The sequence below is a fragment of the Burkholderia sp. S-53 genome (genome assembly GCF_025560745.1).
Classification (GTDB): domain Bacteria; phylum Pseudomonadota; class Gammaproteobacteria; order Burkholderiales; family Burkholderiaceae; genus Burkholderia; species Burkholderia pyrrocinia.
This window is the reverse complement of the sequence record NZ_CP090484.1, coordinates 453,351-568,161: the sequence shown is the minus strand read 5'-3', so window position 1 is coordinate 568,161 and position 114,811 is coordinate 453,351. Positions and strand designations below refer to the sequence as shown.

At 67.4% G+C, this 114,811-nt stretch carries 98 protein-coding genes and 1 pseudogene (2 of these 99 only partly in view); 41 read left to right on the top strand and 58 right to left on the bottom strand.

Translation table 11 applies throughout. The features are described from left to right. Positions 1-209: the end of a YdeI/OmpD-associated family protein gene (locus LXM88_RS24700; RefSeq protein WP_262546916.1), read on the top strand. Its footprint begins 361 nt before the window's first position; only the last 209 of its 570 coding nucleotides appear in the window; the start codon falls outside the window, past its left edge; its stop codon occupies positions 207-209. Between the two features lie 299 nt (positions 210-508). On the opposite strand, the gene LXM88_RS24695 is transcribed toward LXM88_RS24700, so the two are convergent. The 5 genes from LXM88_RS24695 to LXM88_RS24675 all read right to left on the bottom strand — a co-directional run bounded on the left by LXM88_RS24695 (position 509) and on the right by LXM88_RS24675 (position 4,820). Then, the gene (locus LXM88_RS24695; RefSeq protein WP_262545094.1) at positions 509-721 is read right to left on the bottom strand and encodes a DUF1059 domain-containing protein; all 213 of its coding nucleotides are present in this window, start codon (positions 719-721) and stop codon (positions 509-511) included. A gap of 461 nt (positions 722-1,182) precedes the next feature. Further along, the gene (locus LXM88_RS24690) at positions 1,183-2,163 is read right to left on the bottom strand and encodes a sulfonate ABC transporter substrate-binding protein (protein WP_262545092.1); all 981 of its coding nucleotides are present in this window, start codon (positions 2,161-2,163) and stop codon (positions 1,183-1,185) included. Positions 2,164-2,287: 124 nt separating this feature from the next. Then, the gene (locus tag LXM88_RS24685) at positions 2,288-3,130 is read right to left on the bottom strand and encodes a MerR family transcriptional regulator (protein ID WP_262545091.1); all 843 of its coding nucleotides are present in this window, start codon (positions 3,128-3,130) and stop codon (positions 2,288-2,290) included. Positions 3,131-3,139: 9 nt separating this feature from the next. Further along, positions 3,140-3,703, bottom strand: coding sequence for a GNAT family N-acetyltransferase (locus LXM88_RS24680; RefSeq protein WP_262545090.1), 564 nt, complete (start codon positions 3,701-3,703; stop codon positions 3,140-3,142). Positions 3,704-3,800: 97 nt separating this feature from the next. Continuing rightward, positions 3,801-4,820, bottom strand: coding sequence for an AraC family transcriptional regulator (locus LXM88_RS24675; protein WP_262545089.1), 1,020 nt, complete (start codon positions 4,818-4,820; stop codon positions 3,801-3,803). 425 nt (positions 4,821-5,245) lie between these two features. Between LXM88_RS24675 and LXM88_RS24670 the strand changes: the two genes are divergently transcribed. Next, entirely contained in the window at positions 5,246-6,610 is a 1,365-nt protein-coding gene (locus tag LXM88_RS24670) for an MFS transporter (protein ID WP_262545088.1), read from the top strand. 75 nt (positions 6,611-6,685) lie between these two features. Here LXM88_RS24670 and LXM88_RS24665 read toward each other — a convergent pair whose 3' ends face one another. Next, positions 6,686-7,579 carry a LysR family transcriptional regulator gene (locus tag LXM88_RS24665; RefSeq protein WP_262545087.1) on the bottom strand — a complete coding sequence of 298 codons (894 nt, stop codon included), beginning with the start codon at positions 7,577-7,579 and terminating at the stop codon, positions 6,686-6,688. A 131-nt stretch (positions 7,580-7,710) separates the two neighbouring features. Here LXM88_RS24665 and LXM88_RS24660 point away from each other — a divergent pair, with 131 nt between their 5' ends. Beyond that, positions 7,711-8,709 (top strand): quinone oxidoreductase family protein, encoded by a 999-nt coding sequence (locus LXM88_RS24660; RefSeq protein ID WP_262545086.1) that lies wholly within the window; start codon positions 7,711-7,713, stop codon positions 8,707-8,709. Between the two features lie 19 nt (positions 8,710-8,728). Beyond that, a complete protein-coding gene (locus tag LXM88_RS24655; protein ID WP_262545085.1) occupies positions 8,729-9,028 on the top strand; it encodes a hypothetical protein in 300 nt (99 codons plus the stop codon). Between the two features lie 196 nt (positions 9,029-9,224). Here LXM88_RS24655 and LXM88_RS24650 read toward each other — a convergent pair whose 3' ends face one another. Further along, positions 9,225-9,671, bottom strand: a complete 447-nt coding sequence (locus LXM88_RS24650) for a hypothetical protein (protein WP_262545084.1) — start codon at positions 9,669-9,671, stop codon at positions 9,225-9,227. Between the two features lie 576 nt (positions 9,672-10,247). Next, the gene (locus tag LXM88_RS24645; protein WP_262545082.1) at positions 10,248-11,762 is read right to left on the bottom strand and encodes an MDR family MFS transporter; all 1,515 of its coding nucleotides are present in this window, start codon (positions 11,760-11,762) and stop codon (positions 10,248-10,250) included. Between the two features lie 230 nt (positions 11,763-11,992). On the opposite strand from LXM88_RS24645, the gene LXM88_RS24640 reads away from it, so the two are divergent. Continuing rightward, positions 11,993-13,552 (top strand): methyl-accepting chemotaxis protein, encoded by a 1,560-nt coding sequence (locus LXM88_RS24640; protein ID WP_262545080.1) that lies wholly within the window; start codon positions 11,993-11,995, stop codon positions 13,550-13,552. A gap of 60 nt (positions 13,553-13,612) precedes the next feature. Here the strand turns inward: LXM88_RS24640 and LXM88_RS24635 are convergent, their stop codons facing one another. Both LXM88_RS24635 and LXM88_RS24630 read right to left on the bottom strand, forming a co-directional pair. Beyond that, positions 13,613-15,280 carry an ATP-dependent helicase gene (locus LXM88_RS24635; RefSeq protein WP_262545079.1) on the bottom strand — a complete coding sequence of 556 codons (1,668 nt, stop codon included), beginning with the start codon at positions 15,278-15,280 and terminating at the stop codon, positions 13,613-13,615. Between the two features lie 106 nt (positions 15,281-15,386). Then, complete coding sequence (locus tag LXM88_RS24630) at positions 15,387-16,241, bottom strand: helix-turn-helix domain-containing protein (RefSeq protein ID WP_175840076.1); 855 nt, start codon at positions 16,239-16,241, stop codon at positions 15,387-15,389. A gap of 225 nt (positions 16,242-16,466) precedes the next feature. Here LXM88_RS24630 and LXM88_RS24625 point away from each other — a divergent pair, with 225 nt between their 5' ends. Beyond that, a complete protein-coding gene (locus LXM88_RS24625; RefSeq protein ID WP_262545076.1) occupies positions 16,467-17,801 on the top strand; it encodes an NAD(P)/FAD-dependent oxidoreductase in 1,335 nt (444 codons plus the stop codon). Between the two features lie 84 nt (positions 17,802-17,885). After that, positions 17,886-18,980, top strand: a complete 1,095-nt coding sequence (locus LXM88_RS24620; RefSeq protein WP_262545074.1) for a potassium channel family protein — start codon at positions 17,886-17,888, stop codon at positions 18,978-18,980. Positions 18,981-19,080: 100 nt separating this feature from the next. Here LXM88_RS24620 and LXM88_RS24615 read toward each other — a convergent pair whose 3' ends face one another. Beyond that, positions 19,081-19,707 (bottom strand): TetR/AcrR family transcriptional regulator, encoded by a 627-nt coding sequence (locus LXM88_RS24615; protein ID WP_262545073.1) that lies wholly within the window; start codon positions 19,705-19,707, stop codon positions 19,081-19,083. A 360-nt stretch (positions 19,708-20,067) separates the two neighbouring features. Here LXM88_RS24615 and LXM88_RS24610 point away from each other — a divergent pair, with 360 nt between their 5' ends. Continuing rightward, positions 20,068-20,403, top strand: coding sequence for an H-NS histone family protein (locus LXM88_RS24610; RefSeq protein ID WP_262545070.1), 336 nt, complete (start codon positions 20,068-20,070; stop codon positions 20,401-20,403). 76 nt (positions 20,404-20,479) lie between these two features. Here LXM88_RS24610 and LXM88_RS24605 read toward each other — a convergent pair whose 3' ends face one another. Together LXM88_RS24605 and LXM88_RS24600 are read right to left on the bottom strand one after the other, a co-directional pair. Beyond that, on the bottom strand, positions 20,480-21,238 hold the full coding sequence (locus LXM88_RS24605; protein ID WP_262545069.1) for an SDR family oxidoreductase: 759 nt from the start codon (positions 21,236-21,238) through the stop codon (positions 20,480-20,482). 135 nt (positions 21,239-21,373) lie between these two features. Beyond that, a complete protein-coding gene (locus tag LXM88_RS24600; protein ID WP_262545068.1) occupies positions 21,374-22,318 on the bottom strand; it encodes a LysR family transcriptional regulator in 945 nt (314 codons plus the stop codon). A 166-nt stretch (positions 22,319-22,484) separates the two neighbouring features. Here LXM88_RS24600 and LXM88_RS24595 point away from each other — a divergent pair, with 166 nt between their 5' ends. After that, a complete protein-coding gene (locus LXM88_RS24595; protein WP_262545067.1) occupies positions 22,485-23,699 on the top strand; it encodes an FAD-dependent monooxygenase in 1,215 nt (404 codons plus the stop codon). Between the two features lie 105 nt (positions 23,700-23,804). Here the strand turns inward: LXM88_RS24595 and LXM88_RS24590 are convergent, their stop codons facing one another. Further along, complete coding sequence (locus tag LXM88_RS24590; RefSeq protein WP_262545066.1) at positions 23,805-24,740, bottom strand: alpha/beta hydrolase; 936 nt, start codon at positions 24,738-24,740, stop codon at positions 23,805-23,807. A 61-nt stretch (positions 24,741-24,801) separates the two neighbouring features. Then, on the bottom strand, positions 24,802-25,899 hold the full coding sequence (locus tag LXM88_RS24585; RefSeq protein WP_262545065.1) for an OpgC domain-containing protein: 1,098 nt from the start codon (positions 25,897-25,899) through the stop codon (positions 24,802-24,804). 381 nt (positions 25,900-26,280) lie between these two features. Here LXM88_RS24585 and LXM88_RS24580 point away from each other — a divergent pair, with 381 nt between their 5' ends. Beyond that, positions 26,281-27,435: a porin gene (locus LXM88_RS24580; protein WP_262545064.1), complete on the top strand. Its 1,155-nt coding sequence runs from the start codon at positions 26,281-26,283 to the stop codon at positions 27,433-27,435. Positions 27,436-27,477: 42 nt separating this feature from the next. On the opposite strand, the gene LXM88_RS24575 is transcribed toward LXM88_RS24580, so the two are convergent. After that, the gene (locus LXM88_RS24575) at positions 27,478-28,389 is read right to left on the bottom strand and encodes a LysR family transcriptional regulator (protein WP_262545063.1); all 912 of its coding nucleotides are present in this window, start codon (positions 28,387-28,389) and stop codon (positions 27,478-27,480) included. A gap of 140 nt (positions 28,390-28,529) precedes the next feature. Here LXM88_RS24575 and LXM88_RS24570 point away from each other — a divergent pair, with 140 nt between their 5' ends. After that, positions 28,530-29,546 (top strand): aldo/keto reductase, encoded by a 1,017-nt coding sequence (locus LXM88_RS24570; protein WP_262546914.1) that lies wholly within the window; start codon positions 28,530-28,532, stop codon positions 29,544-29,546. A 211-nt stretch (positions 29,547-29,757) separates the two neighbouring features. After that, positions 29,758-30,498, top strand: coding sequence for a sulfite exporter TauE/SafE family protein (locus LXM88_RS24565; protein WP_258283957.1), 741 nt, complete (start codon positions 29,758-29,760; stop codon positions 30,496-30,498). Positions 30,499-30,600: 102 nt separating this feature from the next. Here the strand turns inward: LXM88_RS24565 and LXM88_RS24560 are convergent, their stop codons facing one another. The 3 genes and pseudogenes from LXM88_RS24560 to LXM88_RS24550 form a co-directional block, all read right to left on the bottom strand. After that, positions 30,601-32,769: a hypothetical protein gene (locus LXM88_RS24560; protein ID WP_262545060.1), complete on the bottom strand. Its 2,169-nt coding sequence runs from the start codon at positions 32,767-32,769 to the stop codon at positions 30,601-30,603. A gap of 510 nt (positions 32,770-33,279) precedes the next feature. Further along, positions 33,280-33,348 (bottom strand): annotated as a pseudogene (locus LXM88_RS24555) (ester cyclase); the annotation flags it as partial. A gap of 44 nt (positions 33,349-33,392) precedes the next feature. Then, positions 33,393-34,289 (bottom strand): LysR substrate-binding domain-containing protein, encoded by an 897-nt coding sequence (locus LXM88_RS24550; protein WP_262545059.1) that lies wholly within the window; start codon positions 34,287-34,289, stop codon positions 33,393-33,395. Between the two features lie 501 nt (positions 34,290-34,790). On the opposite strand from LXM88_RS24550, the gene LXM88_RS24545 reads away from it, so the two are divergent. From LXM88_RS24545 to LXM88_RS24535, 3 genes are all read left to right on the top strand, one after another. Beyond that, complete coding sequence (locus LXM88_RS24545) at positions 34,791-35,651, top strand: peptidoglycan DD-metalloendopeptidase family protein (RefSeq protein ID WP_262545058.1); 861 nt, start codon at positions 34,791-34,793, stop codon at positions 35,649-35,651. A 210-nt stretch (positions 35,652-35,861) separates the two neighbouring features. After that, positions 35,862-36,761 carry a class A beta-lactamase gene (gene bla / locus LXM88_RS24540; RefSeq protein WP_262545057.1) on the top strand — a complete coding sequence of 300 codons (900 nt, stop codon included), beginning with the start codon at positions 35,862-35,864 and terminating at the stop codon, positions 36,759-36,761. A gap of 97 nt (positions 36,762-36,858) precedes the next feature. Next, positions 36,859-37,731 (top strand): LysR substrate-binding domain-containing protein, encoded by an 873-nt coding sequence (locus LXM88_RS24535; RefSeq protein ID WP_262545055.1) that lies wholly within the window; start codon positions 36,859-36,861, stop codon positions 37,729-37,731. 46 nt (positions 37,732-37,777) lie between these two features. Here the strand turns inward: LXM88_RS24535 and LXM88_RS24530 are convergent, their stop codons facing one another. From LXM88_RS24530 to sapR, 9 genes are all read right to left on the bottom strand, one after another. Then, positions 37,778-38,113, bottom strand: a complete 336-nt coding sequence (locus LXM88_RS24530) for a type 1 fimbrial protein (protein WP_262545054.1) — start codon at positions 38,111-38,113, stop codon at positions 37,778-37,780. Positions 38,114-38,476: 363 nt separating this feature from the next. Further along, entirely contained in the window at positions 38,477-38,731 is a 255-nt protein-coding gene (locus LXM88_RS24525; RefSeq protein WP_047903017.1) for a GlsB/YeaQ/YmgE family stress response membrane protein, read from the bottom strand. 129 nt (positions 38,732-38,860) lie between these two features. Further along, positions 38,861-39,652, bottom strand: a complete 792-nt coding sequence (locus LXM88_RS24520; protein ID WP_262545053.1) for an ABC transporter ATP-binding protein — start codon at positions 39,650-39,652, stop codon at positions 38,861-38,863. Further along, a complete protein-coding gene (locus LXM88_RS24515) occupies positions 39,649-40,563 on the bottom strand; it encodes an ABC transporter ATP-binding protein (RefSeq protein WP_262545052.1) in 915 nt (304 codons plus the stop codon). Before LXM88_RS24515 ends, LXM88_RS24520 begins: the two co-directional genes overlap by 4 nt. 1 nt (position 40,564) lies before the next feature. Beyond that, entirely contained in the window at positions 40,565-41,479 is a 915-nt protein-coding gene (gene nikC / locus LXM88_RS24510) for a nickel transporter permease (protein ID WP_096474060.1), read from the bottom strand. Positions 41,480-41,545: 66 nt separating this feature from the next. Beyond that, positions 41,546-42,616, bottom strand: coding sequence for an ABC transporter permease (locus tag LXM88_RS24505; protein WP_175680794.1), 1,071 nt, complete (start codon positions 42,614-42,616; stop codon positions 41,546-41,548). A 10-nt stretch (positions 42,617-42,626) separates the two neighbouring features. Next, on the bottom strand, positions 42,627-44,228 hold the full coding sequence (locus LXM88_RS24500; protein WP_262545051.1) for an ABC transporter substrate-binding protein: 1,602 nt from the start codon (positions 44,226-44,228) through the stop codon (positions 42,627-42,629). Between the two features lie 61 nt (positions 44,229-44,289). Next, the gene (gene ddpX / locus LXM88_RS24495; RefSeq protein WP_262545050.1) at positions 44,290-44,853 is read right to left on the bottom strand and encodes a D-alanyl-D-alanine dipeptidase; all 564 of its coding nucleotides are present in this window, start codon (positions 44,851-44,853) and stop codon (positions 44,290-44,292) included. Between the two features lie 27 nt (positions 44,854-44,880). Further along, entirely contained in the window at positions 44,881-45,756 is an 876-nt protein-coding gene (gene sapR, locus LXM88_RS24490; RefSeq protein WP_262545049.1) for a sap1 transcriptional regulator SapR, read from the bottom strand. Positions 45,757-46,014: 258 nt separating this feature from the next. Here sapR and LXM88_RS24485 point away from each other — a divergent pair, with 258 nt between their 5' ends. Further along, entirely contained in the window at positions 46,015-46,263 is a 249-nt protein-coding gene (locus LXM88_RS24485; RefSeq protein ID WP_262545048.1) for a helix-turn-helix domain-containing protein, read from the top strand. 3 nt (positions 46,264-46,266) lie between these two features. Further along, on the top strand, positions 46,267-47,601 hold the full coding sequence (locus tag LXM88_RS24480; RefSeq protein ID WP_262545046.1) for a type II toxin-antitoxin system HipA family toxin: 1,335 nt from the start codon (positions 46,267-46,269) through the stop codon (positions 47,599-47,601). Between the two features lie 110 nt (positions 47,602-47,711). On the opposite strand, the gene LXM88_RS24475 is transcribed toward LXM88_RS24480, so the two are convergent. The 6 genes from LXM88_RS24475 to LXM88_RS24450 all read right to left on the bottom strand — a co-directional run bounded on the left by LXM88_RS24475 (position 47,712) and on the right by LXM88_RS24450 (position 55,199). After that, entirely contained in the window at positions 47,712-48,965 is a 1,254-nt protein-coding gene (locus tag LXM88_RS24475; protein WP_262545045.1) for a hypothetical protein, read from the bottom strand. A 205-nt stretch (positions 48,966-49,170) separates the two neighbouring features. Further along, on the bottom strand, positions 49,171-50,760 hold the full coding sequence (locus tag LXM88_RS24470) for an ABC transporter substrate-binding protein (RefSeq protein WP_262545043.1): 1,590 nt from the start codon (positions 50,758-50,760) through the stop codon (positions 49,171-49,173). Positions 50,761-50,893: 133 nt separating this feature from the next. After that, a complete protein-coding gene (locus tag LXM88_RS24465) occupies positions 50,894-51,229 on the bottom strand; it encodes a sugar ABC transporter ATPase (RefSeq protein ID WP_262545042.1) in 336 nt (111 codons plus the stop codon). A 252-nt stretch (positions 51,230-51,481) separates the two neighbouring features. After that, positions 51,482-51,811, bottom strand: coding sequence for a hypothetical protein (locus tag LXM88_RS24460; protein WP_262545041.1), 330 nt, complete (start codon positions 51,809-51,811; stop codon positions 51,482-51,484). 130 nt (positions 51,812-51,941) lie between these two features. Next, on the bottom strand, positions 51,942-52,862 hold the full coding sequence (locus LXM88_RS24455; protein ID WP_262545040.1) for a bestrophin family protein: 921 nt from the start codon (positions 52,860-52,862) through the stop codon (positions 51,942-51,944). Positions 52,863-52,874: 12 nt separating this feature from the next. Next, positions 52,875-55,199: an FdhF/YdeP family oxidoreductase gene (locus LXM88_RS24450; protein WP_262545038.1), complete on the bottom strand. Its 2,325-nt coding sequence runs from the start codon at positions 55,197-55,199 to the stop codon at positions 52,875-52,877. 155 nt (positions 55,200-55,354) lie between these two features. On the opposite strand from LXM88_RS24450, the gene LXM88_RS24445 reads away from it, so the two are divergent. Next, positions 55,355-56,776, top strand: a complete 1,422-nt coding sequence (locus tag LXM88_RS24445; protein ID WP_262545037.1) for an aminotransferase-like domain-containing protein — start codon at positions 55,355-55,357, stop codon at positions 56,774-56,776. A 55-nt stretch (positions 56,777-56,831) separates the two neighbouring features. On the opposite strand, the gene LXM88_RS24440 is transcribed toward LXM88_RS24445, so the two are convergent. Further along, positions 56,832-58,073: a mechanosensitive ion channel family protein gene (locus tag LXM88_RS24440; RefSeq protein ID WP_262545036.1), complete on the bottom strand. Its 1,242-nt coding sequence runs from the start codon at positions 58,071-58,073 to the stop codon at positions 56,832-56,834. Positions 58,074-58,566: 493 nt separating this feature from the next. On the opposite strand from LXM88_RS24440, the gene LXM88_RS24435 reads away from it, so the two are divergent. After that, on the top strand, positions 58,567-60,285 hold the full coding sequence (locus LXM88_RS24435) for a SulP family inorganic anion transporter (RefSeq protein ID WP_262545035.1): 1,719 nt from the start codon (positions 58,567-58,569) through the stop codon (positions 60,283-60,285). 12 nt (positions 60,286-60,297) lie between these two features. Here LXM88_RS24435 and LXM88_RS24430 read toward each other — a convergent pair whose 3' ends face one another. Next, a complete protein-coding gene (locus tag LXM88_RS24430; protein WP_262545034.1) occupies positions 60,298-61,173 on the bottom strand; it encodes a LysR substrate-binding domain-containing protein in 876 nt (291 codons plus the stop codon). Positions 61,174-61,268: 95 nt separating this feature from the next. On the opposite strand from LXM88_RS24430, the gene LXM88_RS24425 reads away from it, so the two are divergent. Continuing rightward, on the top strand, positions 61,269-61,868 hold the full coding sequence (locus LXM88_RS24425; RefSeq protein ID WP_262545033.1) for a LysE family translocator: 600 nt from the start codon (positions 61,269-61,271) through the stop codon (positions 61,866-61,868). Positions 61,869-61,905: 37 nt separating this feature from the next. Here LXM88_RS24425 and LXM88_RS24420 read toward each other — a convergent pair whose 3' ends face one another. The 6 genes from LXM88_RS24420 to LXM88_RS24395 form a co-directional block, all read right to left on the bottom strand. Next, positions 61,906-63,360 carry a DHA2 family efflux MFS transporter permease subunit gene (locus LXM88_RS24420; RefSeq protein WP_262545031.1) on the bottom strand — a complete coding sequence of 485 codons (1,455 nt, stop codon included), beginning with the start codon at positions 63,358-63,360 and terminating at the stop codon, positions 61,906-61,908. Continuing rightward, on the bottom strand, positions 63,357-63,920 hold the full coding sequence (locus tag LXM88_RS24415) for an isochorismatase family protein (RefSeq protein ID WP_262545030.1): 564 nt from the start codon (positions 63,918-63,920) through the stop codon (positions 63,357-63,359). The genes LXM88_RS24420 and LXM88_RS24415 overlap by 4 nt, the downstream gene beginning before the upstream one ends. A 76-nt stretch (positions 63,921-63,996) precedes the next feature. After that, on the bottom strand, positions 63,997-64,440 hold the full coding sequence (locus LXM88_RS24410) for a MarR family winged helix-turn-helix transcriptional regulator (RefSeq protein ID WP_262545029.1): 444 nt from the start codon (positions 64,438-64,440) through the stop codon (positions 63,997-63,999). A gap of 197 nt (positions 64,441-64,637) precedes the next feature. Beyond that, a complete protein-coding gene (locus LXM88_RS24405) occupies positions 64,638-64,874 on the bottom strand; it encodes a DUF7661 family protein (RefSeq protein WP_262545028.1) in 237 nt (78 codons plus the stop codon). A 44-nt stretch (positions 64,875-64,918) separates the two neighbouring features. Continuing rightward, the gene (locus tag LXM88_RS24400; protein WP_262545027.1) at positions 64,919-66,004 is read right to left on the bottom strand and encodes a serine hydrolase; all 1,086 of its coding nucleotides are present in this window, start codon (positions 66,002-66,004) and stop codon (positions 64,919-64,921) included. A gap of 230 nt (positions 66,005-66,234) precedes the next feature. Then, entirely contained in the window at positions 66,235-66,519 is a 285-nt protein-coding gene (locus LXM88_RS24395) for a hypothetical protein (protein ID WP_262545026.1), read from the bottom strand. 51 nt (positions 66,520-66,570) lie between these two features. Between LXM88_RS24395 and LXM88_RS24390 the strand changes: the two genes are divergently transcribed. Next, the gene (locus tag LXM88_RS24390; RefSeq protein WP_262545025.1) at positions 66,571-67,446 is read left to right on the top strand and encodes a LysR family transcriptional regulator; all 876 of its coding nucleotides are present in this window, start codon (positions 66,571-66,573) and stop codon (positions 67,444-67,446) included. Between the two features lie 75 nt (positions 67,447-67,521). Further along, complete coding sequence (locus LXM88_RS24385) at positions 67,522-67,806, top strand: transcriptional regulator (protein ID WP_262545023.1); 285 nt, start codon at positions 67,522-67,524, stop codon at positions 67,804-67,806. Between the two features lie 69 nt (positions 67,807-67,875). Here LXM88_RS24385 and LXM88_RS24380 read toward each other — a convergent pair whose 3' ends face one another. From LXM88_RS24380 to LXM88_RS24365, 4 genes are all read right to left on the bottom strand, one after another. After that, positions 67,876-68,619: a transporter gene (locus LXM88_RS24380; protein ID WP_262545022.1), complete on the bottom strand. Its 744-nt coding sequence runs from the start codon at positions 68,617-68,619 to the stop codon at positions 67,876-67,878. A gap of 76 nt (positions 68,620-68,695) precedes the next feature. Beyond that, positions 68,696-71,458 carry a magnesium-translocating P-type ATPase gene (gene mgtA, locus LXM88_RS24375; protein WP_262545021.1) on the bottom strand — a complete coding sequence of 921 codons (2,763 nt, stop codon included), beginning with the start codon at positions 71,456-71,458 and terminating at the stop codon, positions 68,696-68,698. Positions 71,459-71,505: 47 nt separating this feature from the next. Further along, positions 71,506-71,664 carry a hypothetical protein gene (locus LXM88_RS24370; RefSeq protein WP_172902973.1) on the bottom strand — a complete coding sequence of 53 codons (159 nt, stop codon included), beginning with the start codon at positions 71,662-71,664 and terminating at the stop codon, positions 71,506-71,508. A 502-nt stretch (positions 71,665-72,166) separates the two neighbouring features. Next, positions 72,167-73,807, bottom strand: a complete 1,641-nt coding sequence (locus tag LXM88_RS24365) for a S8 family peptidase (protein ID WP_262545020.1) — start codon at positions 73,805-73,807, stop codon at positions 72,167-72,169. 420 nt (positions 73,808-74,227) lie between these two features. Between LXM88_RS24365 and LXM88_RS24360 the strand changes: the two genes are divergently transcribed. The 3 genes from LXM88_RS24360 (at position 74,228) to LXM88_RS24350 (ending at position 77,337) form a co-directional block, all read left to right on the top strand. Further along, the gene (locus LXM88_RS24360; RefSeq protein WP_262545019.1) at positions 74,228-75,124 is read left to right on the top strand and encodes a glutamate/aspartate ABC transporter substrate-binding protein; all 897 of its coding nucleotides are present in this window, start codon (positions 74,228-74,230) and stop codon (positions 75,122-75,124) included. A 351-nt stretch (positions 75,125-75,475) separates the two neighbouring features. Then, positions 75,476-76,723 (top strand): multidrug effflux MFS transporter, encoded by a 1,248-nt coding sequence (locus LXM88_RS24355; RefSeq protein ID WP_262545018.1) that lies wholly within the window; start codon positions 75,476-75,478, stop codon positions 76,721-76,723. Positions 76,724-76,815: 92 nt separating this feature from the next. Then, on the top strand, positions 76,816-77,337 hold the full coding sequence (locus LXM88_RS24350) for a GNAT family N-acetyltransferase (protein ID WP_262545017.1): 522 nt from the start codon (positions 76,816-76,818) through the stop codon (positions 77,335-77,337). A 28-nt stretch (positions 77,338-77,365) separates the two neighbouring features. Here the strand turns inward: LXM88_RS24350 and LXM88_RS24345 are convergent, their stop codons facing one another. The 3 genes from LXM88_RS24345 to LXM88_RS24335 all read right to left on the bottom strand — a co-directional run bounded on the left by LXM88_RS24345 (position 77,366) and on the right by LXM88_RS24335 (position 86,586). After that, positions 77,366-78,055: a hypothetical protein gene (locus tag LXM88_RS24345; RefSeq protein WP_262545016.1), complete on the bottom strand. Its 690-nt coding sequence runs from the start codon at positions 78,053-78,055 to the stop codon at positions 77,366-77,368. Between the two features lie 241 nt (positions 78,056-78,296). Further along, the gene (gene pbpC / locus LXM88_RS24340) at positions 78,297-80,543 is read right to left on the bottom strand and encodes a penicillin-binding protein 1C (RefSeq protein ID WP_262545015.1); all 2,247 of its coding nucleotides are present in this window, start codon (positions 80,541-80,543) and stop codon (positions 78,297-78,299) included. A gap of 7 nt (positions 80,544-80,550) precedes the next feature. After that, complete coding sequence (locus tag LXM88_RS24335; protein ID WP_262545014.1) at positions 80,551-86,586, bottom strand: MG2 domain-containing protein; 6,036 nt, start codon at positions 86,584-86,586, stop codon at positions 80,551-80,553. A 309-nt stretch (positions 86,587-86,895) separates the two neighbouring features. Here LXM88_RS24335 and LXM88_RS24330 point away from each other — a divergent pair, with 309 nt between their 5' ends. From LXM88_RS24330 to LXM88_RS24310, 5 genes are all read left to right on the top strand, one after another. Next, complete coding sequence (locus tag LXM88_RS24330; protein WP_262545013.1) at positions 86,896-87,402, top strand: sorbitol dehydrogenase family protein; 507 nt, start codon at positions 86,896-86,898, stop codon at positions 87,400-87,402. Beyond that, positions 87,402-89,021, top strand: a complete 1,620-nt coding sequence (locus tag LXM88_RS24325) for a GMC family oxidoreductase (RefSeq protein ID WP_262545012.1) — start codon at positions 87,402-87,404, stop codon at positions 89,019-89,021. Before LXM88_RS24330 ends, LXM88_RS24325 begins: the two co-directional genes overlap by 1 nt. A 2-nt stretch (positions 89,022-89,023) precedes the next feature. After that, positions 89,024-90,301, top strand: a complete 1,278-nt coding sequence (locus tag LXM88_RS24320) for a cytochrome c (RefSeq protein WP_262545011.1) — start codon at positions 89,024-89,026, stop codon at positions 90,299-90,301. 190 nt (positions 90,302-90,491) lie between these two features. Then, positions 90,492-90,911: a DoxX family protein gene (locus tag LXM88_RS24315; protein WP_262545009.1), complete on the top strand. Its 420-nt coding sequence runs from the start codon at positions 90,492-90,494 to the stop codon at positions 90,909-90,911. A gap of 63 nt (positions 90,912-90,974) precedes the next feature. Continuing rightward, complete coding sequence (locus tag LXM88_RS24310) at positions 90,975-92,078, top strand: porin (protein ID WP_262545007.1); 1,104 nt, start codon at positions 90,975-90,977, stop codon at positions 92,076-92,078. Positions 92,079-92,166: 88 nt separating this feature from the next. Here the strand turns inward: LXM88_RS24310 and LXM88_RS24305 are convergent, their stop codons facing one another. Further along, entirely contained in the window at positions 92,167-93,489 is a 1,323-nt protein-coding gene (locus LXM88_RS24305) for an MFS transporter (protein WP_262545005.1), read from the bottom strand. 42 nt (positions 93,490-93,531) lie between these two features. Continuing rightward, positions 93,532-94,716: a M20 aminoacylase family protein gene (locus LXM88_RS24300; protein WP_262545003.1), complete on the bottom strand. Its 1,185-nt coding sequence runs from the start codon at positions 94,714-94,716 to the stop codon at positions 93,532-93,534. A gap of 182 nt (positions 94,717-94,898) precedes the next feature. Between LXM88_RS24300 and LXM88_RS24295 the strand changes: the two genes are divergently transcribed. Together LXM88_RS24295 and ppnP are read left to right on the top strand one after the other, a co-directional pair. Continuing rightward, positions 94,899-95,801 (top strand): LysR substrate-binding domain-containing protein, encoded by a 903-nt coding sequence (locus LXM88_RS24295; RefSeq protein ID WP_262545002.1) that lies wholly within the window; start codon positions 94,899-94,901, stop codon positions 95,799-95,801. 211 nt (positions 95,802-96,012) lie between these two features. Further along, entirely contained in the window at positions 96,013-96,333 is a 321-nt protein-coding gene (gene ppnP, locus LXM88_RS24290) for a pyrimidine/purine nucleoside phosphorylase (protein WP_047903077.1), read from the top strand. A gap of 87 nt (positions 96,334-96,420) precedes the next feature. Here ppnP and LXM88_RS24285 read toward each other — a convergent pair whose 3' ends face one another. From LXM88_RS24285 to LXM88_RS24270, 4 genes are all read right to left on the bottom strand, one after another. Further along, positions 96,421-96,756 (bottom strand): hypothetical protein, encoded by a 336-nt coding sequence (locus LXM88_RS24285; RefSeq protein WP_262545000.1) that lies wholly within the window; start codon positions 96,754-96,756, stop codon positions 96,421-96,423. 514 nt (positions 96,757-97,270) lie between these two features. After that, positions 97,271-99,058: a chloride channel protein gene (locus LXM88_RS24280; RefSeq protein WP_262544999.1), complete on the bottom strand. Its 1,788-nt coding sequence runs from the start codon at positions 99,056-99,058 to the stop codon at positions 97,271-97,273. 20 nt (positions 99,059-99,078) lie between these two features. After that, positions 99,079-99,492: a MarR family winged helix-turn-helix transcriptional regulator gene (locus tag LXM88_RS24275; protein ID WP_262544998.1), complete on the bottom strand. Its 414-nt coding sequence runs from the start codon at positions 99,490-99,492 to the stop codon at positions 99,079-99,081. Between the two features lie 115 nt (positions 99,493-99,607). Then, positions 99,608-100,783, bottom strand: coding sequence for an HPP family protein (locus LXM88_RS24270; RefSeq protein WP_262544997.1), 1,176 nt, complete (start codon positions 100,781-100,783; stop codon positions 99,608-99,610). A gap of 362 nt (positions 100,784-101,145) precedes the next feature. Here LXM88_RS24270 and LXM88_RS24265 point away from each other — a divergent pair, with 362 nt between their 5' ends. From LXM88_RS24265 to LXM88_RS24250, 4 genes are all read left to right on the top strand, one after another. Next, the gene (locus LXM88_RS24265; RefSeq protein ID WP_262544996.1) at positions 101,146-102,114 is read left to right on the top strand and encodes a LysR family transcriptional regulator; all 969 of its coding nucleotides are present in this window, start codon (positions 101,146-101,148) and stop codon (positions 102,112-102,114) included. Between the two features lie 177 nt (positions 102,115-102,291). Beyond that, positions 102,292-103,200: a LysR substrate-binding domain-containing protein gene (locus tag LXM88_RS24260; protein ID WP_262544995.1), complete on the top strand. Its 909-nt coding sequence runs from the start codon at positions 102,292-102,294 to the stop codon at positions 103,198-103,200. A gap of 657 nt (positions 103,201-103,857) precedes the next feature. Beyond that, entirely contained in the window at positions 103,858-104,634 is a 777-nt protein-coding gene (locus LXM88_RS24255) for a hypothetical protein (RefSeq protein WP_262544993.1), read from the top strand. 20 nt (positions 104,635-104,654) lie between these two features. Beyond that, positions 104,655-105,788 carry a transporter substrate-binding and LysM peptidoglycan-binding domain-containing protein gene (locus tag LXM88_RS24250; protein WP_262544992.1) on the top strand — a complete coding sequence of 378 codons (1,134 nt, stop codon included), beginning with the start codon at positions 104,655-104,657 and terminating at the stop codon, positions 105,786-105,788. Between the two features lie 90 nt (positions 105,789-105,878). Here LXM88_RS24250 and LXM88_RS24245 read toward each other — a convergent pair whose 3' ends face one another. Beyond that, complete coding sequence (locus LXM88_RS24245; RefSeq protein ID WP_262544991.1) at positions 105,879-106,967, bottom strand: calcium:proton antiporter; 1,089 nt, start codon at positions 106,965-106,967, stop codon at positions 105,879-105,881. A gap of 550 nt (positions 106,968-107,517) precedes the next feature. On the opposite strand from LXM88_RS24245, the gene LXM88_RS24240 reads away from it, so the two are divergent. From LXM88_RS24240 to LXM88_RS24220, 5 genes are all read left to right on the top strand, one after another. Continuing rightward, positions 107,518-109,074 carry a 3-hydroxyacyl-CoA dehydrogenase gene (locus tag LXM88_RS24240; protein WP_262544989.1) on the top strand — a complete coding sequence of 519 codons (1,557 nt, stop codon included), beginning with the start codon at positions 107,518-107,520 and terminating at the stop codon, positions 109,072-109,074. 59 nt (positions 109,075-109,133) lie between these two features. After that, positions 109,134-110,456, top strand: coding sequence for a phenylacetate--CoA ligase PaaK (paaK, locus tag LXM88_RS24235; RefSeq protein WP_262544988.1), 1,323 nt, complete (start codon positions 109,134-109,136; stop codon positions 110,454-110,456). A 38-nt stretch (positions 110,457-110,494) separates the two neighbouring features. Next, entirely contained in the window at positions 110,495-111,295 is an 801-nt protein-coding gene (locus tag LXM88_RS24230; protein WP_262544987.1) for an enoyl-CoA hydratase-related protein, read from the top strand. Between the two features lie 125 nt (positions 111,296-111,420). Then, positions 111,421-112,092, top strand: a complete 672-nt coding sequence (locus LXM88_RS24225; RefSeq protein WP_262544985.1) for a MarC family protein — start codon at positions 111,421-111,423, stop codon at positions 112,090-112,092. A 196-nt stretch (positions 112,093-112,288) separates the two neighbouring features. Then, positions 112,289-113,269 carry an aldo/keto reductase gene (locus LXM88_RS24220; RefSeq protein WP_262544984.1) on the top strand — a complete coding sequence of 327 codons (981 nt, stop codon included), beginning with the start codon at positions 112,289-112,291 and terminating at the stop codon, positions 113,267-113,269. A 36-nt stretch (positions 113,270-113,305) separates the two neighbouring features. Here the strand turns inward: LXM88_RS24220 and LXM88_RS24215 are convergent, their stop codons facing one another. Continuing rightward, positions 113,306-114,172 (bottom strand): CPBP family intramembrane glutamic endopeptidase, encoded by an 867-nt coding sequence (locus LXM88_RS24215; RefSeq protein WP_262544983.1) that lies wholly within the window; start codon positions 114,170-114,172, stop codon positions 113,306-113,308. 89 nt (positions 114,173-114,261) lie between these two features. Beyond that, positions 114,262-114,811 carry the 3' portion of a VC0807 family protein gene (locus LXM88_RS24210; protein ID WP_262544981.1) on the bottom strand. It continues 107 nt past the right edge of the window, so the window shows 550 of its 657 coding nt (coding positions 108-657); its start codon lies beyond the right edge, outside the window; its stop codon occupies positions 114,262-114,264.

Sequence of the window (114,811 nt, the reverse complement as noted above, 5' to 3'; positions counted from 1 at the left end):
CGTCGGCCAGCAACTCGACAGTGCCGGACGACCTGCAAGTGGCTCTGGACGCAAATCCGGAAGCCAAGAAGTTTTTTGCAACACTGAACAGCCGTAACCGCTATGCCATTCTGTTTCGGGTACAGAATGCCAAAAAGCCAGAAACCAGGGCGCGTAAAATCGAGGAATTCGTCAACATGCTGAACCGTGGCGAAACCTTTCATCCGTAGAGCTTGCGCTGCTGACGGAGATTTTGCCAAATGAGAGCATATAACCCGTAATAGCCGCTTCGGCTCGGCGGCCTTCATGCGTGAGACACGCCCGACGGGCTGTTGCTGGCCGAACGCGGAAGCAAGAGTTCGGCCCGGCAGCGAGGTGTTCGCACAATGCCCGAACTTCCGTAGCCGGCCCACTGGACCACGCGCAGAAGAAGAATTCGGCAAGGTGTGCAGCTACGGTCAATGCCAATACGTTGTCAGCAGATGGCCGTCGTAAGGCGGTCGCCGCTCTTCAATCTGTCGCGCCGGCGTTACGCGTGACGCGGTGCTTCAACGGGTGGTGTGCCGTCATGAAACAGCGTTTTCAGCTGTGAACGCAGCTCCGGCGAATCGGTATGCTTGTGAACCGCGACCGCATGCTGTACGGCCGCCTCGAGCAACTCGTTTTCGGAGTCCGCTGATAGCGCAACGGAACAATTCATTTCGCTCGGGAATTCCCGGCAATCGATGTATTTGCGCGACATGATGCCTTCCTCATACGACAGTAGTCATGGGTCTTGCGTGAATGACCGCGCGGGATGCCGCGCGAAGTACATACGGCACGATTGCGCCTCCTTGTCGCGGACGAAATGATTTTGAAAGTATAGGTCGCGTGCAATGAATTCGCGGTAATGCATCGAAATTCACGGCGTTCCGCGTGCGTCGCCCGCACGATATGCCGCAGATGCCGCCTGCGGTCAAGAATGAAACAGGGATGTAATTAACGGCCGGCTACATGCCTGCCGAGATCCGCACGCGAAGGTCCATTGTCCGGGTGGAAGCGACGTTTGAATGGCAGTTCGAACGTGCGGGTCGATGTCCGTAGATGGCCCAACGCCGACAGTGCGCCCCCACGTTTCCCGAACATTCGGGAAGAACCGAAAAAGGCCGGCGGGCAGGGTGCCCATCGGCCTTGTTTCGAACGCGTGCGCGCTGCGTTTGCGCGTTACTTCGCCGCGAGCGCGGTCGCCACGCGTTTATCCGTCCACGCGTTGTCAGCAACGCTCAACTTCTGCGGAATCAGCTTCGCGCGATAAAACGCATCGGCGACACCTTGCTGAACCGCGACGATCTTCTCGTCGACCGGCACCGCACCGAACGGCACGCGCTTGATCCAGGTTTCGACGAGCGGCAACGGCAGGCCGACCTTCGGCGCGATCAGCGCGGCGGTCTCGGCCGGATGCCCGTTGACCCACAGGCCCGTCTCGCGCGCCTGCTTCAGGATCGAGCCGACCACGTCGGCATGCTGCTCTGCGAAATCGCGCGTCGCCTCGTAGAAGTTGTTCGCCGGCGTGAGGCCCGTGTAGTCGGACAGCGTGCGGATCTTCAGCGAATTCTGCGCGGCGGCGTAATAAGGATCCCAGACGGCCCACGCGTCGACGTTGCCGCTTTCGAACGCGGCGCGCGCGTCGGCGGGCGGCAGGTACACGGGGCGGATCTCGTCGTAGCGCACGCCGGCCTTCTTCAGCGCTTCCAGCAGCAGGTAGTTCGCGCTCGAGCCTTTCTGCAGCGCGACCTTCTTGCCGCGCAGCTCGGCGAGCGAGCGGATCGGCGAATCGGCTTTCACGAATACGGCTTCGTTGTGCGGCGACGGCGGTTCCGCGCCGACGTACACGAAGCGTACTCCTGCAGCCTGCGCGAACACGGGCGGCGGCGCGCCCGTGTAGCCGAAGTCGATGCTGTTCGCGTTCAGCGCTTCGAGCAGTTGCGGGCCGGCCGGGAATTCGAACCACTGGACGTCGTAGCCGAGCGGCTTGAGCCGCGCTTCGAGCGAGCCTTGCGCCTTGATGATCGACAGCAGGCCGGCCTTCTGATAGCCGATGCGCACGACCTTGTCGGCGCCGCCTTGCGCGAAGGCCGACGCGGCGGACAGCGCGACGAGCGTGACGGCGGCGGTGCGGGTGACCCAGCGGGTGAAACGAATCATCGAACGGACTCCATGCGAAACGTCTTCGGGAGAGCGGCCGGTGCCGCTCGGTTGGAAGAATCGTCGCATGGGCGATCGCGCCGGCAAACGAAGCATTGCCGATATCAATATGACGACGGGGGCCCTATGCTTTGTCGCCGTCGCCTTGCGTATCGGGTGTGCCGGACTGACGCGCGGCCTCGTCGTCGCTGAGCTTCTTGTCGAGGATCGTCGCGACGCGGCCGCCGAGATACGCGCTCGCCGCGGTTTCGAGCGCGCGGTTCGTCTCGCCTTCGACGAACACGGCCGCGAGCGGGCGCAGGCGCCAGATCGCATCGACCAGTTCGGGCACGTCGGTGGCCGGCGGCAGCGTGCCGGCGTCGTAGCGGTCGAGCCGCTTCACGACGAGATCGACGAGCAGCCGCGCGATCGCGTCGAAGTGCGGCCGCGCGAGGCTGATCACGTCGAGCAGCTCGCGCGGCGGGATGCCTTCCTTCGTCATCGCGGCCGCCGCCTCGAGCAGCGCGGGGCTCTTCGCGACGAACGACAGGCCGCGCCGTTCGAGCAGCCCGAGCTCGGTCACGCGCGAAAGCTGCGTGGTCGCCTGCGGGCCGAACATCTGCGCGAGCGCGGCGAGCGAATAGGTTTTCGGCAGTTCATGCGACCAGCGGCCGCCGATCGCGTTTTCGAGGCCGAGGATCGAGCGCAGGTCGTGGCCTTCGTCGATCGCCTTGATCAGGTCCTGGATGTTCGACAGCGTATAGCCGCGCGCGAGCAGGTGGTTGATCAGCTTCAGCCGCGCGACGTGCGTGTCGTCGTAGATGCCGACGCGCCCGCGCTTCTCGGGCGGCGCGAGCAAACCGCGATCCTGGTAAGCGCGGACGTTGCGCACGGTCGTGTCGGACACGCGCGCCAGTTCGTCGACCGTGTACTCGTTGCGGGAATCCGCTGCGGCCTCGTCGGGTGTGGAATGAGTCTGTTTTGACATGCGGTCATTCTAGCGCGACGCGGCAGGCTCGGGCGAGGCGGGGAGCGTGCGTGCGCCGTCGCCGAGCGGGCGCTGCAGCAGCGCCGTGTCGATCCAGCGGCCGTGCTTGAAGCCGATCGCCTTCAGCGTGCCGGCCGGCTCGAAGCCGAATGCGCGATGCAGCGACGTCGAACCGCCCGTGCCGCCGTCGGCGATCACCGCGATCATCTGCCGCCACGGGCCGGCCTCGCAGCGCGCGATCAGCGCCGCGAGCAGTGCGCGGCCGATCCCGCGCCCGCGCTGCGCATCGTCGATGTAGATCGAATCCTCGATCGTGAAGCGGTATGCGCTGCGCGTGCGGTAAGGCGTCGCGTATGCGTAGCCGGCCACGCGGCCGTCGTGTTCCGCGACGAGATACGGCAGCCCGTGGCCCAGTACCGCGTCGCGCCGCGCGCGCAGCTCGGCCGCGTCGGGCGGCGTTTCCTCGAACGACGCGACGCCGTGGCGGACGTGGTGCGCATAGATCGCGTGGATGGCGGCGAGATCGGCGTCGGTCGAATCGCGGACGATGCAGGCGGCTGGCGTGGCGGACATGGTGACGGGGCGGCAGGGCGCGGTGCGGGCAAACCGTTACTATGCGGACGATTGCGTGACGCGTAAAGCCGCGGCCGTGCGTCCGGCGAGGCGGCGTTCAGTTCGGCTGCCGCTTCTTTTGCGTGTCGCGCGGCAACTCGTCGAAGCGGGCGAAGTAGTAGGCGGAAAAGCGGCCGAGGTGCCCGAAGCCGAACGTCAGCGCCGTATCGGTGATGCTGGCCACCGGGTCGGTCAGCAACTGCACGCGCGCAGCGTCCAGCCGGATGTTGCGCAGCAGCTCCATCGGGGTCGCGCCGTGGTAGCGCCGGCACAGCACGTTCAGCGTCCGCAGGCTGACGCCGGCCGCCCTGGCGAGATCCTCGAGCGAGATCGGCGCGCAGAGCCGCGCGTGGATGAATTCGTGCAGCGCATCCATCTGCCGGATGCCGCCACGCGATCCGGCTTGCGCCGGCGCACCGCGCGCTTGCGGCGCCGCGCCGGCATGCGCAGCGGCGGGCGACGGCGGGCAATGCACGAGCAGGAACAGCGCGAGGCTTCGTTCGAAGTGGTCGCGCCATTCGGCCCGGATGCCGCCGTCGTCGGCAACGGCGAGCACGTTCAGCAGCGACTGCGCGATCAGATCCCACTGCGACGCAAGCGCCGTCGGCAACAGGAATCCCGGCGCGAGGCCGGGCGCCGCGTCGTCGGGCCGGCGGCCGCTGACCGCGCGCATCAGCGCATCGGGCACCTTGACGATCAGTTGCCGGGTGCCGGACCGCCAGCGGAGGCGGACGCGAGACGTCGGCGCCAGCACGGCGGTGCGCCCTTCGGACACGCCCATCACGTGCCCGTCGCACTCGATTTCGGCGCCGCCCGCGAGCGACGTGTGGACGAGCGAAAAGCCGTCGAACGGGCGCGGGGCGACCTCGACTTCGGCGCCGTACTGCAGCGCGTAGACGCTCAGGTGATTCAGTTGCCCCTTGAAAAGCGCGGCGTCGGGCACGCCCTGCTTCCAGCGCAGCGCATGCTCGGCCAGTTCCAGCGAGACCTGCTCGTGCGCATCCGTGCGCAAGCCGGATCGGAACACGCAATTCCGATACAGCGCGGACAGCACTTCCGCATTCGGGGTGAGGGGCATGGGGCGTCTCCTGTGTGGCGCTTTTCGTGCAGCGCATCCGGCTGGCCGCGGATGCGCGTCGTGCCACATCGGTTTCTCTTGTGAGCGAGATATCCTGAAAGGATGATATTGATCTTTGTCAGGCTTGTCGAAAGTTTCGCAAGAATCGGATAGTCCCGCCCCCGCCGGGGAAAAATCCGGATAGCGCGCGGCGCGCGGCACGAGAAAAACGGATCGAATTCGCGAGCCGCCTGCAAATTCCGGATAGTGGAAATCATTGTGGCTTCCTACACTGCGCCGGCATCCGGACGAACAGTGGCGCATTTCACGACAATGATTCGTACAACTACTAAATAGATAGCCTGAGCGATCGTACTGGTTCGGACGAGCGTCATGCGACGACTACCGCCGGGCCTGAATCCCCTCTGGAAAAAGGAAGGAAGTCCATGCGTCAAATCAACCTGCAGGCGCTCTCCGACGATGCGCGGCTGGGCAAGCTGCACGGCGTCGTGCTGTTCTGGTGCGCGCTGATCATCGTGTTCGACGGGTATGACCTGGCGGTGGCCGGCATCGCGCTGCCGGCGATCATGAAGGAGATGGGCGTCAACCCGGCGCAGGCCGGCTTCATGGTCAGCTCGGCGCTGTTCGGCATGATGTTCGGCAACATCGTGTTCGGGACCGTCGCCGAGCGGATCGGGCGCCGCTGGGCCATCGCGGCCTGCCTGACGCTGTTCAGCGTCTTTACCGCGGCGGCCGGGCTGGCGCCCACGCCCGCACTGTTCGGCGCGGCTCGCTTCCTGGCGGGCATCGGCATCGGCGGCGTGATGCCGAACGTTATCGCTCATATGACCGAGTACGCGCCGCGCCGCGTGCGCAGCACGCTGGTGACGCTGATGTTCAGCGGCTATTCGGTCGGCGGCATGCTGGCGGCCGTGATGGGCAAGGGGATGATCGAGGTGTACGGATGGCAGTCCGTGTTCGTCGCCGCCGGTGCGCCGGTGCTGCTCGTTCCGCTGCTCGTGAAATGGATGCCGGAATCGCTGCCGTTCCTGATCCGGCACGGCAGGACCGACGAGCTCGCACGTATCGCGCGCCGGCTCGATCCCGCATACCGGCGTCAACCGGGCGACTCTTATGTCGTTCCGCGCGACGACAACGCGGGCGGCGCGCCGGTTCGCCAGCTGTTCGACGACGGTCGTGGATTCAGCACGGTCATGTTCTGGATCGCGTGCTTCATGTGCCTGTTCATGGTGTATGCGCTCAGTTCGTGGCTGACCCGGCTGATGGCGAGCGCCGGCTACAGCCTCGGCTCCGCGTTGACCTTCGTGCTGGTGCTGAACGCCGGCGCGATGGTCGGCGCGATCGGCGGTGGCTGGCTGGCCGATCGCTTTCCGATCAAGACGGTGCTCGTGTCGATGTATCTGCTTGCCGCGGTGTCGATCACGCTGCTCGGTTACAAGGTGCCGACCGCGCTGCTGTTCGTGCTGGTCGCCCTCGCGGGTGCTTCGACGATCGGCACGCAGATCGTCAACTGCGCGTATGCGGGGCAGTTCTATCCGATGGCGATCCGCTCGACCGGCATCGGCTGGACGTTGGGCGTGGGTCGTAGCGGCGCGATCCTGGCGCCGATCGTCATCGGTTTGCTGGTGGGCATCGATCTGCCGCTGGAACAGAACTTCATGGCGATCGGATTGCCCGCGCTGGCGGCCGCCGTCGCGGTCGGCCTGATCGATCATCGGCGCTCGGCGTCGCATCGCGGCCTTCCGGCTTCGGCCGGCGAACGACAGGCGTTGCCCGCTCGGCAGTCCTGAACGGCGGGTCGGCGGTGCGCAACCGGCCGGAGATCATGGCCGGCCCGGAGCAGGGGCTCCGACAGGGGCGCTCGGTCAGAGCCGCCCGTCCGCCGCGCGCACCGCGTCGGCGATTGCGTCGGCGACGCGCTGCACGCGCGGCGACCGGCGCACGTCCGGATGGACGACGAGCCAGATCTCGCGCTCGATGTCGCAGCGGGGCGCGGACGTCAGTTCGACGAGCGGTGTGGGTGCGGACGATGGTGCCGCACCGGCTTCGACGAGCGAATCGTCGACGAGAAACCGCGGCAACAGCGCGACCCCCGCGCCGGCGACGCATGCGCGATGCAGCGCCGCGAGGTCGTTCGCGACGAACGCGAAACGGCGCCCGGCCGCGAAGCGTTCGAGCCATTGCTGCTGCGGCGTCTGCGCGAGCGCATCGTCGTAGCCGACGAACGGCCAGGTGTCGGGCGGCGCGTCCGCCCATTCCGGCGACGCGCACAGCGCGAACCGCATCGTGCCGAGCCGGCGCGCGGCGAGCCCCGGCTCGCTCGGCCGCGACAGCCGCACCGCGAGATCGGCTTCGCGCGCGTACAGGTTCGCCGCATGCATCTCGCCCATCAGGTCGATACGCAGCGCCGGCCATGCGCGCTGCGCGCGGGCAAGGTGCGGTGCGAGGAAATGGCTGGCGAATACCGGCGACGCCGATATGCGTACGACGCCGTCGAGCGCTGCCGCGCCCTGCGCGGCGCGCGCGAACGCATGGGCATCGGTTTCGAGGCGCGCGGCGTGCTCGGCGAGGTGCAGCCCTTCGTCGGTCGGCGGCCAGCCGCGCGGCAACCGGTCGAACAGCCGGATGCCGAGCGCGGACTCCAGCGCGTCGATGCGCCGCGCGACCGTCGAATGCTGGACCTGCAGTGCGCGCGCGGCGGCCGACAGGCTGCCGCCGCGCATCACCGCGAGGAAGTAGCGGATGTCGTCCCAGCTCATCGGCAGTGCGGACGCGGGAGCGGGATCCAGATCGGTCGAATTTTGCACAATAAATGGGCGATAAACGGGAATTCCGATCGATTATGCACGATGGGATGATCGTGTCACTTCATTCGATTGCGAGGAACGTCATGACCCAAACTGCCACCGCCATCCGGATCGGGATCGACCGCTACGGCGACGCCGGCGTGCTGCGCCGCGTCGATGCGCCCGTCGCGCCGCCCGGCGCCGGCGAGGTGCGGATTCGTCAGACTGCCGTCGGCGTGAATTTCGTCGACATCTATTTCAGGACCGGCGCGCACCCATTGCCCGCGCTGCCGGACGCGCTCGGCGTCGAGGCGGCCGGCGTGATCGACGCGGTCGGGCCCGGCGTGACGGATCTCGTGCCGGGCCAGCGCGTCGCGTATGCGGGCATGCCGACCGGCAGCTATGCGAGCCTGCGCACGATGCCGGCCGGGCGCGTGTTGCCGATCCCCGACGGCCTGAGCGACGACGCGGTTGCCGCCGGACTGCTGAAAGGGATCACGGTCTACATGCTGCTGCATCGCGTCCGGCAGGTCGGCGCCGGCGACACGGTGCTCGTGCATGCGGCGGCCGGCGGGGTCGGGCTGCTGGCGACGCAGTGGGCGAGCGCGCTCGGCGCGCGGGTGATCGGCACGGTCGGGTCGGCCGCGAAAGCCGCGCTCGTGCGCACGCATGGCGCCGATGCGGTCGTCGATTATCGCGAGGCAGATTTCGTCGCGGCCGCGCGCGCGTTCGGCGGCGGCGCGGGGGTCGATTACGCGATCGACGGGATCGGCGGCGACGTGCTGACGCGCACGCTCGGCGCAATCCGGCCGTTCGGGATGGTCGCGAGCATCGGGCAGGTGGCCGCGATCGGCGCGCGGCAGACGTTCGATCTCGACGAACTGGGGCCGGCCCGTTCGATTGCGCTTGCGCGGCCGAGCGTGCTCGGTTTCATTGCCCGCGACGTCGAGGGGTATCGCGAAGCCGCGCGCGCGACGCTCGAACGGCTGGCGGGCGGGATGCACGTCGAGATCGGCGCGCGGCTGCCGCTCGAACAGGCGGCCGATGCGCACCGGTTGCTGGAGTCGCGCGCGACGACGGGCGCGGTGGTGCTGGTGCCGTGAGCGGGGCGGCGAAGCCGGCTTGGACATCCCGCTCGATACCCGTGCATCGCCGAGCCGGCCGGGCACGACGATCACGTTGCATGCCGGTGCGAAATGGCCCCTTTCCGCGAGGCAAGGAAGCACCTTCTTGATACTGTGCGCATCGGCGCATTGTCTTTCTGGAAAATCCGGATTCAGTGCACGAATCCGGCGTTTTTCGTTCTACGAGAATCGATTGCGCCAGAGTTTCCGCGCTGACGAATACGGTGCCCGCCTCTCGAGCATTGGGCGTGCGATCCATCGCGCCGACCAACACGCCCAGCCGCTGCTTTTTCAATAGCAAGCCGCCCGCGGAGACGGCAGGGAGCGCATACGGCACTGCCTGCGCTCCCCGCTCCCGAAGATACCCGCTGCTCGTATCGACTGGCCGCGCTGAACTGCGCGACAATCGCCACGACTCCGCGTCAAGGCCATCGCTCTACATCACTCCGAAGCTGGCCGGACACACTTGACGCTCGATGGATGAAACCGGACAACTATTCGACGTCTTCACCCGTAGGCAGCGAATTAATCACGGCCTCCGGAATAACCTTGACTTTACCGGGATCGAAATCGAACTTCCTGAAAATAATATCGTCCCGGATGGCGCGCTTTTGGCCGTTCGTCAGCAAATAACGCAATGAAGACGAATCTCCCCTGATAAGCCAGGCACCGACGCTCAGCGGAAGGCTTTGAGGGATATGGCTGGTGAGATAATCGTCAACGAAGATGCCTTCCCATGAAGGGAACAAATTAAAATATGTATCCGGATCCGGAATGAAATGGAGAGTGCCGTTGATAACAAGGTACACGTTGGGGCTTTGGCTGGACTTGACACGAATGCCGTCGTACGGTCTCCAGTCGGAGCCCGCCAGGGCGTCCTTTGCCTCCTGCTCGGTGGCGCGGACCAGGTCTTTTTGAGAAGGGGCAGCTTGTGTGCTCATGTTGATCTCCAGTGCGATTCGATGGCGGGCAATGCATGCGGCACAGGTATCGGTGGCGCACGTCTATAATCGGCCCGATTAAATCAATGTTATTTAGGTTTGCGGCGCGACATATGAAAGCCCGCGCACCAAAAACATATTCTCCGTCAGGCGGCAGAGTCCATTACACTCGATTACACCAAGACAATGGCGTGCCTGCGTCATTTGTGCGCTTGGGGAACACTGCACAGTTCGAATCCGTCTTCGGTTATGTGCAATGCGTCCTTGAGAGTAAAAGAAACTTTGCGCAGAGGACCGCATGCAGCATTGCGCAAGATTCCCGTTCCCGGAGATATCTGCTGTTCCTGACCTGATCGATGCCCCAACACGCCCACCTGGCAGACTCAAAGCCAACCGGAACGACGAATGGTTGTCTGCCTGCTTGCTGACCTGGTACACGTACGCACCGCAACCTGACCGGCCGGCGTATCGACTTGCGCAAACCGTTTTTTCAGCGTCGATATCTCGCGCGCCGAGTCGATGAATGCGAGCGTGCCAGGTTTCCTGGCCCGGCATCGCCGCCGCCCGCCGGTACGGTCAGCCGCCCTTGCGCAGCGGCGCATCCTCGACGAACCATGCGAGCACGAACGCGATCGCGACCACGATCGCCGCCGCGAGATACACGACATGCAGCGAGCCCGCGAACGCATGCAGGTACGCGTTGCGCACGGCATCCGGCAACTGGTGCACGGCGCCCGGGCCGAGCGCGGGCGGCAGCTCCGTGCCGGCCGGCAGCGCCTGCAGCATCCGCGCCTGCAGCCCGTGCGAGAACAGCGCGCCGAACGCCGCGACGCCGATCGAGCTGCCGATCGAGCGGAACAGCGTTGCGCCCGATGTCGCGACGCCCATGTGCCGGAATTCGACCGTGTTCTGCACCGCGAGCGTGAGCACGGGCATCACCATCCCGAGGCCGACCCCGAGCAGCGCCATGTACGCGTACATCGTATGCAGCGGCGTATCGAGCGACAGCGTCGACAGCAGCGCCAGCGCGATCCCGCCGATCAGCGTGCCGGCGATCGGAAACAGGCGGTATGAGCCGAGCCGCGAGATCAGCCGGCCGCTGATCACCGACGTCGCGAGCATCCCGCCCATCATCGGCAGCAACTGCATCCCGGCCTGCGATGGCGTCGAGCCCTTCACGACCTGCAGATAGAGCGGAATGAACGTGACCGAGCCGAACAGCGCGGTGCCGACCACGAAGCCGATCAGGCTGACCAGCACGAACGTGCGATGGCGGAACAGTTCGAGCGGGATGATCGGCTCGGCCGCGAGCCGTTCTTCATAAATGAAGCCGCCGATCGCGACGAGGCCGAGCACGAGCGTCATCCACAGTTGCGGCGACGTCCACGGCAGCAGCGAGCCGCCTTCGCTCGTGAACAGGATCACGCAGGTGAGGGCGGTCGCGAGGAACGCGGCGCCCATGTAGTCGATCCGGTGCTTCACGTGCGCGGTGTGCGGCCGGAATGCGATGCCGATCACCGCGAGCGCGAGAAAGCCGAGCGGCAGGTTGATCGTGAAGATCCAGCGCCACGACAGGTGCTCGACCAGGAAGCCGCCGAGCAGCGGGCCGACGATCGTCGCGAGCCCGTAGACGCCGCCGAACATCCCCTGGTAGCGCGCCCGGCGATCGGGCGGCACCAGGTCGCCGATCGCGGCCATCGTGACGACCATCAGGCCGCCGCCGCCGAGCCCCTGCAGCGCGCGCAGCACGATCAGCTGCGTCATGTCCTGTGCGACGCCGCACAGCGCGGAGCCGGCGAGGAACAGCACGATCGCGGCCTGCAGCACGATCTTGCGGCCGTACAGGTCGCCGAGCTTGCCGTACAGCGGCAGCACGACGGTGGACGACAGCAGGTACGCGGTGACGACCCACGACAACTGGTCGAGCCCGCCGAGCTCGCCGACGATCGTCGGCAGCGCGGTCGACACGATCGTCTGGTCGAGCGCGGACAGCAGCATGACGAGCAGCAGCGCGGCGACGATCAGCGCGGTCGGCGCGTCGCGGCGGGTCGTTTCGGCGGCCGGCGGAGTAAGGAGGGTGTCGGTGGTCATCGAGATGTCTGCCATGGCAGGGAATTGGTTCGAAATATAACGACCAATGTTTGCCTAGTCAATTTCTGCCCAGCCTCGATATGTTGCAACCGTAACAGGAGATTGCCGCCGCGAAAAATTGACCGGGATCAGGGAGAAAGGGGGCCGGACTCAAGTTTTCTGCAGGCAAACCGTAATCCAGAGTGCTGCGGTCCGATTGCCGCGGCACTTTTTATCGCTCCCGTGCCGTCATGAACCTGAACGCCCTGTTTTCCCGTTTCTCGATCCGTACGCGGATCTTCTCCACGCTCGGCCTCGTTGCCGTGCTGCTCGTCGTGTCGGGGCTGATCGGCCTCGCCGGCATGCAGAGCTCGAACCGCGCGCTCGACGAGGCCTATACGCAGCAACTGGCTGCGAAGACCGCGCTGTCCGCCGCGAGCCTGAACCTGACGATCGTGCGCACGACGCTCGACCGCGCGCTGCTGCATCCGGAAGCGCCGGAAGTGCCCGATCTCGTCAAGAAGGCCGAGAACTATCTCGCGAAGGCCGACGCCGCGTGGCGCAGCTACACGGCGATGCCGCACGACGGCGACGAAGGCCCGCTGGCGAGCCGTCTCGACGCTGCGCGCCAGGCGCTGATCGGGCAGGCGCTGAAGCCGCTGACCGATGCGATCCGCGACGGCCGCCGCGACGAGGCCGACCGCTTGCTGATGTCGGTCGCGCCGCCGCTGTCGGTCGCGCTCACGCAGGCGACCGATGCGCTCGATACGTACCAGGCGGCGCGCGGCAAGGATGTCTACGACACCGCGCAGACCTACTACGGCTGGATGCGCGCCGGCGCGATCGCGGGCATCGCGTTCGGCCTGGCCGCATGCCTCGGCTGCGCGATCGGCCTGCATTACGCGATCACGCAGCCGGTGAACCGGCTGCTGTCGCATTTCCGCCGCCTGTCGGACGGCGACCTGACGTCGGAAGTGCGCTGGTCGTCGCGCGACGAGATGGCCGAACTGGTCAAGGGCGTGACGGGCATGCAGCGCAGCCTCGCGGACACGGTGCGCCAGGTCAGCCAGGGATCCGAAGCGATCTCGACGGCGACGCACCAGATCGCGGCCGGCAACACCGATCTGTCGCAGCGCACCGAGGAACAGGCGTCCGCGCTGCAGGAGACGGCCGCGAGCATGGAGCAGTTGACCGCGACCGTGAAGCAGAACGCCGACCATGCACTCGAGGCGCAGGCCTGCGCGGACAGCGCGAGCGAGATCGCGACGCGCGGCGCGACGGTGGTCGGCGAGGTGATCGGCACGATGACCGAGATCGACCAGAGCTCGCAGAAGGTTGCCGACATCATCGGCACGATCGAAGGGATCGCGTTCCAGACCAACATCCTCGCGCTGAACGCGGCGGTCGAAGCCGCGCGCGCGGGCGAGCAGGGCCGCGGCTTTGCGGTGGTCGCGGGCGAGGTGCGCACGCTCGCGCAGCGCTCGGCGTCCGCGGCGAAGGAGATCCGCACGCTGATCGGCGAATCGGTCGAGCGCGTCGCGAACGGCTCGCGGCTCGTCGGCGTGGCCGGCACGACGATGCAGGACATCCAGCACGCGATCGGGCGCGTGACGGGCATCATGACCGAGATCGCGGCTGCGTCGAACGAGCAGCGCGACGGGATCGAGCAGGTGAACCGCGCGGTGTCGCAGATGGATCAGGTGTCGCAGCAGAATGCGGCGCTCGTCGAGCAGGCCGCGGCGGCTGCGGCGTCGCTGGAGGAGCAGGCGGACGGGTTGCGTCGCGCGGTGGGGGCGTTCCGGGTGGCGTGATCGATGGCGGGCGGTGACGGGGCGGGCGCTAGCCTGCCCGGCTGCCGCTTGCCCGCTGCGTCACACAGCCACGAGCTGCACAGCCGCGCGCGACGACGCGACGATCAGCAGCTTCATCGTCGCGCGCGTCGCGCCGACGAACAGCTTGCGTGCAGCACGCGCGTCGAGCGTATCGAAGTCGACTTCGGTGAGGATCACGCACGGCGCCGACTGGCCCTTGAAGCGGTAGATGGAATCGAGCAGCACGTCGCCTTCGCGATATTCGGGGTTGCCGAACAGGTCGTACTTGCCGGTGAAGCTCTTGATCCGGTGCGGGCCGAGCTGGTCGAGCGGCGCGAGCACCGAGCCTTCGCGGCCGCGATACGACAGCACCGCGATGTCCTGCTTGCGAAAGCCGAGCGACAGCGCGTGCGTGATCGCGCGCTTGGTCGCGTCGATGCACGCTTCCGCCAAGGCATCGCCCGACATGCCTTCTTCCCCGTATGCCGACACCGACGGATCGGACCCGTCGAACGGGCTGCCCGAGCGCAGTTCGGCCGCGAGCGGCTCGACGCGCCCGACGACGTCGCGCACGAATTCGAGCAAATCGCGCGGGCTGCGGTAGTTCGTCAGCGCCTTCAGCGTGACCCAGCCGGGCAGTGCGACGGGCTCGCGCATGTACAGGTTCTGCAGCGGATCCTCGAGCCACCACCACGCGCCGTCCGGCGCCAGCAAACGCTCCAGTGCGGCCGCCCACGGCGCATGGAAATCCTGCCCCTCGTCGACGACCAGCACGTCGAAGCGCCAGCGCTCGGGAATCGGCGCTTGTGCGAAACGCGCTTCGAGCCGTTCGAATTCACCGGGTACCTGGAAGTCGGGTGTATAGCCGCTGTCGCGCGCGACCCAGTCGCACAGCTGGTGGTAGTTCGCGATCTTCGCGCCGGGCGGCGCGATGCGCGCGATGTAGTCGGCGAGCGGCCGGTTGAAGCACACGTAGAGCACGCGCTTGCCGGCCGCGACGGCATCGCGCATCGCCTGCACCGCGAGCTGCGTCTTGCCCGAGCCGGCCGTGCCGGTGACGCGCAGCCGGAACGGCGCGAATTCGAGCTGGCGCGCCCACGCGGCGAGGCCGCCCGACAGCCGCGTGACGAGCGTGCCGGCCTGCCCGACGAGTGCACTCGTGTCGGGCGTGAGCGCGAGCTCGTCCGCGAGGAAATGGTGGAGCTTCGGTGCGTTCGGGAGGCGCTCGTCGTCCTCGGGCAGGATCTGCAGGATCACCTGCGCGAGCTGCGCCTTGCGCGACGCGTCGACGATGCGGTCGGCCGCGACGCCGGCGATCGATGCCTGGCGGATCGAGTAGTCGGGGCAGTACAGCAGCGCCTCGACGCCGTAGACGCCCGCGCCGAGCGCGGCCGTCAGGCGCCGGTGCAGCGTTTCCTGCGTGCGCGCGAGCTGGATCGCGACGTTGCGCTCGGTCTGCAGGTAGACCTTCACGAGCCCCTTCGGGGTTTCGCGCAGGAACCCGGCCTTCTGCTCGATCAGCAGCACGCGGCCGGCCGGGCTCACGACGACGAACGCGGCTTCGCCGAACACCGAGAATCCTTGCTCGGCGCGCGTCCAGTGCACGCCGTGATACACGGTGTAGGTGTCGGGCAGTGCGTGTTCGAGCGCGGCGAGCGTTTCGCGCTCGCGTTCGGCCGCGCCGGTCGCGGCGAGGCTTTTCCAGTCGTCGGGAATGAGGCGGGCCATGGAGTCGGGCTGCGTGGGCGTGAACAGGTGCGGCTATTGTACTGAGGAACCTGTTCACGGCCGCACGAACGCTGGCCGTCCGGCAGAGGGCGGATGCGGGGGAGGGTCACCCGCGCGCGAGCCGTTTCGCGAGATCGGCGCTGAGGATCGCCATCCGCGCGGGTTTTTCATAGCAGACGACGTCGAACGCGCGGATCACTTCGCTGATGTCGGCTTCGCTCGCGCGGCCGGTGAGCAGGTCGCCCGTCAGCACGAAGATCGGTGCGCCCGGGTTGTCGGACGTGCGTACGGCCTTGATCGCGGTCGCGGCCGTGCTGTCGTCGAACAGCCATTCGGTGAGCACTGCGTCGAAGGCCTGGCCCTGCAGCGCGTCGACGAACGGCGCGAGGCCGTCGAACGCGGCCGTCGCGAAACCCTGCCGTTCGAGATAGCGGCACAGCTCGGTCGCGCTGACGCGATCGGGATCGATCACGGCGACGACGAGCTTGTCGCTCTCCGCGCGGCGTGGATAGATTTCGATCTTGTGCACGTCGTACGCGTTCTGGTACAGCACGCCCGTGTGGCGCAGCACGCGCCAGCGGCCGTTCTGCTCGTACGCGACGAACTCGGGGCGCGCGCCGGCTTCGAGCGGCGCGCCGATCCATGCGGTGCACGGAATCTCGGCGACGCCCGCGTAAAGTACGGCCTCCTGCGAATAGGCGCCGACCATGCCGGGGTCGAGCGTCTGCGCGCCGAACAGCTGGGCGGCGGGTTCGCCGTACGCTTCGGCGACCTTCTTGATTTGCGCGAGCGTCCAGGGGCTGCTGCCGCGCAGCTTACGATGGCCTTGAGAGAAACTCAGGTCGAGGATGCGGCACAGCTCGGTAGTCTGCTGGCGCTTGCCGATGCCGTTGCGGGTCATCAGCTCGCGAACGCGCTCGGCAACCGCGAGGGAATCCGTGGTGATTGCTTCAATGGTCATGCTACGGGAACGGATCGTGACGTTCAGAACGACGCCTTGCGGCAGTCTCGACGGACAGTCTTCATGACGTCCAGTGGCGAGCCGACCGGCCACGCGCGGAAAAGATAACTTTACCGCAAAATGGTCGTCATTCAGTGTCTCGAAAGGTGCGTTTGTGTGAAACCTGTGTCACGACGTTACCGCGCACGTCCGTATCTCAAAAATATTAACGCCTGACAGGAAACAATGACGACAACCTACCCGCTGCACGATGCGCTGACCCGCGCCGACACGGCGTTTCCGGCCGACGCCGACGTCGTGATCGCCGGCGCCGGCATCATGGGCTGCGCGGCCGCGTACTACCTGGGCCTGCGCGGCCTGAAGGCCGTCGTGCTCGACAAGTCGCGCATCGCCGGACAGCAGTCGACGCGCGCATGGGGCTTCGTGCGGCAGCAGGGGCGCGAAGCCGCCGAGGTGCCTTTGATGATGGCCGGCATGCGGATCTGGGAAGGGTTAGAGGAAATCCTCGGTTTCGATCTCGAATGGCGGCAGGGCGGCTGTCTCTATATTGCGGACAACGAAACGGACTGGGCGTCGTTCAACGCATGGCTCGCCGTCGCGCGCGAGCACGGGCTCGATACGCGCACGCTGACGCGCGCGCAGATCGACGAGCGCGTCAGCGGCCTTTCGCCGCAGGCGCGCACGCTCGGCGGGCTCTATACCGCGACCGACGGGCAGGCCGAGCCGCGCCGTGTGGCCGCGGCATTCGCCGCACGCGCCATCGAGTCAGGCGCGCGCTTCTTCGAAGGCTGCGGCGTGACGGCGATCGAGACGGCCGGCGGCGCGGTCGTCGGCGTCGCGACCGAGCGCGGCACGATCCGCACGCGGCGCGTGATCTGCGCGGCCGGCGCGGCGAGTTTCCGGCTGCTCGACGGCGTCGGCATCCGGCTGCCGCAGCAGGCCGTGCGCGGCACCTGCATGCGCACCAACGTGGTGCCTCCGGTGTCCGCGTCGACGCTCTGGGGGCACGGCCTCGGCATCCGGCAACGCAAGAACGGCGCGATCAATCTCGCCGACGACATGCAGGTCGACGTCGACCTGACGCTTGGCCACCTGCGCGGGTTGAGTCTGTTCTGGCCGGAGTTCTGGTCGCAGCGCGACAAATTCCGGCTGCACCTGAATTCGGCTGCATGGCGCGACGCGCTGGTGCGGATCAACGGCACGACCGGGCCGATCGAGCCGCGCGATCCGCAGCCGCAGCCGAATCGTGCGCATGCGCCGCGCGCGCTCGCGAAGCTCAAGGCGATCTTCCCCGCGCTGAAGGACGCGCAGATCGTCGAGGCATGGGCCGGCCTGATCGACGTGCTGCCCGACGGCATTCCGGTGATCGATGCGCCGGGCACGCCGTCGGGGCTCGCGATCGCGACGGGGTTCTGCGGTCACGGTTTCGCGATGGGGCCGATCGTCGGCCGGCTGCTCGCCGAATGGATCGACACGGGTGCGCCGTCGCTCGACCTGTCGGCGTTTCGTGCGCAGCGTTTCGTCGATGGGACAATGGTGCGGCCGCGCAGCATGCTGTAGCGGACGAATCGATGCAATGACGTCGGGCCGGATCGCTGCGTTCCCGTCGTAGAATCGAGCCCGCATCCTTCAGGAGATTCCCCGTTGGCAACGCCTTCCGCCAAGCGCCGTTCGTTACGCTCGCGCCTGCGTCGTGCTCGCAACCCGTGGCAGGCGCCGCGTGCGCGCATGCTGTTCACGCGTCCCGCGACATCGCCGCGGCGCACGCTGCTGTTCCGTGTCGGCGCGGTCGCGCTGTTGTGCATGCTCGCGTTCCTCGTGCTGTATCTCGATCGCGACGGTTTGCGCGATTCGACCAAGAGCACGCCGATGACCGTCGCCGATCTCGTGTACTTCACGATGGTCACCGTCGCGACGGTCGGCTACGGCGACATCGTGCCCGTCACCGCGCGCGCCCGTCTGATCGATGCGTTCTTCATCGTGCCGATTCGCATCGTCATCTGGTTCATTTTCCTGGGTACGGCGTATCAGTTCGTGATCCAGCGCGTCATCGAGGAATTCCGCATGAAACGTCTGCAAAAGCAATTGTCCGATCACATCGTCGTGTGCGGGTACGGCCTGTCGGGGTCGATCGCCGTGCGCGAACTCCTCGAGAGCGGCGTCGATGCCGCGACGATCATCGTGATCGATTCGCAGCAGCAGGCGCTGGAGGCCGCAACGTCGCTCGGCGTGACGGGGCTGCTCGGTGACCCCGCACACGAGGATCTGCTGCAGCAGGCGCAGGTGCGCGCGGCGAAGGCCGTGATCATCTCGGTGACCGACGATCCGACCGCGATCCTGCTGACGCTGTCGGTGCGCAGCATCGCGCCCGATACGAAGATCGTCGTGCGGATCCAGGAGAACCTGTACCAGCGGCAACTGCGGCAAGCCGGCGCGGACGTGATCGTGTCGTCGACGAAGATCGGCGCGCTGCTGCTCGCGGATGCGGTGCATAGCCGCTATATCGTGCCGTTCGTGAACGACATGCTGTCGACGCGCGGGCGCGCGACGCTGCTGGAGCGCGAAGCATTGCCGCACGAGATCGGCTGCATGACCAATGTCGTGCCGGGCGCGATCGTGGTCGGGCTCGATCGCTGCGGGAAGATCCAGTCGTTTTATGAAGACCCGCCGTGCCGGATCGAGAAGGGCGATACGCTGGTGGTGATTCAGTCGGCGCGGATTCCGGATGCGGATGTTTGACGGCTGTCTTATAAGCGGAACGCGATAAATTCATGCCAACGCGCACGAACCGGCTCCATCGCGGAGCCGGCTTTCTTCCTTGTCGTCCGCGCATCCCGAATCAGCGCACGGGCGCCGCTGTCGCCAGCAAACTGCGCAGGAACACCATGATCATGTGCCCGATGGGCACGTCGGACAGGATCGACTGCTGCAGCGACAGGCCCTGCGAGAGCCCCATGAACGACACGGCCAGGACGGCCGGCGATTCGGGCGGCACCTTCTTCATCCTCGCGAAAATCTGTTCGATGCAATAGGCGAGGCCATCGCGGTGGCCGTCGAGTAACGCCTGCGACGCCGCTGCAAAAGCGGGGTTGCGACGCCCCTGAAGCTTGAACTCGACGCCCAGCACCGACCACTCGGGCTCGGCATCGACGGTCCGCGACCAGACGTCCAGCGCGTTCAAGATGTCGTCCCCGGTCGCGGACGGGTCGCTCAACGCCCGGGCGATGTCGGCCACTTGCGTCTTCGATCGCTCCCGCATCAACTCCACGAACAGCTCTTCCTTGCTCGCGAAATTCGAATAGAACGCGCCTTGCGTGTAGCCGGCCTCGGCCGCGATATCCCTGAGCGACGTGGCGCCGAAGCCGTGGTCGACAAACAGCCGCTTCGCCGCGGCGAGCAAATGTGCGCGGGTTTGCAGTCGACTTTCTTCGCGGCTCAGCCGCGGGGGAAGGGGCGCCGTATTCATGGCCGGAAGGATATCAGTTGATATTTGAGATAGATACCATTACGATCGCGTTTCACATATCACTTGATATGTGAAGCGCGGAGTGCGATTGTTCGTCCGGATGTCCGCAGCGGGGTTTGTTCCGCGCGCACGATCGTTTCGGCTGGGCGTGCCTGTCTGTAGGCGGCATCGGGGTGTTTGCCGCGGCGTCGGCGTTGTCGTTCCGCGGATTGTCCGTCTCTTCGCGTCGCGTTATCCGGCGCGCAGCGGTGCGTCGCATGCCGGTCAAGCGAATGCCGTCGTCTTGGAGCGTTGTAAAACAGTCTGTTAGTCATGCGAATCATGTCGATTCGCATGCGGATGCGGGACAGGAAGCAGAAGATGAGCGTGAGCAAGACCTATGCGCAGCTCGTTGCCGAGCTGGACGAACTGGACGAGGAAATCGAGCGCGCACGCGCACGTGAACGTATCGATGCGATCGCGAAGGTTCACGCGCTGATGGACACCTATGCGATCAAGCATCGCGACCTGGTCGGTCGAAACGGTCGCCGAGGTGCGTACATCGTGAAAGTGCTGCCGGCGCGGTATCGCGACCCGGCGAGCGGGAAGGAGTGGAGCGGGCGCGGCAACGCGCCGCTCTGGATCCGGGGCAAGGACCGCCGTCAGTTCGTGATACTCAAGCCGCCGTCGGCGGGCAAGAAAGCCAGGTCGGGTTGACGCCGCATGTCCGGAGCGCGGCCGGCGTCGACGGATACGACGGTAGCGCCGGGCCCGTCTGTCGCGCCGCCTGCGTTTATCCGCGGCCCACGAAAGGCATCGCGGTCGCCATGATCGTCATGTTCAGGATGTTCGTGTCCAGCGGAAGGCTGGCCATCTGGACGACCGCGTTCGCGACATGCGTGACATCCATGCGCGCCTCGGGCGCGAGGCTGCCATCGGCCTGCGGGACGCCTTGCGTCATTCGCTCCGTAAGCGATGTCGCTGCATTGCCGATGTCGATCTGGCCGCAGGCGATGTTGTACGCACGGCCGTCCAGCGCCAGCGACTTGGTGATGCCCGTCACCGCGTGCTTGGTGGCCGTGTATGCGATCGTATCGGGGCGCGGCGCGTGCGCCGAGATCGAGCCGTTGTTGATGATCCGGCCGCCCTGCGGCGTTTGCGCTTTCATCAGGCGCCACGCGGCCCGCGCGCACAGAAAGACGCCGGTCAGGTTCGTCGCGACGACGCCGTTCCACACGTCGAATTCGTATTCGCCGAGTGAAACGGGCGGGGCGTTGCGGCCGGCATTGTTGAACAGGACGTCGAGCCGGCCGAACTGCTGCGCGATTTGCGAAAACGCGCGGTCGACCGACGCTTCGTCGGTGACGTCGGCGGGAAACACGTGCGCGTCGCCGTCGGCGGCGCGGATCGCGTCCTGCGTTTTGCGCAGCGATGCTTCGTTGCGTCCGAGCAGCGCGACGGTGAATCCCGCTTGGGCGAGCGCGATGGCCGCCGCACGACCGATGCCGGATCCGGCGCCCGTGACGGCTGCGAATTTCTTCGTGACAGACATGGCTTGATGTCCTGCTGGTTGAATTGGGAAGGAGGGGCGATCGATCTCCTCGTCGCCCGGTCGATGCATTCGAAATGTGCCACGCGAAAGTTCGAGTGACATCGTACCGCTCGCTCGATTACGCGATAACCGCGACTATTTCTTCCGCCGGGGCACAGCCTTGCGCGCACGCGCGCCCGTCTCCGCGAACAGGTCGGCCACCACGCCGCGCAGCCACCGGTTCCCTTCGTCCTGATTGACCCGCGTGTGCCAGAGCATATGAATCGGCGCACCGGGCAGCGTGACGGGCAACGCGCGCCAGTCGAGCGAAAACGGCGCGGCGAGTTGCAGCGCGAGATGCTCCGGCACGGTCGCGATCAGGTCGGTGCGCTGCAGGATGTAGCCCACGCTCATGAAATGCGGCACCGTCAGCCGCACCTGGCGCTTCACGCGGCGCCGCTTCAGCCAGTCATCCACCTGCCCGTGGCCCGTGTCGGCCGACACCACGACCAGGTGCTCGGCGTCGCGCCATGCATCGACCGTCAGCGGCGCATCTTCGAGCGGATGCCCGTGCCGGAACAGGCACACATAACGCTGATCGAACAGCCGGCGCTGATAGAACCCGCCCTTGAGCTGCGGCAGCAGGCCGATCGCGAGATCGACGCGACCGTCGGCCATCTCGTCGCTCAGGTTGACGCTCGTGTTGCGCACGGTATTGAGCGCGATGCCCGGCGCCGCTTGCGACAGGTGTTCGATCAGCGCGGGCAGGAACACGACTTCGCCGATATCGGTCATGCCGATCGTCAGCGTACGCGTCGCGCGCAGCGGATCGAAACCCGTCTCGGGATTCAGCGCGGCATGCAGCGTCGCGAGCGCGTGCGACACGGGTTCCGCCAGCCGCAGCGCGAACGGCGTCGGCACCACGCCGCCCGGCCCGCGCACGAACAGCGGATCGCCGAGCCGGCGGCGCAGCTTCGCGAGCGCGTTGCTGACGCCCGGCTGGCTCATGTTCATCTGTTCGGCGACGCTCGACACGCGCCGCTCCTGCATCAGCCGCTGGAACAGCAGCAGCAGGTTCAGGTCGATCTCGCTCAGTTCCATGGGTTTCGCATTGCCCGGCTCATTGCATCCAGTGATGAAGCAGATTCATTTCATTTTATTGCGGGATGAATGTCCACTCCTGAAACTACCGATACGGCGCATGCATTCGACATGACCGCTGCGCAGCCCGCAGACCCCACATCTGAATATCGGAGACACCTTCATCATGCAGACGAACCTGAAGATTGCGATCGTCGGCGCCGGCATCGGCGGCCTGACGCTCGCGCTTGCCCTGCGCGAGCACGGCATCGACGCGCGGCTCTACGAGCAGACCGACGAATTGCGCGAAGTCGGCGCGGCCGTCGCGCTGTCGGCCAACGCGACGCGCTTCTACGAGCGCATGGGCTTGCGCGCGGCCTTCGACGCGGTATGCGCGGACATCCCGGGCCTCGTCTATCGCGACGGGCGCAGCGGCGCGGTGATCGGCCATCATCGCGGCGACCCCGACTATCGCCGGCAATTCGGCGGCGCGTACTGGGGCGTGCATCGGGCCGATCTGCAGGCCGTGCTGTCGAAGGCAGTCGGCGCCGATTGCATTCATCTCGGCCATCGGCTGGTCGATCTCGTGCAGCACGACGATCGCGTCACGCTTGCGTTCGACAACGGGGAGCGCGTCGAAGCGGATCTCGTGATCGGCGCGGACGGCGCTCGCTCGATCACGCGGCGCTGGATGCTCGGTTACGACGATGTGCTGTATTCGGGCTGCTCGGGCTTTCGCGGCGTGGTGCCGGCCGAACGCATGGACCTGCTGCCCGATCCCGACACGATCCAGTTCTGGGTCGGGCCGCATGGACATCTGCTGCACTATCCGATCGGCGACAACGGCGACCAGAATTTCCTGCTGGTCGAGCGTCATCCGTCGCCGTGGCCGTCGCGCGACTGGGTCATGCCGGCGGAAGAGGGCGAGCAATTGCGCGTGTTCAGGGACTGGCATCCGGCGGTGGTGCAGATGATCACCGCCGTGCCGATCAGCCAGCGCTGGGGGCTGTTCCATCGGCCGCCGCTCGGGCGCTGGAGCCGAGGGCGCGTGACGCTGATCGGCGATGCCGCGCATGCGCTCGTGCCGCATCACGGGCAGGGCGCGAATCAATCGATCGAGGACGCGGTGGTATTGGCGGCGCAACTGGAGAAGGCCGGGCCGGGCAACTGGCGCGAGGCGCAGGAAGCGTACGAGCGCCTGCGTCGCGGCCGTACGCGCAAGGTGCAGTACGCGTCGATTTCCGCGGCCGACGTGCTGCACCTGCCCGACGGGCCGGCCGCGCAGGCGCGCAACGCGCGTCTGGCCGAACGCGACAGCGTGCTGCATCACCTGGACTGGATTCACGATTTCGACGCGCTCGCCGAGGAACCGAGTGAGCGGCAGGGTGGTACGTGGCTTTGAGCCCGAAGCGCGTGGGTCGCGCCCAGCGCATCGCGCCTGTCGACGGACGACGGGCCGGGCATCGGCCGCCTTGACGAAAACGGGCGGGGCAACGCCCGCCCGCCGTCACTTCACGCACTCGAGCGCGTACTTCAACCCCTGCCCAAGCAACCCGCGCCACACGTCCCACGTATGCCCGCCATCGACGATGCGCAGCTCGGCCGGGTTCTGCGCACGGCGCAGCTGCGTGTACAGCACGCTCGATTCGGCCTGGATCGTCAGGTCGTCGTCGCCGGCCGCGATGAACATCGGCACGCGCCAGCTACGCGCGAAATAGCCGCGCATCAGTGCCGGATAGTTGAGCTCGTGCCACACGCGCGAGTCGAACTGCCGGTCGCCGAACACGCCGACATAACGCGCGGCGGAATTGAGCGGCGGCTCGTTCGCATAGATCGCGGGGCTCAGCAGCATTGCGCCGCAGAACAGGCCGGGTTCGAGCAGCGAGAAACGCAGCGCGCCGAAACCGCCCATCGACACGCCGCCGATCGCGCGGCCCGCGCGCTGGTTCGACACCGCGAAGTGCGCTTCGACTTCGGGCAGCAGGTCGTTGAGGAACGCGCTCTGCATCTTCTCCTTGCGGTCGACGTACCAGTCGGTGCCGCCCTGCGGCATCACGATCACGACGGGCGGAATCTCGCGGCGCTCGATCAGCGTGTCGGCGGTGGCCTGCAGCCGGCCCTGCGTGATCCAGTCGTTCGCGTTGCCGGCATTGCCGTGCAGCAGGTACATCACCGGGTAGCGCGCGCCTTCCGGGTTGTAGCCGGGCGGCAGGTAGACCGTGTACGACCAGTCGCGCTTCAGCGATGCCGACCGGAACGTGCGCAGTGCGACGCTGCTGCCCGGGTTGACCGGCGGCTCCTGGGCGGTCGACGGCGTCGTCGCGGTCTGGACGGCCGGTGGCGGCGGCGCGGGCGATACCGTCGGTGCGGCCGGCGTGGCGCGGGCGGTGGCGATGGAGCCGGCGATCAGGGCGACGGCGAACGGAAGGGCGAGTCGGCGCATGGCGAAGCGTTTCAGGAGAGGCGCCGGCTATCGTAACAGCGGCGCATGACGGCGCGGCGCGTCATCGCCGCGAACGGAACGGCAGCCGCGCGACGAGCGGCCCGTAGAGTTTGGCGACGAGATACAGCAGGCCGATCGCGACGACGTCGGCGGTCAGGCCGAGCGGCACGTCGAGATAACCTTCGGTCGCCTGGTAAAGCAGCGAATCGACCGCGAGCGAGATGCCGGTGCCCGCGACGAAGCACAGCAGCCCCTGCCGGCCGATCGTGCCGATCCACGGCATCGCGTGCGCGACCTTCTTCATCCAGCCGAGGTGCACGAGCTTGGCCGCGAGCCACGCGATCGCAAGGAAGTTCGCGAGCCGCAGTGCGCCGAGGTTCTGCTTGATCGACGGATCGGTTGGGAACGGCTCGATGCGCAGCCGGTAGTACGCACCGGCGGCGACGATCGCGAGCGACACGGCCGTCAGCAGCCAGCCCTGCGGCTTGGGCGCGAGCGTCTGGTAGACGGGCTGGCAGCGCGCGATCACGCCGAGCACGAACAGGAACTGCCACGCGAACGGATTGAAGTCCCACGGTGCGCCTTCGACGGTCGGCAAAAAGCGCGCGACGTGCGGCGCCGCGTACCACAGCGATCCGCTGAACGCGAGCATCAGCCACGGCTGCGTGCGCGCGAGCGGCAGCGCGAGCGGGACGAGCAGCGCGAAGAACGCATACATCGGCAACACCGACGCGAGGTACGGCTGGCGGCGGAACAGCAGGATGTCGCGCAGCGCGGCGAGCGGCTTGTGGAGCAGGCCGTCGAGGTCGTTGGTCGGCATGTTCGGGCCGTCGATCGCGAACGCGTTCAGCGCGGCCGTGATCAGCAGCATCAGGCCGGCCGTCACGAGGAACGCGCGGTAGATCTCGAACGCGCGCCGGATGAAGCGCTGGCGCGCGGCGGCCTCGTCGTGCCGCTCGGCGAGCGAGTTGTACGCGATCGCGGTCGCGAACCCGCCGAGGAACACGAATACTTCGGCCGCGTCGCACAGCGCGTACGCGTGCAGCGTCACGCGCGACAGGATGCTGCCGCCGATGTGGTCGACGACGATGACGAGCAGCACGAGGCCGCGGAAGAAATCGAGCTCGGCGTAGCGGCCGGCCCGGGCAGGCGCGGTCATCGGACCGCCTCCCGGCGCGGGCCGCGTGCGCGGCGGGCACACGACGCGCATGAATCGGGGTGAAGCATGACTTCGTGAAGAAATGACGAACGGATGCGCATTGTGCCACCGATGAGACACCTGTCGGGTTTACGCGGATGGCGGCCCGATCCGCCGCTGCCGATAAGCCCGGTCACGCTGTCTGCGCAACGGGGCAGTTGGGAGAGCGCAACGCTTTGCGCGCGGTTTCCTTACCCCGATGGACGGACGGTTTCCGACGTGACACCATTTTGTCTGCACGCGGCCGCACACCGCGTCGTCCGCCCTGCGGGCCACACATACAACAGACGAAACAATTCGCCGGGCGCTTGCCTGCCCGGCCCCCGGCTCCGGAGATCCGTCATGAAGAAGCACGTCATATTTGCCGCCGCGCTCGCTGCCTTCGCCGCGCCGGCCTTTGCCCAGAACAGCGTGACGCTGTACGGCCTGATCGACGAAGGCTTCAATTACACGAACAACGTGAACGTCAATGGGGTCGGAAAGACGAATTACCAGCTCGCGAGCGGCTTTGCGCAGGGCAGCCGCTGGGGCCTGAAGGGCACCGAGGATCTCGGCGGCGGGCTCAAGGCGATCTTCACGCTGGAAAACGGTTTTGACGTGAACAACGGCCGGCTCGGCCAGGGCGGCCGCATGTTCGGCCGCCAGGCCTTCGTCGGGCTGAGCGAGTCGCGCTTCGGCACGCTGACCTTCGGCCGCCAGTACGATTCCGTCGTCGACTATCTCGCACCGCTGACCGCGAACGGCAACTGGGGCGGCACGCTGTTCTCGCACCCGTTCGACAACGACAACACGGACAACTCGTTCCGCGTCAACAACACGGTCAAGTACGCGAGCGCCGACTGGAACGGCCTGACGTTCGGCGGCACGTACAGCTTCAGCAACAGCACCGGCTTCTCGAACAACCGCCAGTACAGCATCGGCGCGCAGTATTCGCTGGCCGGGCTGCAGGTCGCGGCCGCATACCTGCAGGCAAACAACCCGGGCATCGGCAACGCGGGCGCGATCGCGGCCGACGACGCGAACTTCGTCGCCGACCGCCTGCGGATCTTCGGCGGCGGCGTGAACTACACGTTCGGCCCGGCAACGGTCGGCTTCGTCTACACGAAGACGGACGTGAAGAACCCGGTGTCGACCGTCTACCTGCCGGCCTCGACGTTCGCCGGCCTCGGGCTGACCGCGACGAAGTTCCAGAACTTCGAAATCAACGGCAAGTACCAGCTCACGCCCGATTTCTATCTCGGCGCGCAGTACGTATACACGGACGGCAAGTTCGATGCCGCGGCCGGCTCGTTCAAGCCGAAGTACCACACGGTCGGGCTGATGGCCGACTACAGCCTGTCGAAGCGCACCGACGTCTATCTGCAGGGTGCGTGGCAAAAGGTCGCCGGCGACAAGACCGGCACGGCGGCCGACGGCGGCTACGTCGTCGGGACGGACGGCCCGTCCTCGTCGGCGAACCAGTTCGCGGTGCGCGCCGCGATCCGCCACAAGTTCTGACCGAGCGGCAGCCGGGGCCGAGCGCCCCGGCACCGTCCGTCGTCAGTCCGTCCGGCGCGAGCCGCCGAGCGTTTCCGCGAGCCAGTCGACGAAGATCCGCACGCGCGGCGCGAGATGGCGCCCGTGCGGGAACACCACCGACACGGGCAGCGGCTCGGCATGCCATTCCGGCAGCACCTCGACCAGCGAGCCGTCGGCGAGCAGCGGCGCGAGCCCGTCGCGCGGCGCCTGGATCAGCCCGAGGCCCGCGAGACAGCACGCGAGATACGCCTGCGAGCTGTTGACCGACACGGTGCTGTGCATCTTCACCGTGTGCAGCTCGCCCGAATCCATGTCCGCATATTCCCAGTCCAGCTCGCGGCCCGTGCGGCTCGAGAAATAGCCGACCGCGGTGTGGTCGGGCAGCTCGTCCGGCGAGCGCGGCGTGCCGTGGCGCGCAAGATACGCGGGTGACGCGCAGTTGATCTGCGCCATCTCGCCGATCCGCCGCGCGACGAGCGACGTGTCGGACAGCACGCCGACCCGCACCGCGCAGTCGATGCCGTCGGCGACGAGATCGACGAAGCGGTCGGTCGTGCTGATCATGACGCGCAGGCCGGGGTAGCGCGCGTGGAAATCCGCCAGCGCCGGGATCACCTGGTTCAGCGCGAAGCGCTCGGGCAGGTCGACGCGGATCACGCCGCGCGGTGAGTCGCGGGCGTCCTCGAACAGCGATTCCGCATCGTCGAGATCGGCCAGCAACTGCACGCAGCGCTCGTAATAGGTCGCGCCCTCGGCGGTCAGCGCAACGCGCCGCGTCGTGCGCTGCAGCAGGCGGATATTCAGGTGCTTTTCCAGATACTGGACGGCGTTGCTGACCGTCGGGCGCGGCAGTTGCAACTGCTCGGCCGCTTTCGTGAAGCTGCCGAGATGGGCGACGCGCGCGAAGATGCGCATTGCTTGCAGATGGTCCATGCGGGGCGGGAGCGTTGGCGGATGGGAACAGGCTCCATTGTTAATCAGCGTCGAATGGTTTGGTGGAGCGTTTCGCGTTTATCGCATTCCGCGATGCGCCCACAATCCGGTCCATCCACTTATCACTCGAAGGAAACGACATGGACACGCGTCGACTGGGCCGCACGGGCCCGCAGGTTTCGGCGATCGCGCTGGGCTGCATGGGGATGTCGGATTTCTACGGGCCGGCCGACCGCGACGAAAGCATCGCGACGCTGCACGCGGCGCTCGACCACGGAATCACGATGCTCGACACCGGCGATTTTTACGGAATGGGCGACAACGAGATGCTGATCCGCGACGCTCTGCGCGGCCGCGTGCGCGACCAGGTGCTGATCAGCGTGAAGTTCGGCGCGCTGCGCGATCCGGCCGGCGGGTTCGCCGGCTACGACGCGCGGCCCGCTGCGATCCGGAACTTCGTCGCGTATTCGCTGAAGCGGCTCGGCACCGACTACATCGACATCTACCGGCCGGCGCGCGTCGATCCGGCGGTGCCGATCGAGGAGACGGTCGGCGCAATTGCCGATCTCGTGAAGGCCGGGTACGTGCGCCATATCGGGCTGTCGGAAGCCGGCGCCGATACGATCCGCCGTGCGGCGGCCGTCGCGCCGATCGCCGATTTGCAGATCGAGTATTCGCTGCTGTCGCGCGGCATCGAGGCGGAGATCCTGCCTGCGTGCCGCGAACTCGGCATCGGCGTGACGGCCTACGGCGTGTTGTCGCGCGGGCTGCTCGGCGGGCGCTGGAGCACCGCGCGGCAGGGCGAGCGCGATTTCCGCGCGGCGAGCCCGCGCTTCCAGGGCGAGAACCTCGCGCACAACCTCGCGCTCGTCGACGCGCTGCGCGCGATCGCCGACGAGAAGGGCAGCAATCCGGCCCAGGTCGCGATTGCGTGGGTGCTGTCGCGCGGCGCCGACATCGTGCCGCTGATCGGCGCGCGCAAGCGCACGCAACTGCAGGACGCATTGCGTGCGCCTGAATTGCAACTAACGGTCAATGATCTGGACCGCATCGAAGCGGCGGTGCCCGCCGGGGCGGCTGCCGGCGACCGTTATCCGGCCGCACAGATGGCGCACCTTGACAGCGAGCAGGCGCGGGGGCCGGTTCATGGGGACTGAGTGGTTCGGTGGCCGGTGGCGCGTGTGATGCGACGCGAAAGCGAGCGTGCCGTTCGTGCTACGGCGACGCGTTTCCCGGGAGCGGCGTGCGCGCGTGAAGGGGCGCAAGCCCGCCCGACAGGCCCTAGCCAGCCTCAGGCAAAGCCAGATGGCGGGCGGCGTGGCAGGGGTTCACCATCGGCGCCGTACTCAACCGGACGGAACGCCCTCCATGCAAATTCATACGCTGACGATCATCGTGCTGGTTTTCCTGCTGGCCGGCGCGGTGAAGGGAATGATCGGGCTCGGCCTGCCGACGATCGCGATGGGGCTGCTGACGCTCGCGATGCCGCCGTCGGCCGCGGCGAGCCTGCTGCTTGTGCCGTCGTTCATCACCAATGTGTGGCAGTTGTGGCTCGGCCCGTCGTTCGGGCCGCTGCTGCGTCGCCTGTGGCCGCTGCTTGCCGGTCTCACGATCGGCACGCTGACGGGCGGGTTGCCCGCGCTCGCGGCCGGCAGCACGTGGACGCACGCGGCGCTCGGCGTGGTGCTGATCGCCTACGGTCTATGGGGGCTGGCCGCCGCGCGGCTGCCCGCGCCGGGGCGTCACGAAACATGGCTGTCGGCGGTGGTCGGCTACCTGACGGGCGTCGTGACGGCCGCGACCGGCGTGTTCGTCGTGCCGGCGGTGCCGTACCTGCAGGCGCTGCGGTTGTCGAAGGACGACCTGATCCAGGCGCTCGGGCTGTCGTTTACCGCATCGACGATCGCGCTCGGCTTGCAGTTGCGCGTGACGGGCGCGCTGCAGACCGTCGATCTCGGCGTGTCGGCGCTCGCACTCGTGCCGGCGCTGGCCGGCATGGCTGGCGGGCAATACGCGCGGCGCGTGATGAGCGAGAAGGCGTTCAGGCGCTGCTTTTTCGTCGGGCTGATTGCGCTCGGTGCGTACATGGCCGCTTCGGGGTGGCTGTAAGCGGGCATCGCCGGGGAGGGTGATGCCCGCCGTCCCGAAACATCCCGAAGCCGGTTTCTGCTGCCGGCTTCGGGAATCGTCACAGGGCGGCGGTCATGCCGCTCAGGCCGGATCGGCGTACTTCAGCGTCCACCCGAACGAGCGGGTCGTGCCCGTGCCGAGCGCAAACGGCTTCGTCGTGCATGCGAAGTTCGAATGCAACTGGCCGATCGGCGTCGTCGACAGCGGATTCGTCGTGCCGTTCACCGTGTCGAAGGCCGACAGCGCGCAGTTGTCGAACCCGGACGCCGCATAGCCGGTCGCGGCGCTGTTCGCGTACGTGACCGACACACCGTCGCCGTTGGCCTGCGTCGACGCGAAATCCGCGAATGACGTGAAGTCCGTCTCGACCGACAGGTTGCCGGTGAGCGTGCCCGAGCTCAGCGTATCGCTGCGCGCGACCGTGCCGTGCGCGAACGTCAGCACCGTATGCACCTGCAGGTCGAGATCGGTTGTGTACGCCGCGTTCTTCGACGCGAGACGGAACTTCGTCGTATCGAACGACACGATCACCTGGCCGTTGGCCTGCTGCACGTTCAGGTTCTTGTAGTACGTGACGGGAATGTAGGTCTTCCCGTTGTACGACACCTGCGGTACCAGCAGCGCATAGCCGAGATCGGTCGTGCCGTAGATCAGCTTGTCGGAGAACGGCACCGGATAATACGGCGTGAACGAGTTGTAGTCGGGTGCCTGGCTGAGGTTCAGGTTGATCACGCGGCGCCCGTCGCGCACGGTGAGCAGCGCCGCGCTGTACGGATGCGCGGTGTCGCCGGGCTGGTTGTACCAGGTGAGCGTGTAGCGCGGCAGCGCGTCGAGCCATGCGTTGTAGTCCGCATCCGCCATCGGCGCGTTGCCGCCGAAGCCGAGCTTGTTCCACCACGCGTTCACGTACAGGTACTGGTGCAGCAGGCTGAAGTTCTCGCCCATCACGCGCGGCTTGCCGCGATACGTGTCGGTGCCGCGGCCCTTGACCCACATGTTCACCGACGGCGTCGGCAGCGACGGGTCGTACCAGTAGGTGTCGAAGCGATGCGCGGCCTTGTAGATGAACGCGTACGCGACCTGCTTCTCCCGGTCGGACAGCACGCCGGCGTTGGCCGCGGCCGTCAGCACTTCCATGAACGCGGAATCGCCGTACGGGCCGATCGAGCGGCCGTAGTTGAAGCCCTGGCCGTCGCCGTTCAGTTGCGGGAGGATCAGGTCGACCGACTTGCGCAGATAGCCCTTCAGTTCCGGCGTGAGGTTCGCCTCGTTGCCCATCTCGAACGTGCGCTCGGTCACTTCGCCGATCAGCAGCGTGCTGTAGCGATCGAAGCGCGCCTGGTCGTAATAGGTCGTGTGCGTGTTCGACGCTTCGTCCGAGAAACCGCCCGACGAATCCTTGCGGATGTGGTTCGTGAGCGTGTACAGCAGCGCGTCGCGCGCGCCCATGGTCGCGACGGACGGATCGGTCGCCGACGCGAACGACGGGCTGCTCCAGCCGAGCTTCTGCCGCAGCCCGGCGATTCCGTAGGACACCGCATAGTAGTTCTGCGCGGTGTTGAGCGACGCGATGTCGATCGGTGTGCCGGCGGCCGGGCACGTACTCGTCTTGCCGCTCGCGTCGGGGCCGAACATGTCGCAGAAGGTGAGCCGCTGCTGCAGTGTCGCGAGCATCGCGTCGCTGAAGACTTCGTTGAGCATCCCGTGCGCCTTCAGGTTGTTCAGCGCGACGAGGTAGTAGTACTCGCCCCACGACGTATTCGCATACGCGTAGTTGCTGCCCGACTGCGCCATCATCGCGGTCGTGATCGTCTGGTACGTCGCGAGGTAGCTTGCGTATTGCGGGTCGCCCTTCGACTTCATGTCGATCAGGATGTACGACAGGCCGAGCGCGAGCTTGCCGGGCAGGAATTTGTCGCCGGTGTTCGTGTCGAGCACGTGGACCGGCGTGCCGTCGCCGAGATCCATCACGACCTGCGTGAAGTCGGGCGATTTCCGGATCAGGTCGAACAGCGCGCGCATCTGGCCCATCATCGTGACGGGAATGTTCGTGCCGGCCGGCACGCTGGTGTCGGGCGCGCCGTAGACGAGCGCCTGCAGCGAGTTCGCCGCGAGCGCGGGCGTGGGCGTCGAGGTCGACGGCGATGAAGACGGCGTGTCGGTCACGTCGCTGCCGCCGCAGGCGCTGACGAACAGGACGGAAAGGGCGCTGAGCGCGGCGCCGAGCGCGAATCTGCTGCGCGGATGCATTGTGTCTCCAGTTTTGAATAGTGATGACGGACGGGCTGGTGTGGCCGTTGCCGCGCTCGATGCCCGTACCTGACCTCCGCCTTGCAACCCTGATCCCTGACGACGGATGGCCTGAATCACAACTCGAGCGGGCAAGCGTTCTCCCCGCGCGGGCCGTGGCCGGCGTCGCGCTGATGCATTGGAAAACGTTTTCCAAATTTAGGCATCGATCGACGTGATGTCAATCAACTTTCACATTCGATGCGCCGGTAGAAACCCGAGTGGTGGGAATGAGCGGGGAGCGCGTGGGTCAAAATTGCGCGGAAATTGCGAGGGATTTTTTCGGCGATTGATGGAGTGTGGTGCGGGATGCCGGCGTGGAAGTGGTTGCCGGGAAGATTGCCGGGAGATGCGTTTTCGGTCTCATTTGAGAGAAAACGTTATCCATAAGGATCGAAATGAATCGAGCGCGATGCCGGGCTGCTCCGGCGTGCGTTACAGCTGGGCTTCGATCGCCGCTTTGTCGATCACCGGCCAGACTTGCCGGTTCAGGCAGTCGATATACGCGCGGTAGCGAGTGGCGAGATCGGTGTCGGTCATGGCCATGTCTTCGGGTGTCGATGGGTGGAGGCGTGTCGCACTCGTCACCGCGGCCCTGTTTCACCGGACAGAAACCCCACGAACTCCCGCGTGTACTTCGGCAGCGCGTCAAACGACCGCGCGCAGAGCGTCAGCTTCCGGTGGCTCCATGGATCGGATAGCTCGACGAGCCGCACGTCCAGCGTCTGCATCGCGCGCTCGGCAGCATGACGCGACACGATGCCGATGCCCACGCCGCTCGCGATCACGCGGCAGATCGCATCGAAGCTCTTCAGTTGCACGCGATAGCGGATCCGCTTGCCGAGCGCGCGCGCCTGATCGGCGAGATGCACCTGCAGCGCGCTGCCGTCGGTGAGGCCGATGAAGTCCGCGTCGGCGATCGTGTCGAATGCGACCTTGTCGTGCGACGCGAGCGGATGCGCGGCCGGCACGACGACGATCAGCCAGTCCTCGCGGAACGGCTTCTGTTCGAGCCCGCCGAGCCCGACCGAATCGGCAACGATGCCGACCTCGGCCGTCTTGTTGCGGATCGCGTGCACGATCTCCTGGCTCGAACGCTCCTCGACGCTGATCGACAGCTTCGGATGATGCGGCAGGTAATCGGCCAGCGCGTCGGGCAGGTATTCGCTCAGCGACGCCGTGTTGCACAGCAGCCGGATATGGCCGCGCAGCCCCTGGCCGTATTGCTGCAGTTCGCCGCGCATGTGGTCGATCTGCTGCAGCACGGTGCGCGCGTGGTGTTCGAGCGCGCGGCCGGCGTCGGTCGCCTGCGCGCCCGACTTGGTCCGGTGCAGCAGCGGCACGCCGAGTTCGTCCTCCATGCCGCGGATGCGTTCGCTCGCGGCCTGCAGCGTGATGTGCGTGCGCTCGGCGCCGCTCGTGATCGTGCCGGCCTCGCAGATGTTCAGGAAGAGCCGCAGGTCGGTCAGGTCGAAGCGCATGATGGGCGGGGAGCGATAGCGTTGGAATGGCCGATAAGTTAGCAGGAACCGCAGCACCGGTCTCAGGCGCAGCCTGAGGCGCGATTCGCCGATTCCGCATTTTCGGGGCACGATCGATGCCCGATCATGGCCGCATCTCGACCAGGGAGCCTGTCATGCAGATCGATTCGTCGTGGGGCGTGTCGTTCAAGATCGCGTTGCACGTGTTGTTCCTGTGTATCGGCATCGCGTGGGCCTGTTCCGAACTCGTCGCATGGTTGCGTTGAGCAGGGCGGCGGGCGCCTATTGAAACCAGGCTGCCATAGTTTTATCGAACGAAAATTATTCCGCTTCCGCGCGAAAAGACCATCAAGTTTTTCCGGATCGGGCCGTATTACCGGTAGCGAATGCCGGCCGGCGTCCGGTTCGTGATCGTTTGTCATCATTGTTTGCATCCGGTTACACGTCGGCCGTTCCGTTTTTGAGATGCTTGAAAGATTGTCAAACCGGAGTCGATCGTCCATGAAAACGCGCGAGATTCACCGCAAGGCGGCCTGGCTGTCGGGCCTGGCCGCCGTGCTCGTCATGGCCGGTTGTGCAAGCACGCAGTCCGTCCCGCCGAGCGACACGCTGGCGGGGCAGTCGTCGCCGTCGGGCCAGCCCGCCGCTGCGCCGTCGGCCGCCACACCGCCGCCGGCGCCGATTCTCGTCGCGCGAAAGTACGTCGTGAAGCGCGGCGACACGCTGACGGGCATCGCGTCCGCGAACGACTGCAGCGTTGCCGACCTGCGCACCTGGAACAAGCTGGGCGCGAACGGCAGGCTGCGCATGGGGCAGGTGCTGCGCATCGTCAGGCAGCAGCCGCTGCCGCCGTCGGGCGCGGCCGGCACGCAGGCTGCCGCGCCGGCCGGCGCGAGCGATGCGGTGGCGGGTAATCAGGCAACGGCACAGGCCTCGGCATCGACGGCGAGCGACCGTCAGGTCGTCAAGGAAACGAAGCGGCATGCGGGCGGCGTCGCGCTCAAGTGGCCCGCAAACGGCAAGATCGTCGAGGGGTTCCGGCCGGGCCAGAACCGCGGCATCCAGATCGCCGGCCGGCCGGGCGACCCGGTTCGCGCGGCGGCCGACGGCCGCGTGATGTACGCGGGCACCGGCCTGAACGATTACGGCAGCCTGATCATCGTCCAGCACAACGCGGATTTCCTGACCGCCTATGCGCACAATCGCAAGCTGCTCGTGAAGACGGGCGACATCGTGCGCCAGGGCGACGCGATCGCCGAGATGGGCGACCTCGACAACTCGCGCGTCGCGCTGCTGTTCGAGGTGCGGCGCGACGGCAAGCCGGTGAATCCGATGCCGTACCTGCCTTCGTCGCAAGGGTGAAGCGGGGCCGTTTCGCTGGAACGCGACGGCGGTCGCTGCTAGGCTAGGGGCTGTTTGCGAGTCCCGCGCGTCGCGCGGGGCCGACGGGCGTCTTTCGGGGATGCGCGGCGAATGCCGTCGCGGGCCGGCCGTCGGCGTGAACGGGCGCGCATCGCCGATGCGCGCCCGTATTGCTTCGTGCCATCGTTTCCGACAGAACACAGCTCATCCATGGAACACTCTCCGACACGTCGCTCGCTGTTGCTTGCCGCCGTTGCAGCACCGTTCGTCGCCGCGTGCACGTCCGCGCCGGTCGCCGACCAGGGGCGCGCCCACGTTGCGCAGGCCGAACTCGCCGCGCTCGAGAAAGCGTCGAACGGCCGGCTCGGCATCGCCGCGCTCGATACGTCGAACGGCGTGCGCATCGCCCACCACGCGCGCGAGCGCTTCCCGCTGTGCGGCACGTATGCGGTCGTCGCGGCCGCCGCGATACTCGCGCGCGGCTCGCTCGATGCGTCGCTGCTGCCGCGCCGCATCCTGTACCGCCGCTATGAAGTCGTGTCGGGCTCGCCGATCACGGAAAGCCACGTCGACACGGGCATGACGATCGCGCAGCTTTGCGAGGCGATGCTGCAGTCGGGCGACAAGGGCGCGGGCAACCTGCTGATGGGCGTGCTCGGCGGCCCGCAGGCCGTCACGTCGTTCGCGCACGGGAGCGGCGACACGACGTTCCGCCTCGATCGCTGGGAACCCGAACTGAACCAGGCCGCGCCGGGCGACGAACGCGACACGTCGACGCCGGTCGCGATGGTCGACGCGCTGCAGCGCCTGCTGCTCGGCGACACGCTGCAGGAACCGCAGCGCACGCAACTGACGGAGTGGATGGTCGGCGGCGCGCGCGGCGCGACCGGCATCGCGGCGGGCGTGCCGCCCGGCTGGCGCGTCGCGGACAAGGCCGGCACGGGCGGTTACGGCACGACGACCGACGTCGCGGTGCTGTGGCCGCCGTCGCGTGCGCCGATCGTGATGGCCGTGTCGTTCACGCAACCGCAGGCCGACGCGGCGGCACGCGCGGACGTCGTTGCATCGGCGGCGCGCATCGCGGCGGGCGCGCTCACCGCGACGGCCTGAGCGTCGCGCGTCTCGCGCAAAGCCGGCGTTTGGCTTATCGTGTCGGTCAGCGCGCGCCGGTGTCGGCGCGCGGGTCTTCCGTTTCTTCTGCCCTTTCATGCGCCGACTTCCGCCCCTACACGCGCTGCAGATCTTCTCGACGGTGGCTCGCCACCGCAGCTTCACGCGCGCGGCCGAGCAGCTATGCATCACGCAGGGCGCGGTGAGCCGGCAGATCCAGACGCTCGAGGCGCATTACGGCTTTCCGCTGTTCAAGCGCCATGCGAAGGGCCTTACGCTGACGGCGGAGGGCGAGCAACTGCTGCCGGTGGTCAACGAGAGCTTCGCGCGGATCGAGGACATCTCGATGAAGCTCACGCGGCAGCGCACCGATCTCGCGCTGAAGGTGCCGACCTGCGTGATGCGCTGGATGCTCCCGCGCATCATGCGCTTCCAGGGCGAGCATCCCGATCTCCATGTGCAGATCACGACCGCGTGGCAGCACGTCGTCGATTTCTCGACCGAGCCGTTCGACGCGGCGGTCGTCTACGGCACGTCGCCGGGCGCGGGCGTATTCGCGCTGCCGCTGTTCGACGAACGGCTGACGCCCGTGTGCGCGCCCGAGTTGCGGCAGGCGTCGCCGCTCGACGCGGTCGGCGATCTGGCGCGCCATACGCTGCTGCATCCGACACGCGACCATCGCGACTGGCGTGCCTGGCTCGATCATGCGGGCGAGCGCAGCGTCGATCCCGCGCGCGGGCCGACGTTCGACACGCTCGATCTCGCGACGAACGCGGCGATGCAGGGCTTCGGCGTCGCGATCGGCGACGTGACGCTCGTCGACGACGACGTCAGCGCGCGCCGGCTCGAACGGCCGTTCGACATCGTGCTCGAGACGGGCGCACGCTACTTCTTCGTCTATCCCGAGAACATCGGCAACCAGCAGAAGATCCGCGCGTTCAGCGACTGGATCGCGCGTCATCGGGACTGACGCGCGGCCGCGTCGGATCCGCCGCGCGCCGCGCCGGCAGCCGGTGTTACTGGTATGTCACGACGGCGATCATCGGCGCGAGATTGTTGCCCGGACGGTTCGGTAAAACGATTGCGCGCGAGGCCTGAGTAAAGGTCGTGGTCTTGACGGCCTGCTGGCTCGCCGCGTCGACGAACGCGATCTGTCCGGTCGCGGGGCGCGGGCAGTCGGCGCGCACGTTCGCATGCGCGGCGTCGGTCGTATCGAGCGCGAACGAGCAGGGCGGCTCGACGATCATGCCGGTGAAGTGGATGATGCCGGACGCACCGGCGGCAAAGGACGAGGACGTGGCCAGAAGCGAGGCAGCCAGGGCAAACGAGGCGGCGAACAAGCGATGCTTCATGACAGGCTCCAGAGAGGAAGCGCGTCGCAGCGGGGCCGCTCGGGTGGCAGTCCGTCAACGCTGCGGTGCTGAGTGCGTAAACGGCAAATCCATCGGATCTCTTGAATGAAAATTCGGAAATGACGGGAATAAGCAAACGGCGCCGTATCCCTTCAATCAATTTATCTCAAATTTGAGCGGCCGCAAGTTCGGGTATTGCCGGTGCGGTAAACCAGATGGGCGGTCGCTGGCGGACGCCGGTTGTTGCGGGTGAATCGTTGTGGAGTCAACGAGTTGGCAATGCCGCGAAGCGTCGTTCACGAAAAGAAAACGGCCGCTCGTGATGACGAGCGGCCGTGTGCGTGGCGCGGTGTGGCGGTGCGATCAGGCCATGCGCTTGCGCACCGCGCCGACGACGATCAGCAGCACGATCGCGCCGATGATCGATGCGATCCAGCCCGCGCCCTGGCCCGGAGCATACCAGCCGGCGGCGCGGCCGACGTAGCCGGCGACCAGCGAGCCGACGATGCCGAGCACGGCCGTCATCAGGATGCCCATCTTGTCGTCGCCGGGCTTGAGCGCACGGGCGAGGAGGCCGACGATGAGCCCGACGACCAGGGTTTCGATGAATTGCAGCATGAACGCCTCCCTATTGCTGTTGATCTGTTGACGAATGCACATTGACCCGTGCGGCGCACAAGGGTTCCATGCGGCGGCAAGCCGGCGCGTGGCGTGCCGAGTATCGCATGCGGGCGCGTCGCGCAGATGTCAGGTGGCCGGCGCGCCCGTGACCGGGTCGAGACGGCGGTAGCCTTCGGTCGCTTGCAGCAGCGTGCGCGTGTAGTCGCGCGCGACCTGCCCGGCGCGCACGTCCTCGACCCGTAGCTGCTCGACGATCTCGCCATGCTGCATCACGGCGACGCGCTGGCACAGGAAGCCGATCACCGCGAGGTTGTGGCTGACGAGGATCATCGTCAGGTTGCGTTCGCGATGCAGGCGGCGCAGCAGGTTCAGGATCTCGGCCTGCACCGAGACGTCGAGCGCGGACGTCGGCTCGTCGAGCAGCAGCACGCGCGGCTCGACGATCAGCGCGCGCGCGATCGCGACACGCTGCCGCTGGCCGCCCGACAACTGGTGCGGATAGCGGAAGCGAAACGTCGGGCCGAGCCCGACTTCGGACAGCGCGCGGGCGATTCGTGCGTCGGCGTCGTCGATCCCGGGGCGGCCCATGCCGTGGATCGACAGCGGCTCGCGCAGCGTCTGGTCGACCGTGAAGCGCGGGTGCAGCGACGCGTACGGATCCTGGAACACCATCTGCACGTGGCGGCGGAAGGCGCGATCGAGCGTGCCGCCGACCGGCCGGCCGTCGATCGACAGGCTGCCGGCCGCGAGCGGCACGAGGCCCGTCAGCGCGCGCAGCAACGTCGACTTGCCGGAACCCGATTCGCCGACGAGCCCGAATACCTCGCCGTCGCGCACCGCGAAGCTCGCGTCGCGTACTGCGTCGACGTGACCCGTGCGGGTCGGGAAACGGATCGATGCATGATCGACGTCGATCATCGTGCGGCCTCCTGGCGATCGGCGGATGTGGACGCATGCGGCGCGGGATCGAGCCAGGCCGGATCGCGCCGCAGCACGGGCAGTTCGTCCGGCGGGTTCGCGAGCGGCGGGTTCGCCGCGAGCAGCCCGCGCGTGTACGGATGCGTCGCGTCGCGCAGGTCGCGCGCGGCGCAGGTTTCGACCACGCGGCCCGCATACATCACCGCGACCCGATCGCAGAACGACATCACGAGCGGCAGGTCGTGGCTGATGAACATCAGGCCCGTGCCGTGCCGCGCGATCATCGCGTCGAGCACCGCGAGCACCTGCATCGAGACTGCAACGTCGAGCGCGGACGTCGGCTCGTCGGCGATCAGCAGGCGCGGCCCGGTCGACACCATCATCGCGATCATCACGCGCTGGCCCATGCCGCCCGACAGCTCGTGCGGATACGCATCGGCGACGCGCGCCGGGTCGCGGATCTGCACGGCCGCGAGCGCGTCGACGATCCGTTCGCGCAGCGCGCGGCCGCGCAGCCCGGGCTCGTGCAGCCGGAACGCTTCGCCCATCTGCTTCGCGACCGTCATCACCGGGTTCAGCGAATATTTCGGGTCCTGCAGGATCATGCCCATCTGGCTGCCGCACAGCCGCCGGCGTTCGCGCGGCGACATCGCGAGCAGGTCGTGGCCCGCGAAGCGCATCGTGCGCGCCGACCAGCGCGCGGCGTCGGGCAGCAGGCCGAGCAATGCGCGACCCGTCAGCGATTTGCCGGAGCCCGATTCGCCGACGATGCCGAGCCGTTCGCCGGGCGCGAGCGTCAGCGACAGGTCGCGCACGGCATCGGAGACGACACCGTCGTGCCCGCGAAAGCCGATCTTCAGGCCGTCGATCTCGCAGAGCGGTGCGGGCGAGGTGGCGGAATTCATCGACATGTCAGGCTCCATGGCGGGGATCGAACACGTCGCGCAGCCCGTCGCCGAGCAGGTTGAACGCGAGGCTCACGAGCAGGATCGCGATGCCGGGCAGCGTCGCGACCCACCATGCGTCGAGCAGCACGTTGCGGCCCGACGCGACCATGAAGCCCCACTCGGGGCTTGGCGGTTGCGCACCGAGGCCGAGGAAGCCGAGGCCCGCGACGGTCAGGATGATGCCGGCCATGTCGAGCGTCGCGCGCACGATCACCGACGACATGCACAGCGGCACGATGTAGCGCAGCAGGATGCGCGGCCCCGACGCGCCTTGTAATCGCGCGGCGTGAATATAGTCGGCCTGCGCGATGCGGATCGTCTCCGCGCGCGCGAGCCGCGCATACGCGGGCCATGCGGTGATCGAGATCGCGACGACCGCGTTGATCACGCCGGGCCCGAGCGCGGCCGCGAACGCGAGCGCGAGCACGATCTTCGGGAACGCGAGCGCGACGTCGGTGATGCGCATCAGCACGCTGTCGACGAAGCCGCCGCAATAGCCGGCCGTGGTGCCGATCAGCAGGCCGATCGGCACGACGATCACGACGACGAGCAGCGCGATGCCGAGCGTGAGGCGCGAGCCGGCGATCAGCCGCGAGAGGATGTCGCGGCCGAGCTGGTCGGTGCCGAACCAGTGCGACGGCGAGCCGGGCGGCAACAGGCGGTCGGACAGCACCTGGCGCAGCGGATCGTGCGGCATGATCAGCGGGCCGACGATCGCGACGACGATCAGCGCGACGAGGATCGCGAGCCCGAACAGGTTGAGCGGGTTCGTGGCGAAACGGCGCCAGCGTCGGTACGCGAGGCCGAGCGCGGCCTGCGAGCGCGATGCGGGCGCATCGGAAAGCAGCCACGCGCGCAGCGTGAGGCGCTCGGCGTTCATGATTGGACGACCTTCGGCATCGGCGATGAAAGAAGCAGGGGGGAAGCGGTCATGTCGAAACGGCCCTCAGCGCGCACGCGGATCGAACACGCGGTACAGCGCGTCGGTCAGCAGGTTGACGGTGATGAACATCGCGCCGATCACGAGCGTCGCGCCGAGCACCGCGCTCATGTCGGCGTTCAGCAGCGCACCCGTCAGGTACGAGCCGAGCCCCGGCCAGGCGAACACGATCTCGGTCAGCACCGAGCCTTCGAGCAGATTGCTGTACGTGAGCGCGATCACGGTGAGCAGCGGCACCGCGATGTTGCCGAACGCGTGCCGCCAGATCACGCGGCGCTCCGACAGGCCCTTCGCGCGCGCGGTGACGATGTATTCCTGGCTCAACTGGTCGAGCATGAACGAGCGCGTCATGCGGCTGAGATACGCGACCGAGTAGTAACCGAGGATCGCGGCCGGCAGCGCGATGTGCGACACCGCGTTGCGGAACACGTCCCACTCGCCCGCGAGCGCCGCGTCGATCAACAGGCTGCCCGTGCGCGGGTCGACCATCCCGTCGTACACGGGATCGAGCCGGCCCGGCCCGCCGACCCAGTGCAGCCGCGCGTAGAACAGCAGCAGCCCCATCAGCCCGAGCCAGAACACCGGCACGGAATTGCCGATCAGCCCGACGAAGCGCGCGATGTGATCGATCGGCCGGTTGTGCTTCACGGCGGCCGCGACGCCGAGCGGCACGCCGATCGCGATGCCGATCAGCGTCGCGATCGTCGCCAGTTCGAGCGTGGCCGGGAACACGCGCTTGATGTCGTCGAGCACGGGGTTCGCGGTCAGCAGCGACATGCCGAGATTGCCGTGCAGCACGTCGCGCGCGTAGATCAGGAATTGCGTGACGAGCGGCTTGTCGAGCCCGAGCGCGATGCGTTCGGCCGCATACGCCTCGGCCGACGCGCGATCGCCGAGGATCGCGAGCACGGGATCGATCGGCACCTTGCGGCCGATCACGAACGTCAGCGCGAGCAGCCCCGCGAACGTGACGGCGAGCGTGAGCGCCCAGCGCAGCACGCGCAGCGCCCAGCGCACGGCCGGGCGCCGCGCGGGCAGCGTGCGCAGTGCTTCGAGGGAGGAGGCGGGAGTCGACATGCGGCGAATCTTATTGCTTCTTCAGGTTGCGGTACGACACGAGATCGTTGATCGGCCCGACTTCGAGCCCGCTCACGCCGGGCCGCGTCGCGACCTGCGCGACTTTCTCGAACATGATCACGAACGGCGAGCGCGCGAGCACTTCCTTCTGCATCGCCTGATACGACTGCGCGCGTTTCGCGGCGGTCGGTTCGGCGAGCGCGGCGTCGGTTTCCTTCGTGAGCTGCGGGATGTCCCAGCTGTTGCGCCAGGCCAGCATTTTATAGCTCGACTTGTCGGAATTGTCCGGATTCCACGCAAAGCCCTGCGCGTTGCTGTGCGGATCGATGTAGTCGGCCGACCATTCGCCGATGTAGATGTCGTGCTGGCGCGCGCGGTATTTCGCGAGCGTCTGCTTGTTGTCGCCGGGGATCAACTGCACCTTGATGCCCGCCTGCGCGAAGTTCGCCTGCACGGCCTGCGCGATCTCCGTGTACGGATAGTCGTTGCGTACGTCCATCGTCACCGAAAAGCCGGTGGGCACGCCGGCCTTCGCGAGCAGCGCCTTCGCCTTCGCGACGTCGAGCTTGTACGGATTCGCGTTCAGCGTGCCGAGGAAGCCTTCGGGCAGGAAGGTCTGGTGCACCTTGTAGGTCGTCTTCACGACATTGCCCTGGATGCCGGCATAGTCGACGAGCCACTTCAGCGCTTCCTGCACGTCGGGTTTCGCGAGCGTCGGGTTCTTCGTGTTCAGGCCGAGATACAGCAGCGTCGCCTGCGGCGATGCCGACACCTTCGCCTTGCCGGATTTCACGACCGACGCCAGATCGTCGGGGCTCAGGTCGCGTGCCGCATCGACGTCGCCGTTTTCCAGCAGCAGGCGCTGGCTCGCGGCTTCGGGCACATGGCGCAGCACGATGCGCTTCATCGCGAGCGGCAGCCGGTAGCCGTCGAAGCGCTGCAGCACGATGCTGTCGCCGGCCGTCCACTTGACCAGCTTGTACGCGCCGGAGCCGGCCTCGTTGGTCTTCAGCCACGCATTGCCGAAGTCGTTGCCCTGCTGGTGCGACAGCAGCAGCTTCTTGTCCAGCACCGACGCGGGCCACGAGCCGAGCACGTTCAGCACGAAGGTCGGCGCGTATTTGCGGTCGGTCGTGACCGAAATTGTCTGGTCGTCGAGCTTCTTCACGTTCGCCGCGACGTTCGCCTTCGTGAGGCCGATGCCGGTCAGCACGGCGGCCGGGCCCTTGTCGAGCAGCACCGCGCGCTGGATCGACCACGCGACGTCGTCGGCCGTCAGCGGGTTGCCCGAATGGAACTTGAGGCCGGGGCGCAGCTTGAACGTATAGGTCAGCCCGTCGGTGCTCACCGTCCACGACTGCGCGACATCGCCGTTGAATTTCGACGGATCGCGCAGGTCGACGCGCACGAGCCGGTCGTACGTGTTCGCGACGTATTCCTCCGGCACCAGCTCGTAGATCTCGCCCGGGTCGAGCGTCGTGAATTCGTCGAGCAGCGTGGCCATCACGAACAGGTCCTTCGGCGTTTCCGCGCGCGCGGCGGAAAGCGGAACGGCGGCGAGAACGGACGCGGCGGCCAGCGCCGCGACGAGCCGGGAGGTCAGGGGTTTCATGTGCGCTCCATCGTGAGGTGAACGTGCAATGGGTGAACGTAAAACGGCAACGGGACGTGCATCACATCAGGCGCCACGGGCCGCTCGCCGCGTTGTCGATCTGCGGCAACGCGCGCGAGTCAGGCAGTTCGTAGTGCCACCATTCGCTGTCGATGTGCGCGAAGCCGGCCGCGTGCATCACGCCGAGCAGCAGCAGGCGGTTGCGTTGCACGGCTTCGGGCAGCCCCGCGTGGAGGTGGCCGGATGCGGCGACCATCTCGTCGAAGCCCGTGCCCATGTCGAGCGGCTCGCCGTTCGCGCCGACCAGCGTCAGGTCGAGCGCGGTGCCGCGGCTGTGATTCGAGCCGCGGCCGAGATCGGCGATGAAGTCCGGATCGGGCAGGAAATCCCACAGCACCTGCTGCGCTTGCGGCGGCCGGTACGCGTCGTAGATGCGCAGCGTGAAACCGGCCTGCGCGGCGATGTCGACCGCGCGGCGCAATGCGGCTGCGGCCGGCTCCAGCAGCAGGCAGTGTGCGCGACGGTAGATCGGCTTGCCGGTCAGGTTGCGGTCGGTCGCGTAGACGAGATCGAGGTCGACGCGATGCGTGGCGGGTGTGATTTCGACGAGGCGGTGGTCGTTCATCGGCGGTTCGGGTTCATTCAGGCTCGCTCAGGATTCGAATTGGTCGAACGTGTGCTGCAGTTCGCGGTTGCGCGCGACGCGCCGGTCGATCGCGGGGCCGAGGCGATCGACAACGGCCGTGATCAGCAGGTTGAACAGGCAGGTGAGCGGCGCGAGCGAATCCCAGAACTGGCCGACGTCGGTCTTCACCTGCAGCAGGTCGGCCGGCCATTCGCGCGCCCACGGGCACGAGAGATCGGTGACCAGCGCGAACGGCTGCCCGCGCTCGGCGGCCGCCTGGCAATAGCGGCGCGCGCTGCGCGAATACGCACGTGTGTCGGTGACGATGCAGTACGGCCGCTCGAATTCGGAGTTCAGCGAATCGACATACGAACCCGACTGGCCGTCGGAATAGAACACGCGCGGGCGCAGGTATTCGAGGTAGCTGCTGAACGCGTTGCTGATCCCGCGCGTCGACTGGATGCCGAGGATGAACACGGCGTCGGCCTGCGCGATGCGGTCGGCGACCTGCGCGAACACGGGGCCTTCGGCGAGCCGGTACACGTGACGGATCGCATCGAGCTCGCGTTCGAGCGACGATGCGAGCGTGCCGTCGCTGCCGCTGCCTTCGACCGGTTGCGTGCCGGCGACGCGGCGGTATTCGTCGAGCCGGTCGGTGATCATCCACGGGCGATCGCCGCCGCCGCGCAACTCGCGCTTCAGGTCGTCGAGATTGCGGTAGCCGACGCTGCGCAGGAAGCGCCCGACCGAGATGCCGCTCGTGCCGGCCTGCTGCGCGATCTGGTCGGCCGTCTCGAGCCCGAGCCGGTCGAGATTCGCGAGCATGTAGCTCGCGATCCGCTTCGCGGTCGGCGTCAGCTCGGCATAGCGGGATTCGACGGTACGGGCGAACGCGCAGGTCATCGGATGTTAGATCGTTGTCGTCGGATGATCGAATGTCATCCATCTAACAAAGCCAAAATCATTCGCGCCAGCGGATAAAAACTATGGTGTGAGGATAGGTGATAGGGTCGAAAACGCGTTCGAAGGCGGGAGGCGGGGGGCATGCAATGGCCCTTTTTATGTCTGTCAGGCATATTTTGTGTTTATGCCTGTGGGGAATAATTTGCGTTTATGCCTGTCAGGAATATACTGCGTTTATTGCCTACGGGAATCCGCGCCGTGAATTTCATCGTCAATACGCCCGCGCAACTGGGCGAAATCCTGTCTTCCGCGCGTCAGGCCAAGGGCCTGACGCAAGCCGAAGCGGCCGGGCGAATCGGCGTGGGCCAATCGCGTCTGTCGCTGCTCGAATCCACGCGGACCGAAAGCCTGTCGCTCAGCCAGTTGCTGGAGCTGACGGCGCTGTACGGCCTCGAACTCAGCATCCGCACGAAGGACGGGCGCGACTCAGCCAACGTCGAGTGGTAAGCGATGGGACGCAAATCGCACACTCGCGCGTTGTCGATCTGGACGAATGGCCAGCGGGTCGGCACATGGCGGATTCCCGCGCGCGGCGACATGGAGCTGCTGTACGACGCCGGCTGGAAACAGTCGGCTGTCGGCCGCCCGTTGTCGCTGTCGCTGCCGTTCGGTGTCGGCGACGCGCCGCTGCGCGGCGAACGCGTCAATCATTACTTCGACAACCTGCTGCCGGACAGCGACGCCATTCGGCGCCGATTGGCCGCCCGGTTCGGCACGGCGACGACCGAGCCGTTCGATCTGCTCGCCGCGCTCGGTCGTGATTGCGTCGGGGCAGTGCAATTGCTCGGCGAAGACGATGCGCCAGCCGGCCTGGATCGTATCGACGGTACGCCGCTGTCGGACGACGACGTTGCACGCGTGCTCGATCAGGCGAGCGGTGTGGCGACGGGAGCCGGGGACGATGACGATTTCCGGCTGTCGCTGGCCGGTGCGCAGGAAAAGACCGCACTGCTGTTTCACGACGGACGCTGGATGCGCCCGCATGGCGCCACGCCGACGACGCATATTGTCAAGTTGCCGCTCGGGCTGGTCGGCAACAAGCGGGCCGATCTCACGGCCTCTGTCGAGAACGAGTGGCTGTGTCTTGCGATCCTGCGAGCGTTCGGCCTGCCGGCCGCGAATGCGGAAATCGTGCGTTTCGGCGCGCACAAGGTGCTATCGGTCGAGCGGTTCGATCGTACGTTGCATCGTGACGGCGGGTGGCTGTTGCGCTTGCCGCAGGAGGACTTCTGCCAGGCGCTCGGCGTGCCGCCTCACCTGAAGTACGAGTCGCAGGGCGGCCCCGGCGTGCCCGACCTGGCGAGCCTCCTGCGCCGTTCGGAAACGGCGCGGGAAGATCTCGACACACTGTTCGCGGCCCTGATCGTGTTCTGGATGCTTGCCGCACCGGACGGGCATGCGAAGAACTTCAGCCTGCGCCTGCTGCCGGGCGGCCGATTCCGCCTCACGCCGCTCTACGACGTGATGTCGATCTGGCCGGTCGAAGGCGATGGCGCGAACCAGTGGTCGTGGCACAAGGCAAAGCTCGCGATGGCCGTGCACGGCAAGCGCAAGCATTATGCAATGCGTGACATTACGCGACGGCACTTCACCGCGATGGCCGAAACCTGTTTGCTCGGCGATATCGCGACGCCGATCGTCGAACGTCTCATCAACAAGACGCCGCACGTGATCGAGTCGGTCGGCGCTGCATTGCCTCCCGGGTTTCCGGCGAGGGTCGCGGAGCGCATTCTGGGCGGATTGCGATTCGCCGCGCGGCGGCTCGACGAAATGCCGCGGGAGTAAACCGCGCGTCGTCCCGGCCCGGTTGGCTGCCGTTCGACGTATCGGCATTCGTCTGTTTTCGTTTACGCGATCAGTTATCCGAATCGACGGCATCGCATCGCGATGGCCGCCTACTGCTGCATGTCCGGCGCTTCGCGCAGCCGCCAGATCGCGTTGCACTGCTGGCCGCCGAGGCTCGTCGAACGCAGCGTGATGACGCTGCCGGCCGCGACCTGGTACCAGAAATGCGCCATCAGTTCGGTGCCTTTGCGCTGCGGCTGCCCATCGATCAGCACTTCGCACCGCAGCGGCGACGGCGAGCCGGACGGGTGCGTGATGTAGATGTTCAGGCGCGCAATGTCGCGCGTCGCGGTGAACACGACTTCGTGGTTCCCGCTGCCGACCAGCATCGTGCCGCCCGGTTCATCGATGGCCTGCAGGTAGGCGCCCGCGCTGCCCTCGATCGCGGCTGCCGACACGGTCAGCCCGGCCGTGCGCACGTACTCCGTTGCAGCGATGCGTGCGGCAACGGCATCGGACTGCGCCGGCGTGCCGTCCGACAGCGCGAACGGTGCGCCGTCGCACAGTGCGGCGTCGACGTGGTTCGCGTAGTAGCGCCACCGGTCGAAGAAGCGGATATCGCCGGTCATGTGCAGCGCGCGGATCGGCTCGCCGTGGTACCGGAGCGTCGTGCTGCCGTCGCTCGCGTCGAACGATTCGTGAATGCCGTACTTGCTGACGAAGTTCTGGACCGGATCGAGCAGCGCCGTCTCGCCCTGTGCGCTCCACAGGTGAAGGAACGTCGTATCGATGCCGAAGCATTCCTGGAAATCGGTGCCGATGCGGGCGATGCAGTCGCGCAGGTGGTTCGCGTAGCGCGCCCATGCGTCGGCCGTTCCGGCAACGAGCCCGGCCTGCAGCGCGTTGCCGTGGCGTGCATTGACTTCGTCGACGACGAGGCGCCAGTGATGGTCGCGTCGCTCGCCGATCAGCGGCGTGACGACGAACGTGCAGAACAGCGGGTCGGGGCACACGTGGATCCGGTCGTCGCCGATCTGCGAGAACAGGTCGAACTCGGGGGCACAGAACCAGATGTCGGCGTCGTACAGCGCGAGCTTGCGGATCTGCGGGTTGCGAGCGCAGTACTCGGCGGCCTCGATGAAGCGGCCGACCGGCAGCGCATACGCGCTCGACGCGTCGATCACGTCGACCGACTGGCTCGCGAGGATCTGCCGCTTGCGTTCGGACAGCCCGTAGCCGATCACTGCGATCCGCCCGTCGTAGCCGGTGTGCCGCAGCGACAGCAGGAACGGTACGAGCATTTCGTACCATGCGCGGTTGTTGTCGTTGATCGCCACGCAGACCGCGTGCTCGCTCGGATGCATGTTCTGTTCCCGTTGCGCGCACCCGGGCGCGCATCCTGTTTTCGTCGGTGACGCGAATTCGGAGGCTTTCATCGCCGCCGGGCGCGGCCGGCCTCCCGTGGCGTCGGTCATTGTAGATCGCCGCCGCCGCACGGCATAGCGCCGGCGCGGCAGGCCGCGGCGATTACCCGCGCGCCGGCATGGCCGGCCGCGCGGGCAGCCGCGATTACTTCGCCAGCGTACGGTATGACACGAGGTCGTTGATCGGCCCGATTTCCGGCCCGGTCGTGCCGGGGCGCGTCGCGACCTGCACGACCTTCTCGAACATGATGATGAACGGCGAGTTCGCGAGCACGGCCTTCTGCAGCGCTTCGTAGCGCTGCGCGCGCTTCGCGGGCGACGGCTCGACGAGGGCGGCCTCGGTGTCCTTCGTCAGTTGCGGAATGTCCCAGCTGTTGCGCCACGCGAGCATCTTCGTCGGCGACTGGTCCGAGTTGTCAGGATTCCACGCGAAGCCGCGCGCGTTGCTGTTCGGGTCCATGTAGTCGGGCGACCATTCGCCGATGAAGATGTCGTGCTGGCGCGCGCGGTACTTGCCGATCGCCTGCTTCGCATCGCCGGGGATCAGCTTCACGCGGATGCCGCCCTGTGCGAAGTTGGCCTGCAGCGCCTGCGCGATCTCGAGGTACGGATAGTCGTTCGGCATGTCCATCGTCACGTCGAAACCGTTCGGCAAGCCGGCCTTCGCGAGCAGCGCCTTCGCCTTCGCGACGTCCTGCTTGTACGGCCGCGCGTTCAGCGTGCCGAGGAAGCCTTCGGGCAGGAAGGTTTCGTGCACCTTGTAGGTCGTGCTGACGATGTTGCGCTGGATGCCGTCGTAGTCGACGAGCCATTTCATCGCCTGCTGCACGTCGGGCTTCGCGAGGTTCGGGTTCTTCGTATTCAGGCTCAGGTACAGCAGCGCGGATACCGGCCACGACGCGACCTTGATCTTGCCGGCCTTCGTCAGCGCGGCAAGGCTGTCGGGGCTCAGGTTGCGCGCGGCGTCGGCGTCGCCGTTCTCCAGCAGCAGCCGCTGCGCGGACGCTTCGGGCACGTGGCGCAGCACGACGCGCTTCATCGGGTACGGCGTGCGGTATTTGTCGAAACGCTGCAGCACGATGCTTTCGTTCGGCGTCCACTTGACGAGCTGGTACGGGCCCGAGCCCGCGTCGTTGGTCCTGAGCCAGCCGCTGCCGAAATCGTTGCCTTCCTGGTGCGACAGCAGCAGCTTCTTGTCGAACACCGATGCCGGGCACGCGCTCAGCACGTTGAGCACGAAGCTCGGCGCGTATTTGCGGTCGGTTTCGAGCACGACGGTTTGCGGGTCGATCGCGCGCACCTTCTGCATCACGTTCGCCTTCGTGAGGCCGAGATCGGCGAGCACGCCTGCCGGCCCCTTGTCGAGCAGGATGGTGCGCTGCAGCGACCACGCGACGTCGTCGGCGGTCACCGGGTTGCTGGAATGGAACGTGAGGCCGGCGCGCAGCTTGAACGTGTAGGTCACGCCGTCGGCGCCGACCGTCCACGATTGCGCGATCTGCCCGTTGAATTTGGTCGGGTCCTTCAGGTCGACGCGCACCAGGCGTTCGTAGGTGTTCGCGACGTACTCGGACGGCACCAGTTCGTAGATCCCGCTCGGGTCGAGGGTCGTGAATTCGCCGAGCTGTGTGGCGACGACGAAGATGCCGGGCGGCGTGGCAGCCTGCGCCGGCAGCGCCGGGACAAGCGCGACGAGTGCGGCGCTGACGAACAGCCGGGACAGCAGGTGCTTCATGCGGGCTCCGTTGAAAGGGAATCGTGGGTGCGATTCTCTCATCGACGGCCACCCGGATGAAAATATTCGATGCGCGCGCGATGCGGCGCGCAGGTGACGGCCGGGCGGGCGCCCGGCGCCGGCAGGTGTGGGATCAGATCACGCAGCGCGCGATCGCGAAGCGCATCGCTTCCTCGGGTGGCTCGCTGCCCGAGCCGCGTACGACCTTGACGACCGAACCGTTGCCCGACGGCGTGAGCGTGACGAAGTACGAGTTCGAGCCGACGGAAAGGTCGGTCACGCCGTTGTGCTGCGACTGCTCGGTGCCCGACAGGCGGCTGTCGAGGCAGTTGGCGATCGCGTGGGCCGGACGTTGCGACGACACGTAGATCATCGGCGTTGCGCCGGATGACGAGGCCGAGTCGGACGAGGGCGCGGAACCGCAGGCGGCGAGCAGGGCGGCGGGAAGGAGCAGCAGGAATCGTTTCATGGTCGGATCGTCGAGTGTCTCGTATCGAGGCTGGGGCGCGGGGGAGGCGAAACGCGAAGCTTCGCGACGAAACCGCCCGGAATCGGACCGTTCTTGACGGTCGATTACGGCAAGCGGCTGACGACGGAGTATACCCGCGGCATTTGACGCGGATCGTGCGTTGAAACGATTCGATACAACAACAAGCACCCGCTGCCGCGCGGCGGCAGCGGGCGTTTCAGGTGAAGGCGATTGGGCGCTTGTTGTGGTCGCTTACTGGCCGATCTTGTTGCTGACCGCATTTTCCTGCTGGTTCAGCACGCGCTGTTCGCTCTTGGTGATGTGGCCGTGATCCTGCGCGGCCATGGCCCGCTCTTCCCGGCGGATATTGCGGTCGTCGCGGTGCAGGCGTGCGGCCTGTGCGTGCGACATCTCGCCCTCCTTCACTTCGTGATGGATGCGGCGATTCTGGTTTGCGAGACGCTGGTTGACCTCTTCGCGGCGCGGATGCGCCTGCTGCCACGGCGTGTCGGCGAACGCGGTGCCGGTCAGCACCGACATCAGGGTGGCGGCGATCGCGAGATGGCGGGTAAGGGCTCGCATGGTGTTTTCTCCTGTCGTTGTGCGTCCGAATCGTGGGCGCTTGACGAAAAAACGCGCGGCCGGCGCCGCCTGTTGACGTTCCAACCTGTATCGATTGCAAGCGTTCGTTACGTCTGCCGTTTGCGGCGTGTCAGCTGAGGCGATAGGCCTTGCAGGGCGTCACTTCCGCCGGCAACGGCTCGCGGTTCAGTTCGAGCAGCGTGCGCTCGATCTGCCGCGTGATCGCATCGAGTGCGAGATGGTTCGGCCCGTCGCCGAAAGGCTCGGCGATCGCATGTGCAATAGCGTCGAGCGCGATCAGCGTATACGCGACGAACACGGAGACGAACGGCGTCGCCGCGCCGATCGAGTCGACGAGGCCGAACGGCAGCAGCACGCAGTACGCATAGATGGTCCGGTGCAGCAGCACGTCGTATGAGAACGGGATCGGCGTCGAAGCAATGCGCTCGCAGCCGCTCACCATCGCGACGAGCTCGTCGAGGCGCGCGTCGAGCATCCACAGGCGCGTATCGGCGAGGCGGCCGGTGTTGGCGCGCGCGGAGAATGCTTCGCGCAGCCCGTGCACGATCGCGACCGGTCGGAATCGGGAGGCGGCGACGCGCGCGTAGGTGTCGCTGTCGAGCAGCGCGCGCAGGTCCGCGGCCGGATCGGTGCCGCGCAGTTGATGCTTGAGCGCATAGACGAACGCGACGACGGTCCGCACGAACGCGCGCCGCGCGTCGTCGTCGTGATCGACCGCGCCGTAGCAGAGCGCCTGCGACACCAGCGTGCGCGTGGCGGTCAGCACGCCGCCCCACAGTTGCCGCGCCTCGCGGTAGCGGTCGTAGCTCGCGTTGTTGCGAAACCCCGCGAAGATGGCCAGCGTCAGGCCGATCAGCGTAAACGGCGTCGGGTTCAGCGGCACCTTCTCGCCGAGCACGCGGCCGCCGCCCCACACGGCGACGAGGCTGATCGCGAGCGTCAGCACGAGCTGCGGCAGGATGGTCGGCAGCACCGAGCCGTTCCACACGAGCAGCATCCGCAGCCAGTGCTCGCGCGGCCGAACGATCATCGTCGGGCTCCGTCAGGCGGCGATCGATGCCGGCGCGGCCGCGCGATGCAGCAGCACGGGCACCGACTTCGACGTCGGCGTGTTGCACACGTCGCCGACGCTGTCGAGCGGCACGAGCGGATTGGTTTCCGGGTAGTACGCGCCGATGCAGCCGTGCGGGATGTCGTACTCGACGAGCAGGAAGCCGTCCGCGCGCCGCTCGATGCCGTCGTGCCACACGGTTTCCATGTCGACCCAGTCGCCGGCCTTCAGCCCGAGCATCGCGAGATCGTCGCGGTTCGCGAACACCACGCGGCGCTGGCCGAACACGCCGCGATAGCGGTCGTCGAGCCCGTAGACGGTCGTGTTGTACTGGTCGTGCGAGCGCGTCGTCATCAGCGTCATCAGGCGTTCGCCGTGCAGTGCGCGGGCGCGCTGGATCGGCGTGTCGGTCGGCAGTGCGTGCGCGATGAAGTTCGCCTTGCCCGTCGGCGTGAGCCATTCGCGGTCGCGCGATGCGACGCGCAGGTGGAAGCCGCCCGGCCGCGCGATGCGCGTGTTGTAGTCGTAGAAGCCGTCGAGCGTCGCCTCGATCGCGTCGCGGATCTTCGCGTAGTCGTCCTTGTATGCGAGCCAGTCGATCTTGCCGCTGCCGAACAGCGCGTGGCCCATGTGCGCGACGATCGCGGGTTCCGACATCAGGTTCGGCGACGCCGGCTTGTTCATCCCGTACGACACGTGAACCATGCTCATCGAATCCTCGACCGTCACGCCTTGCGCGACGTTGTCCTGCAGGTCGATCTCGGTGCGGCCGAGCGTCGGCAGGATCAGCGCGTCGCGGCCGTGGATCAGGTGGCTGCGGTTCAGCTTCGTCGTGATATGCACCGACAGGTCGCAGCGGCGCATGCCTTCCCACGTGCGCGGCGTGTCGGGCGTCGCCATCGCGAAGTTGCCGCCGAGGCCGATCAGTACCTTCACGTGGCCTTCGAGCATCCCTTCGATCGTCTCGACGACGTCGTAGCCGTGGTGGCGCGGCGGTTCGAAATCGAACACGTGGCCCAGCCGGTCGAGGAACGCCTGCGACGGCTTTTCCTCGATGCCGACCGTGCGGTTGCCCTGCACGTTCGAGTGGCCGCGCACCGGGCACAGGCCCGCACCGGGGCGGCCGATGTTGCCGCGCATCAGCATCAGGTTCGTCAGCATCTGCACGGTGGCGACCGAATGCTTGTGCTGCGTGATGCCCATGCCCCACGTCGCGATCACGCGCTCGCTGCGCGCATAGAGCTGCGCAAGGCCGTCGATCTGCTCGTACGGCACGCCGCTTTCGGCCGTCAGCGCGGACCAGCTTTCGTTGCGCAGGTCGTCGGCGAATGCGTCGAAGCCGGCCGTGTGCTCGCCGATGAACGCGGTGTCGAGCACGCGCGGCGCACCGGCGGCGCGCGCCGCGTCGTCGAGTTCGAGCACGCGTTTCGCCATCCCCTTGATCAGCGCGAAATCGCCGCCGATCGTCGGCTGGATGAACGTCGATGCGATCTTTGTACCCGACATCGTCAGCATCTCGAGCGGGCTTTGCGGATCGGCGAAGCGTTCGAGGCCGCGCTCCTTCAGCGGGTTGATCGACACGATCGTCGCGCCGCGCTTCGCGCATTCGCGCAGTTCGCCCATCATCCGCGGGTGGTTGGTCGCGGGGTTCTGGCCGAAGATCAGCAGCGTGTCCGCGTGCTCGAAATCGTCGAGCGTGACGGTGCCCTTGCCGACGCCGACCGAGGCCGGCAGCCCGCGGCTCGTCGCCTCGTGGCACATGTTCGAGCAATCGGGGAAGTTGTTCGTGCCGTACAGGCGCACGAGTAGCTGGTACAGGAACGCCGCTTCGTTGCTTGCGCGGCCGGATGTGTAGAACGCGGCCTGGTTCGGGTCGGGCAGCGCGCGCAGGTGACGCGCGATCAGTTCGAACGCGTCGTCCCACGCGATCGGCACGTAGCGGTCGGACTGCGCGTCGTACACCATCGGGTCGGTGAGCCGGCCGTGCTGTTCGAGTTCGAAGTCCGACTGTTCGAGCAGCTCGGCGACCGTGTGCGCGGCGAAGAATTCGGGCGTCACGCGCTTGCTCGTCGCCTCGGCGGCCACCGCCTTCACGCCGTTCTCGCAGAATTCGAACGTCGATGCGTGCTGGCGGTCGGGCCACGCGCAGCCGGGGCAGTCGAAGCCGTCCGGCTGGTTCTGGCGCAGCAGCGTACGGTAGTTGCCGCCGGCGACCTTTTCCTTTATCAGGTTGATCGTGACGGCTTTCAGCGCGCCCCAGCCGGCGGCCGGGTGGGTATACGGTTCGATGCGCGCGGTGGCGGATTTCTTTTTCATGATGCAGCGGGTGTCGGGGTCGATGCGTGCAGAGTACGCGCGGCACCCGTCCGGCTGTGTGTACACCTGTTCACTTCAAAAAAGAGTACAGTTGCGACCATTCAACCAGTGCGGATCGCAACTGTGTTGTTGAATGGAAATTGAAAGGAAGTCGCGTGAAGCGTTACGAACAACTCGCCGACGATCTCCACGCACAGATCGAGCGCGGCGTGTACCGGCCCGGCGAGCGGATTCCGTCGGTGCGGCAGGCGAGCCGGCAGCAGCAGCTCAGCGTCACGACGGTACTGCGCGCGTACCTCGTGCTGGAAAGCCGCGGCCTGATCGAAAGCCGGCCGCAGTCGGGCTATTTCGTGCGGGCGCGCGCGGCGGCGCCGGCCGAGGCCGAGCTGCACATGTCGGCGCCGGCCGCCGAGCCGTCGGCGGTGGACGTGAGCCGGCTCGTGCTGTCGACGCTGCGCTCGATCGCGCGCGACGACGCGGTGCCGCTCGGCTCGCCGTATCCCGATGCATCGCAGTTCCCGGTGCAGCGCCTCGCGCGCTATGCGCAGGCGATCGGACGCCGCCGCACGCGCTGGGGCGTGATCGACGACTTGCCGCCCGGCAACCAGGAACTGATCCGCCAGATCGCGCGGCGTTATGCGGAGCGCGGGATCGCGGTCGAGCCGGGCGAGATCGTGATGACGATCGGCGCGACCGAGGCGATCAACCTGTGCCTGCAGGCTGTCGCGAAGCCGGGCGACACGATCGCCGTCGAGTCGCCGACGTTCTACGCGATGCTGCACGCGATCGAGCGGATGGGCATGCGCGCGCTCGAAGTCGCGACGCACCCGGGCGACGGCATCGATCTCGACGCGCTCGAACGGATCCTCGAGCGCGAGCGGATCGCTGCGTGCATGGTGATGCCGAATTTCCAGAATCCGCTCGGCTTCCAGATGCCGGACGCGCGCAAGCGTGCGCTCGTCGAGCTGCTGGCGAAGCACGGCGTGCCGGCGATCGAGAGCGACGTCTATCACGAGCTGCATTTCGGCGACACGACACCGGGCGCGCTGAAATCGTTCGACCGCGACGGGCTCGTGCTGCATTGCGCGTCGTTCACGAAGAGCCTGTCACCGCGCTACCGGATCGGCTGGGCGATGCCCGGCCGCTACCGCGACCAGGTCGAGAAGCTGAAATTCCTGAACACGCTCGCGACGCCCGCGATCGAGCAACTGGCGATCGCCGAGTACCTGAAATACGACGGCTACGATTTCCACCTGCGGCGCATGCGCAAGCTGTACGCGCAGCAGGCGAGCCTGATGAGCGCGATGGTGCGGCGTTTCTTTCCGGAAGGTACGCGGCTGTCGCAGCCGCAGGGCGGCTATGTGCTGTGGGTCGAGCTGCCGCCGCAGGTCGATGCGATGAAGCTTTACACGCTCGCGCTCGCGCAGCGGATCACGGTCGGGCCCGGGCACATGTTTTCGGCGGGCACCGATTACCGGCATTTCATCCGGCTCAACTACAGCTATCCGTGGTCGCGGCAGATCGAGGAAGCGCTGAAGGTGCTGGGGCGGCTCGCGTCGGAGTGCGCGGCGCGGTGAGCGGTGCCGTGCCCGGTGGCAGGCGGCGGCCGAAGACCGGCCACCGTGTCGTGTATCAACCCGCGCGCGGTGTCGGCAGCCCGGCTTGCGCGGCGCCGGCCATCTGCCGCATGTCGAAGCCCGACGGGTGCTGGTACACGCGCAGCCCGAACTCCGGCAGCACCGCGATCAGGTGATCGAACAGATCGGCCTGGATGGTTTCGTAGTCGACCCACGACGTCGTATCGGTGAAGCAGTACAGTTCGAGCGGAATGCCTTCGGCCGTGAGCGGCAACTGCCGCGCCATGCACGTCATGTCGCGGCGGATCCGCGGATGGCCCTTCAGGTAGTTCGCGACATACGCGCGGAACGTGCCGAGATTCGTCAACTGGCGGCGGTTCGCCGGGCAGTCGCCGGCCGCGCCGAGCGTACCGTTCCACTGCTCGATCGCGTCGACTTTGTCCTCGAGATAATCCTTCAGCAGCGTCAGGCGTTCGAGCCGTTCGATCTCTTCATTGGAGAGAAAGCGCACGCTCGTCGCGTCGACGAACAGCGCGCGCTTGATGCGGCGGCCGCCCGCTTCGGTCATCCCGCGCCAGTTCTGGTAGCTCTCGGTGATCAGTTTCCAGGTCGGCACGGTGATGATCGTGTGATCGAAGTTCGCGACCTTCACGGTGTTCAGCGTGATGTCGATGACCGTGCCGTCCGCGCCGGCCGACGGCATCGTGATCCAGTCGCCGATCCGCAGCATGTCGTTCGACGACAGTTGCACGCCCGCGACGAGGCCGAGCAGCGTGTCCTTGAAGATCAGCATCAGCACCGCGGACATCGCGCCGATGCCGGACAGCAGCAGGCCGATCTGCTTGCCGGTCGCATCGCCGATCACGACGAGCGCGGCCGTGATGAACATCACGAGCTTGACGAGCTGCATCGCGCCTTTCAGCGACAGGCGCGGCTGGTCGCGATGGTGCGTGCGATGCGTGTGTTCGAGCGCGGACAGCGTCGCGCTGATCGTCATCGTCACGAGGAACACGATCAGCGCGAACAGCACCTTGTCGGCGGCTTGCGCGGCTGTGCCCGGAATATCGGGCACCGCGCCGAGACCGAGCTTGATCACGACGAACGGGACGATGCGGTTCAGCCATTTGAACGCGCCGAACTCGAACAGCGCGTCGTCGACGCGCGTGGCCGACAGCCGCGCGAGCCGCGCGACCACGCGAAACAGCAGGAAATGGACGGCCGCGGTGATCGCACCGGCGGCGGCGAGCAGGACGAGGAGGCCGACGAGCGGCGCAAACCAGGATTCGTTCAAGGTCATGACGGCAGACAGGGGCGTTCTTGTGCGTTGAATCGGCGCCGCGGTGCGGCGCGCGCCCGGTGAAGGGCGCATGAAAGGGACCGTGATTGTGCCATCGGGTTCCGGGTGCATGCGTCGAACGCGTGTCGAGCGGCTCCCGAACATCCTCACCATTGCGCAGGTATCCTCTGTAATCCGGTGACGGCAAATGACGATGACGCATCACCGCAAGCCGATGTGTGCACTGGTCACCGGATGCACCGCACGCATGCCCGCGATCGGCTCGGAGCCTTGACCGCAGGCCTTCGCGGGTGAAAGCGCTGAACCGGCGATCCATGCAATCATGCGGGCGTCGCATGCATTGCCGGCGCGTCGCTGGCCGTCGCGTGCGGCCGATCCGCCGACGGTGAGCGACACGCGACAACGTTGCGCACTTGCCATGAGATGCCTGCCCGGGGCACGATGCGAAAACGACTTCGCGAACCCCGTCACTTCGACCTCACGCATTTCACGCATGCAAGATTCCAACGAAAGCCGTCCGTCACGTGTGCGGCTGCTGAAAGGCATCCTCCCGATCCGCCGCGAGGGGGCGATCCGTGACGTATTCGCGGGCATTTCGCTCGCGTCGATGGACATCCCGCAGGTGCTCGGTTACGCGCGCATCGCCGGCATGCCGGCCGTCACGGGCCTTTACACGGTATTCCTGCCGCTCGTGGCGTTCGCATGCTTCGGCGCGTCGCGCCATCTCGTGGTCGCCGCCGATTCCGCGACCGCGACGATCTTCGCGAGCCGGCTTTCGTCGATGGCGCCGGCCGGCAGCGCCGACTATGCGGCGCTGGCCGGCATGGTCGCGCTGCTGACCGCCGCGATGCTGCTGCTCGCGCGCATCTTCAAGCTCGGCTTTCTCGCCGATTTCCTGTCGCGCACGGTACTGGTCGGCTTTCTTGCCGGCGTCGGCGTGCAGGTGTCGATCGCGATGCTCGGCGACATGCTCGGCCTCGCCGTACCGTATCCGGCCTCGCGCAGCCTCGCGCAACTCGACTATGTCGTCACGCATCTCGTCCACACGAACCGGCCGACATTCGCGCTCGCGGCACTCGTCGTCGTCGCGATTCTTGCGTGCAAGCGTTTCCTGCCGCGCGTGCCGATGCCGATGATCGCGGTCGCGGGCAGCATCGCAGCAAGCCATGCGTTCGGTTTCGCCGCGCACGGCATCGCGGTGCTCGGGCCCGTCGCGGGCGGGCTGCCGCCGCTGCGCTGGCCGTCCGTTACGTGGCAGCAGTTCCTCGATCTCGTGCCGGTCGCCGCGTCGTGCTTCGTGATGATCATCGCGCAGAGCGCGGCGGCTGCGCGCGTGTTCGCGCAGCAGTACGGCGAGGACGTCGACACCAATGCCGACATCCTCGGGCTCGCGGCCGCGAATGCGGCTGCGGCGGTCGGCGGCGCGTTCGTCGTCAACGGCAGCCCGACGCAGACGGCGATGGCCGACGGCGCGGGCGTGCGCAGCCAGATCGGGCATCTCGCGTTCGCCGCCGTCGTGGTCGTCGTGCTGCTGTTCCTCAGCACGACCCTGCAGTATCTGCCGCATGCGGTGCTGGCCGGCATCGTGTTCACGATCGCGCTCGGGCTGATCAATGTGCGCAGCCTCGCGGCGATCCGCAAGGAAAGCCCCGGCGAATTCACGCTCGCGCTCGTGACGGCCGCGGCCGTCGTGACGGTCGGCGTCGAGCACGGCATCCTGCTGGCCATCGCGTTGTCGCTGATGCGGCACGTGCGCCACAGCTACCAGCCGCACACGATGGTGCTCGAACCGGTCGAAGGCAACGGGCGGTGGCAGCCGGTGCCCACGCGGCCCGGCGCGATGACGGCGCCGGGGCTGATCGTCTACCGGTTCGGCTCCGACCTGTTCTTCGCGAACGACCATTTGTTCGCCGGCGAAGTGACCGAACTCGTCGATGCAGCGCCGGTGCCGCCGCGCTGGTTCGTCGTCGATGCGGGCGCGATCACCGATCTCGACTATTCGGCCGCGCGGACCGTGACCGATCTCGTCAAGATGCTGCACGCGCGCGGAATCGGCGTGCTGTTCGGGCGCGTCAATCGCTACCTGCGCGCGGACATGGATCGTCACCGGATCACCGAGATCGTCGGCGCGTCATGCATCTTCGCGACGCTGCATCAGGCGCTGGAGGCGGCGGGCACGACGCCGGCGCCGCAAGAGCCGGGCACCGTGTAGCGTGAACCTGCGCTAGGCGGCGGCGCGGAAGCGCGCGAAGCCGTTGCGCAGGTGGCGGGCCAGTTCCGTTGCGGCCGGCGTGCGCTGGCCGCGCGGCAGATGAAGGTTGATCGCGAAGTTCGGCAGCGCGGGCAGGCCGCTGCCGGCCGGCAGGATGTCGAGGTCGGCCGGCACGGTGGATGCGAGCCACACGGTCACGGCGAGATCGGAGCGCACGGTCGCGGCCGTCGCGTCGAAGCTGCCGTTCTCGAACACGGTGCGCCACGCGCGATCGCAGCCGCGCAGCGCGTCGAGCACGGTCGGGCGGAACGCGCAGGTCTGCGCGACCATCGACACCGGCAGCGGCGTGTTCCGGTGCGCGGTGCCGCCTTTCGCGCCGACCCAGACCAGGCGATCGACCGCGATGCATTCGCCGCGCGACGCTCCGACCGGCGCCTCGATCAACGCGACGTCGAGATCGCCTTGCGTGAGCCCGCGCCGCAGTTCCGGCGACGCCGCGCATACGAGCGAGAGCGCGACCTGCGGATGCGCGTGCGCATAGCCTTTCAGGATCGGCGCGAGACAGGTGGCGACGAGATCTTGCGGTGCGCCGACGCGAACGGCGCCTTCGACCGCGCCGGCGGTCAGGTCGGTCAGCAGCGCATCGTGCACCGCGAGCAGCCGGCGCGCCTGTTCGAGCAACCGCTCGCCGGCCGCCGTGAGCAGCAGGTTGCGATGCTCGCGGACGAACAGCGGGCCGGACAGCGTTTCGAGCCGCGCGACCTGCTGGCTGATCGCGCCTTGCGTCAGGTGCAGCGCACGGCTGGCCGCCGTCATGCTGCGATGATCGGCGACCGTGACGAAGGCGCGCAGCAGCGCGATGTCGAGATTGCGTGTCATGCGTCGCATTATGAACGCTAATGGCTGGCATAAAAAGCTTTCGCTTTCGTAATGGGAAGTTCGCAGGTAAAACGGGGCTTCGACGACGACAACCGGGAGCCTCCGTGCTGCTTCGCGACTACCTGCCGCTGATGCTGTTCGTGATCGTGTCCACCGTGACGCCGGGCGGCGCGACGACGCTTGCAACCGCATCGGGCGCGCATTTCGGCTATCGGCGGTCGCTGCCGCTGATGGCCGGCATCGCGGCCGGCCTGGCGTCGATGGCGGCGGCCGCCGCGGCCGGGCTCGGCAGCGTGTTGCTTGCGCTGCCCGCGTTGCAGCTCGCGATGAAGGCAGCCGGCTCGTTGTATCTCGTGTGGCTGGCCGTGCGCATCGGGCGCGGCGGCAAGCCGCGGCTCGACGCGGCCGTGCACCGGCCGCAAGGGTTCGTCAGCGGCGTCTGGATGCTCTGGCACAACCCGAAGGGCTGGGCGATGACGCTCGGCGCGGCCGCATCGTTCGCCGCGCTCGCGTCCGGGCCGGCGCGGCTCGGCGTGTTGCTCGGGCTGGCGTTCGGCGCGGCCGCGATGGCGTCGCTGTCTCTGTGGTGTTTCGCCGGGCTGCTGTTCGCGCGCGTGTTGCGCACGGAACGGCAATGGCGCTGCCTGAATGCGGGGCTGGGCGTGCTGCTCGTGATCTCGATCGTGCCGATGTGGCTGCCGTAGCGGGGAGGCCACGTGCGTTGCGTGGCGCTTCCCGTGTTCAGCGCGAACCGGCGCGCGCGGTGCCGGCAATTCGCCCGCCCGCACCGGCCGACCACAACGGCAGCCGCAGCGTCGTGACGAAGCTCGCCGCATGCAGCACGCAAAGCAGGCCGAACGCCCACGCGTACGCGACGGCTTGCGTGCCGCCGCCCGATATCGATTCGGCTTGCAGCCGCCACGCGAGGAACAGCGTGCACAGCGTCGTGAACGTCGGGCCGCCGAGGCGCTGCACGATATTGAGCGACGTCGTCGCCATCGGCAGGTCGCGGCGCTCGACCGACGCATACGCGGCGGAGATCGACGGCGCGCCGATCGCGCTCTGGCCCATGCCGCGCAGAAACAGCGCCGGCACGAGCACGGTCGGATCGTAGCCGGCCAGCGCGAGGAACACGAACGGCAGCGTCGCGACGAGGGCGAGCAACGCGCCGGCGGCGGCCAGCCGGCGCACGCCGAACCGGCTCGTCAACGCGCCCATCGACGGATAGGTGACGAGCATGCCGAGCCCGAGCGGCGCGAGCAGCCAGCCCATCTCGCCCGGCGAGCGCCCGCACGCCTGGATCAGGAACACGGGGATCAGCATCTGGCCCGCGTACATCGCGCCGTTCGACAGGAACTGCGTGCCGGCCGCCGCGCCGAATACGCGCGAGCGAAACAGCGCGAGATCGATCAGCGCGTGTTCGCCCTTGCGTCGCTCGAAGCGCAGGAATGCGGCGAGCAGCAGCGCCGAGCCTGCGATCGCGGCGATGCCGGGCGCCGTGCCGATCCGCTCGGCGCCGTACAGGAACAGCACGAGGCCCGGCGACAGCAATGCGAGGCCGACCCAGTCGAGTGCGCGCCGTTGCACGTCGTCGCGGTCGCCGTGCAGGAGCCGCACGGCCAGCGCAAGCGCCAGCACGCCGACGGGCAAGTTCACGAGAAACAGCCAGCGCCACGACGCGTACTGCAGGATCGCGCCGGCGACGACCGGGCCGAGGATCGGCGCGAGCAGCACGGGCACCGCCGCGTAACCGATCACGCGCGCCATCTGCGGGCCGGCGACGCGCGCGATCATCATCTGCGCCATCGGCGCGAGCAGCCCGCCGCTGATGCCTTGCAGCACGCGGAACGCGATCAATGACGGCGCGGACCATGCGAGCCCGCACAGTGCCGACGAGAGCGTGAACGCGGAGAAGCACCACAGGTACAGCGCCTTCGCGCCGATGCGGTCGACGAGCCAGCCGTTCAGCGGCAGCACCAGTGTCAGCGCGAGCAGGTAGCCGCTCGTCACCCACTGGATCGTCGACAGGCTCGCGTGCAGGTCGGTCGCGAGGCTCGACAGCGACACGTTGACGATCGTCGCGTCGAGCTGCGACAGCAGCGAGCCGAGCGTCGCGACCGCGCTGACCTTCCAGATCGACGGATCGAGCCGGCCGGCCGCGTGGCCCGGCGCCGGCTGCGCGCGCCGGTCGCTCACGCGCCGCGACTGTCGAGCAGCGCGACGATGTCCTGCGTCGTGCCCGTCTCGCCGAGGCGCGGGAAGATGCGCTCGACGCTGTTCACGTGCGCATCCGCGTTGAGGTCGGTCATCGCGTCGACGGCGAGCGTCACGTTGTAGCCGAGTTCGAACGCGTACCGTGCGGTCGATTCGACACCGATGCTCGTCGCGATGCCGGCCAGCACGATCTGCGTGACGCCGACCGCCTTCAGGTGCGCGTCGAGATCGGTGCCGGTAAATGCGCCCCAGGTTTTTTTCGTCACGACGTGGTCGCCCGGCTGCCGGTTCAGTTCGGGTACGAGCTCGGTCCAGTCCGCGGGCAGGGCGTCCAGGCGCACCTGCTGCTGCGTGCGGCCCGGCGCGCCGCCGGCGACGTTGACGAGCACGACCGGCAGGCCGCGGCTGCGGAACGCATCGAGCAGCGCGCGGGCGTGCGTGAGCACCGGCGCGACCGGGTGTGCGGTGGGCAGGGCGGTGATGCCTTTCTGCAGGTCGATGACGACGAGTGCCGTATTCGTGTCGAGACGGGTTGCGCTCATGATGGGACTCCGTGGAGTGGACGAAGGGAGGCGGGCGCGCGAATGCCGCGCATCGCAGCATTCGTGCCCGCCGGATTCACTGGTCGCCGATCCGCCTGATCAGCGGGATCGCGGCGGCGAGCGTGCGGATTTCTTCGGAATCGAGCTTGTCGATCGCGGCGCCGAGCCACTGATGCTTCGCGACGTTGCGCTTGCGCCGCGCGTCGAGGCCGACCGCGGTCAGCTGGAACAGGATCTGGCGGCCGTCGGTCGGGTGCGGCTCGCGTTCGACGAGGCCTTCCTCTTCGAGGCTCGCGAGAATCGTCTTCATCGATTGCGGCTTCATGGCCTCGGCGCGGGCGAGATCGGCGGTCGTCATCGGCCCGTTCTGCTCGAGCCGCGCGAGCGCGCTCGTCTGCGACATCCCGAGCCCGTCGGCCGGGAGTTCGGAACGGAGCCGGCGGATCAACTGGCCGACGGCCAGCGTCAGGTCGGCGGCGACGGTATGGGCAGCAAGGCCGGATGGACGCGAATCAGTCATGGGCGGGATCATAGGTTAAGACAGTTTAACTTGCAAGTTAAACTGTCGAAATTTAAAGAGGATGTGAACGCGCCCGGTTCGCCTGGCGATCGGCGTGGTGTGCACGTCGTCGCGTGACGATACCGGCTGACAAAGGGGGAAAGGCGAAACGGGGGCGGCGCGTCGTCCGCCCGCGCGCCCGGTGACGGCGTGTTCCGCTAGACTCGACCGGTCGAAGGAACCGGCACGACGTCGCTGTACTTCGGCGTCGCATCCTCGTGGAGCAGGTCGCCGAGGTATTGCGCGAGTTCGTCCGCGGCGAGCGCGGACGGAATGTGCAGGTCGGCCGGTCGCCGCTTGCCTTCGGCGCCGAGATCGAACACCGCCCAGCGGCCGTTCTTGCGGACGACGGCGAGCAGCCGTCCGAATGCATTGAAGCGGTATTCGTCCTGCATGGCGTCGCTCCCGTAGGGTGAACGCGCCGGCCGCCTGCGCGTGCTTACTGGATCGAGCAGGTCAGCCAGCGATGGATTTTGAGGGCGTCGCTCGATACGCCGGCGCGCGTCGGCGCGCCGAGCAGCACGACCGTTTCGCGGCGGCCCTTCACGCGCATGCGCATCACGACGCCGTGCCCCGATTCGTTGATGAAGCCCGTCTTCTGCAACCGGATCGGCAGGCGTCGGTAGCGGACGAGCGGGTCGGAATTCACGTACAGCAGCTCGCCGTCGCCGGGGCGCACCGTGGTCGACGTATCCGTCGAGAAATAGCGGATCAGCGGATCCTGCGCCGCCGCACCGACGAGCTTCGCGAGATCCTCGGCCGTCGATACGTTGTGCGGCGACAGGCCGGTCGGCTCCCTGAAGTGCGTGTGGCGCATGCCGAGCCGGCGCGCTTCGCGGTTCATCGCGTTGACGAACGCAGCGCGCCCGCCCGGATAGTCGCGGCTCAGCGCGGCGGCCGCACGGTTTTCCGACGACATCAGCGCGATATGGAACATGTCGCGGCGCGACAGTTGCGAGCCGACCTGCAATCGCGAACCGGTGAACTTGATCGTGTCGCGGTCGTGCGCGGTGACACGCAGCACGCCGTTCAGCGGACGGTCGGCGTCGCGTGCGACGACGGCCGTCATCAGTTTCGAGATCGACGCGATCGGCCGCACGGTGCGAGCGTTGCGTGCCAGCAGCGGTGTGCCGGAGTCGACGTCCAGCACGTAGGCGGCGCGTGAGTGCAGTGACGCGACCGCGCGCGGGGTGTACCCGCAGCTTGCCATCAGACGCTGTTTGGCGGCGGCCGGGCGCGGGCGTACGGCGGTCGTGCGCTTCGCGCGGCGCTGCTGCGGGGCTGGCGCCGCATGACGCTTGACTGCCTGGTGCTTCACGCGCGGACGGCGATGCTTGACGGCCTTGTTCTTGCGGTGGGGTTTCTTCTTGACGGCCTTCGGATGCGCATGTGCGTGGGCATGCGCGGTGCGATGCGGCTGCGCGCGCTGCGCGGACGCGTTCGCGGCGAACGCGAGCAGCAGGAACGAGAGGGCGAGGATCAGGGTGGTCCGGGCGCGGGGCAGGCGCGCGATGAGGCCGGTCAAGCGAAAGTCTCCTTTTCACGCGCGATGCGGCTGCGCGGAATGCATGGGCGGTCGGTAGGTGCGGGAAATTATAAGGTCGATCGCGTGGCGATGACGATTGGATCGCGCGCAATGGCGCGTGATGCACGCAGATTCAGGCTGTTCTTTTGCCGCCGGTCAACGGCGGGCGTGCGATGAAAATCGTAAAGGCATGCCGTGCGGGGCCGGCACACGGCAGCAGGTAGCGTGGTTCAGCGCGGCCAGTTCCGCCGCGACACGACCGCAAAACTGATCGCGATCGACCCCGTCACGGCGCGTGGCGGCGCGTCTTCAAGCGCATCGCCGAAACGAAAACGGCGGCTGCGTCCTTCGGTGCGTTCGGCACGACGCTTCGGTGCGCGCGCATCGGCCGCGGCCGCGGCGGTGCGTTCGTCCGCGACGGCGGCATCGCAGGATGTATCGGCAACGCAGTCGGCCGCATGATCAACAGACATGACAGTGAATTCCGGGAAGGGCATGCCCGTATTGAACGTCATCGCGTTCGATCGGTAAAATGAATATTTCGATCGTTACGATTCCTTTAAAGAATGGAACTGAAACTGCTGCGAACGTTCCTGACGGTCACCGAGCTGTGCCATTTCAGCCGCGCGGCCGATGCGCTGCACATGAGCCAGCCGGCACTGAGCAAGCAGATCGGCGCGCTCGAGGCGAGCCTCGGCGGCAAGCTGTTCGAGCGCGGGCGGCATGGCGCGGAACTGACGCCGTTCGGCGAACGCTTCCTGCCCGACGCGCAGGCGCTCGTGCGCGATGCCGACGAGATCCTCGCGCGTGCGCGGGAGGCGACCAGCGGGCAGCGCGGGCATCTGCGGCTCGGCATCTGCCTGTCGGTGCTGACGCTCGTGCCGAAGCTGGTCGCGGAATTTCGTCGCCGCAATCCGGGCATCGCCGTCACGCTGAGCGACCTGTCGTCGTCCGAGCAGACGCGCCGGCTGCGCGCCGGCAAGCTCGACGCCGGGTTCCTGCGCCTGCCGTCCGACGACGGGCTGTCGTCGTTCAAGGTGATCGACGAAGGGCTCGCGCTCGCGGTGCCGCCGCACCTCGGTTACAAGCGCGTGCCGGCCGACCTCGACGTGCTCAACGAGATCGGCTTCATCGCGTTGCAGCGTGCGCGCGGCCCAGGGCTCGCCGCGCAGATCGACCGATGGTGCGTCGAGCGCCGCTTCGTGCCGCACGTGACGCAGCAGGCGGAAGATGTGCAGTCGGTGCTGACGTCGGTCGCGGCCGGCGTCGGCGTCGCGTTCATCCCGTCGCGCGCGCAGTACCTGCTGCGCGACGCGACGGTGCTGCCGCTCGACGGCCGCGACGCGAAGTGGCGCGTGGGGCTCGCGTGGCTGTCGGACCGCGACGATCCCGTGACCACGCGCTTTGTGTCGTTCATGCGTGCCGCGATCAAGGAAGCGTGACGGGCGAAGCGATATAGTGTCCGCGATCGGCGCTGAATGCCCGAATGAATCTCCTGTCCGCTACAGACCGAACCGATGACTTCAGAATCCGACGAATCCCCGCTCGATCCCGCACTCGTCGCGACACTCGCGACGCTGAACGACGCCGCGAACGATCCGGCCGGCAAGACGTGGTCGCTGCCGAAGATCGCGAAGCGCACGCAGTTGCCGATGAGCACGCTGCGCCGCGTGCTGACGCAGCTCGATGCCGCGGGCCTCACCGCGACGACGCTGAACGAGGACGGCACCGGCAGCGCCGTGCTGACCGACGAAGGGCGCGCGGTGTGCGCGCAACTGTTCGGTGCGAACGACGCAGGATGAATGAAAAACGGGCCGCTGATGCGGCCCGTCGTGTTGCAGCTCGGCGCATACGTCGCGCCAGCCTGTGTATCACCAGCGTGCTGTCATGCCGCCCATCACCGAATGACGATAGGTCTGGTCGTTCAGCCCACGGCGGTAGCCGATGTCGAGATCGAGCCAGCGCGTCGGCGAATAGATCGCACCCGCGAGCACGAACGCCGGATTCGCGCCGGCGGTGCTTTCGGTGTTGCGCGACGTGCCGACGTCGACCACGAGCTGCAGCCGGTCGGTCGCCTTGTAGATCGCCGCGCCCGACACGGCCCAGACCGACGTCAGGTCGCCCTGGCGATTTGGCTGGTACGTGAGGCCCGCGTTCGCGAGCAGCGAGAAGCGCCCAACGTCGGCCTGCGCGAGCAGCGTCGCGCCGGTGCCGACGTGGCCTGTGCCGAGCCCGCGCTCGTCGTTGCCGGTCGGCATCGTTACCTTCGGTTTCAGCGCGAGCGACAGCGGCCCGCGTTCGACGAAGCGCCATTTCATGCCGATCTCGACATCGCCGATGCCTGCGCCGTTCTCGTCGGTCCGCGTTTGCAGATGCGTATAAGGCGCGTTGACGTAGACGTCGACATGTTCGCCGAACCCGCGCGTGAGCGTCGCGTTCCAAAGCTGGTGGCGGCCGCTGTCTTCCTGTTTCGAGGTTTCCTCGGCATTGAACTCGAATTGCCAGTTCGCATTGCCCTGCGTGCCCGTATCGTCGCTGACGAGCGGGTGGGCGGAATGGGCGTCGAGCGGTGCGAGGAATGCGCTCGCGGCTGCGAGCGGAAGGATTCTTTTCATTACGTCACCCGTATTTCATCGTAAGTGGCCGGCCCGCGCGTATCGTGCGGGCCGGCATGTCGTCATCCGAACGGAATCAGAACCACTGCTTGTAGCGGCGCACATAGATCGTCTTGACGATCTGCGCGAGCAGGATGTAGCCGACCATCGTCGCGGCGAGCCACAGCCAGAAGGTGCCCGGCAGGTGCATGAAGCCGAGCGCGTCCGCGAACGGCGAGAACGGCAGCCAGCAGCCGATCGCGATCGCGGTGAACGTCGACAGCAGCACCGGCAGCGCGGCCGTGCTCTGCAGGAACGGGATCTTCTGCGTGCGCAGCAGGTGCACGACGAGCGTCTGCGACACGAGGCTCTCGATGAACCAGCCGGAGTTCATCACGATCTGGCCGCCGGTGCCGCCGTTCAGGTGATACATCGCGCCCGCGCCGAACACGGTCCACATCAACACGTACGTCGTGATGTCGAATACCGACGACGTGGGCCCGACCCACAGCATGAAGCGGCTGATGTTGCCGGCTTCCCACTTGCGCGGTTTCTTCAGGAACTCGGGATCCATCTTGTCCCACGGCAGCAGCATCTGCGACGTGTCGTAGATCAGGTTCAGCACGAGCAGCTGTGTCGCGAGCATCGGCTCCCACGGCAGGAACGCGCTGGCGACCAGCACCGAGAACACGTTGCCGAAGTTCGAGCTCGCGGTCATGTTCAGGTACTTCAGGATGTTGCCGAACGTCTCGCGGCCCTTGATCACGCCTTCCTCGAGCACCATCAGGCTCTTTTCGAGCAGGATGATGTCGGCGGTTTCCTTCGCGATGTCGGCGCCGCTGTCGACCGAGATGCCGACGTCGGCATCGCGCAGCGCGGGTGCATCGTTGATGCCGTCGCCGAGGAAGCCGACCGTGTGGCCGTTTGCCTGCAGCGCCTTGACGATGCGCGCCTTCTGCAGCGGCGTGAGCTTCGCGAACACGGTCGTGCGTTCGACCACCTGCGCAAGCGTTGCGTCGTCGAGCGCTTCGATTTCCGCGCCGAGGATCGGCTTGCCGGGTTCGAGGCCGACCTGGCGGCACACCTTCACCGTGACGGTCGGGTTGTCGCCCGTCAGCACCTTCACCGCGACGCCGTTCTCGCGCAGTGCGGCGAGGGCCGGCGCTGCCGACTCCTTCGGCGGATCGAGGAATGTGAGGAAGCCGCGCACGACGAGGTCGCGTTCGTCGGCGGTGCGGTATTGCTCGCGCTCGTCGCCGCGCGGGATCGTGCGCGTCGCGACCACGAGCACGCGGAAGCCGTCCTCGTTATATGCATTGGCCTGCTCGAGCAGCCGCTTGCGCGCGACGAAGTCGAGCGGGCGCACGCCGTCTTCATCCTGCACATGCGTGGAGACGGCCAGCATTTCCTCGACCGCGCCCTTGCAGACCAGCAGGTGCGTGCCGTGCGTATCCTCGACGACGACCGACAGGCGGCGGCGCACGAAGTCGAACGGCAGCTCGTCGATCTTCTTGTAGCCCTGCGGTTTCACGCGGTCGCCGATTTCGTCGGCGCGCGCGACGACCGCGATGTCGATCAGGTTCTTCTGACCGCTCTGGTGGAAGCTGTTCAGCCAGCCGAGCCGCAGGATTTCCTCGTTTTTATGACCGGACAGGTCGAGGTGGTGTTCGAGGATGATCTTGTCCTGCGTGAGCGTGCCGGTCTTGTCGGTACACAGCACGTCCATCGCGCCGAAGTTCTGCACCGAGTTCAAGCGCTTGACGACGACCTTGCGGCGCGCCATCGCGATCGCGCCGCGCGCGAGGTTCGCGCTGACGATCATCGGCAGCATCTCGGGCGTGAGACCCACGGCCACCGCGAGCGCGAACGTGAGTGCGCTCAGCCAGTCGCCCTTGGTCAGGCCGTTGATCATGAACACGATCGGCACCATCACGAACATGAACTTGATCAGCAGCCAGCTCACGCTCGAGACGCCGCGGTCGAAGCTCGTCTCGATGCGCTTGTGGCTCACGACGTTGCGGGCGAGCGAACCGAAGTACGTGTCTTCGCCGGTCGCGACGACGACGGCCGTCGCCGTGCCGCTGACGACGTTGGTGCCCATGAAGCAGACGTTCTCGAGATCGAGCAGCGACGCCGACGCATCGGTCGTCGCGCCGGCCGTGCCCGTGCTCGCGGATTTGCCGGCCACCGCGCCGAGCGTGTCGTACTTCTCGACGGGCAACGCCTCGCCGGTCAGCACGGCCTGGCTGATGAACAGGTCGCGCGACGCGAGCAGCCGCACGTCCGCCGGGATCATGTCGCCGGCCGACAGGTGCACGATGTCGCCGGCCACGACTTCGCGCATCGGCACCTCGCGGCGCGCGGGCTCGGCTGTGTCGGTCACCGCGCGCTGCACGGTGGCCGTCGTGCGGACCATCGCCTTGAGCTTCTCGGCCGCGCGCAGCGAACGGAACTCCTGCACGAAGCGCAGCAGCGCGCTGATCGTGACCATCGCCAGCAGGATCGTCATGCCGACATAGTCGCGATCGTCGGGCGCCGCGAACCAGACGTCGGTGAAGAAGCTGATGGAGGCCAGCACCAGCAGCACGTAGACGAACGGGTTGTGGAACGACAGCAGCAACTGGCGGGTCCAGTGCGGCGGCTTGTCGTGCGCGATTTCGTTCGGGCCGTAGTGTTCCAGGCGGTCGGCGGCCTGGTCGTAGGTGAGGCCGCGCGTGCTGGTGCGCAGCGACTTCAGCGTGTCCTCGAGCGGGCGGGCCGCTTCCTGCGCGGCGCGCATGATGCGCGGTTCGTTCTGCTGGCCGGCGCCAGCCTTGATGAAGCCGCGCTGTTTCTTATGCGGTGTGTTGCGTTGTGTCATGTGTCGCTCCTAGCGCACGAGGCGGCGGGCGGGGAGCGACCGTGACGTTATCGACGCACGAGCGCTCCCCGCCGCGTCGCGTCAGGCGCGATCGGCTGTGGATCGGTAAAGGCGGGAACGCTCGCCGGCGCGTGGAGTGCGATCGGCGTGTCGATGCGCAGCGTCGCACCGGCGAGCGGTAATCGACTACTGTCGTCTGAGTTCATCTGCACTCCTGTCGGTTGCGGATAGTCGGCACGGGCGATCGGCAGCCGCGCACGCATGAAGGCGCGCGGCCGGACGGCACGCGAACGGAATACGCACGCGGCTGGCGCCGCGCGCAACACGAACGCACACGCGCGACGGCGCGTCGCGTGCATTCGACAATATCGAAAAATTCGGCGGGGAATCTGGCCGGTCAGGCCGGAAGGACGCCGCATCCTGCTTCCCGGGATGCGGCAGAAGACGAGGCTCTGCGCGTTTTCCTCAGGCAGCAGTCAAGTTGGTCGAGCACCAACTACAACTCGCATCGGTGTTCACAGAACACTCCATGTAATTAGACGGGGGCGATGGTAAAGGCTCGTCGTGCGAACCGTCAACCCTTTTGTAAGGTGTTATTTCGAGACACGGGAGCGAAGCGATCGGCGAGCGCCGGGTCGCCGCAAAAAAACAGCCGCGCGCACGCCATGTCGGCATGCGCGCGGCTGCGTCGGGGCAGGGTGCTGGCGATCAGTTGGCCGACGCGACGGCGGCCCCTGCGTCGAGAATGCCCGAGCCCGCCGGCATCGCGGTACACGACGTGCCGGCCGCCAGTTTCGTCGTGCGCGTGCCGCCTTGCAGTTTCTGCTGGATCTGCGCGGGCGTGAGGTTGCCGTTCACCGACAGCATCAGTGCGGCGACACCCGTCACTTGCGGCGTCGCGAGGCTGGTGCCGTTCGCGAGGCCGTAGGTGTCCGAGCCCGGCGTCGTCGTGCCGGTGTTCGACGTCGACAGGATGTTGACGCCCGGCGCGCTCAGCGAGACATCGGCGCCGAAGTTGCTGAACGATGCGCGTCGGCCCGTCGCGTCGGTCGCGCCGACGCTGATCACGCCGCGGCAGTTCGCGGGCTGGTCGAGCCCGGTCGACAGGCCGTCGTTGCCGGCCGCGACGACGACGGTCACACCCTTCGCGGTCACGTCGTCGATGGCCTGCTGGAACGTCGCGCTGCACGCGCCGACGCCGCCGAGGCTCAGGTTGATGACCTTCGCGGGCGTCGGGTTCGTCGGTGCGCCGCTGACGGCGATGCCGGCCGCCCAGCGCATCGCGTCGGCGATGTCGCTCGTCACGCCGCCGCACTTGCCGAGCACGCGCACCGGCAGAATCCGGCCGAGCCACGACACGCCGGCGATGCCGGCGCCGTTGTTGGCGGTCGCGCCGATGACGCCCATTACGCGCGTGCCGTGCCAACTGCTGTCGCTCGGTTGGGTCGCGCAGTGGTAGTACGGGCCGTTGGCGTTGTCGAGTTCCTGCTGCGTGACCCAGTCGCCCGGATCGGTTGCGTCAGGGCCGCGCGACAGGCCGTTGTTGCTGGTGTTGACGTTGGTGATGAAGCTGTAGCCGGGCAACAGGTTGCCGACGAGGTCGCCATGCGGCCGATAGCCGGTGTCGAGCACGGCCGTGACGACGGTCGGCGAACCCTTGGTCGTGTTCCATGCGGGCGGCAGGTCGATGCCGGCGGTCGGGTCGGACAGGTACCACTGCTGGCTGTAGAGCGGGTCGCTCGGCGTGTCGCGGATCTGCATCGGGTGATCCGGTTCCGCGTAGTCGACGTCGGTATCGGCCGCGAACGCCTGCGCGAGTGCGGTTGCGTCGGCGGCCGCGATGCGCTGGCCGAGCGACAGCACGGCCGCGCCGTTCGAGATCGTCCGCTCGACCTGCACGTTCAGCGGCGTTTGCGCGATCGTGCTCGCATAGGCGCGTGCGCTGCCGGTCACCGGTGCCGTCCAGCGCGTCATCGAGCGCTGGATCACCGCGTCGAGGCGCGTCCCGTTGTCGATGGCGGCCATCGCACGCGTGGCCGTCAACGTCTTCAGCTTGACGATCAGGTGATCGACGGGCGCTTCGGCCGGCGTGGTCTGTGCGGCCATCTGCGCGGCGGCCTGCTGCATCGAGCATGCGTTGCCGCCGGTCGTGGCGGGCGGGGTCGTGGGGGCAGGTGTGGGGGCCGGCGTCGGCGCCGGTGCTGCGTTGGACGAAGACGGGTTGCTGCCGTCGCCGCCTCCGCCGCCGCAGCCGGCAAGGGGCAGGAGGGCGGCGGCAGACAGCATGCCGGCGAGCATGCGCGCATGAGCGGAGCGCGCCAGCGAGAAATTGAGACGTTTGGCTCTCATGTTGAAACTCGATCCTCGTAGATAACCGTCGTGCCGGCGGTGGCGCCGGTCCGGCAAAACCGGACCTTGTCGTTTTTGTCTGGCGGTCGCGGCAGCTTGCTGCGACGCGCCATGCACTGGGTAACGGCTTGCGCGGCGGCTTCTTGAGTGTGTTTCGCGAGAAAATCAGCGGCTCGCGCAAACGATTCCGTTGCCGCGTTGCAGCATGAACGCCTGTTTGGAACGTGTGACCCAGAAGATGGGGCGAGCCAGCACGCGGCCGGTCGGGCGAAACGCGCGGCGCGTGCCGGTTTGCGCGGCACGGAAAACAGGTTGCGCGGCCTGGTCGCGGTGGAAGGTTGCTTGCGCTTTTCCTGACGCGACGCGAATTTTGTCGGGCGTACGATCGCGATTCGATCAACGTTTCGTCAGGAGAAAAGCATGGATCGTCGCTTCCGTTTGCTGGCTGTCGCGTTGTCCTGTGCGCTGGCGGGCGCCGCGCATGCGCAGGCCCTCACCGGCACGCTGAAGAAGATCAAGGACACCGGTGTCGTGTCGCTGGGCATTCGCGAATCGTCGGTGCCGTTCTCGTATTCGGACAACCAGCAGAAGAACATCGGCTACTCGCGGGACATCGCGTCGCGCATCATCGACCAGTTGAAGGCGGAACTGAACGCGCCGAACCTCACGGTGAAGGAAATTCCGATCACGTCGCAGAACCGGATTCCGCTGCTGCAGAACGGGACGATCGATTTCGAATGCGGATCGACGACGAACACGCTCGAGCGGCAGAAGCAGGCCGCGTTCTCGAACAGCATCTTTCTGTACGGCATCCGCTTCAGCACGCGCAAGGATTCCGGCGTGAAGGACTTTTCGGACCTGGCCGGCAAGACGGTCGCGACGACGGCCGGCACGTCGGACGAGCGCCTGCTGCGCAAGCTCAACGAAGAGAAAGGGATGAACATGACGATCATCAGCGCGAAGGATCACGCCGAAGCGTTCATGAACGTCACGACCGGGCGCGCGGTGGCGTTCGTGATGGACGAGCCGCTGCTGTACGGCGAGATCGCGAAGGACCGCAATCCGGGCGCGTACACGGTGACGGGCACGCCGCTCGTCCACGAGAACTACGCGTGCATGATGCGCAGGGACGATCCGCCGTTCAAGCACGTCGTCGACGGCGTGATTGCGAAGATGCAGACGTCGGGCGCGGCCGAGAAGCTCTACAACCAGTGGTTCACGCAGCCGATTCCGCCGAAGGGTGTGAGCCTGGACTATCCGCTGTCGGCGGAGATGAAGCAGTTGTTCAGGAATCCGACGGACCAGGCGCAGTATTGATCCGGGCGCGGTGCCGTCATGAAAGACCGCCGGCACGGCCGGCGGAGTCGACGGCAGGAGTGAGCGGGGCGCGACATGCGTGCGGCGTCGATTGACGCCTCGCGTGCCGCGGGCGTGTCGCCTCGATAGCGGAACGTGCCTGCGGCCGGGCCACCCCAATGACGGGCGCCGGCCCGGCGTTAGCGCATTTCCGGGTGTACCGCAATCGGCATTCAACCGCGCCCGCGCCAGGGGAATCCGGTCGCCCGACGCAACAACGGGCACAATACGCAATTCGGCACGATCGCACGCATGTTCGCAATTCGAACGTGTGCGGCCGCGTCACCGCTGCCCGAATCCTTCCCAGTCGTCATGAACGCCACGCCCACCCCCGTGCGCGAGCCGAACTCGCCGCGCTTCCTGCTGTTCCTGATCTGCCTGTTCGCGTCCGCGGGCCAGCTCGCGATCGACATCTACGTGCCCGCGCTGCCCGACATGGCGCGTTCGTTCGCGACGACGCCGCAGGCGATCCAGTCGAGCGTGTCCGGCTACATGGCGGCCTACGCGCTCGGCCAGCTGATCTTCGGCCCGATCGCCGACGCGTACGGTCGCAAGCGCGTGCTCGCGTTCGGGCTCGTGATCTACACGATCGGCTGCCTGCTGTCGCTCGGCGCGCAGAACCTGGAGACGTTCGTGCTGGCGCGCTGCCTGCAGGGTTTCGGGATTGCGACCACCAACCTGCTCGCGAAGGCGATCATTACCGATTCGTTCTCCGGCCAGGCGCTGATGCACGCGTTCACGTACATGTCGATCGCGTGGGGGCTCGCGCCGATCGTCGCGCCGGTGATCGGCGCGCACCTTCAGGAATGGTTCGGCTGGCGCGCCTGCCTCGTGTTCCTGCTCGTCTATTCGCTGGTGATGTGGGCGCTACTGTGGCGCTATCGGGAAACCTTGCCGAAACCGGTGCATCTCGAGCCGCGCACGCTGATCGCGAACGCGGGCAAGGTGCTGGCGAGCCCGGTGTTCCAGAGCTGCTTCCTCGCGCAGGGGCTGTGCTACAGCATCCTGCTCGTGTTCAACATCGTCGGGCCGTTCATGGTGCAGACCACGCTGCACAAGCCGCCGACGTTCTTCGGTTATCTCGCCCTCGGCATCGGCCTGATGTATTTCCTCGGCGGGCTGTCGAACCGGATTCACGGGCGCGGGCTGCCGAGCGCCGAGCAACGGCTGCGCATCGGTGCACGCGTGATGGCGGGTGCATCGGTCGCGATGCTGGTGCTGGCGCTGACCGTCGGCCTGCGCGTGTGGACGCTCGCGACGCCGGTGCTCGTGATGGGTTTCTGCGCGGGCGCGATGTATCCGACGCTGATGGCCAAGGGCAATTCGCTGTTTCCGCACATCGCGGGCCTGACGAGCGCGATCCTCGGGTGCGCGCTGCTGCTCGTGTCGTCGGCGATGATGGGGCTGGCCGGCTTCGTGTCGATTCACGTGCTGACGCCGCTCGCGGTGTTTTTCGTCGCGCTGTCGTTCATCGTCGTATGGATGGTGACGAAGCTGCTGCGGTATCTGACGCAACAGCAGGCCGCGGCCGTCGTGTGCGGGAGCGGCGAAGCCGCGTAAGCGTTTCGTCGATCGATCGCGAGCGGCGACGGCGCGGGCGAACGGCCTCGCTCGCCGGACCGCTCGCGCAACACACCGCAACCGACCGAACCATGAGCCTGATCCTGCTGAATCGCGTCGCCCGATCCGCCGCCGCCGACCTGATCGCCGCCAACCGCGCGAGCCGGAGCCACCATCTGCCGTGGGTCGACTCGTTCACCGACCAGGCGGGATTCGACCAATGGTTCGCCCGCTGCCTGACGGGGCCGAATGTCGGCCTCGTCGCGCGGGAACGGGCGTCCGGGGCGGTGGTCGGCGTGGTGAACCTCAACGAGATCGTCGGCGGCGTGTTTCAGAGCGCGTATCTCGGGTACTACGGGATGGCGGATTTCAGCCGCAAGGGGCTGATGACGGACGCGTTGCGCGCGGCGATCGGTGTCGCGTTCGGCGAACTCGGGCTGCATCGGCTCGAAGCGAACATCCAGCCCGGCAACCACGCGTCGATCGCGCTGGTTCGGCGGCTCGGTTTCCGGAAAGAGGGGTTTTCGCCGCGCTATCTGCGCATCGGCGGCGAATGGTGCGACCACGAGCGGTGGGCGCTGCTGGCCGACGACGAGAACGAAGCGGGCGCCTGACGTTCGATCCTTTTCCGCCGCAGGCCGCCTACAGCGGATGCGCGGCGCCGGCCTGCGCCAATAGCGAAATGGCAACTGGATCCGGAAATCCATTCGAATCGATCGCGCCAGCCTTGGCCAGCGCACCGAGATCGCTGTCGACACCTGGTTGGCCGACCACGAACGACGTGGTCAGGAACGCCGGCGTCGTCAGCGTGACCGCATAGCGCTGCTGCAGGTTCGTCACGACGGCCGATTGCGCCGCCTGCACGGCGTTCGGGCTGCCCATCACCTGCTGGAAGTGCAGATTGCCCTGGAAATTGCCGATCAGCCCGGCCGTGTTCGTGCCGAGCTGTGCCGCGAGATAGACCAGCATCAACTCGGTCTCGGGCGTCGTATTGAAGGTGCCGCCCGCAAAGGCAAGCGAATGCAGGCTCGTGCCGCTTGACGTCACGGTGATGACGCACGGCAGCGCGGCGTTGACCGTCACCTGGTAGTTGCCGCCGCCGTCCGTCAGCGTCGTCGCCGAGCCTATCGCGCAACTGACCGCCACCGACGCGCTCGCGAGCGCGGTGCCCGTGGCGGCCGTGCCCGACACGGAGACGGTTTGCGTGTTGTTGTTGAAGCAGACATCCACGCCGAAGCAGGCGTCGCCGTTGCAGGCCTGGAGCATCGCGAGCGTTGCGACGCAGAGCGCGCCCAGCGCGGGGCGGGTGAAGCGTTCATGGCGAATGTTCATGGTCGCGGGTGTCCGGGAGAAGGGAGCAACCGGTGCGCGCCCGGGGAAGCGGCGCTGCTTACATTCTAGATTCCCGAGTCGCGCGCTGCTTGTCCGTTTGCCCGTCGGGCCGGAATCCTTTCAGTTTCCTTCGTAATCGGTCATACGAGAGAACGCGCCGTTCCCGAGCGGGCGGGCGTGCCGTTCGGCGGCGCGAGCCTTGCGGCAACGCGGCCGGCCTGCAAGCAGCCGGCTCACGCGCTCAGGGCTTGCGCGCGACCGTTTTCGCGAACGCGCCGCGCACCTCGAAACTGATCGCATCCGCGACGTTGCCGCGCGCGTCGACGAGTTCGAGCCGGTGCCGGCCCGGCCAAGGCATCCACGCGACGCGGTCGGCATGGCCGATCACCTTGCCGTCGAGCCGCCACGCGAACCGCGCGGCGCGCCCGGCCGAGCGTTCGAACCAGATCCGCTGGTTCTTCGGCGGAATGTCCGGGTCGATCGCGAAGATCGTGCCGTCGGTCGGCGCGCCGATCGTCAACGGTGCGCGCGCACCGTCCTTGCCCGGCGTGACGGGCGCGGCGAGCCGGATCGTGTCGACCGCCGTTCCCGCGATGAACCACTCGCTGCGCGCCGGCTCGATGTCGCGCTCGAACGTGATGCGGCGCGTCTCGACGCCGGCCGGCGTACGCGGCGCACGGCTCGGAAGATCTCGGTGCAGGTAGCCGACGACGGCCGACCACACGGGCGACGCGCCCGTGACGCCCGACACGTCCCACATCGGCGAGCCGTCCGCGTTGCCGACCCACACGCCGACCGTATAGCGCGACGTGTAGCCGACGGTCCAGTTGTCGCGCATGTCCTTGCTCGTGCCGGTCTTGACTGCCGAGAAGAAGCGCGTTGCGAGCGGGTTGTCGAAGCCGAACGTGCGGACGCGCGCGTTGTTGTCGGAGAGGATGTCGGTGACGACGAAGCTGGCCGCTTCGCTGAACACGCGCGTGCCGCCGTCCGTACGCGCGGGCGCCGATACGCCGGGCGCCGGTGCGCCGGGTGCCGGCGCGGGCAGGTCGACGACCTTGCGCGCGACGCCGCCGTTCGCGAGTGCGCGATACGCGTTGGTCAGCGACAGCAGCGTGACGTCGGCACTCCCGAGCGCGAGGCTGAAGCCGTAATAGTCGCCTTCCTGCGCGAGCGGCAGGCCGAGCGCGGTCAGCGTGCGTGCGAAGCGGTGCGGCGTGACGAGCACGAGCGTGCGCACGGCCGGCACGTTCAGCGAGCCGCCGAGCGCGCTGCGCACGCTCACCCAGCCCTTGAAATCCTTGTCGTAGTTCTGCGGAATGTACAGGCCGCCGCCCGCGGCGAGATTGATCGGCGCATCGTCGAGCAGCGACGCAGCGGTCAGCCGCTTTTCGTCGATTGCCTGCGCATACAGGAACGGCTTGAGCGTCGAGCCGGCCTGGCGCGGCGCGAGCACGGCGTCGACGTCGCGCGCGCTCGACAACGCGCCCGACGAGCCGACCCACGCGCGAATCTCGCCGGTCGCGTTGTCGATCACGACGACCGCGCCGTCCTGCACGTTGCGCCGGTGCGCGGGCGCGTTGAGTTCGGTCAGCGCGCGCACCAGCGTGTCGCGCGCGAAGCGCTGGAGCGGCGCATCGAGCGTCGTGCGGACCTGCGCGCCGGCCGCCGGCCTGACCTCGGCCGCGATGCGCCGCGCGAAGTGCGGGGCGAGGGCGGCGCCGTCGTCGCGTATCGCGTTGGCCGGGCGCGCGGTGACGAGCTGCACGTAGCCGTCGAGCGACGCGCACGCCTGCTCGGCACGCATGTCGCGCAGGATCCGACACGCGCGTTCGGCGACCTTCGCGGGCGTCGCGTTGGGCGCGCGCACGAGCGCGGCCGCGATCGCGGCTTCGCGCGCGTCGAGGCCCGACGGCGCCTTGCCGAACAGCACCTGCGACAGCGCGCCGAGCCCGACCGTCTCGCCGCGGAACGGCACGAGATTCAGGTACGCCTCGAGGATCTGGTCCTTGCGCCAGCCGCGTTCGAGCAGCAGCGCGTTCATCGCCTGCGTGGCCTTCTGCGGCAGCGAACGCTGGCCCGAGCGGCGCGGCGAATCGCTGAGCAGCCCGGCGAGCTGCATCGTCACGGTCGATGCGCCGCGCGTGCGCTCGTTCCACAGGTTGCCCCATGCGGCGCCGGCGATCCCGCGCCAGTCGACGCCGCTGTGTTCGTAGAAGCGCTTGTCCTCGGACACGACGATCGCCTCGCGGAACGCGGGCGACACGTCCGCGAGCGATACCCAGTCGCCGCGCCGTTCGGTGAGGTCCACGCGCGTGCGCTGCAGCGGCGTGCCGTCGCGCGCGAGCAGCACCCAGTCGGAACTGCGCCAGTTGCGGCGCACGTCGTCGTAGCCCGGCAGCGCATGCGCGACGAGCGGCGCGGCCAGCACGACGGCGACGAAGATGCGGCCGGCGACACGCGCCGGCCGCGGCAAGACCCGATCGATCATCACGCGCTCACTGCTTGCCCGCGTCGGCCGGCTTGACGGTCATCGGCGGGTTCGGCCAAAGGCCGTACACGGACGGCGCGTACAGCGCCTCGACGCGCGTCGGCGGCAAGCCGAACGTGCCGACGTTGTTCAGCCGCACCGTGTACTCGACCGAGAATTTGCCCTTCGGCAAATAGTCGTAATACGCGCGATAACCGTCGAAATCGCGCTCGATGAAGGCCGGCCATGCGCCATCCGGCGTCTTTTCGCCCTGCGTCGCGGCTTCGGAGTCGCGGCCGAGGCCCGACCCGAGGATCGTCGCGCCGGACGGGATCGGATCGTTGACGACGACCCACGTCATGTCGCTCTGCGCATCGATGTCGAGATGCACGCGCACGACGTCGCCGCGCGTCAGCACGCCCTTGGCGGCGGGCGACACCGGCGTGACGGTCTTCGTGATCCGGTAGCCGGCCGCGAACGGCGCGCGCAGCGGCACGGCCGCGAGGCTCTCGACCGTCGCCCACGGGCGCCCGGTGCCTTCCTGCGTGACCGACAGCGTAGCCGGCGCCTGCGACGCGCGCGGCCACGGCAGCAGCACGCTGCGCGCGGCGGCGGCACGGGTCGCGGCGGTGGCCGACGCCGGCGTGTCGGCGGGAGCCGGCGCCTGCGACCACGAGATCGCGCGCTCGGCACCGCCGAGCGCGACTTTCGTCGCGCCGGAGACGGGCGTGCTCTCGTAGGTGCGCGAGAAGCGCTCGACCGCAAGCAGGCCGAGCGCGTTCGACGTCGTCGTCCGCCACGCGCCCTGGCGCTGCAGCGCCAGGAGGCCGGCCGTGACGCGCGGCATCTCGTCCTTCCACGCCGGGTCGCCCGCGAATTCCATCGCGAGACGCGCGGCGTTGGTCTCGTTGCTGGTCATCAGCCACCACAGGTCGTCGTCGCGCGCGGTCGAGAACACGAGCTGCGTGCCCTGGTACGTGAGGCGCGCGCGCAGGATCTGTTCGACCTGCGCGCGTTTCTCGTCGCGTTGCGGGATGTCCTTCACGCGCGTCAGGATCGCGTGATAGTCGATCACCGCCGACGTCGGCCACTGGTTCGGCGCGATCTCGATCGAACCGAGCATGCGGCCTTGCGCGGCGCCGTAGCGCGACAGCGCCTCGATCGCGGCGAGCTTGCGCAGGTCGCGATCCTGGCGCGGCGCCCACGCGTTGCGCTCGATGCGGCCGTCGACGAAGCGCGCGAGCCCGGCTTCGAGCTGCGTGCGCAAGTCTTCCGGCAGCGCGAAGCGCGGGTCGGCACGGCTCGCCTCGTCGGACAGCACGAGCAGGTACGACGACAGCGTCGGGCTGCCGTAGTGCGAATTGTCGGACGACGGCGGGAAGTAGCTCGCGAGCCCGTCGCTGTCGAGATAGACGGGCATGCGTGCGACCAGCGCCTGCCATTGCGCGGGGTCGCGCAGGCCGATCGCGCGCGACGCCTGCTGTTCGAGGCAGCGGTACGGATAGCGCTCGAACCAGCGTCGCACGCCGGGCAGGCCGTCGGCGAGCTTCGACTGCAGCGACACGGCGATGCCGCCGCGCGGCGCGCCCTGTGCGTTGCTCACGGCGCCGGCCGGTGCCGACACGGGCACCGTCAGCGTGCCGTCGACCTGCGCGAGCGTCGCCTGCTGCACGGTTACCGGCAATGCTGGCACGACCTTCTGCGCGACCGCCAGCGCGTCGGACGCGCGCTTGCCGCCTTGCTCGGCCGCCTCGATGTGCCAGTTCAGCGCGCCGGCCGCGTCGAGCGCCTGCTCGGGCACGGTGATCGTCCATGCGACCTCGGTCGCCGTATTGGCCGCGAGCGACACGGTTTGCGGCGCGACGTCGAGGCCCGTCACGCGCGGCGTCACGACGACCTGCATCGCGCGGTCGGTCGTGTTGCGCAGCGTGACCTGCGCGCGGAATGCATCGCCTTCGCGCACGAGCGGCGGCAGGCCGGAGATCAGCTGCAGATCCTGCGTGCTGCGGATCGACGTGCTGCCGGTGCCGAAACGGTCGGGGCCGACCGCCGCGATCGCGACGATCCGGAAGCGCGTGAGCGCGTCGTTCAGCGGCACCTCGACGCTCGCGCTGCCGTTCGCGTCGAGCGTCACGCGCGGATTCCACAGCAGCAGCGTGTCGAACAGCTCGCGCGTCGGCGCGCTGCCGCCGCCGCCGCCGGCCGGCACGGCCTTGCGGCCGAAGTGGCGGCGGCCGACGATTTCCATCTGCGCGGTGGCCGTCTCGACGCCGTACGCGCGCCGTCGGAGCATCGCGTCGAGCAGGTCCCAGCTGTTGTTCGGCATCAGTTCGAGCAGCGCCTCGTCGACGGCCGCGACCGCGATCTGCGTGCCGGCCGGCGCGGGCTGGCCGTTCGGCAGCGTGACCTTCACGTGCGCCTGCGCCTTGCTACGCACCGTGTAGCGCGTTGCGTCGGTCGTCACCGTCACGCCGAGACGGTGGACGCCGGTGCCGACCTTGATCTCGCCGAGGCCGTAGCGGAACGCGGGCTTCGACAGGTCGACGAACGCGGTCGGCGCTTCATAGTGGCGGCCTTCGCGCCAGAACGCGCGCGCCCATTCGACCGGCGCTTTCCAGCCCCACGTGAAGAACGAGTACCACGGCACTTCGCGAATCCGGCCGCGCAGTGCGAGTACCGACACGTAGACGTTCGGCCCCCACGATTCGCCGACCTTCAGGTCGACGGTCGGGTTCTTGCCGTTCAGCTCGACGATGTGCGTTTCCATCACGCCGCCGCGCTCGACCGCGACGAGCGCGGTCGCGTAGCGGAACGGCATGCGCACCTGGAAGCGGGCCGTTTCGCCCGGTTCGTACGAGGTTTTCTCCGGGATCACGTCGATCCGGTCGGTGTTGTCGCCGCCGAACCAGAGTTCGTCCTCGCGCGTGACCCAGACCGACGTCGATGCATTCGACGTGCGGCCGTCGCCGTCCTTCGCGACCGCGATCAGCTGGATGTTGCCGGCCTGTTCGAGCGTCGCGTCGCAGGCCATGCGGCCCTTGTCGTCGGTCTTGCCCGAGCACAGCACGCCGAGGTCGCGCGTGTCGCTCTTGTTGTCGTACGCATAGAAGCCGCCGACCATCCGCTTGCGCGACGACGTCGTGATGTGCGCGACGCCCTTGATCTCGATCGGCACCGATGCGCGCGGCTTGCCCTGCAGGTCGACCGCGAGCGCCTGCACGGGCACGCGCTGGCCGACCGACACCCAGCGGCCGGCCTTGATGCCGGCCACCACCGCGGCCGGCCACAGGATCGTGTCGCCGCGGATCGTCTGCACTTCGCCGTTCGGGTCCGCGAACGTCGCTTCGAGCGCGATGCGCTTCGGCGCGTCGACGTCGGGCAGGCCTTTGAGCGTGACCGAGCCCGCGCCGTTGCGGTCGAGCGTCAGCGGCAGCTTGTCGGCGATCAGCTTCGTCGCGTCGGGATCGTTGTTCGAAGCCGCAGCGTTGTCGCCGTCCTGCGAATCGTCGTCGGCGTTGCCGTCGCTCTTGTCGGGGCGATACGGCGTGAAGCTGAAGTCCTCGAAGCGATCCGCGAACGGCGGCGATGCCCACTTCATCAGCGCCGACACCTGCACCGGCAGGTTCGATGCGCCGCCGCCCGACACGTAGTCGATCTGCACGGCGAGCGGCGCTTCCTTCACGGCGACGAGCGGGCTCTTCTGCGCGTCGCGCGCGCCGATCGATCCCTTCAGCACCGGCAGGCGGAACGCCTCGACACGGAAGCTGCCGCTGTAATAGGTGGCGGTCGGCGCGTCTTCCGGGCCGCCTTCGAGTTCGACGCTGTATTCGCCGAGCTTCGCGGCGGGCGGCAGCGTGAACTGCGAGTCCGCGCTGTGATCGGCGGCCCACGTGAGCGGCAGCTTGTACGTCTGGCCCGTGCCGAGATGGCGGATCGTCACGCGCGTCGGGTATTGCGACGGGAACGCGAGGCTCTGCAGCGTCTCGGTACGGATGAAATGCTTCATCGACACGGTTTCGCCCGCGCGCAGCAGCGTGCGGTCGAACACCGTGTGCGCGCGCACCGTCGGTGCGCTGTCGGTGTCGGTCGGTACGTTGAAGCGCCACGATTCGATCCCGCGGTTCCAGCCCGAGCTGACGAACGCCATGTCGGGGCCCGTCTTCGGATCGTCGACGCGGGCCGACACGAAGTAGTCGTCGAAACGCTCGGACGAGCGGCATTCGTGCTTCGGTTCGAACTGCCCATCGATCTTCAGCAGGCCCTGCGCATCGGTCTTGCCGGCCGCGATCTGATCGCCGTTGCAGTCCGACACGCGGATCTGCGCGTTCGGCACGGGCTTGCCCTTGTCGAGCGTCGTGACCCACACGAGGTTGTTCTCGCGGCCCTGTTTCAGGTGCACGCCGAGGTTCGTGACGAGCACGGTGGTGCGCACGTACATGCTCGACGGCTTTGCGAGCAGCGAGCGGCCGAGCGCGGGCGACGCGAGTTCGAGCACGTAGAAGCCGGGCTTGTCGATCGGCACGCCGACGATCTCGAACGGGCGCAGTGTCTTCGGGTCGGCCTGCGGCAGCGTCAGCGCCTGCGCGCCGGGTTCGCCCTTGAGCAGCGACAGCGAGCGCACGTCGATGCGGCGGTTCTGCGGCGCGGGCTGCTTTTCGCCGGCTTCGAGCGGCACGTAGACGGGGTGCTGGCCCTTGCGTGCCAGCAGGCCGGGAATCTGGCTGTCGATCGAGCCGGCCGTCATCGACCAGTTGTCGAAGCGGTCGACGGTGCGCATCCACTGGCGGATCGCGGTGTCGTTCTCGACCTTCAGGTTCGCGAATTGCGCGCCGCCCGCGTTGAGGCCGGCGATATGCAGGTCGGCCTCGACGTTGCGCAGCGTGACGGGCACGAGCGCGGGCGTATCGGGTTCGGCGAAGCGCTCGACGATCCCGAAGGTGCCCGACGAGAATTTCGCGAGCGGCGGCATCGGCGCGGTGCGCGTCGCCAGCGGGAACAGGTCGGCGTTGGACAGCGAGCGGTCGGTCACGTCGCGCAGGCCCGACGGCAGCTCGATCGTCAGGCCGGCCTGCGCGGGCAGCGGCGGGTTGAACGTGACAGTCGTCACTTCCTCGCTGCGGTCGTCGGCCGCGAAGGTCGGCGACAGCGAGCCGTCGGGGCCGCGCACCTTGATCGCCTCGGCATTCTTGCGCGAGATCGGCGCATTGAACGACAGCGTGAGCGGACGCAGCGGCGTGCACGGCGCCTTCGCGTTCTCGCGTTCGCACGAGAAGCTCGCGGCGAACGGCGCGCGCACGGTGAAATCGAAGCGCCGTTCGGTGTCGTTCGCGATGCCGCTCGGGCTCGCGACGCCCTTGCCGTATACGAGCTGCATCTTCGCGCTCGCCGGCAGCGCCTGCGAGCACGACAGCGTCAGTACGCGCGCGGCATCCTTCTTCAGCCCGAAATGATCGAGCAGTGCGTTGCGCGTTTCGTCGTCGGCGGCCGTGACGGGAATGCGGTTGCCGATGCCGGCCGCTTCGCACCAGATGTTCGCGAGCGCCGAGCGCGGTTCGGCCGGGCCGTTCAGCTTGAGCACGAAGACCTGCCGTTCCTCGATCTCGCGCGAGCCGGGGCGCACGTTCACCGGGAACGGGCCGCCCGTCTGGAACGTGAAGCGGCGCGGGCCGCTGGCTGCATTGCCGGCGACCGAGCGCAGCGCGTCGTTGAGCGCGACCGAGCAGCGCACGCCGGGCGGCAGGTCGTTTTCGAAATCGTAAACCCAGGTCTTGTCGTCGAGCCAGTGACCCTGGCCGCGTGCGGCAGTCGAATCGTTGCAGGTCACGCGCGCGGGATTCGGCGCGGACGCCGAGCCGAACGCGACCATCGGTTCGTCGAACTTGACGACGGTCTGCCGGACTTCGGTGACGGTACCTTGCGGCGACACGCTCACCGTGCGCGCCGCGAGCGCATGCAGCGACAGGGCCGCGGCACCGCCGAGCGCCGCGACGGCGCCGATGCGCCAGAGCAGCGGAGTGGTGTGGTTGGTTCGCTTCGCTTTGTTGTCTTTGTCGTACTGCTTCATCGCTCGATGCCCTCGGAGGGAAGCTTTCTGTTTAATTGCACGCGATTCTAACCGACCGTCATGCGCACGCATCGTCGCGCGCAGTCGCAGTGTGTCGTCGGCATGCGACACCGGTGCGTCCGCCGCAGATTTGTCGCGCCGACGACACAAAAATGCAGCGAAATGTCGATTGTCTCGGATTGCGGAACATTTAATGGACTATAAAAAGATTGTTCGATCCGATTTGTGCGCGTACATTTCAGGTCCGCGCCAATGTTTGAGAAATATCAAGCGTGGTTTTCCCGAATCCGGTGTTCGAGAGAAGGAAACATGCACAACGACAACACCCCCCACTCGCGTCGCACTGGCGACGCAGCCGCAACCGGCATCACGCGGCGTCAATGGCTGCAGGGCGCACTGGCGCTGACGGCGGCGGGCCTCACGGGCTCGCTGGCGTTGCGGGCCCTGGCCGACGATCCCGGCACCGCGCCGCTCGATACGTTCATGACGCTCTCCGAAGCATTGACCGGCAAGAAAGGGCTGAGCCGCGTGCTCGGCCAGCGCTTCCTGCAGGCCTTGCAGAAGGGCTCGTTCAAGACGGCCGACAGCCTGCCGCAACTTGCCGGCGCACTCGCGTCCGGCTCGCTGAATCCCGACCAGGAAGCGCTCGCGCTGAAGATTCTTGAAGCGTGGTATCTCGGCATCGTCGACAACGTCGTGATTACCTACGAAGAAGCATTAATGTTCAGCGTCGTTTCCGACACGCTCGTCATCCCTTCGTATTGCCCCAACAAACCCGGCTTCTGGGCCGACAAACCGATCGAGAGGCAAGCCTGATGGCCGATACCGATACGCAAAAGGCCGACGTCGTCGTCGTCGGTTCGGGTGTCGCAGGCGCGATCGTTGCACACCAGCTCGCGATGGCGGGCAAGTCGGTGATCCTGCTGGAAGCCGGCCCGCGCATGCCGCGCTGGGAAATCGTCGAGCGCTTTCGCAACCAGCTCGACAAGACCGATTTCATGGCGCCGTATCCGTCGAGCCCGTGGGCGCCGCATCCGGAATACGGCCCGCCGAACGACTACCTGGTCCTGAAGGGCGAGCACAAGTTCAACTCGCAGTACATCCGCGCGGTGGGCGGCACGACGTGGCACTGGGCCGCGTCGGCGTGGCGCTTCATCCCGAACGACTTCAAGATGAAGACCGTGTACGGTGTCGGCCGCGACTGGCCGATCCAGTACGACGACCTCGAGCATTACTACCAGCGCGCGGAGGAAGAGCTCGGCGTGTGGGGCCCGGGCCCCGAGGAAGACCTGTACTCGCCGCGCAAGCAGCCGTACCCGATGCCGCCGCTGCCGTTGTCGTTCAACGAGCAGACGATCAAGAGCGCGCTCAACGGTTATGACCCGAAGTTCCACGTGGTGACCGAGCCGGTCGCGCGCAACAGCCGCCCGTACGACGGCCGGCCAACCTGTTGCGGGAACAACAATTGCATGCCGATCTGCCCGATCGGCGCGATGTACAACGGGATCGTGCACGTCGAGAAGGCCGAGCAGGCCGGCGCGAAGCTGATCGAGAACGCGGTTGTCTACAAGCTCGAGACCGGGCCGGACAAGCGCATTACCGCCGCGGTCTACAAGGACAAGTCGGGCGCCGACCATCGCGTCGAAGGCAAGTACTTCGTGGTGGCCGCGAACGGCATCGAGACGCCGAAGATCCTGCTGATGTCGGCGAACCGCGATTTCCCGAACGGCGTCGCGAACAGCTCCGACATGGTCGGCCGCAACCTGATGGACCACCCGGGCACCGGCGTGTCGTTCTACGCGAACGAGAAGCTGTGGCCGGGCCGCGGCCCGCAGGAGATGACGTCGCTGATCGGTTTCCGCGACGGCCCGTTCCGCGCGACCGAAGCCGCGAAGAAGATCCACCTGTCGAACATGTCGCGCATCAACCAGGAGACGCAGAAGATCTTCAAGGGCGGCAAGCTGATGAAGCCCGAGGAGCTCGACGCGCAGATTCGCGACCGTTCCGCGCGCTACGTGCAGTTCGACTGCTTCCACGAAATCCTGCCGCAACCCGAGAACCGCATCGTGCCGAGCAAGACGGCCACCGACGCGATCGGCATCCCGCGCCCCGAGATCACGTACGCGATCGACGACTACGTGAAGCGCGGCGCCGTGCACACGCGCGAGGTCTATGCGACGGCCGCGAAGGTGCTGGGCGGCACCGAAGTCGTCTTCAACGACGAATTCGCGCCGAACAACCACATCACGGGCGCGACGATCATGGGCGCGGATGCACGCGACTCGGTCGTCGACAAGGACTGCCGCACGTTCGACCATCCGAACCTGTTCGTCTCGAGCAGCTCGACGATGCCGACCGTCGGTACGGTGAACGTGACGCTGACGATCGCGGCGCTCGCGCTGCGGATGTCGGACACGCTGAAGAAGGAAGTCTGACCGTGCGGAAATCTACTCTCACCTTCCTCGTCGCCGGCTGCCTCGCGCTGCCGGGTCTCGCGCGTGCGGCCGACGCGGCCGATCCGGCGCAGGTCAAGCGCGGCGAATACCTCGCGATCGCGGGCGACTGCATGGCGTGCCACACCGCGAAGGGCGGCAAGCCGTTCGCGGGCGGCCTCGGGATGCCGGTACCGCTGCTCGGCAAGATCTACACGAGCAACATCACGCCCGATCCCGATACGGGCATCGGCAACTGGACGTTCGACGACTTCGAGCGCGCGGTGCGCCACGGCGTGTCGAAGAACGGCGACAACCTGTACCCGGCGATGCCGTACGTGTCGTACGCGAAGATCAACGACGACGACGTGCAGGCGCTGTACGCATACTTCATGCACGGCGTCGAACCGGTCAAGCAGGCCCCGCCGAAGAACGAGATTCCCGCGCTGCTGAGCATGCGCTGGCCGCTGAAGATCTGGAACTGGCTGTTCCTGAAGGACGGCGTGTACCAGCCGAAGCCGGCGCAAAGCGCCGAGTGGAACCGCGGCGCGTACCTCGTGCAGGGCCTCGCGCACTGCAGCACGTGCCACACGCCGCGCGGCATCGCGATGCAGGAGAAATCGCTCGACGAGACGGGCGGCGGCTTCCTGTCGGGCTCGGTGCTCGCGGGCTGGGACGGCTACAACATCACGTCCGACCCGAACGCGGGGATCGGCGGCTGGACGCAGCAGCAGCTCGTCCAGTACCTGCGCACCGGCAGCGTGCCGGGCGTCGCGCAGGCGGCCGGCCCGATGGCCGAGGCAATCGAGCACAGCTTCTCGAAGATGACGGAAGCCGACATCGGCGCGATCTCGACGTATATCCGCACAGTGCCGGCCGTTGCCAGCGGCGACGCGAAGCAGTCGCGCTCGTCGTGGGGCAAGCCGGCCGAGGACGGCCTGAAGCTGCGCGGCGTCGCGCTCGCGTCGTCGGGCATCGATCCTGCGCGGCTCTATCTCGGCAACTGCGCGACCTGCCACCAGATGCAGGGCAAGGGCACGCCGGACGGCTATTACCCGCCGCTGTTCCACAACTCGACGGTCGGCGCGCCGAATCCGACCAACCTCGTGCAGGTGATCCTGAACGGCGTGCAGCGCAAGGCCGGCAGCGAGGACGTCGGGATGCCGGCGTTCCGCCACGAGCTGTCGGATGCGCAGATCGCCGCGCTGACGAACTACCTGACCGGGCAGTTCGGCAATCCGGCCGCGAAGGTGACCGAGCAGGACGTCGCGAAGCTGCGTTGACGCGGCGCACGACGGCGCAGCAGCGCAACATCGAAGAAGAGCGGCATCGAACGAGAGGAGGAGCACAGCACATCGGGCGGGCCCCGATGCCGGTTGTTGCAGAGCGGGGCGGGCGGTGCAGGCTGCCGCCCGTCCCGGTTCATTGGCAATCCGGTGCGCGTGCCGCGCATCGTTTTCGTTGATCGACACCATGACACCGAATCAACCGTTTCTCGCGTCCCAGCGCGATGTGCTGCTGCTGCTTGCCCGGATCCTGCTCGTGATCCTGTTCGTGATGTTCGGCTGGAAGAAGATCGTCGACTTCCCCGGCACCATCGCGTTCATGGGTTCGGAAGGCGCGCCCGCGCCGATCATGTCCGCCGCGATCTCCGTCGCGATGGAGCTGTTCGGCGGGATCGCGATCCTCGTCGGCTTCCAGACGCGCCCGCTCGCGCTGCTGCTTGCGCTGTATACGATCGGCACCGGCATCATCGGCCACCACTACTGGACGATGACGGGCGGCGAGCAGATCAACAACATGATTCATTTCTACAAGAACATCGCGATCACGGGCGGCCTGCTCGCGCTCTGCGCAGCGGGCCCCGGACGTTTTTCGATCGATCGCGGATAAACGGACCCATGGCGCGCGCATGGGGCGCGCGCTGGAAGGTCGAGATTCCGAGGGGGCATCATTTTGCGACTCAAACATTTCGCATGGCTGATCGCGGCCGCCACGCCGGCGGCCGCTTTCGCACAAACGAGCGTGACGCTGTACGGCCGTGTCGACGGCGGCATCGAATACCTGAACCACATCGCCACACCGAACGGCAGCAAGTCGCGCTGGAGCGCGGAAAGCGGCGACTGGGGCACCAGCATGTTCGGGCTGAAGGGCATCGAGGATCTGGGCGGCGGGCTGTCGACGGTCTTCAACCTCGAAACCGCGTTCCAGGTGATGAACGGCCAGACCGGCGGCGGGCGCATGTGGTCGCGGCGCGCGTATGTCGGGCTGAAGAGCGACACGTGGGGCCAACTGCAGGCCGGCCGCAACCTGTTCATCGACAGCGACGGCGTGTGGGAATTCGATCCGTTCGTGCAGCAGGCGTTTTCGTCGGCTTCGCTCGTGCGCGGCCGCAACTGGCAGCAAAGCAGCAACAACATCGAATATCACAGCCCGGTGATCGGCGGCTTCGACGTGCAGGCGCAATACGCGTTCGGCAACCAGTCGCGCGGCTTCAACTACGGCGCGGCCGACGATTTCGGCCGCTCGGACGGGATCATGATCTCGTACCACTCGCCGCTGCTCGACGTGCGCGGCATCTACGACGAACTGCGCGACAACAACGGCAAGTTCAGCAACATCTTCACTGCGTCGCGCGAGTATTTCGTCGGCGCGAACGTGAAGGTGTCGAAGTTCAAGATCCAGGGCGCGTATACGCACTACCAGGCGCCGGACAGCCCGGCCGGCGTTGCCGATCGCGCGGATCACTACTGGCTCGGCGCGACCTACACCGCGACGCCGCAATGGGCGGTGACGGGTGGCGGGTACTACGTGAAGGTCGGCAGCGGCGGCGGCGATGCGTCGCACGATCCGTCGGGCCACGCGATCATGTACGTGCTCGGCACCACGTACAACCTGTCGAAGCGCACGTTCCTGTACGGCACGGTCGCGTATGCGCGCAACGGCGGCAACTCGAACTTCTCGCTGCTCGCGACGCCGCGGGACGCGACTTCGGGCACGAGCCCGCTGACGGGCGAGTCGCAGACGGGTGCGTATGTGGGGATGATGCATACGTTCTGAGCGGGAACGGCGCCAGATGCGAACAAGGCACGGGTAGTCGAACCCGTGCCTTGTTCGTTTGCGGTGCGTGTCGCGCACCGAACGCCGCTCAGTCGAGCGACTTCCCGGCCTTTTCGTCCATGCAGCGGATCGCGAGCAGCGTGAACGCACCGCAGCCGATCGCATACCACGCCGGCGCATTCGGATTCCCGGTCGCCGCGATCAGCCACGTGACGAAGAACTGCGCGAAGCCGCCGAAGATCGCGACGCCGACGCTGTACACGAGCGCGCCACCCGTTGCGCGCACCGCACGCGGGAACAGTTCGCCAAGCACCGCGCCGGTCGCACCGACGTTGATCGCATGCACGATCGACAGCGCCGCGATGATCGACAGCAGCGACGCGGCGCCCGGCCAGCGGTTCAGCGCGATGAACGCCGGGTAGATCGCGGCCATCAGCACGACGCGTGTCCACCAGATGATCCGGTTGCGCCCGTAGACGTCGGACAGGTGGCCGCCGATCGGCGTCACGAGCATCAGGATCGCGCCGGCGACGCAGCCGGCCGTCATCGACAGCCAGGTCGGCAGGTGCAGCACCTGTACGCCGTAGATCGCCATGTAGAACACGATGATGTAGTGGATCGACGTGCCGCCGATCGTCACGCCGAGGCCCGCGAACACGGCCTTGCCGTGATGGCGCAGCACGTCGGCGAGCGGCAGCGATGCGACCGGTTCGTCATGCGCTGCGGCGGCGGGTGCGGCAGCCGGCACTTCCTCGACGGTGCGGCGCAGCCAGTAGCCGAGCGGCACGAACAGCGTGCCGATGATGAACGGCACGCGCCAGCCCCAGCTTTCGAGCTGCGCGGCGCTCAGCGTCGACGTCAGCGCGACGCCGGTGAGCGCACCCGCAAGCGCGGCAAGCCCCTGACTCGAGAACTGGAACGACGCGTAGAAGCCGCGCCGATGCTGCGGCGCCTGTTCGAGCAGCAGCGTCGTCGACGCGCCGACTTCGCCGCCCGACGCAAACCCCTGCAGCAGGCGCGCAAGCACGAGCAGCAGCGGTGCGGCGAGGCCGATCTGCGCGAAGGTCGGCGCGACCGCGATCGTCGCGGTGCCGAGCGCCATCAGCAGCAGCGTGAGGATCATCGCTTTCTTGCGGCCGACGCGGTCGGCGTACATGCCGATCACGAGCCCGCCGAGCGGACGCGTGACGAAGCCGACGCCGAAGCTCGCGACCGCGAGCATCAACTGCCCGAACGACGAATGCACCGGGAAGAACAGCTTGCCGATCAGGATGGCGAAGAAGCTGTAGACGGTGAAGTCGTAGAACTCGAGCGCGTTGCCGACGGCGGCGGCCGCGATCAGCCGGCGTTTCTTCGCGGCGGCGCGTGCATTGGCCGGCGTGCCGGCGAACGGAAGGGCAGACGTTTCCATGGGATTCCCCCGGTAAGCGCGAAACTGCGTGGTGAAGGGCCGTCAGGCCGCGAGCCAGGCTTCGGCGACGCGAACCCAGTAGCTCGCGCCGATCGCGAGAATGTCGTCGTTGAAGTCGTAGCCGGGGTTGTGCACCATGCAGCCGCCCTTGCTGCCGATCCCGTTGCCGATGAATGCGTAGCAGCCGGGGCGCGCCTCGAGCATGAACGCGAAATCCTCGCTGCCCATCAGCGGCGCGGCGTCGGTTTCGACCCGCTCGGCGCCGAGCATCTCGCGTGCGATGCCGGCCGCGAACGCGGTCGGTTCCGCATGATTGACGAGCACCGGGTAGCCGTAGTCGTAGTCGACTTCCGCGGTGACGCCGAAGCTTTCCGCCTGGCCTTTCACGAGCGCTTCGATGCGGCGCGCGAGCAGCGCGCGCACGTCGGCGTTCAGCGCGCGCACCGACAGCTTCATCACGACGGTTTCGGGAATGATGTTGAACGTCTCGCCGGCCTGCACGCTGCCGACCGTGATCACGGCCGCATGCTGCGCATCGACCTCGCGCGCGACGATCGTCTGCAGCGCGACCATGATGCTGCCGGCGGCCGACATCGGATCGCGCGCGAAATGCGGCATCGCGCCGTGGCCGCCGACGCCGCGCAGCGTGATCGTCACGCGGTCGGCCGACGCCATCGCGGCGCCGGTGCGGAACGCCATGTCGCCGGCCGCGCGGCCCGGCATGTTGTGGATCGCGAAGATCGCGTCGCACGGGAAGCGGTCGAACAGGCCGTCGTCCATCATCGCCTTCGCGCCGCCGAAGTTCTCCTCGGCTGGCTGGAAGATCAGGTTCAGCGTGCCGGAGAACTGGCGCGTCGCCGCGAGGTGGCGCGCCGCGCACAGCAGCATCGCGGTATGACCGTCGTGGCCGCATGCATGCATCTTGTTCGCGTGGCGGCTCGCGTACGGCAGGCCCGTGGCTTCCGCGAGCGGCAGCGCGTCCATGTCGGCGCGCAGCCCGACCGTGCGCGAGCCTTGCCCTTCGCGCAGCACGCCGACGACGCCCGTCTTGCCGATGCCGCGATGCACTTCATAACCCCAGCCGGCGAGCAATTCGGCGACGAGATCGCTCGTGAGCGTCTCTTCGAACGCGAGTTCGGGATGCGCATGGATGCGGCGGCGCACTTCGACGAGATCGGGGGCGATCGCGGCGATGCCGGGGATGACGGGGTTCACGGCTTGCAGCATGGTCTCTCCTGTGGGGCAGGTGGGGCGTTTGACGTGCATATGACGAGAGAGCATATAAATTTCTTTTGCTTACCAGAAGCTGATAAATTGCTTTGGTGCACACCACCGGTTGCCGCTCGGGAATACCCTGAACCGGCGTGCACGGTCGGGTACAGGGTTTCCACGGATCACGCATCGCCGCCATGAAATACCATCAGCTGAAAGCGTTCGTCACCGTCGCGGAGGAGGGCAGCATTCGCGCGGCCGCGCGCCGCCTGAACGTGTCGCCGGCGGCGCTGACGAAGGCGGTCAAGGAACTGGAGATCGCGCTCGGCGTGTCGCTCGTCGTGCGCACCGCGCGCGGCGTGCAACTCACCGCGTTCGGCCAGCAACTGCAGGTGCGTGCGCGGCTGATCGTCGCCGAAATGCAGCGCGCCCGCGACGATATCGAGCAGGCGCAGGGGGCGCTGACGGGCTCCGTCTCGGCGGCGATCACGCCGGCTGCCGCGGTGACGATCCTGCCCGATGCATTTCGCGCGTTCCGGCGCCGCTTTCCGGTGGCGCGCGTCAACCTGATCGAAGGGTTTCCGGGCGTCGCGCTGCCGCGTCTGCACGACGGCTCGCTCGATTTCGCGGTGGTCGTCGTCGTGCCCGAACTGCTGGCGGCCGAGTTCGATCATGCCGAGCTCTATGCGAGCCGTTCGCTGATCGTCGCGCGCAACGGGCATCCGCTCGCGTCGGCCACGTCGCTCGCCGATCTCGTCGAGGCCGACTGGCTGATGAACCCGTCGCCCGAAAGCTCGACGCAGGCGCTGTTCAATTCGTTCGTCACGTACGGGCTGCCGGTGCCGGCGCGCGTCGTCGAATGCCCGAGCTTCGGGCTCGCGCACAGCCTGTTGACGGGTTGCGACCTGATCGCGTCGATGCCCGAACAACTGCTTCAGGGCGAGTGGGCACGCGATCAGTTGACGGTGTTGCCGATTCGCGAGCGTTTGCCGGCGGTGTCGGTGCAGGTCGTCACGCGCCGCGACAGCCCGCTGACGCCGGCCGCGGCGATGCTGCTCGATTGCCTGCGCGATTCGGCGCGACGCAAGGGGCTGCGGTGAGCTGGTAGCTGCCGGAAGCGACCTTCATCGCATAGTCATCCTGACGATTGGACGCAGCAATGCTGCGGTCGTTTGAAGGGCACGACGCCTGCCCGGCGGGCACCTCGGTTCCGGCGCACGCCGCGCGAGCCGGTATCATAGCGGCCGGCCCGCCGCTCCGGCCGGCCTCCAACCACATCGCCATCCGGCATCCAGCAATCAGAGGCATCACATGACCACTGCAACCCAATTCGACAACGTATCGGTCGTCAAGCGCGCGAACGTCTATTTCGACGGCAAGTGCGTGTCGCATACCGTGCTCTTCCCGGACGGTACGCGCAAGACGCTCGGCGTGATCCTGCCGTGCGCGCTCAACTTCGGCACGGACGCGCCCGAATTGATGGAAGTGCAGGCCGGCAAGTGCCGCGTGAAGCTCGACGGCAGCAGCGAATGGCAGACCTACGGCGCCGGCGAATCGTTCTCGGTGCCGGGCAAGAGCCGCTTCGACATCGAAGTGCTCGAGACGCTCGACTACGTCTGCAGCTACCTGTAAGCGCAGCCGGCAGCAAAAGAAAAGCCCCGCCGAAGCGGGGCTTGTCGCAAGCGGATGGCGCAAGGCCATCCGGAGCGCCCGTTCTCGTTACAGGCAGGCGTTGATGTCGCCGGCCGACGACGCATCGCCGCCGCGGAAACCGACCCAGGTCTTCGCGTTTGCGGCGTTGCCCGGGCGCACCACGGCGGCGGCGCCGTTCGGCGGCTGCTGGCCCGGTGCATAAACGGCCATCGCGAGGCCGTTCGCGAGTTCATACTGCGACGTCACCTGTTGCTGCGACTTGTCGGCCCAGGTCTTCGCGATGCACTGCGCCACCTGGTCGGCGGGTTTCTGGCTTTGTCCCACGTTCTGCAGGGCAGAATCGGCTGCGTGAGCAGAAAATGCCACGGTCAATGCGATGAGCGGTAAGTATTTCACGTTCACGTTATCTCCCTCGAGTCGTGATTGATTGAGTGGGATGCGCAGCAGTACTGCGTGCTAATGAGATCGCATCGCACAAGCACGGTTCCGGCTATTCCGAAACAAGTTGTTAGCGCGCTTGCCAAACGGCGGCGGCGATGCTGTGCAGCTCTGCTGCGGTGCGGCATGCATCGTGTGCGGCCCGTCGATGGACGGGTGATGCGGCAACGACGTCATGCGTTGCCTGGTCGGCGCGCTGCCCGATGATGTGGTGAGGTGACGGTCGCGGCGTGCGGCATGTGTCTGCATGCCGTGCCGCGACTCTTTATCTGATCGCGAATTGGAATGGCTGAATTGGGTGGCCCCGTCGCATGGGTACCATGATGACAAACTTTCGTCGGTTGGATTGTTAACCAACTTTAAACGCGGAAAGCAGCGGAAAGCGATGCGGTGCGCGACGCGCACGCCGCATCGTGCAGTGGAGGTGAGTCGGGATGATGAAGCGGTGCGCGGCGGGATACCGCGCACGCTTGATGTGTCAGCCGGCCTTGCGCGTGCCGATGTCGCGCAGGTTGACCGGGACGATCGGGCGAAAGCGCTCGCGCTTGTGTTCGTCGTCGAAATGCTGGAGCGCGGGCTTGATCAGGTCGCTGCGCGACACGATGCCCGTGATGCGCAGCGATTGCGCGTCGTCGACGACCGGCAGCCGTTCGAGGCCGAGCATCGCGAGACGCGACGCGACGACGCGGCACGTTTCGTGCGCAAGCGCGACGGCAGGCGCACGGCCGGCGAACGCATCCGAGATCGGCGTGTCGGCCGCAGCGTGTGCGCGCTGTGCGTCGAGCGTCGCGCGATCGACGAGGCCGAGCAGATGGCCGTTCTGCACGACCGGATACGCGCGGTGCGTCTGCTTCGCGCCGAAGTACTGCGTCTCGACGACTTCGAGCGTCGACGCGCCGTCGATCGCGACGAGCCGGTCGGCGGACGTCATCACTTCGCCGATGTCGTGCCGTTCGAGCGGATCGACGCCGTATTCGCGGTAGATGTGATAGCCGCGGCGCGCGATCTTTTCCGTCATGATCGAGCGCTTCATCACGACGGTCGCGAAGCCGTGCGCGACGAGCGTCGCCGCGAGCAGCGGCAGCAGCGCGTTCGCGTCGTGCGTGAGGCCGAACGCGAACACGATCGCGGTCAGCGGCGCGCCGAGCGTTGCGCCGAGCGTCGCGGCCATGCACACGAGCGGCCACAGCGCCGGATCGCCGCCCGGCAGCACCGGCGACAGCACGGTGCCGAGGCCGGCGCCGAGCATCAGCAGCGGGGCGAGCACGCCGCCTGACGTACCCGAGCCGAGCGCGATCACCCACATCACGGCCTTCACGATCAGCAGCGCAAGCGCGATCTTCAGCGCGATGTGCTGGTGGAGGAGGTCGCCGATCACGTCGTAGCCGACGCCGAGCGCGCGCGGTTCGAGCCAGCCGCCGGTGCCGATCACGATCGCGCCGAGCGCGGGCCACCACATCCAGTGCACGGGCAGTTTCGCGAAGGTGTCCTCGACGCGGTACAGCGCAGCCGACAGGCCGCAGGCGAGCATGCCCGACAGCAGGCCCGCGACGATGCACGACAGCAGCGCGACGGGTGTCGGCGCGGCCGTGGCGAGCGGAAACAGCGGATCGACGCCGAAGAACAGCGCGCGTGCGAAACCGGCGACTGCACAGGCGAGCGCGACCGGCAGGAAACTGCGCGGACGCCATTCGAACAGCAGCAGTTCGACCGCGAGCAGTACCGCGGCGACCGGCGTGCCGAACACGGCCGTCATGCCGGCGGCCGCCCCGGCGACGAGCAGCGTCTTGCGCTCGGCGGCGGTCACATGCACGCACTGTGCGATCAGCGAGCCGAGCGCGCCGCCCGTCATGATGATCGGGCCTTCGGCGCCGAACGGACCGCCGCTGCCGATCACGATGCCGGACGACAGCGGCTTGAGGATCGCGACCTTCGGCGACATGCGGCTCTTGCCGAACAGGATCGCCTCGATCGCTTCGGGAATGCCGTGGCCGCGGATCTTTTCCGAACCGAAGCGCGCCATCATCCCGACGATCAGCCCGCCGATCACCGGTACGACGATCACCCATGCGCCGAGCGTGTGGTTCGCCGGAGAGCGATCGGCGAACGAGAACTGCTGGAAGAAGAACAGGTTCGTGAACAGGTGGATCAGGCTCAACAGCACGAACGCGGCAAGCGTGCTGAGCAGGCCGATCCCGGCGGCAAGCAACGCGATCCTGGGCAGGCGTTCGTTGGTCGAGAAATCGCGTTTGTGCGGTGCGTTCATCGGAGTGGCAACAGTAAGGGTCAATAATCGATCTGGGGAACCTGGAACGTGCCCTTGAGCGACTTCAGCTCGGTGCGATGCATCGCCGCGAGGCGTGCGAGCAGCGTTTCTCCGGCTTGCTCGAGGTGGACCTCGACCTGCCGGCGGTCCGCTTCGCTCGTTTTGCGCTTCACGAGCCCGAGCGCTTCGCAGCGCGTCACCAGAGCGACGACGCCGTGATGCTGCGCCTGCAGGCGTTCCGCGAGCTCGCCGATGGTTGCCCATTCGCGATGCGGATAGCCCTTGATATGCAGCAGCAGCAGGTATTGCAGCGGCGTCACGCCTTCGCTTTGTGCGGCGCGCTCGGAGAAGCGCTCGAAGCGGCGCATCTGGTAGCGGAACTCGGACAGTTGCTGGAAATCGCTTTTGTTCAGCGCGCGTCGGGTATCGTTCATCGAGTCGGTCGGGCAGTCGGTTTCGGTAGCGATTAATATATCACTACATGATATAAATGGTCGAATTGAAGCGAAATCAATGCATTCCGCGTGGTGTCGGCGCGTTGCGCTTGCGTTAAGCGGCCTCGAGCATTTGCGTCTGCCGGTAGAGGCCCGTGACGAGATCCGTCTGCGTGATGATTCCCACGAGCCGGCGCGACGCATCGACAACGGGAATGTGATGGTGACCCGAATGCGTGAACAGCGGCACGAGCGCGGTGATCGGCATCGTTTCCGGTACGAACGCGACGTCGCGTGTCATCACCGAGGCGACGCTCGCGGGCTGGCCGCCGAACGATTGCGGCAGCCGTGCCGATAGGCGCTGCCACAGCGGAGTCGGGCGGCGAAGCTGGCGCGTGAGGTCGGCGCGCGTGACGATGCCGGCCAGCCGGCCCTCGCCGTCGACGACGGGCAGTGCCTTCACGCGGTGACGGTCGAGCAGCGTGAGCGCGGCCGTGACCGACGTCGACGGCGCGACCTCGATCGCATTCTTCGTCATCAGGTCGGCGCACTTGAGCTGGCCGAACGTGCGCGTATAGGCCTGCATCTCGGTTTCTCGCAGCAGCGTTTCAAGATCGTCCGGATCGACGTCGAGCCATTCGCTGCGGCGCTTCAGCACCGCGTCGAGGTCGCCGCGCGTGAAGCCGCCGCGCGCCGGCGCGGCGCCGCCTGCCTGCGGTTTCGCTTCGGGGCGCACGCCGCCATGCGGGTAGCGGTGCCCGGTCAGCGCGTGATATGCGAGCGCGGCCGACAGCAGGATCGCCGACTGCAGTGCGATGGGCTCCAGCACGAAACTGAAACCGAGCGAATGAATTGCCGGGCCGCCGACCACGGCCGTGAGCGCGACGGCGCCCGACGGCGGGTGCACGCAGCGCAACGCGAACATGCCGCCGATCGCGCACGCGATCGCGACCGCGGCGGCCGTGATCGGATCGGCAATCCATGACGCGCACGCGACACCGACCGTCGCCGCGACGAGATTGCCGCCGATGATCGACCACGGCTGCGCGAGCGGACTCGCCGGCACCGCGAACAGCAGCACGGCCGATGCCCCCATCGGCGCGACGAGCAGCGGCACGAGGCCCGGCACGCCGGGCAGCCACCGCATCGTGACGCCGACCGTCGCGATGCCGACGAGCGCGCCCGCGCACGAACGCAGGCGCTCGCGCCAGCCGAGCGACATCGGATGGGGAAGGAAGCTGTGCAGCCATTGGCGCAGCGTGCGGCGCGACGACGGGGAGCCTGACGACATTGACGGTAAGCAGTAAGAATGACGGCGCGGATGCGCGCGGCGACAAGGGCGGAATTATATCGCGTTGTGATACAAATTGTCGCGTTGCATCAAGCCGTTGCACGCGCACGACGCACGCGCCTTGCAGGAGCCTTTCATCCGATGAAAGCTTGGGCGGCGGGCAATAGCGCAAATTCGTCTGCGGCGGCGTACAATTCCGGCCACAGAATCCCCGATATGCCAGAACCACGTACGCGATGCCCGCTCTCCCGCCTTTCCCCCGGCACGGTGATCGATTCGACGTGGTTCGCGGCTGCGTTCCGTTCCCCATCTGACGCGAGCGCCGCCGACGCCTCCCCACTGACTCTCCCCAAGCCAATTCAATGGACATGCTCGAAAACATGCGCCTGTTCGTGCGCGTTGTCGAAGCCGGCAGTTTTACGGCGGTCGCGAAGGAAATCGACGCGACCACCGCGCAGGTATCGCGTGCGGTATCGAACCTCGAAGCGCACGTACAGACGCGCCTGCTGCATCGCACGACGCGCCACCTCGGCCTTACCGAAAGCGGCGAACGCTATTTCGAGCGCGCGAAATCGATCCTCGCGGAAATCGACTACGCGAACGCGGAGGCGCGCAACGCGCTGCTGCGACCGAGCGGCAAGATGCGCATCCATGCGATGACGGGGCTCGGGCAGAGTCATGTCGTGTCGTCGATCGTCCGCTACCAGGAGGACAACCCCGACGTGTCGGTCGAGCTGACGCTCGCGCAGCGGATGCCGAATCTCGTCGAGGAAGGCTATGACGTGTCGATCGTGACGGCGTCGCAGTTGCCCGATTCGGGCTACGTCGCGCAGACCTGCGGCACGAGCTGCAGCGTGCTCGTCGCGTCGCGCGAATACCTGGCGCGGCACGGCACGCCGCAGACGCCCGACGATTTGCCGAACCACGTGTGCCTGCGCCTCGATACGCCCGCATCGCCGGCCGGCGAATGGCGGCTCGAGCGCAACGACGCCGAGGAGGCCGTCTACGCGCTGCAGCCGGCGCCGTTCCAGGTCAACGTGCCGGACGCGCTGTGCGTCGCGGTGCGCGCCGGGCGCGGGATCGCGTGCGTCGCGTTGTATACGGTGCTCGACGACATCCGCGAAGGGCGGCTGATCCGCGTGCTGCCCGAATACCGGTTGCAGACGGTGAGCGTGTATGCCGTTTACGCGACGCGTCGTTATCTCGACGCGAAGATCCGCACGTTCCTCGACCACCTGCGCACGACGCTTACGCCCGCGCTGGAGAACGACCTGCGCGAACTCGACCGGTTGACGATCGAGCAGACGCCGGGCGGCCGCAAGCGCGCGTGACGGCATGGGCGGACGGGTGCCGCCCGAACCGCGCGCGCCGCGGCGATGCTCATGCATTCGGTGCGATGCGAATCCGCTTGAAGCGGCCCGCGCGCTACATATCAGGTGCAACCGAGCATGGAAATCGTATCGATATCGGTCTAACCTCGAAACACCCTCGATCGATACAAAATCTGGATGATTGAACTGCACCAGCTTCGCTGCTTCGTCGCGGTCGCCGAAGAACTTCATTTCGGTCGCGCGGCCAGACGGCTCTTCATGACGCAACCGCCGCTCAGCCGGCAGATCCAGTTGCTCGAGCATGCGCTCGGCATCGCACTGCTCGAACGCAGCAGCCGGCAGGTGAGCCTGACCGCGGCCGGCGAGCGCTTCCTGCGCGACGCGCGACACATCCTCGAATTCTCCGCGCGTGCCGAGCAGGCCGCGCAGCGCGTCGCGCACGGCGGGGCCGGCCGCATTACGCTCGGCTTCACGGCCGTCAGTGCATACCGGATGATTCCGATGCTGCTGGCGCACGCCGCGCACGCGCTGCCGGACGTCGATGTCGAGTTGCGCGAGATGGTGTCGACCGTGCAGATCGACGCACTCGCGTCGCGGATGCTCGACGCGGGTTTCGTGCGCCAGCGCGCTTCGCGCCAGCCGCTCGAATACCGGCTCGTGCAGCGCGAGCCGATGCTGGTCGAGGTCGCGGAAGGCGTGCCGCTCGCCGCGTGCGAGCGCATCGGCCCCGACGATCTCGACCGGCAGCCGTTCATCGCGTATTCGCCGAACGAAGGGAAATACTTCCACGACCTGATCTCCGGCCTGTTCGCGAACGCAGGGCGGCTGCCGAACTACCTGCACTACGTCGGGCAGACGCATACGATCCTCGGCCTCGTGCGTGCGGGGCTCGGCGCGGCACTCGTGCCGGCGTCTGCGCGCGAACTGCATGTGGACGGCGTGGTGTTCCGGCCGCTCGCCGGCGTCGACGCCGCGGCGGAGCTGTATCTCGCGTGGCGCGCGGACAACGACAACCCGGCGCTGCCGGTGTTCAACGCGATGGTCGAGCGGTTTCTCGCGCAGGAGCACGGCGGCGCGGCGGGGTAGCATGTTCCCGCCGTGTTACAAGCTTTCAATCCAGAAACATGCGACGCTGCGATGGCAAGCAATCCTGATCGAGCCGGGCAGGCGGGCGTCGTGCGGATCCTTACCATCATGAAAGCCGCGTCGATACCTGTGTTTCAACGGCGGAACGACGCGGTTCGCTGCACTGCGACAACCGCTTGACGCTGCATGCCGGTCGGGGCACGATACGCCAGTGCATTTGGAGCGGGACGCGCCGGCCGCGCGATTCCCGCACCCGCGATACGCAAAAGAACAACGATGAGCCTTTACTCACTCGTACCGGAATCCCGGCGCCGCATCGGTCGGCCCGCCGGAACTACGTTTCTCCCGACGCCCGTTGCGTCACGTATCCGTCATCCCGTTTCGTACCGTGCATCGGTACACTCTCCCGTCCGTGCGCTGGCCGCGACGATGAACGGCGCCGGTCCGGCCCGCCGCATCGAGCCGCAGCCCGCTCCCCCCGATCACCGCATCCTGAACGGTGCCTACACCGGCGTCTCGTGACGCCCGCCGTCGCCCTCTTTGCATTGTGCCGTCGGCTTGCCTGACCGACCGGCGGCACCGGAGTCCGAAGCATTTCGATTGAGCTTGAAGAAGCAAACGCACGCAGTTCGGTTCGAGGTTCAAGGAGAAAAACTCATGTCGCAGCTTTCGAATGAAGAAGCAAACGGCAGTTCGGGGAGTGGCAAGGTAAAGCTGATCAAGTGGGCGATCATCATTGCCGGCGTCGCGATCGCGGCACCGGCCGCGCTGTTCATCCTGAAGGGGATGATCGCGCTGATCACGGCGGGCGTCATCGGCCTTGGCGCGATCTATTTCGCGCCGGTCGTCGCGATGAAGTTCGCGAACCAGAAGGTGAAGATGATCGTCGAGGAGGCGCAGGCGAATCCGATCGAGACGCTGATCAACCAGCTCGCGGAAAAGCGCCAGGCGGCACAGAAATTCGCGGACAGCATCACCGCGTTCCGCACCGAGGTGAAGAACTTCGAGAGCAAGACCGAGCTGTTCGAGAAGCAGTATCCGGACGACGCGCCGCGCTTCCGGTCGCAGCTCGACACGATGAAGCAGCTGCTGTCGTTTCGCGAGGGCCGCTACAAGCAGGTGCAGGCGGAACTGAAGAATTTCGCGTCGGCGATCGACCGCGCGAAGGCGATGTGGGACATGTCGCAGGCGGCGCAGCAGATGAACAAGCTCGCGGGCCGGCAGGCGTCCGACACGTTCGAGCAGATCAAGACCGACGTGGCCGTCGATTCGGTGATGCGCTCGGTCAACAAGGCGTTCTCCGAAATGGAGACGTCGCTGATGGATAACCCCGAGGTCAAGCAGGCGCAGCAGCAGGCGCTGACCGGCGCTCACGTGCCGGTTCCCGGACCCGATGCGGCGAATCCCGCCCAGCTGCCGTCGAAACAACAATAACTTCCTGCAGGCACGCAACCATGAAAAAACTTCTCGGCGCAATTGCGTTTCTGGTGGTGCTCGTCGGCGTATGGATCGTGCATCAGGGCGGCCTGTCGACGCTGATTCCCGCGCATGACGCGGCCCCGGCGTCGACGTCCGCGCAAACTGGCGACACCGGCCAGCCCGCGCAGCCGTCGCCGTCGGCCAACGTGCTGCCGGCCGGCTTCACGCCGCAGGCCAGCACGCTGAAATCGATTGCCGAAAACGGTATCGTGCGGATCTCGGTGCAGAACCCGAGCGAGCCGTTCTTCGGCGAGGACAAGGGCGCGCCGCACGGCTTCAACGTCGAATTCGCGCGGCTGCTGTTCGCGGATCCGTCGTTCTCGCACGGCGGCAAGCCGGTCGTCGTCGATACGCGTCACGAGGTCGACACGTACCCGGGCGTGCCGAAGCAGCTGCTCGACACGGACGCGAAGGGGAACCACGTCGTCGACGTGGCAATGGACGGGCTGACGTTCCCGGACAACACGCCGGCCGGCGTCGTCTATTCGGTGCCGTACGTCGACGATTTCGGTTATTCGCTGATTGTGCGGCAAGGGTCCGCGATCCGCTCGACCGACGATCTCGCGGGCAAGACGGTCGGCATCCTGAAGGGCGACCCTGACGTGCACGCGTTCGTCACGCGCCAGTACCCGAACGTCCGGTTCGTCGAGGTCGACGATTCCGATCCGGCGTTCATCGCGAAGAGCATCGACGGCCATACGGTCGACGCGTTCATCTACGACTACCCGTTCGCGGTCAGCTCGATCAAGGGCACCGACCTGAAGTTCGCGGTGACCAAGCTCGACGGGTCGAACATCGCGTACAAGATCGGCGTGCGCACCGACGACCAGGATCTGCTGATCTACCTGAACGCCGCGATCGCGAAGCTCAAGCAGTCGCCGCAGTATCTCGACCTGCTGCGCAAGTACTTCGTCAGCGACCAGGCGGTGACGACCGCGGCCGCGTCGGGCGAACACACGTACGTGGTGAAGGCGGGCGACACGCTGAACCTGATCGCGGCGAGCAAGCTCGGCAGCGGCCAGCGTTATCGCGAGATCCAGCGCCGCAACAACCTCGCCAATCCGAACCTGATCCTGGCGGGCCAGCATCTCGTGATTCCGGTCCGGTAACGATGGCGTGACGTGAACGAACGCGGGTGAAGGGACGTGAAAAAACGCGGCCCGGCGGAGGTGATCCGCCGGGCCGCGCGTTTTCGGGCGTCAGTGCGTGATCGACAGGAACAGGTACGCGGCGAACAGCGACAGGTGCACGACGCCGTGCAGCACCGTCGTACGCCCCTGGCTGAGCGTCAGCGTGCTGACCAGCAAGGTCAGCGCCAGCAGCACGGTTTCCATCGCGCCGATGCCGAGCGTGAGCGGCTGGCCGATCCAGATGAACACGGCCGCGACGGTCGGGATCGTGAGCCCGATGCTCGCGAGCGCCGAACCGAGCGCGAGGTTCATGCTGGTCTGCAGGCGGTTCGCGCGCGCGGCGGTGACGGCCGCGAGCGCTTCCGGCAGCAGCACGAGCGCGGCGATCACGATGCCGACCGCGGCTTCGGGCGCGCCGAGCTTCAGCACCGCGTGCTCGACGGCCGGCGACAGCAGCTTCGCGAGCAACACGACCGCGACGAGGCTCACGAACAGCAGGATCATGCTGATGATGGCGGTACGCGTGCTCGGCGCCGCAGCGTGCACCGACTCGTTTGCGCTGTCGTGCGCGGCGAGGAAGTAGTCGCGGTGGCGCACGGTCTGGACGAACACGAATGCGCCGTACAGCACGAGCGACGATACGCCGGCAAACGCGAGCTGCGATTTCGAAAAGAACGGGCCCGGCGCGGCGCTCAGGTAGTTCGGCATCACGAGCGACAGCACGGACAGCGAAGCGAGCACTGCGAGCGCCTTGCTTGCGCCGCGCCCCTGGAAGTCCTGTTCGCCGTGCTTCCACGCGCCGACCAGCAGGCAGATGCCGACGATGCCGTTACAGATGATCATCACCGCGGCGAACACGGTGTCGCGCGCGAGGCCCGATTTCTCGGGGCCCGCGCCGAGCATCACCGACACGATCAGCGCGACTTCGATGACGGTCACGGCGACCGCGAGCACCAGCGTGCCGAACGGTTCGCCGACGCGGTGCGCGACGACTTCCGCATGGTGGACGGCGGCGAACACGGCGCCGGCGAGTGCGGCGGCGAACACCGCGATGACGAGGCCTTCGGCCGGCACGACGCGCGACAGCGCGAGTACCAGCCATGCGGCAAGCGGGGCCCAGAGGGTCCAGCGCGGGAGCTGGTTGGACGAGAGCGGCATGGAGGGTTTCCTTATGCGAGTGGCGGCGCGCGACGCGCCGTCACGGGGTGACGAAGCCCGGCCGTACTATCCGCCGAACGAGGACGATGAAACCGAAGGGTGGCCGCGCGCGAGGACGCTGCCTTGAGTTCGCCGCGGTAACGCGGCGAGGGGCGCGGGCGGGCCGAGGCCCGTCGCTGGGTGAAACGGTTCGATGCGGCTGGCTGCCGGTGGCGGGGCGAACGATCGCGACGACGCGCCGGCCGGAAGCGCGGTTCCGACCCCGAAAGGACGGCGGGCGATGGACAGCGGTGGCGGCGCAGCACGCGGTTTCCCCCTGAAATCCGGCGAGTTGTCGAATTTTATCAGGCGTTTGGGGGCCACTATCTCATATTTGAACGCTTTCATTGACCTTTCGGTTTGCAAAAAGTGCCCCAATCCTTCATTTTTTTGTCTTTGCAGTTTCCGTAACGGTCTCTTGCACGACAAATTCGGGCTCGCCCTGACATAAATCTACCGACCGGTCGGTTTATAATCGCTCGCACTTCCACTTCATGACGGATCGCAAGCGATGGCTGTTTCCTCTGCACATTCGGTGAACTCGGGCGCGCTGACGCCGTCGGCCGTCGTCGGCGTGATCGGCGCCGGCGCGATGGGCGCGGGCATTGCGCAGGTCGCGGCGGCGGCCGGCCACGCGGTGCTGCTGTACGACCTGAACGAAGCGGCCTGCGACAAGGCGCTGGCCGGCATCCGTGCGCAGTTCGCGCGGCTCGCGGAGAAAGGCCGGCTCGAACCGGCACAGGCCGACGCGGCCGGCAACCGGATCCGCGCGGTGCGCGCGCTGGCCGACTTCGCTGGCGCGGCGCTGGTTGTCGAGGCGGCAGCCGAGCGGCTCGACGTGAAGCGCGAGATTTTCGCGACGCTCGAACGCCATGTCGACGACACGTGCGTGCTGGCGACCAACACGTCGTCGATCTCGATCACGTCGATCGCGGCCGGGCTGCGCGTGCCGCAGCGCGTCGCCGGCCTGCATTTTTTCAACCCGGCGCCGCTGATGGCGCTCGTCGAGGTGGTCAGCGGGCTGGCGACCGCGCCCGACGTCGCACAGGTTCTTTATGCGACCGCGGCCGCGTGGGGCAAACAGCCCGTGATGGCGAAATCGACGCCGGGCTTCATCGTGAACCGCGTCGCGCGGCCGTATTACGCGGAGGCGCTGCGCGTGCTGAACGAGCAGGGCGGCGCGCCGGCATCGATCGACGCGGTGATGCGCGAAGCGGGCGGCTTCCGGATGGGGCCGTTCGAGCTGATGGACCTGATCGGCCATGACGTGAACTTCGCGGTGACCGAGTCGGTGTTCCGCGCGTACTTCAACGATCCGCGCTACACGCCGTCGCTGATTCAGCAGGAACTCGTGAATGCGGGCTTCCTCGGGCGCAAGTCGGGCCGCGGCTTCTATTCGTATGCGGACGGTGCGACGCCGCCCGCGCCCGATCTCGAACCGCCGCGCGCTGCGCCGGCGGATGTCACGCTGTATTCGCAGGACGGCCCGGCCGCCACGCTGCACGCGCGCTTCGCGGAACGTATTGCCGGCGCCGCGCAAGCCGGCGCGCATCAGGACGACCTGCTCGCGACAGCCGGCCGCGCATCGATCGCACTGACCGACGGCCGCACGGCGACCGCGCGTGCGGCGCAAACGGGCGTGGCGGATCTCGTGCTCGTCGACCTCGCACGCGATTACGCGCAGGCCGGGCTCGTCGCGCTGACGCGCGCGCTCCAGTGCAGCGACGCCGCCTATGCGGACGCGGTCGGGCTGTTCCAGCAGGCGGGCTTCCGCGTCGTCGGCGTCGCCGACGTGCCGGGGATGGTGGCGATGCGCACCGTCGCGATGCTCGCGAACGAGGCGGCCGACACGGTGAACCAGGGCGTGTGTTCGCCCGCCGATCTCGATCTCGCGATGGAGAAGGGCGTGAACTACCCGTGCGGCCCGCTCGCGTGGGCCGATGCGATCGGCATCGGTCGAGTGCATCGCGTGCTGTCGAACCTTGCGGCGAGCTACGGCGAGGACCGCTATCGCGTGTCGCCGCGCATCGCCGCGCTGCATGCGGCCGGCCGCACGTTCCGGTCGTAACCGCCGGCCCGGTCACCCCGAACACCATAACGACATCACTCCATTGGAGGAGCACCCCGATGACCCACCCGACGCACCCCGCCGCCGCCCTCGAGCCGATCGAGACCGCCAGCCGCGACGAACTGCAGGCGCTGCAGCTCGAGCGCCTCAAGTGGTCGCTGCGCCACGCGTACGACAACGTCCCGCACTATCGGCGCACGTTCGATGCGGCGGGCGTGCATCCGGACGACCTGAAGACGCTGGCCGATCTCGCGAAGTTCCCGTTCTCGACCAAGAACGACCTGCGCGACAACTATCCGTTCGGGCTCTTCGCGGTGCCGCGCGAGCAGGTCGTGCGCGTGCACGCGTCGAGCGGCACGACGGGCAAGCCGACCGTGGTCGGCTACACGGCGCGCGACATCGACACGTGGGCGAACGTGACCGCGCGCTCGATCCGCGCGGCCGGCGGCCGCCCGGGCGACACGCTGCACAATGCGTTCGGCTATGGGCTCTTCACGGGCGGCCTCGGCATTCACTACGGCGCGGAACGGCTCGGCTGCATGGTCGTGCCGATGTCGGGCGGGCAGACCGAGAAGCAGGTGCAACTGATCCGCGATTTCGAGCCGAAGATCATCCTCGTCACGCCGTCGTACATGCTGAACCTGATCGACGAGATGGTGCGGCAGGGGATGGACCCGGCCGAGTCGTCGCTGAAGATCGGCATCTTCGGCGCCGAACCGTGGACGCAGGCGCTGCGCGACGAAGTGGAAACGCGCGTGGGCATCGACGCGCTCGACATCTACGGGCTGTCGGAGGTGATGGGCCCGGGCGTCGCGTGCGAATGCGTCGAGACGAAGGACGGCCCGGTGATCTGGGAAGACCATTTCTATCCGGAGATCATCGATCCCGCCACGGGCGAAGTGCTGCCCGACGGCAGCCAGGGCGAGCTCGTGTTCACGTCGCTGACGAAGGAAGCGATGCCGGTGATCCGCTACCGCACGCGCGACCTCACCGCGCTGCTGCCGCCGACCGCGCGCGCGATGCGCCGCCTCGCGAAAATCACCGGCCGTTCCGACGACATGCTGATCGTGCGCGGCGTGAACGTGTTCCCGAGCCAGATCGAGGAGATCGTCGTCGCGCTGCCGGCGCTGTCGGGCCAGTTCCAGATCACGCTGTCGCGCGACGGTCACATGGACCGGCTCGACCTCGCGGTCGAGTTGCGCTCCGAAGCCGAGGCATCCGTCACCGACGGCGACCGCGCGGCGCTCGCGCGCGAGCTGCAGCACCGGATCAAGACGATGGTCGGCGTGTCGTCCGGCGTGACGGTGCTCGCGGCGGGCGGCATCCCCGCGACCGCGACCGGCAAGGCCCGGCGCGTGATTGATCGCCGCCAGGCCGCGTGAGCCTGATATTTGCCGTTCTACCCGAGGAAACCTGTTCGATGGATGAATTGAAGACCCTGGCCGTCGCGGTCGATGCGCGCGGCATCGCGACCGTTGCGCTGCAGCGCGGCGACGTGCTCAACGCGTTCGACGAGACGATGATCGCCGAGCTGACCGACGCGTTCACGGCGCTCGGCCAACGCGACGACGTGCGCGCGATCGTGCTGCGCTCGGACGGCCGCGCATTCTGCGCGGGCGCCGACCTGCAGTGGATGCAGCGCGCCAGCGCGAACGACGCGGCTGCGAATCTGCGCGACGCCGAGCGGTTCGCCGCGATGATGCGCGCGATCCGGCAGTGCCCGAAGCCGACGGTCGCACGCGTGCAGGGCCACGCGTTCGGCGGCGGCGTCGGCCTGTGCGCGGCCTGCGACATCGTGATCGCGAGCGACCACGCGCGCTTTTCGGTCAGCGAGGCGCGTTTCGGGATCCTGCCGGCCGTGATCGGCCCGTATCTGGTCGAGGCGGTCGGCCAGCGCCAGGCGCGCCGGCTCGCGCTGACCGCGACGCAGCTCGCCGCCGGCGAAGCCGTCGCGATCGGCCTGATCCACCAGGCCGTGCCGCTCGACGCGCTCGACGAAACGCTCGAACGGACGCTCGCCGAACTGGGCCGCAACGGCCCGAACGCGCTGATGGAAATCAAGCGCTTCTTCGACGCGATCGGCGAGTATCCACCGTCGGACGAGCGCGCGGCGTTCACCGCGCAGACGATCTCCCGCGTGCGGGCGACGCCGGAAGCGAAGGAGGGCTTTGCCGCGTTCTTCGCGAAGCGGCCGCCGGCATGGGAAGCGGGCGCCGAGTAAGGAAAAACCACGACGATCGACGGCGACTCGCCCCGCCGCATTTTGCGGCTCGGGCGCGGGCGCTTGCTCTACAATGCGTGACCCCCGGCGCGCTGCCGGCCCAGCCCCGACCGATTCCTCGCCCGATGATCGTCAACCGCCTTATCTCCGAGATCCTGTTCGGCTTCACCGGCCTGATCGGCATCATCAATCCGATCGGCATCGCGTTCCTGTTTCTCGAGCGGACCGAGGCGCTCACCGAGCACGAGCGCGACCTGCTCGCGAGGAAGGTGGCGTTCAACGCGTTCATCGTGCTGATGGTCGCGTTTTTCGCCGGCACGCCCGTGCTGCATTTCTTCGGGATATCCATGGAGGCGCTGCGGATCGGCGGCGGCCTGGCGGTCGCGGTGGCGGGCTGGCAGATGCTGAACGAGCCCGACGTGCCGGGCGGCGGCGACACGCCGGTCAAGCCGATCGACGCGAACGCGATCATGACGCGCGCATTCTTCCCGCTGACCGTGCCGCTGACGGTCGGCCCCGGCTCGATCTCGACCGCGATCGCGCTGAATGCGAACCGCACGCACAAGCTGTCGGAGTTCATGCTGTCGAGCATCGTGTCGATTGCCGTCTCCGTGCTGGTCGCACTCGTGATCTGGCAAACCTACAGCCGCGCCGCGCTGCTGTCGCGCTACCTCGGCACCGAAGGCACCAAGGTCGCGATGCGCGTGTCGGCGTTCCTGCTGCTGTGCATCGGCGTGCAGATCATGCTGACCGGCTTCTCCGCGTTCCTGCAGCCGATCGCCGACCAGGTCAAATAAGCCCCGCGTTCCCTTCCCGCATGACGACCGTGCGCTGCACGACGCGCGCGGCGCGCCTGCCTGCGCGTCGTACGCGTTTGCGCGGCGCGGGATAACATGCGACGTCTGGCGGATGCGTGGCGCATCGTTCGCGCCCTGTGTGTCGAGTGGCGGCGCGCATCCGGCCGCAAGCTCAACTTCAATGACGAGGCGTGCGATGGAATACGTGAAATTCGGGTCGACCGGGCTGGAGGTATCGAAACTGGTGCTGGGCTGCATGACGTTCGGCGAGCCGTCGCGCGGCACGCACCCGTGGACGCTGCCGGAAGCGGAGAGCCGCCCGATCATCCAGCGGGCGGTCGAAGCCGGCATCAACTTCTTCGATACCGCGAACATGTATTCGGACGGCACGTCGGAGGAGATCGTCGGCCGCGCGCTGCGCGATTTCACGAAACGCGACGACGTCGTGATCGCGACCAAGGTGTTCTACCGGATGCGGCCGGGGCCGAACGGCGCGGGCCTGTCGCGCAAGGCGATCATGACCGACATCGACCAGAGCCTGAAGCGGCTCGGCACCGATTACGTCGACCTGTACCAGATTCACCGCTGGGACTACGGCACGCCGATCGAGGAGACGCTCGAGGCGCTGCACGACGTCGTGAAGGCCGGCAAGGCACGCTATATCGGTGCATCGTCGATGTTCGCGTGGCAGTTCGCGAAGGCGCTGTACACGTCGAAGCAGAACGGCTGGATCCGCTTCGTCAGCATGCAGAACCACCTGAACCTGCTGTATCGCGAGGAAGAGCGGGAAATGCTGCCGCTGTGCGAAGCTGAGGGCATCGCGGTGATTCCGTGGAGCCCGCTCGCGCGCGGCCGCCTGACGCGCAACTGGGACGAATCGTCGGAACGGCAGCAGAAGGACGACGTCGGCCAGCGGCTGTACGACGCGACGGCCGATGCGGACAAGGCGGTTGTCGACGCCGTCGCGGCGATCGCCGCCGCGCGCAATGTGCCGCGTGCGCAGGTCGCGCTCGCGTGGGTCGCGCACAAGCGCGGCGTCACCGCGCCGATCGTCGGCATCTCGAAGCCGCAGCAACTGGACGATGCGCTCGGCGCGCTCGAGTTGAAACTGACCGACGACGAAATCGCCGCGCTCGAAGGCCCGTACGTGCCGCACGCGGTCGCCGGGTTCAACTGAGCGCGGTATCTCGCCGGGCAGCGCCGCGCGCCGGGTTCAGCGCGCGGCGTCGAGCATCGGGTAGGTGAACAGCCCGAAGTGGACGACGTTCAGCCCGGCATGCGCGAGCGCGGAGGCGAGCAGTCCGCCGCGCCGCCACGCGAGGCCGTAGCCGACGCCGGCCACCGTGCCGACCACGATCCATTGCCAGCCGCCGGCCGCGTGCGCGGCGCCGAACAGCACCGCGCCGATTGCCAGCGCGGCCCACGGGCCCCATGCGAACGCGCGGAGCGCGCGTGTCAGCCCGCCTTGCACGTAGCCGCGGAACAGCGCTTCCTCGGCGAGCGTCACGAGCAGCAGGTTGTTCACGAGCCACAGCCAGCCCGACGCGGGCCATTTGGGCGCCCAGCCGACCATCCCGAACGCGAGCGCGCCGGCCAGGCATGCGGCTGCCGTCGCGACGGCAGCCGCCGCGCCCGTGCGCAGCGCGCGCGACAGCGCGACATCGGGTGCAACCCATGGCAGTACCCACAGCAGCCACAGGCCGACCAGCGGCTTGTCGAGATTCAGATACATCGTGAACGGCGCGGCGTCCGGCGTGAAGCGCGTCTGGGCGATCACGAGCGGATTGTGGAAACCGGGGATCAGGTGCAGGCTCAGCGCGACCGCGAGCGCGGCAAACACCGCATGCGCGGCGATCCGCACTGCGAGCGGGCGCGCGGGCGACACGCCCCACGCGGCCGCGGCCAGCAGCGCGAGCGGCGCCAGCGCGACCGGCTCGAGCTTGCCGAACGCCAGCGCGGCGGCATAGCCGAGCGCGGCCAGGATGAGGCTCAGGCCGTGCTGCGGGCGATGCCACGCGAGTGCGGCCGCCGCGAACAGGGCGAGCCAGATCGTGGCGCACGGAAGGAGCGAAAGGGACATGACAGGAAAGGCATTGGTCGGACAAGACGCCGCGCATCATACAGCAGGCGCGGTGCCAGGTGGCCGGGCCGGCGCCGGCCGGTCGGCCGTCAGCGGCCGGCGACCTCGGTGACGCCGTCGCGGGACGGGATGTCGACGCTGTTGCGCACGCGCATCCGCCGCCGGTACCAGAACGTCCACGTCAGCAGACAGCCGAACACCGTGTAGCCGATGATCGGCGACACGACCAGCACGCGCTCGACGGGCCAGGTCATGACCATCCAGCAGCGCAGCAGCATCTCCAGCGTCATGACGGCGCCCCATACGAACGTCATCAGCCGCAGCATCTGCCGCAGCCCCGGCTGTGCGTCCCAGACCGATTCGAAGTGCGCGGCGCCGCCGTCCATCTCGCGGGCCACGGTGGCGCGGGCGAGATAGAAGATCAGCGGACGTTCGCGGAACAGCGACAACAGGAACACGACGCCGATCGTGCCCGATGCGAGCGACTCGCGCATCAGCAGCGTGCGCGGGCTGCCGCCGAGCGCCATTCCGACGATCGACAGCGCGATGCCGAGCAGCACGATGGCCGCCACCGCGTCGACGCGGCGCGAGCGGACGAATTCGACGATCGACCAGATGATGGGGGGAACCGCCGACGCG

Coding starts and splice junctions, on each gene's coding strand:
- LXM88_RS24695 (WP_262545094.1), bottom strand. CDS start 721: ATGTCGCGCAAATACATCGATTGCCGGGAATTCCCGAGCGAAATGAAT.
- LXM88_RS24690 (WP_262545092.1), bottom strand. CDS start 2,163: ATGATTCGTTTCACCCGCTGGGTCACCCGCACCGCCGCCGTCACGCTC.
- LXM88_RS24685 (WP_262545091.1), bottom strand. CDS start 3,130: ATGTCAAAACAGACTCATTCCACACCCGACGAGGCCGCAGCGGATTCC.
- LXM88_RS24680 (WP_262545090.1), bottom strand. CDS start 3,703: ATGTCCGCCACGCCAGCCGCCTGCATCGTCCGCGATTCGACCGACGCC.
- LXM88_RS24675 (WP_262545089.1), bottom strand. CDS start 4,820: ATGCCCCTCACCCCGAATGCGGAAGTGCTGTCCGCGCTGTATCGGAAT.
- LXM88_RS24670 (WP_262545088.1), top strand. CDS start 5,246: ATGCGTCAAATCAACCTGCAGGCGCTCTCCGACGATGCGCGGCTGGGC.
- LXM88_RS24665 (WP_262545087.1), bottom strand. CDS start 7,579: ATGAGCTGGGACGACATCCGCTACTTCCTCGCGGTGATGCGCGGCGGC.
- LXM88_RS24660 (WP_262545086.1), top strand. CDS start 7,711: ATGACCCAAACTGCCACCGCCATCCGGATCGGGATCGACCGCTACGGC.
- LXM88_RS24650 (WP_262545084.1), bottom strand. CDS start 9,671: ATGAGCACACAAGCTGCCCCTTCTCAAAAAGACCTGGTCCGCGCCACC.
- LXM88_RS24645 (WP_262545082.1), bottom strand. CDS start 11,762: ATGACCACCGACACCCTCCTTACTCCGCCGGCCGCCGAAACGACCCGC.
- LXM88_RS24640 (WP_262545080.1), top strand. CDS start 11,993: ATGAACCTGAACGCCCTGTTTTCCCGTTTCTCGATCCGTACGCGGATC.
- LXM88_RS24635 (WP_262545079.1), bottom strand. CDS start 15,280: ATGGCCCGCCTCATTCCCGACGACTGGAAAAGCCTCGCCGCGACCGGC.
- LXM88_RS24630 (WP_175840076.1), bottom strand. CDS start 16,241: ATGACCATTGAAGCAATCACCACGGATTCCCTCGCGGTTGCCGAGCGC.
- LXM88_RS24625 (WP_262545076.1), top strand. CDS start 16,467: ATGACGACAACCTACCCGCTGCACGATGCGCTGACCCGCGCCGACACG.
- LXM88_RS24615 (WP_262545073.1), bottom strand. CDS start 19,707: ATGAATACGGCGCCCCTTCCCCCGCGGCTGAGCCGCGAAGAAAGTCGA.
- LXM88_RS24610 (WP_262545070.1), top strand. CDS start 20,068: ATGAGCGTGAGCAAGACCTATGCGCAGCTCGTTGCCGAGCTGGACGAA.
- LXM88_RS24605 (WP_262545069.1), bottom strand. CDS start 21,238: ATGTCTGTCACGAAGAAATTCGCAGCCGTCACGGGCGCCGGATCCGGC.
- LXM88_RS24600 (WP_262545068.1), bottom strand. CDS start 22,318: ATGGAACTGAGCGAGATCGACCTGAACCTGCTGCTGCTGTTCCAGCGG.
- LXM88_RS24595 (WP_262545067.1), top strand. CDS start 22,485: ATGCAGACGAACCTGAAGATTGCGATCGTCGGCGCCGGCATCGGCGGC.
- LXM88_RS24590 (WP_262545066.1), bottom strand. CDS start 24,740: ATGCGCCGACTCGCCCTTCCGTTCGCCGTCGCCCTGATCGCCGGCTCC.
- LXM88_RS24585 (WP_262545065.1), bottom strand. CDS start 25,899: ATGACCGCGCCTGCCCGGGCCGGCCGCTACGCCGAGCTCGATTTCTTC.
- LXM88_RS24580 (WP_262545064.1), top strand. CDS start 26,281: ATGAAGAAGCACGTCATATTTGCCGCCGCGCTCGCTGCCTTCGCCGCG.
- LXM88_RS24575 (WP_262545063.1), bottom strand. CDS start 28,389: ATGGACCATCTGCAAGCAATGCGCATCTTCGCGCGCGTCGCCCATCTC.
- LXM88_RS24570 (WP_262546914.1), top strand. CDS start 28,530: ATGGACACGCGTCGACTGGGCCGCACGGGCCCGCAGGTTTCGGCGATC.
- LXM88_RS24565 (WP_258283957.1), top strand. CDS start 29,758: ATGCAAATTCATACGCTGACGATCATCGTGCTGGTTTTCCTGCTGGCC.
- LXM88_RS24560 (WP_262545060.1), bottom strand. CDS start 32,769: ATGCATCCGCGCAGCAGATTCGCGCTCGGCGCCGCGCTCAGCGCCCTT.
- LXM88_RS24550 (WP_262545059.1), bottom strand. CDS start 34,289: ATGCGCTTCGACCTGACCGACCTGCGGCTCTTCCTGAACATCTGCGAG.
- LXM88_RS24545 (WP_262545058.1), top strand. CDS start 34,791: ATGAAAACGCGCGAGATTCACCGCAAGGCGGCCTGGCTGTCGGGCCTG.
- bla (WP_262545057.1), top strand. CDS start 35,862: ATGGAACACTCTCCGACACGTCGCTCGCTGTTGCTTGCCGCCGTTGCA.
- LXM88_RS24535 (WP_262545055.1), top strand. CDS start 36,859: ATGCGCCGACTTCCGCCCCTACACGCGCTGCAGATCTTCTCGACGGTG.
- LXM88_RS24530 (WP_262545054.1), bottom strand. CDS start 38,113: ATGAAGCATCGCTTGTTCGCCGCCTCGTTTGCCCTGGCTGCCTCGCTT.
- LXM88_RS24525 (WP_047903017.1), bottom strand. CDS start 38,731: ATGCTGCAATTCATCGAAACCCTGGTCGTCGGGCTCATCGTCGGCCTC.
- LXM88_RS24520 (WP_262545053.1), bottom strand. CDS start 39,652: ATGATCGACGTCGATCATGCATCGATCCGTTTCCCGACCCGCACGGGT.
- LXM88_RS24515 (WP_262545052.1), bottom strand. CDS start 40,563: ATGTCGATGAATTCCGCCACCTCGCCCGCACCGCTCTGCGAGATCGAC.
- nikC (WP_096474060.1), bottom strand. CDS start 41,479: ATGAACGCCGAGCGCCTCACGCTGCGCGCGTGGCTGCTTTCCGATGCG.
- LXM88_RS24505 (WP_175680794.1), bottom strand. CDS start 42,616: ATGTCGACTCCCGCCTCCTCCCTCGAAGCACTGCGCACGCTGCCCGCG.
- LXM88_RS24500 (WP_262545051.1), bottom strand. CDS start 44,228: ATGAAACCCCTGACCTCCCGGCTCGTCGCGGCGCTGGCCGCCGCGTCC.
- ddpX (WP_262545050.1), bottom strand. CDS start 44,853: ATGAACGACCACCGCCTCGTCGAAATCACACCCGCCACGCATCGCGTC.
- sapR (WP_262545049.1), bottom strand. CDS start 45,756: ATGACCTGCGCGTTCGCCCGTACCGTCGAATCCCGCTATGCCGAGCTG.
- LXM88_RS24480 (WP_262545046.1), top strand. CDS start 46,267: ATGGGACGCAAATCGCACACTCGCGCGTTGTCGATCTGGACGAATGGC.
- LXM88_RS24475 (WP_262545045.1), bottom strand. CDS start 48,965: ATGCATCCGAGCGAGCACGCGGTCTGCGTGGCGATCAACGACAACAAC.
- LXM88_RS24470 (WP_262545043.1), bottom strand. CDS start 50,760: ATGAAGCACCTGCTGTCCCGGCTGTTCGTCAGCGCCGCACTCGTCGCG.
- LXM88_RS24465 (WP_262545042.1), bottom strand. CDS start 51,229: ATGAAACGATTCCTGCTGCTCCTTCCCGCCGCCCTGCTCGCCGCCTGC.
- LXM88_RS24460 (WP_262545041.1), bottom strand. CDS start 51,811: ATGCGAGCCCTTACCCGCCATCTCGCGATCGCCGCCACCCTGATGTCG.
- LXM88_RS24455 (WP_262545040.1), bottom strand. CDS start 52,862: ATGATCGTTCGGCCGCGCGAGCACTGGCTGCGGATGCTGCTCGTGTGG.
- LXM88_RS24450 (WP_262545038.1), bottom strand. CDS start 55,199: ATGAAAAAGAAATCCGCCACCGCGCGCATCGAACCGTATACCCACCCG.
- LXM88_RS24440 (WP_262545036.1), bottom strand. CDS start 58,073: ATGACCTTGAACGAATCCTGGTTTGCGCCGCTCGTCGGCCTCCTCGTC.
- LXM88_RS24435 (WP_262545035.1), top strand. CDS start 58,567: ATGCAAGATTCCAACGAAAGCCGTCCGTCACGTGTGCGGCTGCTGAAA.
- LXM88_RS24430 (WP_262545034.1), bottom strand. CDS start 61,173: ATGCGACGCATGACACGCAATCTCGACATCGCGCTGCTGCGCGCCTTC.
- LXM88_RS24415 (WP_262545030.1), bottom strand. CDS start 63,920: ATGAGCGCAACCCGTCTCGACACGAATACGGCACTCGTCGTCATCGAC.
- LXM88_RS24410 (WP_262545029.1), bottom strand. CDS start 64,440: ATGACTGATTCGCGTCCATCCGGCCTTGCTGCCCATACCGTCGCCGCC.
- LXM88_RS24405 (WP_262545028.1), bottom strand. CDS start 64,874: ATGCAGGACGAATACCGCTTCAATGCATTCGGACGGCTGCTCGCCGTC.
- LXM88_RS24395 (WP_262545026.1), bottom strand. CDS start 66,519: ATGACGTTCAATACGGGCATGCCCTTCCCGGAATTCACTGTCATGTCT.
- LXM88_RS24390 (WP_262545025.1), top strand. CDS start 66,571: ATGGAACTGAAACTGCTGCGAACGTTCCTGACGGTCACCGAGCTGTGC.
- LXM88_RS24385 (WP_262545023.1), top strand. CDS start 67,522: ATGACTTCAGAATCCGACGAATCCCCGCTCGATCCCGCACTCGTCGCG.
- LXM88_RS24380 (WP_262545022.1), bottom strand. CDS start 68,619: ATGAAAAGAATCCTTCCGCTCGCAGCCGCGAGCGCATTCCTCGCACCG.
- mgtA (WP_262545021.1), bottom strand. CDS start 71,458: ATGACACAACGCAACACACCGCATAAGAAACAGCGCGGCTTCATCAAG.
- LXM88_RS24370 (WP_172902973.1), bottom strand. CDS start 71,664: ATGAACTCAGACGACAGTAGTCGATTACCGCTCGCCGGTGCGACGCTG.
- LXM88_RS24365 (WP_262545020.1), bottom strand. CDS start 73,807: ATGAGAGCCAAACGTCTCAATTTCTCGCTGGCGCGCTCCGCTCATGCG.
- LXM88_RS24360 (WP_262545019.1), top strand. CDS start 74,228: ATGGATCGTCGCTTCCGTTTGCTGGCTGTCGCGTTGTCCTGTGCGCTG.
- LXM88_RS24355 (WP_262545018.1), top strand. CDS start 75,476: ATGAACGCCACGCCCACCCCCGTGCGCGAGCCGAACTCGCCGCGCTTC.
- LXM88_RS24350 (WP_262545017.1), top strand. CDS start 76,816: ATGAGCCTGATCCTGCTGAATCGCGTCGCCCGATCCGCCGCCGCCGAC.
- LXM88_RS24345 (WP_262545016.1), bottom strand. CDS start 78,055: ATGAACATTCGCCATGAACGCTTCACCCGCCCCGCGCTGGGCGCGCTC.
- pbpC (WP_262545015.1), bottom strand. CDS start 80,543: ATGATCGATCGGGTCTTGCCGCGGCCGGCGCGTGTCGCCGGCCGCATC.
- LXM88_RS24335 (WP_262545014.1), bottom strand. CDS start 86,586: ATGAAGCAGTACGACAAAGACAACAAAGCGAAGCGAACCAACCACACC.
- LXM88_RS24330 (WP_262545013.1), top strand. CDS start 86,896: ATGCACAACGACAACACCCCCCACTCGCGTCGCACTGGCGACGCAGCC.
- LXM88_RS24325 (WP_262545012.1), top strand. CDS start 87,402: ATGGCCGATACCGATACGCAAAAGGCCGACGTCGTCGTCGTCGGTTCG.
- LXM88_RS24315 (WP_262545009.1), top strand. CDS start 90,492: ATGACACCGAATCAACCGTTTCTCGCGTCCCAGCGCGATGTGCTGCTG.
- LXM88_RS24305 (WP_262545005.1), bottom strand. CDS start 93,489: ATGGAAACGTCTGCCCTTCCGTTCGCCGGCACGCCGGCCAATGCACGC.
- LXM88_RS24300 (WP_262545003.1), bottom strand. CDS start 94,716: ATGCTGCAAGCCGTGAACCCCGTCATCCCCGGCATCGCCGCGATCGCC.
- LXM88_RS24295 (WP_262545002.1), top strand. CDS start 94,899: ATGAAATACCATCAGCTGAAAGCGTTCGTCACCGTCGCGGAGGAGGGC.
- ppnP (WP_047903077.1), top strand. CDS start 96,013: ATGACCACTGCAACCCAATTCGACAACGTATCGGTCGTCAAGCGCGCG.
- LXM88_RS24280 (WP_262544999.1), bottom strand. CDS start 99,058: ATGAACGCACCGCACAAACGCGATTTCTCGACCAACGAACGCCTGCCC.
- LXM88_RS24275 (WP_262544998.1), bottom strand. CDS start 99,492: ATGAACGATACCCGACGCGCGCTGAACAAAAGCGATTTCCAGCAACTG.
- LXM88_RS24270 (WP_262544997.1), bottom strand. CDS start 100,783: ATGTCGTCAGGCTCCCCGTCGTCGCGCCGCACGCTGCGCCAATGGCTG.
- LXM88_RS24265 (WP_262544996.1), top strand. CDS start 101,146: ATGGACATGCTCGAAAACATGCGCCTGTTCGTGCGCGTTGTCGAAGCC.
- LXM88_RS24260 (WP_262544995.1), top strand. CDS start 102,292: ATGATTGAACTGCACCAGCTTCGCTGCTTCGTCGCGGTCGCCGAAGAA.
- LXM88_RS24255 (WP_262544993.1), top strand. CDS start 103,858: ATGTCGCAGCTTTCGAATGAAGAAGCAAACGGCAGTTCGGGGAGTGGC.
- LXM88_RS24250 (WP_262544992.1), top strand. CDS start 104,655: ATGAAAAAACTTCTCGGCGCAATTGCGTTTCTGGTGGTGCTCGTCGGC.
- LXM88_RS24245 (WP_262544991.1), bottom strand. CDS start 106,967: ATGCCGCTCTCGTCCAACCAGCTCCCGCGCTGGACCCTCTGGGCCCCG.
- LXM88_RS24240 (WP_262544989.1), top strand. CDS start 107,518: ATGGCTGTTTCCTCTGCACATTCGGTGAACTCGGGCGCGCTGACGCCG.
- paaK (WP_262544988.1), top strand. CDS start 109,134: ATGACCCACCCGACGCACCCCGCCGCCGCCCTCGAGCCGATCGAGACC.
- LXM88_RS24230 (WP_262544987.1), top strand. CDS start 110,495: ATGGATGAATTGAAGACCCTGGCCGTCGCGGTCGATGCGCGCGGCATC.
- LXM88_RS24225 (WP_262544985.1), top strand. CDS start 111,421: ATGATCGTCAACCGCCTTATCTCCGAGATCCTGTTCGGCTTCACCGGC.
- LXM88_RS24220 (WP_262544984.1), top strand. CDS start 112,289: ATGGAATACGTGAAATTCGGGTCGACCGGGCTGGAGGTATCGAAACTG.
- LXM88_RS24215 (WP_262544983.1), bottom strand. CDS start 114,172: ATGTCCCTTTCGCTCCTTCCGTGCGCCACGATCTGGCTCGCCCTGTTC.